This window comes from Sphingomonas aurea (assembly GCF_030678875.1).
GTDB lineage: Bacteria > Pseudomonadota > Alphaproteobacteria > Sphingomonadales > Sphingomonadaceae > Sphingomonas > Sphingomonas aurea.
Window position 1 is genome coordinate 1 of sequence record NZ_JAUUDS010000003.1, and the last position, 111,598, is coordinate 111,598.

The following is a 111,598-nucleotide window of genomic DNA, read 5'->3' on the forward strand; positions in this document are numbered from 1 at the left end:
CAAATTCGCAAACAACGGCTCGCCTGAGTAATACGCAGGGCCAGATACATTCACTCCCAACGAAAACGATGGCGTGGTCCGCCTGGATGCCGCCATCTTATCGTTCGGCGACGACGGTCTACACCCAATCAGGATCAGCGCGCCGTAGATCGGCAGCATCGCCCAGTAACGGATACGCCGGTCGATCCGGCTAACCATCTTTGGTCCTCTCGCCAGCCTCGCCAGTTCGTCAAGCGACAGGAAAAGCCAGATGCGCCAACATTGTAATGAGACAGCCTGTGCCTACTCCCGCAACGGCAAGGATCAGGATCAATCCTTCCCAACGCAGATCTAGCAATGCGTGCCGACGCAGAGTGAACCAACCAAACAATTGCGCAACCAACTCAACCGTTCCGACAGCCCAGACGATTCCGATGGGACCCAATGCAAACCAGCCAACAGCGCCCCCGACGAGCAGATAGGTCAGCCGCACGACATTAGTGAAGAAAGTGAAACGGGCGTGACCCAATGCTATCATCACTTCATTTGCCATGCAGGTGCCCATGGTGAAGAAGGAAGAGATCGCCAGTATCTGCAAAAATGCACCTGCGCCAAGGTAGCGAGGATCATAGAGCACAGCAATCAAGGTCGGACCGAAGCCGATTAAACCCCCTGCCGCGAAGGCGTAGCACAAAGCCGGAGCAAGGCGATGATGGTAGAATTGATATGCCATTGTCTCAGGCGCCTCGCGGCGCACCTCCGCCAGCAACGGATAGGTCACTTTAGAGGCGTAAGCGCCGATGAGCGAGGCTGGCACGGCCGCCAAACCTGCCGCGATGACATACAGGCCTAGCGTATGGAGCGGGAGTGCCCGGGTCAGAATGAGCTTGTCGCCTTGCGTGATGATGAGCGTCAAGATCGTTGATCCGGTAATAAAGCGTGAGAAGCGCCACAATTCCGCAGCCCGCTCCCTGGAAAATCGCCACCGCTGATAAGAATCTTCATAAAATATATAGCTGAAGACTACACCTAAGGCTTGTCCAACCAAATTGGCTAGGATCATGGCCCAGTAGGATCGCAGCCAGACCGCTAATGTGATCGACATAACGAGGCCGATAATCTGGCTGCCCACATCGATCGCAGTCAATCTACGCAACCGACGACTGCGCAGCGCAACAAAAGGTGCCAGCGAGCCAAGCCCGTCAAGTACTGACGTAAGACCGGCCACTGCAATGACTAGATACAGCTCGGGGCGCCCCATGAGATTGGAGAACGGGATCGACAAGGCTGCGGTTGCAACCGACAGCATGACGCCGCGAATCAAGCGCAAGGTCCACACCTCGTCACGAAACTCGCGTTCGGCCGACTGTTCGTGACGAACGATAAAGGCGCTTATTCCGATATCCGACACGAGTCCGATTGTTACTAGAACCGAAGTTATGACTGCCATCACGGCGAATGCCTCGGCGGTCAGCAACCGGGTTAGTGTCATCGAACTCACGATCCGCAGCAGGTTCTGCACGATCATCGCCCAGATGACGAGGCTGGTGTCAGCAAAAAGGCCGCGTTTGACCTTCTGCCATGACGGGCCGGTCAAGGAGAGTAGCATGACGACTTGCGAAATTCAGGATGCCGAACGAGCAGCAGCGCTATGATAAGCGTGCTGCCAGCGGTTCAGTAGGTCTCGCCAGCGGAAGCCCATCGCGATGGCACGTGCGTGAGCGCTCGCCGCCATAGCGTCCGCGGCCTCACCATCACAGGCCAGTCGGTTCATCGCGGTCGCAAGATCGTCTATCACCGCATCTACCCCCGCTGGCGCGATCATGATGGCTTCGTTAGAACTCAGAAGCATCTGCGGCCCCGCCCAGTTGACGCACACTACCGGCAGCCCCAATGCCATCGCTTCCTGAAACGCGATTCCGTTCGCCTCTGCAAGTGCTGGCAGCACCAACCCCCGGTAATTCGCCAGCCGATCGTAAAGTGCAGACCCCGCCGGCAACCATCCGACGAACCGCACACGATGGCCCAACCCGAGTTGCGCAACCAAGGCTTCCAGCCCTGCCCGCTCCTCGCCATCTCCGATGACGTCGAGCGTCGTTTCCGGATCGGCCGCTGCGACAGCGCGGATTGCGAGGTCGCAAGCCTTGTAACCGACGAGCCGTCCAAGATGGACGAAGCGGTGGTTGATGCCGGTATGCATGATACGTGGACGATCGATCAGCGCATCGGGAATACCGCAGTCCAGCGTTGGGACCATCTGCTCGCGCGTGCAGCCACCCAGTTCGAGCGCTCTCACAGTACGATCGCCACCAGCAACCAGCAAGACGGCGTCGCGCTTGCCGCGGAACAGCCGGCCGAGAACTGCCTGAAGCGGCGCCAGGATGCGCTGTCCGATTATCTTTCCGCGCGGCTCGCGATCGCGAAAAGCGGGCGGATGAGCTACGTTGCCGTTCAACGGTCCGATCACGACAGCGCTTCCCCGCATCCGGAAATACGGCAGTACCGGAGAGATCGGCGAGGTGAAATGCACCACCCAGGGATCGAATTCCGCTGCGACCTTCGTTGCCAGGCGATGCAGCTGCCAGGCATTCAGGACTGCCAGCAACGGAGATAGCCGCAGTCGGTTCAACGCCACTTGAACCGGACCATCCGCCAAATAGTCGATTGCGAGTTCGGGATGATCGCGCCGCATCTCGTCGTATACCCGGGCGTGCGTCACCTGCCGCACATCATGCCCCATGGCCCGCAGTTCGAGATGGATCTGCATGGCCTTAAGCCCCTCCCCACCCATGCGGCGCGAGATGTTGGGCGCGACCAGCAGGATCCGACGCGGCTGGCCGGCGCTTCCGCCGAGCTCATCCGCGCTCATCGACTACCCGACACCGCATGGAGGATCGGCTTTCCGCACCTGATACGGCGGCACAGATCAATTGTAGTAGTCCGCGTAACCGCTGCTCTTGCCATAGCCATAGCCGTAATCGCCGCCGGCAAAGCCCCTCACATAATTGTTCAGCACGGTGCCGAAGCAGGTCACCGACTTCATCAGGCGCATCGAGTCGCGGACCTGCTTGGCCGTGGTCACGCCGTCTTCCACGACGAGGATATAGCCGTCGATCAGCTCGCCGACGATCATCGCGTCGTCGTTGGCGAACACCGGCGGCAGGTCGAGCAGCACCACCGCCTGGCCGGGGAGCGCGCGCGCGGCCACGATCAGCTCTTGGAAGCGGGCGCTCGCGAGCAGTTCGGAGGACATCACCCGGCGCACGGCGCACGGATAGATGGTCAACTGCTGTCCCTCGACACCCCAGGCCAGATCGGCCAGATCGTCGGTCCTGCCGGCAAGATATTCGGTCAGGCCGGTCTGGACCGGGATGTTGTAGCGTTCGGCCACCGATCCGCGACGCAGGTCGAGGTCCATCAGCACCGTCTGCATCTCGGGCAGCCGGGCGAGCGACGCCGCAAGATTGCACGCCACGAAAGTCTTGCCGACCTTCGGCGTCGCGGACGTGATGCCGATCACCCGCACGCCGTTACCCATCAGGCGCACGATTTGGGTGCGCAGCAGGTTGAAAGAGCGCGACCGCTCATCGCGGCTGCGAAAGCCCACGATCGCTTCGCCGAGCGCGTCGGTCGCGATGAAGTGGCGTGGGGTCGTGCTGATCGTCATCTCACTGTTCCGGTCAACCGTCTGATAGCTCATCGACGTTCAGCTTCCTGTCTTAACCCGTGGTCGCCGCCACGTCCGCAGTCTTGCGACGGAACGGCCATTTGAACCACTTGCGCTCCTTTACCTGCGTCTTCGTTGACGACAGCTTAGGAACGATCACCAGCGGCGGCTCCCCGGTCAGTGCCTGAAGCGGCCCCACCCCGCGGATCGGCCGGGCGATCAGTTCAAGGAGCAGCACGATCGCCAGGCCAAGGCCGCCGCCCGCCACCAGGCCGCCAGCGATCAGCAGCGGCCGATTGGGGGAGTTCGGCTTATCCGGCGCAACCGGCGGATCGATCACGGTCAGGCGCTCGCCGCGCTGCTGTTCGCTGATCCGCGCCGAACCCTTTGCGCCGATCAGGTTGGTCTGGATCGTCTGGTAATTGATCCGCAGACCATCCGCCTTCGCCTGAAGCTGGGCGATCTGCTCCTGCACCGCCGGCCCCTTGGCTTGCGCGGCGACGACGGCACTGGCGCGCGCCTGCTCGTTATTCTGTGCCGCTTCCAGGTTGGCGATCGCCGAAGCGTTGGACGCCATCTGGCTGCGGATCGTCGAGCCCGCGTTGAACCGGGTCTGGTTCTGCTGCGCGAACTTGCGCGCCTCGACCAGCCGTTGCTGCGCAGCCTGAACGTCGGGATGGCTGTCCGAATAGACCGCGCGCATGGCGGCCAGCGCGCCCTCGGCATTGACAACGGCGGGATCGCGATCGGTTGCGGTCGACTGCTGGTTCAGCGCCTGCTGCAACTGTGCGTTCTCACGCTTCAGCGCTGCGATCTGCGCCTGATAATTGCCGCCGCCGCCGCTGCCCAGCATCATCATGCTGCTGCTCGACAGCGTCATGCCGTTCGCCAGCTTGATGGACTCTATCTGCCGCTCGATCGCGTTGATCTGCCCGGTCAGGTTGTTCGCCTGCTCCTGCAGGAACTCGACGGTGCCAGTGGCCTGTTCGGCCGTCTGCGTCGCGTCCAGCTTCACCAGTCGCTCGACGAAGTCCTGCGCGACAACCTGCGCCTTCTGTGCCTCGGGGTAATCAAACGTCAGCGAGAAGGCGATCGTGTTCGATCCATTCCCGCCGCCGATGTCCGCCGATACGGGCGAAATGCTCGTCGCGCCGCGCATCTTGTCCAGCACCTCGGACAGCGGCTTTTTCTGCCGCTCCTCGGCGTAGAGGTTGTTGCTCTCGATCAGCTCGATCAGGTCGGGGCGGCTCAGGATCTGCTGACGGATCTTGGCGATGCGCCGGTCAATCATGCTGTTCTGCGGCTGGCCCGCGACCAGCTCGGTCGGCAGCTGCGGCGATTCGACCAGCAGCGTCGCGCTCGACCGATAGCTGGGCGGCATCAGGAGCGCCGCGGCGCCGCCCAGTGCCGTTCCCACCACCAGTGGGGTCACGATCCACCATTTCCGCGCCCACAGGATCGAGGGCAGATAGGCGATCAGGCCACCGCCCTCGCCCTCATTCTCCATGTCCTGCGCGTAACCGTCACTCATCGGGACTGCCCCAGAAAGACCGAGATACCAAGGCGACCGGTGATATCGCCGGGAATGTCGGCGCCAATACCACTGGCGGTCCGATAACTGACCGACGCCACCGCCGAAAACATCCGCCCCAGGCGCCGCTGCAGCGACACGTCACCCGTGAAGTAGTCCTGGGCGCCCAGACCAAGGACCGGCACCTGCGCCTGATCGCTCTGGATGGCGCCAACGCGAACGTAGTTGCCCGATGCCGACGCACTCGTATTGGGACTGATCGTATAGGTCGCGTTCGCTCCCAGGGTGGTCTGAACCCGCACGCCCCCGAGACCGGTGGCACTCGGCACGCGGGACACGATCGCGCACCCCCGCAGCCGCTCGCCGTTTCGGCAGAGCGTACCGTCGAAGGCCACGGACACGAAAGTGCCGCCCTCATCATGGGTGATGCCCGCACCGACGGCGACGTTCAGCGTCGTCAATTCCGACAGCGTACGGCTGTAGGTTACGCGCGGCGTATAGATCTGCGTTTGGGTGCCGCTGTCGTAATCGACATAGGTTCCGCTCAGCTGGAATCCGACTGACGACAGCTCGGTCAGCGAGCGGTTGTAGCCCAGATTGCCACCATAGCTGCGGAAGTTGGACGCGAAGAGGCTCAACCCCTCGCCATTGCCGTTGCGACCCGGATAGGTGGCGCGTTGGACGTTCACCCCGGCGTTCCACGTCGAGAGCGGCCCCGGCGCGTAGCTTCCGGTCAGCCCGGCGCTCAGCGTGTTGCGCCGCTGACGCAGACCGATCAGCCCGACGTCCCCGTTCACGATCGGCAGCCCAGGCGTCGTGAGCACCGGGTTCGTCACGATGGGGGTCGAAACCACGGGCGCCGTGCCCACGTCCACGCCCGTGCCGGTCGTGGATCCACCCGTCACTGGCGAGGTCAGGATTGGGTTGAGCGGCGTGGCGAAGCCGTTCTGCGCGCCCAGTACCTGACTGTCATAGGACGCCGATATGCCAAGGGTCGTGCGCGCATTGGGGCGCGTCGTCCCCGACACGGAGCCACCATAACCACTGTTCGACCCGTAGCGGGTCAGATAGTCCGCACGATTGTAATTGGCGGTGATAAGCGCGGTGTCGGCACCGTCGATCAGCTGCAGGCTCGGCTGCACGTTCAGCTGGACCGAGGCGGAATCCTCGCCATCGACCGTCAGGAACGGGTTGGTCGAATAGGCTCCCCCGACCGACGCCGTCAGCGACGGAATGGTCGTGACCTGCCCAGACGCGCCGGCCAGCGGCACGATCGCAGCGGCACTGCCCAGCAGCGCGAGGAATGGACGACGGCCCCGCATCACGGCACCACCACGGTGTCGCCGCTCTGCAGCTCGGGGATGCCGGCCAGATCGCGCGCGCTGGGATCGCCCTTGATCGCGTCGGACAGGCGGACCCTGATCGGGGTGACGCCGCTGCCGGTCTTGCGGAGAATGACGATGTCGTTGGTCTTGGCGAAGTCGGTCGGGCCACCGGCGATGAAGACCGCCTCGAGCACGTTGATGTAGCGCCCCGGCGTCAGCGTGCCGGGCGAGCGCACCTTGCCGATCACCGACACCTGGAAGCCAGAGGGCGAGCGGATCGATACCGTCACCTGCGGCACCTGGTCGCGGAACTGGCTGGCGAGCCCGCGCGAGATCGCCGCCTCCAGCTCCGACGGCAGCTTGCCGGCGGCCTCGATGCGGCCGGCGAGCGGGAACGAGAAGCTGCCGTCCGGCAATACACGCAGCGTCCGCTGCAACCGCTCTTCGCCCCAGACATAGACTTCGATCTCGTCGCCGGGGTTGACGCGATAGGGTGGCAGCGGAGCGGAGCGCCCGACCGGCGCAGCCTGGGCCGCGCCCTGCGCGAGTACGGGGGTGCCGGAGAACACCGATGCCGTCACGCCGGCCAGCGCCAGCGCTCGCACCAAGACCATCTTCATCTTCACAAATCCCCCAGCAGCGCTGTGTACCGGGCTTGCCTTAATCGCAGAACCTTGAAAAAGCCATACTGACCGACCCGTCGGCGGCAGTGATCGCCTCGCCTTCACTCCCATCTGCAACGGGTCTTTTCGGGTCTTGTCGAGAAACGGATCGGTACGCTTGGGGATCACCTGCTTGACGAGGAATGCCAGACCCGCGCGCGACCGGCAGCGGCTGCGCGCGGGCACCGCCGCGGTGCTGTTGATGATCGCGCCGGTCCTTGCCGGATGCAAATCAGCGGCCGAACGCGCGGCAGAGGCGTCGGCGAAGGCGCAGCAGCTCGCCTCGGCCGGCCTGTACGGAGCGGCCCAGGCGGAGTTCGACATCGCCGTTCAGGCGCGCGACGATCTGCCCGACCTCTGGATCCTGCGCGCGCGCAACCAGATCGCCATGCAGGATTATGCCGGCGCCTTTGCTTCGTACCGCAACGCGCTGGATCAGGACCGCACCAACCGCGAGGCACTCGACGCGCTGTCGCAGCTGGCACTCGCATCGAATCGGATCGACGACGCGCGCGACTATGCCGAACAGATCCTGGCGCTGGCGCCGGAAGACCCAATGGCGCAGCTGGTCCTGGCCACCGTCGCGTTCCGCACCGGCCGCTACGACACCGCCGCACAGAGCGTCGCCAAGCTGCTGGCCCAGACACCGGACAACGAACGCGCGCTGGTCCTGTCCAGTCGGCTCGAGCAGCGCCGCGACCGTTTCGCCCAGGCGATCGCCCTGCTTGAGCCGATCTTCAAGGCCGGCGGCGGGAGTGACGAGCTGCGCCAGCAGCTGACCCAGCTCTATGCCCAGCAGGCCGACGGCCCCGGCCTGCTGAGCATCGCGCGCCGCGACGCGGCCGACCGGGCACAGGACGCGGTCGCGCAGCGCAGCTTCGGCAAGCAGCTGGCGCTGTCCGGTGACCTGAACGAGGCGGCCGTCGCGTTTGATGCCGCCCACAAGATCGCGCCGGGCGATGCCAGCCGTGCCAAGACCGTCCAGGCGCTCGCCGACGTCGACGTCGATCCTGCCGCGATCGCCGCAGCGGTCGACACGCTGTCGGCACCGCAGCCGGACTTCGTGGTCGCCTTGGCGGAATATGCGATCGCACGCGGCAGCTACCCCGTGGCGGCGTCGCTGCTGTCCGCACATCCGAGCGCGGATGGCGCGACGGCGATCGATCGCGACGGCGTCCTCGCCTTTCTGGCGGCAGTCGGCGGACAGGGGGATGACGCACGCCGACGCGCAGACGCCGTATTGGCGGAGGATAGCGGCGAACCTTACGCGCTGATGGCCCGCTCCCTGGCCGAGATGGCGGCCGGCAATGGCGACGCCGCCCTGCGCGACGCACGCGGCGTGGTCGGCGACAATCAGGGGTTCGCACCCGGCTATGCGGTGCTCGCCCGAATCCTGACCGCACGCGGCGACAAGCTGCTGGCGGAGAAGGCGTATTTCGACGCGGTCAACGCGGATGACGACGATCCGATCGCGCTGCGCCAGCTGGTCACGCTGCTGCTGGCGCGCGATCGGGGGATCGACGCGCAGAACTATCTCCGATCCTACACGATGCACCATCCCGATTCGCTGTTCGGATGGTCGCTCCGCCGCGCCGTGTGCCAGCGGATCGGCGATTCAGCCTGCGCCAAGCGCGCCACGACGCTGATCGCTCGCCTGCACGGCGCCAAGCTGGCCGTGCCCCCCGTTCCCGATGACGAGCGGAGCGGCGAGCGCGACTATCGCGACGATTACGCGAGTGACGGGTCGTGACGGCCGAGCGCATCCGCTACCTCGACGTCGATTTCGACCTGCTGGAGCAGGATGAGGTACTCGCGCTGCTGGGCGCGCGGGATCCGGCGGCCCCGTTCGGCTACTGGGTCACCCCCAATGTCGATCACGTCGTTCGCCTGCACCAGGACCGGTCCGACGATCGCGAGGCGGTGTGGGATTCCTATCGCCACGCGACGTTGAGCAGCTGCGACAGCCGTATCCTGGCGGTGATCGCCCGTCGCTATGGCAAGTACCTGCCAGTGGCGCCGGGCAGCGACATGACGCAGCTGGTGCTCGACCGGCTATGCCGGCCGGGCGACCGGATCGCGATCGTCGGCGGCACGGCGACGACTGCGGCAAGCCTTGCCGGCCGTTATCCGCAGCTCGACATCGTGCAGCACCAGCCGCCCATGGGAATGCGCCGCAATCCCGCCGCGATGGACGCCGCCGCCGCCTTCGTCGCGCAGGCGCGGGCGCGGTTCACCTTCCTTGCGGTCGGCTCGCCGCAGCAGGAGCTGCTGGCGCGGCATGTCCTGCGGCGCGGCGACGCAGTGGGCATGGGCCTGTGCATCGGCGCCGCGATCGAGTTCGTCGTGGGCGAGAGCCGGCGTGCGCCCCGAGTGGTGCAGCGCATGCACCTGGAATGGGCGTTTCGACTGATGGCGGATCCGGTCCGCCTGTGGAAACGCTATCTTGTCACCGGGCCGCGCATCTTCGCGCTGGCGCGGGCGGAAGGACGGCGCGACCCGCCCGGTACCTGATCGGCACCGGATGGGCGCACCCGGTCGATCAGCTCTTCGCCTTGCCTGCCGCTGCCGCATCGGCCTTGGGCGCGAAGCCCGGCTGGTAGTCGATCTTCGCCGCGTCGCGCGCCTGCTTGATCTGCTTCTGCGCGATATCGGTGACCGCATTCTTGCGGATCAGCTCGGACGCGATCTGGCGGGCCTGGTCGCCCGCGATCGGTGCATCCTGCTTGCCGCCGACGACGCTGACGACGACGTTACCGCCGGTGGCGATCACGAACGGCTCGCCGGCCGGCAGCGAGGTGACCTGCTTCAGCAGTTCGGGCGGGGTTGCGACGGAGTCGAGCTTGCCCTGCTGGCGCTGGAACTGGATGTTCATGGTCTGCAGCCGCTTGGCCACCGCATCCAGGCTGTGATCGGCCTCGAACGCCTTCAGACGGTTGCGGTCCTGCGGCATCGGGAAAATGATCTGGTCGAGCGCGTAGATCGCACGGCCACCGAACATCTGCGGGTTCTGCGCGATGAAGCGGTCGATCTCAGCCGCGCCGGGCGTCGACACGTTTTTGGTGACCTGTTGGCCCAGCATCTCGATCAGCACCTGATCGTCCATGCGGCGCTCGCGCTGCAGGAAGTCGGGATCCTTGTCGATCCCGCGCTCGCGCGCCTGCTGCACCAGCAGCTTGCGGTTGATGAGGTTCTGGAGCGCTTGGGCGCGGACAACGTCCTTGTCGGCGCCCTGCGGGGCGTTCTTCAGCTCGCCGTTCAGCTCGGACAGCGAGATCTCCTCACCATTGACCACCGCCACGACCTGGCCGGTGGCCGAGCGCTTGCAGCCGGCGACGGCGATTGCCGTTGCCATCAGCAGGATCGTTAATGATTTTGATCGCATAACTGTCTTTCACTCCTAACCAACGTCGATTACCGGGAGCAGGGCCGATGATATGCAGGGCCCTGCGACGAAACTTTGCGGCAGCTTTAAAGGAAACGCGTGATGGAGACTATCTACGATTGGATCACGGTGGCCTTCTTCGCGGGATTGGTCGTACTGCTGCTCCAGCGGTCGGTCGGGCCGGAGGAGAAGCAGGATTCGATGCTTCACTATATCGTTCCGGCCGGTGGCTGCGCCGTGACCAACTATCTGGGCAACAATGGTTACGATATCTTCGCTGTGCTCGTATTTGTCGGGATCATCGCCTACACCGTCTATTTTCTGAAGCCGTTCGCGCGCGCCTGACCGTCGACGGGCGGCGCAGCGCCGCCCGATCGCTTCAGTGCGGACCGATCAACATGGTCCGCCCGGCGCGCCCCGCCGTCGCGACCATGTCGCGCACGAAGTCGGACAATATGTTCAATCCCTGCTCGCGGTCGTTGCCGATCACCGACACGCGTGCCAGCAGCCCGTCGGGGATGAAGCCCTGCAGATTGGCCTTCGCCATCTCCAGCCGCTGGTCGAACCAGCGGATCGGCATCGAGCCGCCGACGCGCGTCCAGTAGAGAATATACTCGCGCCGCGCACCGCGATCGGCGGTCAGGAAACGGCAGGGAATGACAAAATCGTCGTTGATCCGAACCTCGGCAGCGACGTTTTCCAGGATGGAGAAGCCGGCCGCCGGATAGCAGACCTCGGGCCGATGGACCTGCAACCGCCCCTCCTGCACGCTGCTATAGGCCAGCACCATCATGACCGGCCCTACCTCGCCACCGCTCACCGCCTTGCTGTAGTTGCGGGTGAGCAGCTGCTCGTAGAGCGTGCGCGACAGCTGGTCCTCGGGCGGCAGGACCAGCCCGGATTCGGACAGGTAGCGCCACGGCCCCAGCTTGTGCGGGAACAGCCGGTCGAAGCTGGCGTCGGTCAGCCGCGGCACGCTGCGCCGCGGAACGTACAGTTCGGACAGCGCAACCGTGCCGGCCACGGTCAGCCCGATCAGCAGCTTGCGCCGCGACAGCGGATCAGAGCCGCGCTCCGTGCCGGTCGGCACGCCGGTGCCGAGATCCGCACCCGGGGTGATGCCCGTCGCGCTCATGCCGTCATCCATCCCATGCGTTGGCCGATCACCGTGAAGATCTTGTCGATCAGGAAGATCGTCAGCACCGCGGCGACGAACATGAACAGGCCCGCCGCCTCGTGCAGGAAGCCCTGCGCCACCGCTTCACCGGCATAATAGGTAAGCAGCACCAGGATCAGCACCCGCAGGAAGTTGGCGAAGACCGCGATCGGAAAGATCAGCGCGACCAGCAGCAGCGTGTACCGCCAGCTCGCATTGTGACGCAGATAGACATAGAAACTGCCGATCGCCGTCAGGCTGATGAGCGAGTTGAGCCCCGCACAGGCCGCCGCGATCAGCAGCTCGAACTGGCCGATATAGATGCTGACGCCCGATGTCGCGACCGGGTAGCCGAGCGCGCCGAGCAGCCCTACCACCGTCTTGGAGATGTACAGCTTCACCGGCTGCGTCGCGATGTCGACCAGGGTGTCGGGGATCGGGATCAGGAACAGCGAGTAGAGGATCGGGAACCACAGCACCGCCAGCACCCGCTTGCCGCCGACCGCATAGAGCACCGCGACCAGCGACAGATAGGCGGCAAGCCCACGCACCTCGAGCAGGCCGGTGATCCGCGCCGCAGCGTAGAGGATCAATCCGGGCGCCAGCGCAACGACGGCGCGCCAGGCCGGCGGCGCCTGCATCGCGGCGGCGGCCTGCTTGGCGCTCAGCGCGAATAGCCAGATGGCGGTGGCGAACACGATCGGCGCATGCGCGGCCTGATCCGTGCCCCAGCCGCGCGCCGCCAGATCGATCAGGGTCGGCGCCGCCAATGCGGCGATGCCCAGCCAGAAGATCGGCGCCCTGCGGAACGCCGCCCAGGCGCTCTCGGCGGTGACCAGCCAAGGGTTGCGCGGGGACGTCCCCTCTGCCGCGGCGGTGCCATTCGGGGCCGGACCGTTCGCCGGTGACGCCGGCCAGTCTGGTTCAGGCGTCGAGTTGGAAGATGACACGCTTAGATCCATGATGGCGGCACGCCTAGCTTCCAAAGGTTAAGGGGCCACAAAGGTCGTCGTCGACCACCAGCACCTTGCGGACCGCGACGGTCCTGCCGGGTCGGCCATCCTCTCGACGCTGTCGTCCTACCGGTCATCCCCAGTTTTGGCAATGTCGCCACTCGGCAGCGATGCAACTTCCGTGGCCATTACGCGTTGCGGGCGCCCGCCGACAATGTCACAGGCGAACGCAGGGAGGCATTCACCATGCGACAGGAGATGCGGTTCACCCGCGACCGCCGGGCCAGGGTCGCGATCGCGTGAGCGAGCGGACACCGGCTGCACGCGCCCGGCGTCGGCGGCGCATCGGCGGGGCGCTGGCTGCCTGGGGCATCCTGGCCAGCCTGTTCCTCCTCTGGCAGACCCTCACCTATCGCGGGCTGATGGCGCTGGCCGCGGAGTGGCAGTTCAACACCTTCGGCCGCTACTATCCGTCGCTGACCTATGTGCTGCTCGCTGTCGTGATCGCGTCGCCGGTGCTGTGGCTGTTGCGGCGCGATCCGCGCGAGGACGAGGATCTCCCCGATCTTCCGGGCCTGTTCTTCATCCGCAGCATCCTGGGCGTCGGGGTCGGTTGCCTGCTGGTGTGCCTGGTCGTGCTGATCGCGATGACCAGTCTGCCCGGCGACACTGGCCCGGTCGAGCGGATCGTGCTGGGCTCGCCGACCGCCGCCCGCGTGCCGCGAACCGGCCCGACCATCCTTGTCGGCAGCGTGGTGCGCGACCGCACCGCCGGGCTGAACCAGGAGCTGCTGGTCGCGCGCCGGACGATGCGGTTCGCGCCGATGCTGACGCCGGGCGCCGCGCCGCAATCGGTCCGCTTCTTCGTCGAGATCGGCCCCAACGAGGAGGCCGCGACGCTGCGGCCCGATGGCCTGCGCGAGGGTATCCTGCGCCAGGGCGGCCTGCCGGGGGAGCTGGAGAAGCTGTTCGGTTACGCAGGCTATGACCTGACCACGCCCTATTACACGCTGTTCGCCACGCGAGCCGGACTGCAATGGCCGTACCGCGTCGCCGCGATCCAGCTGGCGATCGTCGGGCTGGTCTGCCTTATCGCGGCCGGTCTGCTTCACCTGCGCCGCGAACGGCTGCGGCGGCGCCTGCGCGAAGCACGGTAAACGCTCTCTAAACCGTCTGAGACCGGGTGTTTATTTACTTTCGACCGGCATTTTCCCGGTCATGCTCTCGTCCATGTCCTACAAGTCGCTGTCGATCGCGGTCGCTGCACTGGGCTTCACCAACATCGCGCCGCCCGATGGCGGCGCGCGTGGACCCGCGAGCCAGCTGGCGGTGGTGCGCCCGGTCGCCGCGCCGGTCGACCTCGCCGCATCGGGCCGCTCGCTGACGCTGACCAAGGCGTCGGACGGGCTGTTCTACGTAACCGCGGCGGTCAACGACGTGCCGGTGCGTTTCGTCGTCGACACCGGCGCGAACGTGGTCGTCCTCACCCGCCGCGACGCGCAGGCGGTCGGCGTCACCACGACGCGCGGCACCGGGCAGACGCTGCGCACCGCTGGCGGGCGACAGGCGATGCGCTGGACCAGCATCGAGCGGCTGAAGATCGCCGGCCACACCGTCGACAATACCGACGCAGTGGTGGTCGCCGACAACGGCCCGCCCCACTCGCTGCTGGGCCAGTCAGCGCTGGCCCGCTTCCGCTCGGTCACGCTGCGCGGCGACCGGCTGGACCTGCAGCTCTAGGCGGCGGGCAGCTCTAGGCGGCGAGCGGAAACCGGAGCAGCCGGTCCTCGACCGGAACCCAGGCCTGCCCCGTCCCACCCATCGCCCGCACGATCGCCGGGTGATGCGCGTCGAGCCCGCCGGTCAGTGCCCCGAACGCCGGCAGGATGATCTTCGTCGCACCGCCGACGAAGCAGCGCCGCGCGACCTGCCGCCCACGCACCCGGACGCGCAGCTTGGGATGGAAATGGCCCGACAATTCGGGGCGCGGCTCGGCCGGATCGGCTTCGTGGCGGAACACGATGCCCTCCACCTCCGCCTCGTCGGCGACCTCGCCGCCGCAGCGGTCGAGGATCGCGCGATCATGGTTGCCGGTGATCCAGGTCCAGCGCAGCCGCCCGGTCAGCGCCGTCAGCATCGCCTGCGCCTCGACCGGCAGGCGGTCGCACCCTTCGATGTCGTGGAACGAGTCGCCCAGGCACCAGATCTCGCGCGCCGCCGTTTGTTCCGTCACCGCGGTCAGCGCGGCGAGCGTCGCCAGCGAATCATAGGGCGGCAGCAGCTGCCCTCGCGCGGCGAACCAGCTGCCCTTTTCCAGATGCAGGTCCGCGACCAGCAACGCGGCGCGCGCGGGCCAGAACAGCGCGCCCTCCGACAGCGCCAGGAAATCATGTCCGCCGAACGAAAGGGGAACCATGGCGTCGCCATGACGCGAACCGGCTCCGGCCGCAAGCGTCGCTTTGCGATAGGCGGACGAGACGAATCCTGCCAACGGTGAACCGAACGCCATCGCAAGGACCGCCGACATGCCCCTGACCCTGTTGATCGCCGCCACGCTGGCCCAGGCCGCCGCCCCCGCTGCCCGCCTGACGCCGGAACAGGCCGACGCGCGCTGCGTCGTGATCCTGGGCTTCATCAACCAGCAGCCGAACCAGACCCCCCAGCGCATCGAGGCGGTGCGGACCGGTACCGCCTATTACATGGGCAAGCTGCGCGGCCGTAACCCGCGCATCGCGCTGGCGCCGACGCTCGATGCGGCGGCACAGCTGGCCCAGGCGCAGAAGGTGAATGTCGGGACCGAGAGCCAGCGCTGCGGCCAGGAACTGACCGACATCGCCGCGTCGCAGAAGCCCGCCGCCCCTACCCCGCGTAAGCCCTGACCAGATCGAACAGATAGTCGCGCGATTCGTAGAGCGACTTCACCCGCACCCGCTCGTTCAGGCCGTGCGCGCCGCTGCCGTCGCGGTCGACGAACAGCCCGGGCAAGCCATAGACCGGGATGCCGATCGCCTGAAGGAAGATGCCGTCGGTGGCGCCGGTCGACATGAACGGCGCCATCGGGATACCGGGGAAATGCTTCGCCGCGATCTTCCGCGCGGGCTCCATGATCTTCGGGTCCAGCTTGGGCGGAATCGCCGTCGGGCGCACGGGCTGGTTGGCGGTGACGACGACCTTGTCGCCGGCGAGCGTCTTCAGCTGGCCAAGTGTGCCCTCGACGGTCTCGCCGGGAAAGATGCGGCAATTGACGTTGGCGGTGGCGCGCTGGGGCAACGCGTTCTCGGCATGGCCTGCCTGCACCAGCGTCGCGACGCAGGTGGTACGCAGCGTCGAGTTGAACGCCTTGTCGCCGCTGACGATCGCGTCCGCCTCCGCATCGGTCGGGTTCGCCAGCAGGCGGGTGAGCGCGCCCTTCATCGGCTCGGGACTGAGCGACGCGGCAGAGGTGAAATAGGCGCGGGTCGTGTCGGTGAAACGGACCGGGAAGCGGTACGCCTGCACCGCCTTCAGCGCATCGGCCAGTTCGTAGATCGCGTTCGCCGGCGTCGGCTGCGAGCTGTGGCCGCCGGGATTGGTGACCTGGAAGGTATAGTTCTGCGCCGCCTTCTCGCCAACCTGCATCACCAGCAGCTGGCGGTTGCCGGCATCGTCCAGCCGCCCGCCGCCGCCCTCATTCAGTGCGAACTCCGCGGCGACCAGGTCGGGGCGGGTCTTCGCCAGCCACTGCGCGCCGTTCCAGGCGAAGGTCGTCTCCTCGCCACAGGTCAGCGCCAGCTTGATCGTGCGGCGGGGCCGCGCGTTCTGCTGGCGCAGGCGGATCATCGTGTCGGCCCAGACCGCTGCCTGCGCCTTGTCGTCGATCGCGCCGCGCGCATAGTAATAGCCGCCCTCCTCGACCAGCTTGAACGGGTCCCGCGCCCAGTCCTCGCGCTTGGCCTCGACCACGTCGAGATGGGCGAGGAGCAGCATCGGCTTTGCCGCCCTGTCGCGGCCGGGCAGGATGGCGACCAGCCCACCCTCTTTCGGATGCTCCGGCACCGAGAAGGAGATCAGGTCGCTGTCGGGATAGCCGGCGGCGCGCAGCCGCGCCTTGATCTGTTCGGCGGCCTGCGTGCAGCTGCCGACCGACAGCGTCGTGTTGGTCTCGACCAGTTCCCTGTACAGGTCGAAGAAGGATTTCTGGTCGGCACGGTCCTGCGCGACCGCGGGGGTGGCCGCCATCATCAGGCCACCCGCCACCATCCATCCGATCCGCGCCATATTCCGTCCCCCGTCAAATCGCAGCGAGTAGAGCCGCTCGACGGCGCTGGCGCAAGCCGTTCAGCCGAGCCGGATCCGCCGCTCGGGCACGGTGAAGCGGATGGCGCGATTGGGAAAGTCGATCTCCACCATCCGGAACGAGCGCAACGTCTGCATGCCGAGCAGCAGCGCCGGCTTGTTCGCCAGGCCGAACCGCTCGAACGGCGCCACGTCCGCCACCGCCAGTGGTACGTTCGACAGCGCGAGCCCGCCGATCTTCAGCTGATCGACGACATAGGCGTCGGACGCGACCCTCATCCCGTCGGCGGCGAGCAGGTCCCAGCGCCCGATCGAACTCTGCCGGCCGAGCAGCTTGAGGAAGGCGGTGTTGGCGATCGTCACCGACGATCCGGTGTCGATGACGACCGCGATCCGCTTGTTGCGCCAGTGCGCGTCGGTGACGATCAGCTGGCCGAACAGCGAGCGGGCGACGACGACGATCTCGTCCGGATCGCGCGACTGGACGCGCCGCTTGCCGGCGGAGGGGGTCAGCGTCATCCGGCTGCGGTCGAAATCGATTGCGACGCGGTGCCCCTGCAACGCATCGAGCCCCAGCATCCCCTGCGCGCCCAGATCGCTTCGGGCATAGACCGGCGCCTCGATCATCGCGGGCGCCAGCCGGCTGACCTTCAGGAGCGGCACCTGCGCGGTAGCGGTTGGCGCAGTGCCCGCCATCGTCGTCACCCGCACGTCGCGGCCGGGTGCCAGCGCCAGCTCGGTCGCCAGCTCGCGCGACACCACCGTCCGCTCGGCCCCGGTGTCGATCACGAACGGCCAGTCGCCCTTGCCGGCGATCGAGACCGGCACGGTCATGCGTATCTCGGTGTCGCGCAGCTGCCATTCGTCGGTCGGCGTTGCCGCGGGTTCGGGCTGCGCCGTCACGGGCGGGAACGCGGCCGGATCCGGCCCGGCGATTGACGCGGCGATCGCCGCGATCAGGGCGAACATCCTCTCCATAATCCGGCGATGCTGCGCCCGTTGCGGACCTTTTGCAATGGGCCGCTGCGATCAGTCGAGCGCCATTGCCTCCGCGGCCAGCGCCTCGGCTTCCAGCAGCAGCGCGTCGTCGCCGCTGTTGGTCGACACCCGCTCGCGGCCGATCAGCACCAGCACCGGCACAGCCAAGGGCGACACCCGTTCCAGATCGACATGGAGCATCGTGTCCGCCGCCCGCTCCAGCAGCCCGGCGAGGCGGCCGACATCGGTCATCCGCGCCCGCGCATCGTCCCACGCAGCCTGGAGCAGCAGGTGCGACGGCTCATACTTGCGCAGCACGTCATAGATCAGGTCGGTGGAAAAGGTGACCTGCCTGCCGGTCTTGCGCTTGCCGGGATGCTGGCGCTCGACCAGCCCGCCGATCACCGCCACCTCGCGGAACGCGCGCTTCAGCAGGTGCGACTGCTGCACCCACTCGACGAACTCATGCTCCAGTATGTCGGGCGAGAACAGGCTGGCGGGATCGGTGATCTTCTCCAGCCCGAAGCAGGCGATGGCATAGTCGTTGGCGACGAAGCCGAGCGGCTTCAGCCCCTGCGTCTCCATCCGCCGAGTCAGCAGCATCCCCAGCGACTGGTGCGCGTTCCACCCCTCGAACCCATAGGCGACCAGATAATGCCGCCCCTCGCGCGGGAAGGTCTCGACCAGCAGCTGGCCGGGCGCCGGCAGGGTCGATCGGCGCGCCTGGATCTCCAGCCAGTCGCGCACGTCGTCGGGAAAGCGGTGCCACTCGGCCGGCGTCGCGAGAAAGGCGCGCACCCGGTCCGCCAGGCTGGTCGACAGCGGCATCCGGCTGCCGCCATAGGTCGGAATGCGCGCCGGGCGGCTGGTCGCGCGGACGATCAGATCCTCGATATCGATCTTCTCGACCTCCAGGCTCAGCCCGGCGAAGAAGAAGGTATCGCCGTGGCTCAGCGTCGCGGCAAACCCCTCCTCGACCTTGCCGAGATGGCGGCCGTTCTTGAAGCGCACGTTGAGCATCGTCGCCTCGACGATGATGCCGGCATTCAGCCGATGCTGCGCGACGAACTTCGGATGCGCGACCCGCCAGCTGCCGTCCGCGTCCTGCACCAGCCGCTTGAACCGGTCATAGGCGCGCAAGGAATAGCCGCCGTCGCGGATGAAGCCGAGTACCCGCTCGAACAGATCGTCGGTCAGCGCGGAATAGGGCAGTGCCGAGCGGATCTCCGTCAGCAATTCCTCCTGCCGGAACGGCGCCGCGCAGGCACAGGCCATGACGTGCTGCGCCAGCACGTCGAGCGCGCCGGGCCGGAACAGGTCGGGGTCCAGCTCGCCTGCCTCGACCGCGTCGAGCGCCGCGCGCGCCTCCAGATATTCGAACCGGTTGCCGGGGACCAGGATCGCCTTCGACGCCTCGTCCAAACGGTGATTGGCACGCCCGATCCGCTGGAGCAGGCGCGACGATCCCTTGGGCGCGCCCATCTGGACGACGCAGTCGACATCGCCCCAGTCGACACCCAGGTCCAGGCTGGCGGTGGCGACCAGCGCCCGCAGGCGCCCGGCGGCCATCGCCCCTTCCACCTTGCGCCGCGCCTCCAGCGACAGGCTGCCGTGATGGACGCCGATCGGCAGCCCCGTGTCGTTCGCCTTCCACAGGTCCTGGAAGATCAGCTCGGCAAGGCTGCGGGTGTTGCAGAAGACGATGCTGGTCCGGTGCGCGGCGATCGTCGCCATCACCTGCTCGGCGGCGTAGCGACCCGAGTGGCCGGCCCAGGGCACCCGGTCCTGCGGCAGTAATATGTCGATGACCGGATCGGCGCCCGGCTCGCCCTGCACCAGGCTGACCGAATCGATGTCGCCATCGGGCGCCAGCCAGGCGCGGTATCCGTCCGGATCGGCCACTGTCGCCGACAGCGCGACCCGCCGCATCGCCGGAGCCAGCCGCTGGAGCCGCGCCATGCACAGCGCCAGCAGGTCGCCGCGCTTGCCGGTGGCGAAGGCATGCACCTCGTCGACGACGATCGTCTTCAGCCCGGCGAAGATCAGGTCGCTGTCCGGATAGCTGAGCAGTAGCGACAGCGATTCGGGCGTGGTCAGCAGGATGTGCGGCGGCCTGACCCGCTGGCGCGCCTTGCGGTCGGACGGCGTGTCGCCGGTGCGCGTCTCGACGCGGATGTCCAGGCCCATCTCATCCACCGGCGTCACCAGGTTGCGCTGGATATCCACCGCCAGCGCCTTCAGCGGCGAGACGTAGAGCGTGTGCAGCCCCTCGCTCGGGCGCTCGATCAGGTCGACCAGCGTCGGCAGGAACCCCGCAAGCGTCTTGCCCGCACCGGTGGTCGCCACCAGCAGCGCGTGCCGCCCCGCCCGGCCCTGCGCCAGCATATCCATCTGGTGTCGACGCGGCCGCCAGCCGCGCGCAGCGAACCAGCCGGCGAGTTGAGGGGGCAGGTCGGCAGGCTTCGTCATGCCGGGCTTGCCCCGGCATCCAGGGTCACGAGCGCGGTCGTCCGCGGCTCCGAACGCCGGGACCGACCCGGCATGGCGTCATTCAGCGCCCGGCCGCGTCGTCGTCCGACCCGTTGCGATACAGGTCGCGCGTCGCCTGTTCGGTCCGGCGATCCTGCTCGGGGCTGATCCGGCGGTTCTTCGCCTTGGCCCAGGCGATCGCGCCGACCAGCACGAACGCGCCGATGAACACCACGATCAGCCACAGGCTACCATTCGCCGTACTGCTCGCGGTCTGTTCCTGAATCTCGTTCATGATCGGGCATCCTTCGTGGAATGTCGTACCGGTCAACGTATCGGGCAAGCGGTTCGATCCGGCACCCTCCTGCCGGCTCGCGCGTAGTGCCCGCATGGCAAAGCTCGGCGACTGGATCGAACCGCATCCCCACGGCATCCATGTGCGCCCCGCCGACGCCTGGGTCGACCCGTCGGAGCCGGTCGAGCGCGCGCTGGTGACCCACGGCCACGCCGATCATGCCCGCGGCGGCCATGCCCGCGTCTGGGCGACGCCGGAAACGCTGGCGATCATGGACGCCCGCTACGGCCCGCAGACCGGTGAGCCGGTCGCCTACGGCGAGACGATCCGGCTGGGCGACGTGGAGGTCGGCTTCGTTCCCGCCGGGCACGTCCTCGGATCGGCGCAGATCGTCCTCGACTATCGCGGCGAGCGGGTGGTGGTGTCGGGTGACTACAAGCGCCGGCCCGACCCGACCTGCGCCGCATTCGAGCCGGTCAAATGCGACGTGTTCGTCACCGAGGCGACCTTCGCCCTCCCCGTCTTCCGCCATCCCGACACTGGCGACGAGATCGACAAGCTGATCGCGCGCCTCCACGCCAATCCCGACCGCTGCGTGCTGGTCGGCGCCTATGCGCTCGGCAAGGCGCAGCGGGTAATCGCAGAGCTGCGCGACCGCGGGCACGAGGCGCCGATCTACATCCACGGCGCGCTCGCCCGGTTGTGCGAGCTGTACGCCGATCACGGCGTCCGGCTGGGCGAGCTGATCCCGGTCGCGGGCGTGCCTAAGGCGGCGATGGCCGGGCATGTCGTGATGTGCCCGCCCTCCGCGCTCAACGACCGCTGGTCCAGGCGGCTGCCCGACCCGATCACCGCGATGGCATCGGGCTGGATGCGGGTACGCCAGCGCGCGCGGCAGAAGAATGTCGAGCTGCCGCTGATCCTGTCCGACCATGCCGACTGGGACGAGCTGACCGACACGCTGACCGAGATTGCCCCCCGCGAGGTCTGGGTCACCCACGGCCGCGAAGAGGCGCTGGTCCACTGGTGCGAGCAGCGCCAGATCAAGGCGCGCGCGCTGGCGCTGGTCGGCTTCGAGGACGAAGACGACTGAGAGTTCGCCTGGAAATACGCTGTGGGCGCCACTCTCGGAGCCGGCCCGCCCGGAACCTGTGACCGGGTCGCCGCGCTTGGTCCGCTCCACCATTCGGAGCATCCCCATGGCCGAAGACCGGCTGACCATCGATCCCGCCAGCATATTCGACAATGTCGACCAGCACCGCGTCGAGTTCGCCGCCACGATCGATGGCGCGCGCCACGCCTTCGCTGCCCAGTACGACCTCCTCCGCGCCCTGTCTGGCGAGGACCCGAACGACCGCGCGGTCGCCGCATTCCACGCGCAGGAGGACCGGATCGCGACGCTCGGAACCAGGGCGTTCGCGCGCGATCAGGATCAGGTGATGGTCGTCATCAGCGAGAACGACCTGGACTGACCGCCTGTTTCTTCGCCGCCGGCCAGGTTAGCTCCGCCACCACCGGAAAGTGATCGGACGGATACAGCGCGCCCTGATGGTCGGTCAGGGTACGGATCTTCATCGGGATCAGCCCACGGGTCCAGATCCAGTCCATGCGTCGGTCCGGTTTGCCGGTGAAGCCGTGGAAGGTGGCGGCCGGGCCCTTCTGCTTGAAGGCGACCTGCCACGCGTCGGACAGGCTCGCCGCCAGCGTCGCGTGGGTCGGGCTGTCGGGGGCGGCGTTGAAGTCGCCGGTGACGACGACCGGACCCGGCGTCGCGGCGACGCGGCCGGCGAGCAGCCGGGCGCCGCGGACGCGCGCGGCCTCGTCGTCGATGCGATAGGGCAGGTGCGTGTCGAACAGCGTGAATCCGTGCGTGCCGTCGAGGCTGGTGAACCGGCCCCAGCTGACCATCCGCGGATAGGGATGGCCCCAGCTGATGCTGCCCGGCACGCCGGGCGTGTCCGACAGCCAGAAGTCACCCTGCGCGTCCAGCCGCCAGCGGTCGGTGCGATAGAAGATGCCCATATGCTCGTCACCATGCCCGCCGCGGCGGTCGCGGCCGAACCAGGCATAGCCGGACAGCGCCGCGATTAGGTCCTGCGCCTGCGCGGCGACCAGTTCCTGCGTGCCGATCACGTCGGGCGCCGCGCGGGCGATGGTCTTCGCCATCAGCGCGCGGCGATGCGCCCAGTCATTGGCCCCGTCGGTGGCGACGGGCACCCGGACATTGACGGTCATTACAGTCAGGTCGGTGGGCTTGGCGGTGGCGGGACAAGCGAGGATCAGCGTCAAGAGCAGCGCCAACCCCTGTCTTGTACTCCCGCGAAGGCGGGAGCCCAGTCTGATGAGCCACACCAGCGAATGTTCTCTCCAACACCGTGTTCCCGCCTTCGCGGGAACACGGAAGGTGTGGGCCAACCCCATCATGCCCCCTCCAGCGCCCGGGCGCGGCGGCGCTGGACGGAACTGCCGATCCCCATCGCCTCGCGATATTTCGCGACCGTCCGCCGCGCGATGTCGAATCCCTTGGCCTGGAGCAGCTCGACCAGCGTGTCGTCGGACAGGATCTTGGCCCCCTCACCCGCGATCAGCGCGCGGATCGCGCTCCGGACCGCCTCGGCCGACACCGCATCGCCGCCGTCCGCCGCCTGGATCGCCGAGGTGAAGAAATATTTCAGCTCGAACGTGCCGCGCGCGGAGGACAGGTACTTGTTGCTCGTCACCCGGCTGACCGTCGATTCGTGCATCTCGATCGCGTCGGCGACGCGCGCCAGCGTCATCGGCTTAAGATGAGCGACACCGTGGAGGAAGAACGCCTCCTGCTGCTTCACGATCTCGGCGGCGACGCGGATGATCGTGCGCTGCCGCTGGTCGAGCGCCTTGGTCAGCCAGTTGGCGCTGGCCAGGCAGTCCGACAGCCATGCCTTCGACGCCTTGTCCTGCGGCCCGGTCGCCAGTTGCGCGTGATAGCGCCGGTTGACCAACACGCGCGGCAGCGTCGCGTTGTTCAGCTCGACCGTCCAGCTACCGTCCGCGGCGCGGGTGACGAACAGGTCGGGCACCACCGCGCTCGGCGGCTCGCCGCCATAACGACAGCCCGGCTTGGGATCGTAAGCGCGCAGCTCGCGGATCATGTCGGCCATGTCCTCGTCGTCGACATGGCAGAGCCGCTTCAGCCGGGCGAGGTCGCCGCGCGCCAGCAGGTCGAGATTGTCGAGCAGCCGCGCCATGCACGGGTCGTAGCGATCAGCCTCGCGCGCCTGGAGCGTCAGGCACTCGGCCAGGTCGCGCGCGCCGACGCCGGTTGGGTCGAAGGTCTGGACGATCGCCAGCACCGCCTCCACCCGCGCCAGCGGCACGCCGAGCCGCTGCGCGATGTCGAGCAGGTTGCCGCGCAGATAGCCGGCCTCGTCGATCTGGTCGATCAGGTGGTGGGCGATGAACAGGTCGGCCCCCGCCACCGCCGGCCCGGCCTGTGCGATCAGATGCTCCGACAGGCTCAGGTCGGGATTGGCGAAGGCGTCGAGGTCGGGGCCGTCCTCCGGCCCGGCGCCGCCGGACAGGCGCCCATCGCGACCGACCCCGCCGTCGGCGACCGAGTCCTGCTGGTGGCTCTCGGTCGCATAGTCGATGTCGAGCGGCTCGGCCGGTGCCGCGCCGGTGACGAGCGCGTCGGCGGTGGCGGGCTCGGGCGCCGGTGCCGGTTCGGGGCGAACGATCTCGGTCCCCGCCCCCGCTTCCAGCAGCGGGTTCTTCTCGATCTCCTCGGCGATGAACGTCTCGATCTCGAGATTGGACAGCGTCAGCAGCTTGATCGCCTGCTGAAGCTGGGGGGTCATCACCAGCGACTGCGACTGGCGCAGGTCGAGGCGCGGAGCGAGGGTCACGACCTAGATCCTCCCCTGCAAGGGGAGGTGGCAGCGCGCAGCGCTGACGGAGGGGTGTCGCCCTCTCGATAGCGGGTCACCCCTCCACCGGCTTCGCCGGTCCCCCTCCCCTTGCAGGAGAGAAATTGGCGTCCGGGCACATCCATCCCCCTACAGCGAGAACGTCTCGCCGAGGTACAGCCGGCGCACATTGGCATCGGCGACCAGTTCGGCGGGGCTGCCGGTGAACAGCACGCGCCCGTCATAAATGATGTAGGCGCGGTCGACGATGTCCAGCGTCTCGCGGACATTATGGTCGGTGATGAGTACACCGATGTCGCGGCGCTTCAGATCCTTCACCAGGTCGCGGATGTCGGCGATCGAGATCGGGTCGATGCCGGCGAACGGCTCGTCGAGCAGCATGATCGACGGGTCGGCGGCCAGCGCGCGGGCGATCTCGGCCCGCCGCCGCTCGCCGCCCGACAGCGCCATGGCCGGCGCCGCGCGCAACCGCGTCAGGCCGAACTCGTCGAGCAGTCGGTCGAGCTTGGCCTGCCGTGCCGCCTTGTCCGGCTCGGACAGTTCCAGCACGGTCAGGATGTTCTTCTCGATCGACAGGCCGCGGAAGATCGAGGTTTCCTGCGGCAGATAACCCAGACCCAGGATCGCGCGCCGATACATGGGCAGGCCGGTGATGTCGTCGCCATCGAGCATGATCCGCCCCGAATCGGGCTTCACCAGTCCCATCACCGAATAGAAACAGGTGGTCTTGCCCGCGCCGTTGGGGCCGAGCAGCCCGATCACCTCGCCCCGGCCCACCGTGACCGACACGTCGGTCAGCACGATCCGCTTGTCATAGGACTTGGCGATCGACACGACCTGCAGGCCGTCGGTCGCCGGCGGCTCGGCGATCGGCGACGTGTCGGTGGGGGCGGTGTCGGTCGGCAGGGCGGTAGTGGCCATCGAACGGCGCCTCGCAGCAGTTTGGTATCGCCGCATCGCAGCCGGCGATTGTGGCAGGGTTCATGCATGAGCGAATGGGGCGGGAAAAGCCCCTTTCGTCCGATCAGTTGCGGTTCGGAACCGAGAATGTACCGGTGACCCGCCCCGCGCGGCGTTGGACGTTGCCGTCCGTCGCGGGTGCGCCGGTGCTGCCGACCGACGATCCGTCGATCACCGCACGACCGGTGTCCAGGTTGATCGTCAGCCGCCCGCCATTGACCGTGTTGCCCCCGCCCTGCGTCAGCGACACCGCGCCCAGCATGGTGATGACGCGGCGGTTCAGGTCGTAGATGGCGTACTGGCTCTTTGCCGTCTGGTCCGGCCGGCGGACGGTGACGCCACCGCTAGCGTCGAGTCGCGACACCTGCGGATTGCCGCCGACGACCTCGCCCGTATAGGCGACCGTCATCCGCGCGGCGTTCAGCGTCATCTCCGCCTGCTTCACCGATACGCTGCCCGACAGGACGGCGCGGTTGGCCCGGTCCTGCAACTCGATATGGTCCGCGCCGAAATCGATCGGTGCGTTGGTGTTGTGGCGCTGCTGCGCCGTCGCGGACAGCGGCAGGATGGCGAGCAGCGAGGCAAGCAGCGGGGCGGCGATAGGCAGGCGCATGGCGGCTATTTCGGGCCGCGCGGCACGATCCGCAAGCGGGCATTGCCATCCAGGGTGACGGTGCGGCTTTCAAGGTCGGCGCGCATCGAGTCGCCGCGGAACGTGCCCTGCGGCACCGTGCCGCTCACCGCACCCGCGCTCTGCAACGTCCGCTCGCCAAGGTCGACGGTGGCGTCGCCCGTATCCAGCCGATAGCCGCCCGCCGCCTGGAACGCGATCGGCCCGTCGACCTTCATCTTCTGGGTATCCATGTCGTAGCGGCCGGACGGCGCCACCAGCCGTGCCGGCCCATCGCTCAGCCGGATGCCGGCACTCAGCTGCGACAGGCGCACGATCGGCTCGGCCGAGCTGCGCTGCACGGCCGAGCCCGCATCCAGCTCGAACGGCTGCCCCTTGTCGTCCTGCCCGCGATAGCGCGCCGACTGAAGGCGCATCCGCTCCTTGGCAACCTCGACCTTGTTCTTGTCGAGCACGAACGAGACGTCGCCGGCAGCGGTCAGCGGCGCCATCACCAGGAACGCTGCGAGCACCCCGACCGACATCGGCAGCACGACGCGGGCACCCGCGACGAGCCGGTCGTGGCGGCTGCCCGGCGCTGCCCAGATCTGGCGCGCGGTCCGCTCGCGGCGGGCGGCCTCAGACATGGGCGAACACGTCGATCTCCGGCCAGCCCGCCAGGTCGAGCGCGGCCCTCGCCGGCAGAAAGTCGAAGCATGCCTGCGCCAGTTCGGTCCGCCCCTCGCGCGCCAGCCGACGCTCCAGCTCGTCCTTCAGCCGGTGGAGATAGCGGACGTCGGACGCGGCATATTCCTTCTGCGCCTCGCTCAGCACCGGGCCGCCCCAGTCGGACGACTGCTGCGCCTTGGACAGCTCCTGCCCCAACAGCTCCCGCACCAGCTCCTTCAGCCCGTGGCGATCGGTATAGGTGCGCACCAGCCGCGACGCGATCTTGGTGTCCCAGGCCGGTCCGGCGACCACGCCCAGATAATGGTCCAGCGCGGCGATATCGAACCGGCCGAAATGATAGAGCTTCAGAACGTCCGGATCACCGAGCAGCGCACGCAGATTGGGCGCGCCATAGTCGCTGTCCGGCGCGAATCGGACCAGATGCTCGTCCTCGCCGCCATCGGACAGCTGCACCACGCACAGCCGGTCGCGCGGTGTCATCAGCCCCATCGTCTCGGTATCGACGGCGATCGACGTGGCTCCGGCGAACAGGCCGGCGGGAAGGTCTTCCTCGTGCAGATAAACGGTCATTGCGGTGCCGTAGCGGCGCGCGCGTGAACGCTCAACAACGCATCGTCCGATCGGGACCGCCAGCGACGCACCCGGACGCCGCAATCGTTTGACTGTGCCGTTACGGCAACGCATCGCGACATTTCGGTCGAACCGGAGGCATTAAGCAAAAACTGTTCGCAGAGGCTGCGGTGATCCGCTATACGAGAGGATAGGCGCGGAAGGTTTGGCGCCGAAAGGCCGTGAGCACGTCGTCCGGCGCTCGGGTTCTTTAGGAAGCACATGCGGGCGAACCGGGAAGACGAACAGGGCTTATGAGTTTCGATAAAGGCGGCCGCGGTCAGCGTGGCGGGCGTGGGCGCGACAAGCGCGACAGCTTCGGTGGCGACGATTTCGGCGGCGGTAGCAGCTTCGGCGGCGGCGGCGATCGCTTCGGTGGCGGCGGCTTCGGCGGCGGTGACCGATTTGGCGGCGGCTTCGGCGTCGGCGGCGGCGGTGGCTATCGCGGCGGCGGTGGCGGCTTCGGCGGCGGCGGCGGTGGGTTTGGCGGCGGTGGCGGCGGTGGCCGCGGCATGCCCCCCCAGGTCGTTGGCGAGGGCACGGGCGTCGTAAAGTTCTTCAATGGCCAGAAGGGTTTCGGCTTCGTCGTGCGCGATGATGGCGGTGAGGACGTGTTCGTCCACATCTCCGCAGTCGAGCAGGCCGGCCTGACCGGCCTGGCCGAGGGTCAGCCGCTCGGCTTCACCCTGGTCGATCGCGGCGGCCGCATCTCGGCTACCGAGCTGAAGATCGACGGGGAGCCCATGGCAGTGACCGAGCGCGCCCCGCGCGAGCCGCGTGAGGGTGGCTTCGGCGATCGTCCGGCTCGCGGCGCGGCAGGCGGCTTCGGCGGCGATCGCGGCGGTGCTCCGCAGCGGCAGCTGACCGGTGAGAAGGCGACCGGAACGGTCAAGTTCTTCAACGCCATGAAGGGTTTCGGCTTCATCCAGCGCGACGATGGTCAGCCCGACGCGTTCGTCCACATCTCGGCCGTCGAGCGCGCCGGCATGGCGAGCCTGAACGAGGGCGATCGCCTGCAGTTCGAACTCGAGGTCGATCGTCGCGGCAAGTATGCCGCGGTCAACCTGTCGCAGCATCAGGGTTGATCCGACCCAGATGATGATGGCTCGCCCGGCCTGACCGGGCGAGCCGCTTCCTGTTCGCGTTTCCGATAAGGCCTGGGGCGGATATTCCGCGCCGGGCCTTGTCTCGTTTCGGACCAGGGGTGCGCAGATCTCCGGCATCTGATCTTCAGCATTTTGCACCCATTGCCCGCGAACATGCTCATCCTTACGATCTCACCACCTCTAGCGTGGTCAGCCGCGATGCGATTTCAGTCCTCACTTCGCCTTATCGCCGTCGTCGCAACAACCATGGCGACCGCAGCAGTCGCTCAGCCGCACAAGATCGGTGCGATCTTTCAGCGCGGAGATGACGCCATTGTCATAACCCCCTGCCCTGCTGGTGGAGATCATGACGAGAATTGTCGCGCGGTCGAGGCGCGCTCCAGCCTCCAGGTCCGAAAGCTCGGCAGCGGTTATATAATCGTCCGTTCCCTCTGGCGCCGACCGCCACGTGGAGCAGGTCCCGACATCATCCTGTTCGGCGACGACGGCGGCTCGGGCGGCTACGGTGACCTCTTCGCGGTGACCTTCGGCCGGGACGTGCAGGTTCGGACGCTGAGCGGCGAGCGTATGGACTCGGCCACGGTGACCCCGGGCAAATCCGGGCCACGGATCACCCTGGCGTTCGACATCGAGTTCTTCAACGGCGCGCCACATGCCGGAGCGATCATCGTGCCGCTGCCGGTGCGCTGGGCGAATGGCGACTTCGCGCTCGACCTGCCCGCGCTGATCCGCCCTGCCCCCTCCCCCGCGCAGGCGAATGCGCGCGTGGCGGCGATGACGCACGAGCTTCGCGAGTGGCTCGCCGCCCGGCAGAACCCGGCCGTCCTCTACCCGCCGGAGGCGCCGTCAGGGACGCCGATTACGGCCAAGGCGCTGGTGGAAGCGATGCTCTCCGGTCATGCGGATCTGGCGCGGACGATGCTCGACCGCAGTTGGCCGCGTCGGAATGGCGGGTCGCCGGGCGGCAAGGAACGGTTCTGGGCAGACCTGTGTCATGCCGTCCGGGCGCAACCACTCTGGCAGCGGTTCGGCCTGGGCCGCCTGCCCCATGCCGATCTGATCGTGGCCGGCGCGGAGCATCGCGCGGGATAGCACTCCGCCATGGCGCCGCGCGGCGTTTGCGTTCAAGGAGCCGCGTCATGCGCCACCTGATCGCCATTGCCCTCGCCGCCGTTACGCTCGCCGCCCCCGCCCGGCCCCAGACGGTCGCCTCGCCCCCGATCGTCCCGGTCGAGGTAATCGCGCGCTACCCGCACGACCGGACGGCCTTTACCGAGGGGCTGATCTGGCGCGATGGCGCGCTGTACGAGAGCGTCGGGCGTGAGGGCGAGTCGGATGTGCGCCGCGTACGGCTGGCCGATGGCCGGGTCGAACGCAGCGCGAAGATCCCGCCCGCGCAGTTCGGCGAAGGACTGGCGGCGTGGGGCAGCGAGCTGGTCAGCCTGACCTGGCACGACGGCGTCGCCCATCGCTGGGATGCCAAGACGCTGAAGAAGAAGGGCCAGTCGCGCTTTACCGGCGAAGGCTGGGGCTTGACCGGCGACGGCCGCTCGCTGATCCAGTCGGATGGCACGGCGCAGCTGCGCTTCCTCGATCCCGGGACGCTGGCGGTGCAGCGGCAGCTGACGGTAACGCTGCGCGGCAGGCCGCTGACCCAGATCAACGAGCTGGAATGGGTGAACGGCGCGATCCTGGCCAATGTCTGGCACCAGCCCTTCGTCGTCAGCATCGACCCCGGCTCGGGCGCGGTGACCCGGATCATCGACCTGCGACCATTGGTGGCGGAGATCGCGGCGACCGATTCGGAGGCGGTGGCCAACGGCATCGCCTATGACGCGAAGGCGCGGCGCCTGTTTGTAACGGGCAAATTATGGCCGACCCTGTTCGAGGTCCGGCTGAAAGACTGAACGCCCCTCACGTCATCAGGCGCTGCAACGTCGCCAGTCGGTCGGCCTCTGCCGCCGGCTTGTCGAGGCGGATGCGGGCGATCCGCGGAAAGCGCATGGCGACGCCCGACTTGTGCCGGGTGGAGGCATGGATCGAGTCGAACGCGATCTCTAGCACCAGCGTCTTCTCGACCTCGCGGACCGGTCCGAAGCGATTGAGCGTATGCCCGCGGACGAACTTGTCGAGCTGGCGCAGCTCCTCGTCGGTGATGCCGGAGTAGGCCTTGCCGACCGGCAGCAGCTCGCCATCTTCGGTCCAGCAGCCGAAGGTATAGTCACTGTAATAGGATGATCGCCGGCCATTGCCGCGCTGCGCGTACATCATCACGCAGTCGGCGGTCAGCGGATCGCGCTTCCACTTGTACCACAGCCCGGCGCGGCGACCGCCGACATAGGGGCTGTCGCGGCGCTTCAGCATCACCCCCTCGATCGCCGCATCGCGCGCGCCGGCGCGGATCGCCTCCAGCGCCGTGAAGTCGGCCGCCTCGATGACCTGGCTCAGGTCGAAGCGATCGGGGTCGAGCCGCGGCACGAACGCCTCCAGCCGCGCCCGCCGCTCCGTCCAGGGCAGCGTCCGCAGATCCTCCGCCCCGTCGAACAGGATGTCGTAGAGCCGGACGAAGGCGGGATAATCGGCCAGCATCTTCGCCGATACCGTCTTGCGACCGAGCCGCTGCTGGAGCGCGTTGAAGCTCGCCGCCCCTCCACCCGCATCAAGGGCGCCGCCCTGGAACTCGCCCTTCACCATCAGCTCGCCGTCGACCGCGCCCGGAGTCGCGAAGGCGGCAGCGACGTCTGGAAAGCTGCCGGTCACGTCGTCGCCGGTGCGGCTGTAGAGCCGGGTCTGGCCGGCGACATGGACGATCTGGACGCGGATGCCGTCCCATTTCCACTCGGGAACGTAATCGGCCAGGTCGACGCGCGCATCCTCCAGCCCATGCGCGAGCATGAACGGGCGGAAGACCGGCGTGTCGGCGGCGGTCGGCTGTGCGCCCCTGCCCTCCAACCAGTCGAACAGCGTCGCATAGGGCGGCGACAGTGCGTGCCACAGCTCCTCCAGCAGCTCGACATCGACCCCGAACGCGTTGGCGAGCGCCGTCTTGGCAAGCCGCGCCGACACGCCGATCCGCAACGCGCCGGTCGCCATCTTCAGCAGCGCGAAACGCTCCTCGGCATCCAGCCGGTCGAGCATCCGTGCGAGTTCCGCCGGCGCGTCGGCGCGTGACAGGTGGCGCAGTCGCTCGACCGCGTCGTTGAGGGACATCGGCGCAGCGTCGACCGGCACCGTCGGTGCGGGCCAGAGCAGCGCGACCGTCTCCGCCGTGTCGCCGACATAGTCGCGGCTCATGCGGAACAGCACCGGGTCGACCCGCTCCTCGATCAACGCCCGGATCAGCGCGGGCTTGACCCCCGGCAGGTCCAGCTCCCCCGTCAGCGCCGCCATCGCCCAACCCCTGTCGGGATCGGGGGTGACGGCCAGATAGTCGGCGATCAGCTTCAGCTTGGCGTTGCGACCCCGCGTGTAGATCAGCGAGTCGAGAAGCGCGGCAAAGGCGTGCATGCGGGTGCAACGCTCGGCAGGGTCGTTGCGGTTCCGACCCCGGCTCCGTAAGCGCGCGGGCGATGACCCGCCGCCGCCTGCTCCCGCGCCTGTTCCTGCTCGTCGTGCCGCTGCTGATCGCAGGCGTGGCGCTTGTCGGTTTCCTCAACGCGCGTGCAGATCCGGTCGTGCGGCGCGCGACGGTGCTGCTGCCGGACTGGCCCGCAAATGCGAAGCCGGTGACGGTCGCGCTGCTCAGCGACGTGCATATCGGCAGCATGGCGATGGATACCGGCCGGCTGTCGCGCATCGTCGGTGAGGTGAACGCGCTCCACCCCGACCTGATCGTGTTGGCCGGCGACTTCATCAACGGTCACGACCCGGTCGAGGGCCGCGCCTATGCCGCGGCGCTGACCCGTCCGCTCGCGCGTCTGTCGGCGCCGCTGGGGGTGATCGCCGTGCTTGGCAACCACGACCACTCCGCCGCACCGGCCGCGGTCACCCGGGGGCTACAGGCGGCGGGCATCACCGTGCTGGCAAACCGATCGGTTCGGCGCGGGCCGCTGGTAGTGGCCGGCATCGACGACGGCTATACCGGTCACGCCGTAACCGGCCCGCCTCTTGCAGCCGCGCGGGCTATGGGTGGTCCGCTGCTTGTCGTCAGTCATGGACCCGACGTGCTGCCGCTGCTTCCAGCCGATAGTGCACCGCTGGTGCTGATGGGTCACACGCATTGCGGTCAGGTCGTGCTGCCCGGCGACCTGTTCGTCAGCAAGGCCATCGACACCGGCGAACGTCTGTTCGATCCGCGCTATCGCTGCGGCCTGGTCCGCGATCCCGGCCGACTGAGCATCGTCACCGCCGGGCTGGGCACCAGTCGCCTGCCGATCCGCTTCGGCGCACCGCCCGACCTGTGGCTGGTACGGCTGCGCGGATCGGCGGGCCGAGGCGATTAGTCCACCGCGTCCTTCACCGTCTTGCCGGCGATCAGGCCGAGCACCAGGAAGATCACGAACAACGCGATCGCGATGAAGAACAGGATCTTGGCGATGCCGACAAAGGCGCCGCCCACTCCGCCGAAGCCCAGACCCCCGAGGATCAGCCCGACGACCAGAAAGATGATTGCGAGTTTCAGCATGACCAATCCTTTCAGCTGTTGCGGCTAGCCTCGAACAGGAACCAGGCGCGCTCCTCGGCCTGATCGATCCAGTCGTCGGCCAGGCTGGACGTGGCGGTATCCTTCGCCTCTTCCGCCCGCTCGCGCGCGTCGCGCAGCGCCTCGACCAGCTTCAGATTGTCGTCGCGCAGCTCCGCCAGCATCTCGTGCGGGGGAACGAAGTCGCGATCATTGTCCGCGATCTGCTGGCGCCGGCCGATATCGCCGATCGAGCGCAGCGTGGTGTTGCCCGTCTTGCGCACCCGCTCGGCGATCGCGTCGGTCACGCCCAAGATCTGCGTCGCCTGATCGTCGAGCATCAGGTGGTAGTCGCGGAAATGCGGGCCGGAGACGTGCCAGTGGAAATTCTTGGTCTTGATGTACAGCGCATAACAGTCTGCCAGCGCGATGTTCAGCGCTTCGGCGACCGACTTCGTGTCATTGCGGTTCAGGTCGCTGGGGGTGGAAAGCGCGGGATCGACGGTGGCCATGCGGAGCTCCGATAAGGGTTCGCTGGCGAAACGACCGGCTCGGCGATTGGCTCCCGCGAAATCGATCAGGCCGCCAGCCGTTCCGAGCAGGCGGCGGCATAGGCGTCGCACGCGGCCAGGTCCTGCGCCTCGCTGCCCACCGCATCGGCGAGGAGCGCCAGCCAGCCATGCACCGCAACATCGCCCTGGCCGAGCGCCTTGCCCAAGAAATGCGCGACGGTGACCGCCGGGTCGAAACCACCGCGATGGGCGAGCAGGCGGATGGCGTCGAGCTGCGGGGCGATCTGCGCCGCGCTGAGATAGGGTGCCCGCACGTCGAGCGCGGCGATCCGCGCCATCAGGTCGGCGCGAAGCGTGCCATTGTCGACTACGCCGTTGTCGATCGCCTGGTCCATCACCATCCCCTCGCCCCCGATCGGGCGATGCCATGCTAGGCTCGCGATGGTCAATGCCAGGTGAACGCCGATTCGGACCGCTGTCGGCGGTTGACTTCGCGGCCGCCATCCGCCATGCGCGGCGACTGATCGAGCGGTGGTCCGTCGGGCCGGCCGCTCTCTTCTTATTTGCAGGAACAGGGCTCATGGCCAAGCCGACCACCGTCAAGATCAAGCTCGTCAGCTCCGCCGATACCGGCTTCTTCTACGTGACGAAGAAGAACCCGCGTACCAAGACCGAGAAGCTGAGCTTCAACAAGTACGATCCGGTCGTGCGCAAGCATGTCGAGTTCAAGGAAGCCAAGATCAAGTAATCCGTCCCGGGGCGGCCATGCCGCCCCCTGGATTGCCGGATCGAGCACAGACCGTGGGCGGCAACGCCCGCGGTTTTTTGTGCTCGAACGTCTTCGATGCTCCGGACACGATCGCTGCGATACGGCTCCGTCAGGCGGGGCTCATCCCGGCAAGAGGCCGATGTCGAGCGGATGCCGCCACCTCAGGCCAGTCGGTTCACCGCCTCCATGAACCGCGACAGGCTGATCGGCTTCGACACATAGGCGTCAGCCCCCGCGCCGCGGATCCGCTCCTCGTCCTCGCGCCCGGCATAGGCGGTGACCGCCATGATCGGGATGCGGCGCAGGCGCTCGTCGGCCTTGATCGCCAGGATCAGCTCATAGCCGGTGACGTGCGGCATCTGGATGTCCATCACGATCAGGTCGGGCATCACCGCCAGCGCGCGCGCCACCGCCTCGCGCCCGTCGCGGACCGGCTCGGCGATCCAGGCATGGGCGCGCAGCAGGTCGCAGAACAGCTTCAGGTTGAGTTCGTTGTCCTCGACAACGAGAACCTTTTTCGCCACGCGTTCGATCATCCTTTCACGACGATATGCAATGAACCCCGCCAACACAAACGACAACGCGGCCGACCTGGCCCTTAACGCGCTTGCGTGGACGCTGGCTGAACCGGCGCGGGCCGAGCGGCTGCTGTCGACCACCGGATTGACGCCCGCGGACCTGCGCGCACGGATCGGCGAGCCGGCGGTATTGGCGGCGATACTCGGCTTCCTTGAGGCGCACGAGCCCGACCTGATCGCCGCCGCCGAGGCGCTGGACTGCCGCCCCGCCGCATTGGTCGCGGCGCGTGCGACACTGGAGAGCCAATGAAGCCGCTGCTCATCACCGACTGTGACGAGGTGCTCGTCCACATGGTCCGGCATTTCCGCGACTGGCTGGGCGAGGCGCACGCGATCGACTTCGATCTGGGCGGCGGCGACTTCACCTCCAGCATGACCCGGCGCAACGGCGCGGCGGCGCCGACGCAGGACGAGATGTGGGGCCTGCTCGGCGGCTTCTTCCCGGCGGAAATGGCGCGGCAGACGCTGGTGCCCGGCGCCGCGGAGGCGCTGCGCGCGCTGGCGGCGCAGGCCGACATCGTCATCCTCACCAACCTGTCGGACGCCTGCCACGCTGCGCGCGTCCAGCAGCTCGCCGCCTTCGGCATTCCGCACCGCGTCGTCTGCAACCAGGGCGGCAAGGGTCAGCCGGTGGCGGCGCTGGTCGCCGAGCATGGCGATCCGGTGACGGTGTTCGTCGACGATCTGGCCGTCCACCACGACTCGGTCGCGCGCCACGCGCCGGGCGTCCACCGCCTGCACATGATCGCCGAACCGCTGCTCGCCGCCGCCATGCCCCCCGCCCCCGCGGCGCACGCGCGGATCGACGACTGGGTCGAGGCGCGGGACTGGATCGAGGCGCGCTTCGCGGCGCGGATGGCAGCGTAAATCTTGCCCCAATAGGGGAGCTGGCAGTCCGAACGGCTGACGGAGGGGTGTCACCCTCTCGATGGCGGTGCCCCCCCCCCCCACGCCTTCGGCAGCGGCTGCCCTCCCTTTACAGGGGAGGATCGACAGCCCCCCTTGACCCGTTCCGCGGCTCCGGGCACCCAGCCGGCATGACCGAACACATCGATCGCGCGCTCGAGCAGCTGGGCCTCTCGCTCCCGGAAGCGGCCGCCCCCGTCGCCGCCTATGTCCCCGTCGTCGAGGCTGGCGGGCTGCTCCACCTGTCGGGACAGCTGCCGTTCCGCGACGGGCAGCTCATCACCGGCCGACTGGGCGACTCGGTGTCGCTGGAGGACGGCCAGGCCGCGGCACAGGCGTGCGGGCTGATGATCGTCGCGCAGCTGAAGAAGCATCTCGGCGACCTGTCGCGGGTGCAGCGGATCGTGAAGCTGGGCGTGTTCGTCAACTCGACCGGCGACTTCACCGATCAGCCGAAGGTCGCCAATGGCGCGTCCGAGCTGATGGTCGCGCTGTTCGGCGACGCGGGCAAGCATGCCCGATCGGCGGTCGGCGTACCGGTGCTGCCACTCGGCGCGGCGGTGGAGATCGACGCGATCGTCGCGATCGGCGAACCGCTGGCAGGTTGACCCCGGCGCCCCTATCTGGGCGACGATGACCAGCGTAACCGCTCGCCTGCACGACGGCGTCCGCGCCATTTCCGCCGCCGAGTGGGACGCCTGCGCCGGCCCCGGCAACCCGTTCGTCGGCCATGCCTTTCTGGCGGCGCTGGAGGAGTCGGGCTCGGTCGGCGGCCGGTCCGGATGGCAGCCGCTGCCGATCGTGGTCGACGGCGTCGACGGCCGCCCCGCCGCCATCGCACCCGCCTATGCCAAGAGCCACAGCCAGGGCGAGTATGTCTTCGACCATGGCTGGGCGGATGCGTGGGAGCGGGCCGGTGGCAGCTACTATCCCAAGCTCCAGATCGCCGCGCCGTTCAGCCCGGTGCCCGGCCCGCGCCTGCTGCTGCGCGACCCTGCCGCTGCCCCGGCACTGATCGGGGCGATCGAGGCGGTGGTCGACCAGAACGGCCTGTCCTCCGCCCACGCCACCTTCATCGCCGAGGATCAGGTGCCGCTGTTCGAGGCGGCAGGCTGGCTGATCCGACTGGGCACGCAGTTCCATTGGGCGAACCGCGACTATGTGACTTTCGATGACTTTCTGGCCGATCTGGCCAGTCGCAAGCGCAAGGCGATCCGCAAGGAACGCGCCGCCGCGGTCGAGGGGCTGACGATCCGCCACCTGACCGGTGCCGCGATCGAGCCGCGCCACTGGGACGCGTTCTGGCGCTTCTACCAGGATACCGGCAGCCGCAAATGGGGCCGCCCGTACCTGACCCGCACCTTCTTCCCGCTGCTGGGGCAGGCGCTGGACGAGCGCGTGCTGCTGATCCTGGCGGAGCGGGACGGGGTGCCGATCGCGGGGGCGCTGAACCTGATCGGCGACGATGCCCTCTACGGCCGGTACTGGGGCGCGACAGAGGAGGTGCCGTTCCTCCATTTCGAACTATGCTATTATCAGGCGATCGACGCGGCGATCGCGCGCGGCCTGTCGCGGGTCGAGGCGGGGGCGCAGGGCGAACACAAGCTGGCGCGCGGCTATGTCCCCGTGCCGACCTGGTCGGCGCATTACATTCCGGACCCGAACTTCCACCGCGCCGTAGCCGATTTCCTGGAGCGCGAGCGCGAGGGCGTCGCCGCCGACGCGGACTATCTGACGACGCTGGCGCCGTTCCGCCGCGGGTGAGGCAACAGCACCGGCGGCGGCTGGGTCCGGTCGTCGATCCGGTAGAGCGTATCGCGACCGTTGCTCCAGATCGGCGTCATGCCCTTGACCAGCGCCGGGTCGAAGACCGGCGGATTGAGCAGCCAGACATAATCGAACGCGTTGCGCGGGAAGTTGTTGAGCGACATCGCGATCGGGCGCCACCACTCGCCGCGACAGCGCCGGTCGGTGACCACCTGCGACGGGTCATGGGCATAGCCGCCCGCCGCGAAGTAACGCGCGGTCAGCTGCTGCGCACCGGCCATCGACCATTGGTCGTTGGTATAGGCCAGCTTGCGCTCCAGCAGCAGTCCGGGGACATGCTCCAGCCGCGAATAGGCCCAGTCGTCCTGGCAGCGGCGACCGACGAAGCTGACGACGCGGGCACGATCCGGCAGCTTGTCGAGCGCGGTCAGCACGCTGTCGTAGCGCTGGTCGTAGAGCCAGTAGCTCCAGGTCGTCCCCGCCAGTCGCGCACCCCAGAAGGCGAGGCCCAGCATGGCGAGCGTCGCCATGCTGCGCATCGACACGCCGGGCCGCGGGCGCAGCGCGATCACCGCGATCGCCAGCACGAACGGCGCCAGCCGCATATCGGCATAGGCCGAGCCGAACACGATCCGCGGCAGCAGCAGGAACATCGCTGCCAGAAAGGCTGCCGACAGCGCCAGGTTGCGCGAATAGACGATCCGCTTGTCGCGCACCCCCTTCACCAGGATCGCGAACAGGACGCACGCGGACAGGATGTCCCACAGCATCCAGCGATCGCGCAGCACCATCAGCACCCAGCTGTACTTGGCGTTCCAGTTGAACCAGTCGGCGGTCTGGCCGGTGACATGGTCGCCCGACCGCCAGAAGATCATCAGCGCCATCGGCAGGGCGAGCGGAATGCAGCCGAGCCCGGCCCGGATCCATGATTCGAGCCAGTGGCCGCCCTGGCGATCCTTGCGCAGATCGTGCTGGCGGATCATCTCCGCCGAGAAGGCGAGCACGCCGAGCACGCCCCAGCCAAAGGTGTGGCAAACCCACAAGGCGCACGACACCGGCACGAACACCAGCGCCCGGAAGCGCAGCCGGCCAAGCCGCGCCAGCCGCAACCACCAGGCGAACAGGTTGAGCGCCAGCGCCATCGACAGCGCGAAGTTCACGAAGCCGAACTGGAAGGGATAGCTGTATGCCAGCGGCAGCGCGAACAGCGCGGTCGCGGGGATGCGGCCATGCACCTCGCGCGCGATCCACAGCAGCCCGGTGACGGTCAGCACCGGGATGGCGATGACGATCAGCTTCACCGCCGGCTCCAGCCCCATCAGATGGGCGAGCGGGATGACGAGCAGATCGATGCCGAGATTGCCGATCAGCGACCAGCGGAAATCATACCAGCGGTGCAGCCAGGGATTGTCGCCGATGACCAGCGACACGCGATAGCGCGCCATGTGTCCCGGCAGGTCGACCAGCGGCGGAATGTCGGGCCAGAGCAACGGGATGGTGGCGGCCAGCGCCATTGCGACGACGAACCAGCGCGTCTGCCACCAATGCAGCTTTTCCCCCATTCGCACAGCCTTAGGACGATGGACTCGGTGGCGCAACGTGGTTGCGGTGGATGGTCGAAGGGTGACGTCTCGCCACGCCTTCCTCTTCCGTCATTGCGAGCGCAGCGAAGCGATCCAGGGCATCACGCGCGGCGCTATGGATTGCTTCGCTGCGCTCGCAATGACGAGGATCAGCGGTCCCGCCGCCCCAGCAGGCGCAGGCGCAGCGCGTTCAGCTTGATGAAGCCCGCCGCGTCGCGCTGGTCGTACGCACCCTGGTCGTCCTCGAACGTCACCACCTTCTCGCTGTAGAGCGAGTGGGGTGACTTGCGGCCGGTGACGCTGCACGACCCCTTGTAGAGCTTCAGCCGGACGGTGCCCGACACCTTGGCCTGGCTGTAATCCACCGCCGCCTGCAGCATCTCGCGCTCTGGCGAGAACCAGAAGCCGTTATAGACCAGTTCGGCATAGCGCGGCGCCAGCTCGTCCTTCAGGTGCGCGGCGCCGCGATCGAGCGTGATCTGCTCGATCCCGCGATGCGCCATCGCATAGATGGTGCCGCCCGGCGTCTCGTACATGCCGCGGCTCTTCATGCCGACGAAGCGGTTCTCGACCAGGTCGAGCCGGCCGATGCCATGCTTGCGGCCGAGGTCGTTGAGCGCCGCCAGCAGCGTCGCCGGGCTCATCGCCTCCCCGTTCAGCGCGACGCCGTCACCACGTTCGAAATCGATCGTGATCGTCTCGGGTGCGTCGGGCGCATCCTCGGGGTTCACGGTGCGCGAGTAGACGTAATCCGGCACTTCGTCCCACGGATCCTCCAGCACCTTGCCCTCGGACGAGGTGTGGAGCAGGTTCGCGTCGGTCGAGAACGGCGCCTCTCCGCGCTTGTCCTTCGACACCGGGATCTGGTGCGATTCGGCGAACTCGATCAGGCGGGTGCGGCTGGTCAGGTCCCACTCGCGCCACGGCGCGATGACCTTGATGTCGGGGGCGAGCGCGTAATAGCCCAGCTCGAAACGGACCTGGTCGTTGCCCTTGCCGGTAGCGCCGTGGCTGACCGCGTCGGCGCCGACCTGGCGCGCGATCTCGATCTGGCGCTTGGCGATCAGCGGCCGCGCGATCGAGGTGCCGAGCAGGTATGTCCCCTCGTACAGCGCGTTCGACCGCATCATCGGGAAGACGTAATCCCGGACGAATTCCTCGCGCAGGTCGTCGATGAAGATGTGCTCGGGCTTCACGCCCATCAGCTCGGCCTTGGCGCGGGCCGGCTCCAGCTCCTCGCCCTGCCCCAGGTCGGCGGTGAAGGTGACCACCTCGCAGCCATATTCCTGCTGCAGCCACTTCAGGATGACGCTGGTGTCGAGACCGCCCGAATAGGCGAGGACGACCTTCTTGATGCCGCTATCGTTCATGGGTCGCGCCCCTATGCGCTCGCACGCGCGGGCGCAACCTCTCGCTGGCGTTCAGCCGCGATGCAGCCGGCAAGGCGCACGGACGCGCATCCTTCTCCGGAGAATTCGCCGATGCGCCTCGTCGTTGCCGCCCTGCCCCTGATTTCGCTGCTCGCCCTGCCTGCCGCCGCGCAGGAGACCCGCGCCTCGGCAGCGGCCAAGTTCAAGACCGAGTTCGCCCTGTCCGACACCAATAAGGACGGCGTCCTGACCCGCACCGAGGTGCAGGCCCGGATCGCGCGGATGGGCGCGGGTGCGAAGAAGATCGACCGGGTCCACGCCAAGCGCCTGAGCGACCTGTGGTTCGACAAGGCCGATGCGAACAAGGACGGCAAGGTCACCCAGGCCGAGGCACAGGCGCTACTCGCCGCCACCTTCGCGAAGTACGACGCCAACAAGGACGGCAGGATCGGCGGCGACGAGCGCGCTGCGGCGAAGAAGGACGCGGGGCGGTAGCTGCTCGGTCATGCCGGGCTGGCCCCGGCATGACCGAGCAACGCGCGGCTACCCCCGCAGCGCGTCCTCCGCCTCGCCGATATAGTCCCGCGTCAGCGGCACGGTCAGCCGCTGTTTCGACAGCTGGATCTGATAGTTGCACATGCCGCCCGTCCGGAACGCCGCCGCCGCGCCCGCCAGGTAGAAGGTCCAGAGTCGATAGAAGCGCTCGTCATAGAGCGCTACGATCTGGTCCTTCGCCGCGACCGTGCGGTCGTACCAGTGGTCGATAGTCAGCGCGTAATGGACGCGCAGCACCTCGACATCGGTCGGGAACAGGCGCGTCCCCTCATAGCCGCGGACGATCTCCGACAGGGCGGGGTTATAGCCGCCGGGGAAGATGTACTTGGTCGTGAAGCTGTCTGTGACGCCCGGTCCACCCATCCGGCCGATGGTGTGGAGCAGCATCACGCCGTCGTCCGCCAGCAGGTCGCGGCACTGGCGAAAGAACGCCTTGTAGTGCGCCGGCCCGACATGCTCGAACATGCCGACCGACACGATCCGGTCGAACTTGCCGGTGACGTGGCGATAGTCGATCAGCTCGAACCGCACCTTGTCGGCGACGCCGGCCGCCTCGGCCCGGGCGCGGGCGACCTTCAGCTGCTCTTCCGACAGGGTGACGCCCAGTACCTCGGCACCGGTCTTCTGGTGAAGGTACAGGGCCATCCCACCCCAGCCGCAGCCGATGTCGAGCACGGTCATGCCGGGCTTCAGCAGCAGCTTGGCGGCGATATGCGCCTTCTTGTCGGCCTGGGCCTGCTCCAGCGGGTTGGCCGGATCGGTGAAATAGGCGCAGCTATACTGCCGGTCGGCGTCGAGGAAGAGGTCGTAGAGCCGGCCCGAAAGGTCGTAATGATGGGCGACGTTCCGCTTCGACCGGCGCGCCATGTTGATCCGGTCGAGCCGGTGGATCAACGCCCCCGCCGCCCGGACCGGCAGCGACGGATGCAGCCCCCCGCCCCGCTCCCACGGGCTGTTGCCCTTCAGTAGAGAGACGAGGTCGCGTATATCGCCCTGCTCGATCACCAGCCGCCCGTCCATGAACGCCTCCGCGGCGCCCAGCGCCGGGTGGCGGACGATTCGGCCGGTGACCCCGGCATCGGCGAAGCGGATGGTCACGTCGGGCAACGCCGGATCGGGCTTGCCCATCGTCAGCCGCCGCCCGTCGGCGTGGATCACGGTGAGCTGCCCGCGCTTGACCTGCCGCGCCAGGAAACGATCGATCAGAGCCATGTTCGGCTGCTACCGCACCGGGCACCGCTGTCAAATGCCCGCGTACCAGTCGTAATCGACATTATCTTCCCAGTACCCGCCCTTGCCCTGTCCTATTCCGGCCAGACTGGCGATCGCGTCGATCCGCATCAGATATTTGGCATGCTTGTACCCCAGCTGCCGTTCGACCCTCAGGCGGCAGGGCGCACCGTTCATCACCGGCAGGAACCGGTCGTTGAGCGCCCAGGCGAGGATGGTCTGCGGGTGGAAGGCGTCGACCAGGTCGATCGTCTCGTAATAGGGCACGCCGCCATACAGGTCGGCGCAGGTGAACATGACGTAGCGCGCCGCGTCGCGCAGCCCGGCGGCGCGGAGCACGGTGGCGAGCTGCGGCCCCTGCCACTTGGCGATCGCGCTCCACCCCTCGACACAGTCGTGGCGGGTGATCTGCGCGCGCTGCGGCATCGCGCCGAGATCGGCGAGCGACAGCGACAGGGGCCGCGCGACCAGCCCGCCGACCGTCAGCCGCCAGTCGGCGAACTTGCCGGCGCGCAGCGCGGCATAGTTTGCCGTCCCCGGATCGCGGGTGCCGTTGGGGCGAAAGAAGGGCGAGCGCTGCGCGGCGTCGAACTCGGGGGCCAGCGCACTCCGGTCCATCAGCGCGCGTTGCAGTCCGCGCTGCATATCCTCGCCGGCGAACAGGATGCGGCGGGCGGCGGGCACCTGCACCACCCGGTCGCATCCGGCGAGCAGCAGCCCGGCGCCCCCGCCGATCAGCGTGCGACGCCCGATCATTCGGGCACCCGCCAGCGCCCGGTCAGCATCGAGCGTACCTCGTTCAGCGGTCCGGCGAGGATGACCAGGACGAGGTGGACGATCGTGAACAGCCCGATGCCCGTCGCCGTCAGGAAGTGGATCGACCGCGCCGACTGCCGCCCGCCGAACAGGTCGAGCACCCACGGCCATGCCGCGTTCATCCCCGGCGACAGCGCGATGCCGGTCAGGATCGCCAGCGGCAAGGCGACGAAGATGACGAGAATGTACGACAGCTTCTGGAAGATGTTGTAGTCGCGCGGCCGCTCCGGATCATGGAAGCGGAAATCCAGATGGGCGCGGAAATCGGCCCGCAGGTGCGCCGCCGAAAGCTCGCGCCGGTGCAGCCGCAGGTCGCGCGCGAAATGGCGATTGACGAGGCTCCAGACCATATAGGCGAGCAGCCCGAACCCCAGCACCAGTGCGAAGAACAGGTGCCAACGCCGCGAGATGGCCAGGTTGTAGCTCGCCGGGATGGTGATCCAGCCGGGAAAGCGCGGCAGCTCCAGCCAGGCCGGGTCGAAGTTCGCACCATACCGCCCCCAATAGAGCCGCGGATGCGCGTTGGAGATGCCGAGGCCGGAGCCGAGCAGGATGAAGATCGCGACCGCGTTCACCCAGTGCCAGATGCGGGTGCCGATCGCGTGGCGGCGAATGATCGTGCCGGGGGGTGCGTCCATTGCCGCGATGTAGCAGTTATCTGCGCATGACCGAATGGCATTTCTACGAGCCCGCCGCCGGGCACCGGCTGGCCCATGATCCCCTGAACGCGATCGTCGCACCGCGGCCGATCGGCTGGATCTCGACCGTGTCACCGGGGGGACAGCGCAACCTGGCGCCGTACAGCTTCTTCAACCTCATCAGCTACACACCGCCGCTGATCGCCTTCTCGTCCTCGGGGTGGAAGGACACCATCGCCAATATCGAGGCAACCGGCGAGTTCGTCTGGAACCTCGCCACCCGGCCGCTGGCCGAGGCGATGAACGCGACCTCGGCGACGACCGGAGAGGACGAGTTCGCGCTGGCCGGGCTGGAGCCCGCCCCTTCGCGGCTGGTCGTACCGCCGCGGGTGGCGGCAAGCCCGGTCGCGTTCGAGTGCCGGCTGACCCAGCTGATCCGCCTCCAGACCAAAGAGGGCGAGCCGATCGACCAGTGGCTGGCGATCGGCGAGGCGGTCGGCATCCATATCGACACCGCGCTGCTCGAAGACGGCGTCTACCAGACCGCCCGCGCCCGCCCCATCTCCCGCGGCGGCGGACCCGCCGATTATTTCGAGGCGACCGAAGACACACGCTTCCTGATGCGTCGGCCGAGATAAGATCGTCCTAGCCTCTCCCGTCATCCCCGCGGAGGCGGGGATCCAGACACGCTGGCCCCCCGGCAGGAAGAGCCACGTCAGCGGCTATGGATTCCCGCCTTCGCGGCAATGACGAGGTTCTGCGCCCTCAATACGCCCGCGCGAAGAACACCGCCGTCGTCGCCGCGGTCACCAGCAGCGTCCACCAGCGCACCGCCGCCGCCGGCAGCCGCTTGCCGATCACCGCGCCCAGCCAGCCGCCGAGCAGCCCGCCCGCGATCATCGGCACGCACGCGTCCCAGCGGATCATGCCCATCGCGACGAAAACGATCGCCGCGGCGAAATTGGCGGTTGCCAGCATCAGCGTGCGCGGCGCGAACATGCTGCGCGGCGTCTCGCCCGCCAGCAATCCATAGGTCGCCGTGGTCATGATCCCGACCCCGCCGCCGAAATAGCCGCCATAGGTGCCGAGCACGGCCTGAGCGACCAGCAACGTCGCCCGTCCGATCGTCACCCGGTGACTCAGCCACGCCGCGATCCGCGGCCCGAACGCGATCGCCAGGAACGCGATCAGCAACAGCCACGGCACGATCAGGTCGAACGCGTGGCTGGGTGTGACCACCAGCAGCGCGCTGCCCGCCAGCCCGCCCGCAAAGGTGATCGCCGCCAGCAGCCGCACCGGCACGCCGCCCACCGGCTTCAGCTCGTCGCGGAACGCCCAGGCGCTGGTCGCCGCGCCCGGCATCAGCGCCAGGTTCGACGTCGCATTGGCGATATTGGCCGGCGTGCCCAGCGCCAGCAGCGCCGGCATGGTGGCGAAGGTGCCGCCGCCCGCCAGCGCGTTCATCGCCCCGCCCAGCACGCCCGCCCCCGCTGCCAGCGCGAGCGTCGGCAGGTCAGGCAAGCGCGGCGGCCGCTTCGCGGTCCAGCTCGGCGCGGCTCTTTTTCTCGGCGGCGGTCTTCAGCTGGCCGCACGCCGCATCGATGTCGCGCCCGCGCGGCGTGCGGACGGGTGCGGAGATGCCGCCTTCGAACACGATATCGCTGAACCGGCGGACCCGCTCCGGCGTCGAGCACTCGTACGCCGCACCCGGCCAGGGATTGAACGGGATCAGATTGACCTTGGCCGGCAGCTTGTAGTGGCGCAGCAGCCGGACGAGTTCGTGCGCGTCCGCGTCCGAATCGTTCTTGTCCTTCAGCATCACATACTCGAACGTGATGCGCCGCGCGTTGTTGGCACCCGGGTAGTCCGCGCACGCCTGCAACAGCTGCTCGATCCCGTACTTGCGGTTCAGCGGCACGATCTCGTCGCGCACTTCCTTGGTCACCGCGTGGAGCGAGACGGCCAGGTTGACGCCGATCTCTTCGCCGGCGCGCGCCATCATCGGCACCACGCCGCTGGTCGACAGGGTGATGCGCCGCTTCGACAAGGCGAGTCCGTCGCCGTCCATTACCAGTTTCAGCGCGTCGCGAACATGCTCGAAATTATACAGCGGCTCGCCCATCCCCATCATGACGATGTTGGTCAGCAGCCGCCCCTCGGGCTGCGATGGCCACTCGCCCAGCGCGTCGCGCGCCAGCATCACCTGGCCGACGATCTCGCCCGCGGTCAGGTTGCGGACCAGCCGCATCGTGCCGGTGTGGCAGAAGGTGCAGTTCAGCGTACAGCCGACCTGGCTCGACACGCACAGGGTGCCGCGATCGGCGTCGGGGATGAACACCGCCTCGTAATCCTGCCCGTCGGGCGAGCGGAGCAGCCATTTGCGGGTGCCGTCGGTCGACACCTGCGCCTCGACCACTTCCGGCCGGCCGACGACGAAGCGCTCCGCCAGCCACGGATGCTGCGCCTTGGCGATGTCGGTCATCTGCGCGAACTCGGTCGCGCCGCGGTTGTAGAGCCAGTGCCAGATCTGCTTGGCGCGCAGCTTCGCCTGGCGCAGCTCCATGCCGGCATCGAGCAGCGTCTGGCGCAGCTGGTCCTTGGACAGGCCGATCAGGTCGATCCGCCCGTCGGGGCGTGCGGCCACCGTCGCGCGCGGCACCGGCACGGGATCGACGTGCCCGGGGATGGGCATCAGGTTCGCGGCTGTCTGCATCGCGGGCACATAGCGCGAAGCGGGCGCTTTTTCTACCCTTCCGAACCCGGCTTTACCTTAGCGCCGCACAGGCCAGCGTCGCGGCGTCGATCGCCGTCGCGGCACCGGCAAGGGCGTAGCTGTCGGCAAAGGGATGGCCGCCCTGCCCGACCGCCTCGACGCTCATGCTGCGGCCGTCGCGCAGCGCGGCGACGATGGCGCGGTCGCTGGCCGCGTCGGCGGCGAAGGCGTCGGCGCCGGTCGCGGTCAGGCGAAAGCGGCGCTCGCCGACGCTCAGCGTCACCGGCTGGTCGGGCTGGACCGGATGGCTGAGCCGGACGTGGAGCGAGGCGCGCAGGGACTTGGCCGGCCAGGTCGCGACGGCGGCAAACGGCTGGCCGGACCGGACCCGACCTTGCGGCTGGGCAATGGCATAGCAGCGCTCCGGATCGCGGAACGCCGCCCAGCCGCGATAGACGCCCAGCGTATCCCGCGCGGCGACCGGCGCCATCGCCAGCATCGCGGCGCATCCGCCGATCGCCCATCTCGCCCCGCCCGTCATCGCGGCGGATTGTCCCGACTGGCGACGGGATGCAATGCGAAACCCGTAAAGCCGGTGTTTACCACTGACAGGCGACGAGGCCGCCCTTGCCCGGCGTCCTGTTTCGGGTAGGACAGTACACCAACAGATTGGCCGGAATCGGGCCGGGGGATTCGCGAGAACATGAAGGCGACGATCGAACGCGCGACGCTGCTGAAGGGCCTGAGCCACGTCCAGTCGGTGGTTGAGCGGCGCAACACCATCCCCATCCTCTCCAACGTCCTGATCGAGGCGACGGCGGAGGGCGCGCTGAAGCTGATGGCGACCGATCTCGATCTCCAGATCAACGAATCGGTCGCCGCCGCGGTCGACCAGCCGGGCTCGACCACCGTGTCGGCGCATACGCTGTTCGACATCGCCCGGAAACTGCCGGAGGGCGCGCAGGTCCAGCTGACTGCGGCCGAGGGGCGGATGACGATCGTCGCCGGCCGCGCCCGCTTCTCGCTCGGCACGCTGCCGCGCGACGACTTCCCGGTGATCGCCGAGGGCGAGTTGCCGACCCAGTTCGAGCTGCCGGCCGAGACGCTGAAGCAGATCATCGACAAGACGCGCTTCGCCATCTCGACCGAGGAGACGCGCTATTATCTGAACGGCATCTTCCTGCACGTCGCCAATGCCGACGGCTCGGATCCGGTGCTCAAGGCCGCGGCGACCGATGGTCACCGGCTGGCCCGTGTCACCCTGCCCCGGCCTGAGGGCGCCGAGGGAATGCCCGACGTGATCGTGCCGCGCAAATGCGTGGCGGAACTGCGCAAGCTGCTCGACGAGGTCGACGGCTCGGTCGGGGTGTCGCTGTCGGGTACCAAGATCCGTTTCGACCTGGGCCGCGCGATCCTGACCTCGAAGCTGATCGACGGCACCTTCCCCGATTACTCGCGCGTCATCCCGACCGGCAACGACAAGATCCTCAAGCTCGATCCCAAGAGCTTCATGCAGGGCGTCGACCGCGTCTCGACCATCGCGACCGAGAAGACCCGCGCGGTGAAGATGGCGCTCGACCGGGATCGGATTACCCTGTCGGTAACCAGCCCCGAAAACGGCACCGCCGCCGAGGAAGTCCCAGGCGACTATGCCGCCGCGGCGTTCGAGATCGGCTTCAACAGTCGTTATCTGATGGATATTTTGGGCCAGATCGACGGTGACAGCGTCGAAGTCCACCTCGCTGACGCGGCCGCGCCGACGCTGATTCGCGAAAACGACAAGAGCCCGGCGCTGTATGTGCTGATGCCGATGCGGGTGTGATTGCGGCATTGCCTCCATGCGCCTAGCATTGCCGGCGAAGGACTTTGTCATGGATGCCTATTCACTGTCGGATGCGGATGCCCGCCTGAACGACCTTGTTGACCGCGCGGCAGCGGGCGAACGCGTAGAGATCGAGCGAGGGGGACGCATCGTCGCCCGAGTGATACCGGCTGGCATCGAGGCTGCCGCCGAAACGCGAGGCTTTGACTGGAGAGCGTATTTCGAGTCGATCAAGCATTTCCCCTTCGATCCGACGAACAGCGTCGTCGAAATGCGGAAGGAAGCTCGGTACTAGTGATCTATTGCGACACGTCGCTGCTGGTGTCGGTTCTCTTACCCGAAGCAACCAGCCCAGCCGCCCGTGCTTGGTATTTCACTTCGAGTCGCGCCCGATGCGGCGTCAGCCCGTGGACGATCACGGAGGTGGCGAGCGCGCTGGCCCGCAAGCATCGCAATGGTTTGCTGGACGACGCTCAGCGGCAGATCGTTGAGCATGGCTGGTCGGCGATGCAGGCCGAACTTGACCAACTGCCGATCGGGCAAAGGCATTTCCGCCAAGCTGCGGCGTTGGTCGACGTGGCTCCCCGCGGACTTCGATCAGGTGACGCCCTGCATCTGGCATCGCGATCGACCAAGGATGCCAGCTTGCCACCTTTGATCGCGATCTCGGCGATGCGGCGCGGGAGCGCGGCATCGTCGTGCATCCTGTCTAAGTCTTGATCGCCCGCCTCACCCTCACCAATTTCCGCAACCATCCCGCGCTGACGTTGCAGCCCGGCAGCGGCTTCGTCGTGCTCACCGGCGACAACGGGGCGGGCAAGACCAACATCTTGGAGGCCGTGTCGATGCTCGCGCCCGGGCGCGGGCTGCGACGGGCGGCTTTGTCGGCGATGGCACAACAGGCTGGGCCGGGTGGTTGGGGCGTTGCCGCCTCCCTGGCCGACGCGGTCGAACTGGCGACCGGCACCCTCGCTCCCGCACCGGAGCGGCGGGTGGTGCGGGTGCAGGGCGCGACCGCCAGCGCGACGACACTGCCCGAGTGGCTGACGGTGCTGTGGCTGACCCCTGCGATGGACCGGCTGTTCACCGCCGCGGCGAGCGAGCGGCGGCGCTTCCTCGACCGGCTGACGCTGGCGCTCGCCCCCACCCACGCGCTCCACGCCACCCGCTACGAGGCGGCGATGCGCGAGCGGAACCGGCTGCTGGCTGGGGAGCGCGCCGATCCCGAATGGCTGTCGGCGCTGGAGGGGCGGATGGTCGAGCATGGCGTGGCGCTCGACGCCGCGCGGGTCGCGACCGTCACGGCATTGGCCGCGCGGCTGGCCGATGTTCCAGCGGGACCGTTCGCGCGGGCGGGTCTGGCACTGACCGGCGAAGCGGTCGATCCGGAAGGATTCACCCGTGCGCTCGCGCTGGGGCGACGGCGGGACGCGATGGCGGGGCGCACGCTCGACGGGCCGCACCGCGCCGATCTGGCGGTGACCCATCTCGACAAGGGACAGGCCGCCGCCCTCGCCTCGACCGGCGAGCAGAAGGCGCTGCTGCTCGGCATCGTCCTCGCCCATGCCGAACTGGTCGCGGATCGTACCGGCCGCGCGCCGGTACTGCTGCTCGACGAGGTCGCTGCACACCTCGACCCCGTCCGTCGCGCCGCCCTGTTCGCGCGGCTCGCCGGACGAGGCCAGGTGTGGATGACCGGCACGGAACCCGATCTGTTCGCCGATGCGGGTCAGGCGACCCGCATCACGATCGGGTGACTCAGCGGCAGCTCTGGTTGCGATCGATCTCGCGACCGGCCAGCGCACCGACGCCGGCGCCGACGATCAGCCCGGTCGTGCTCGGCGCATTGTAGCGCCCGCCGCGTCCGATCTCGCGACCGAGCAGCCCGCCGACCACCGCGCCCAGCACGCCGCCGGTCGTGCCGGAGCTGCACCGCACACCGCGATAGTTGCGGCGATTGTCGTAATAGCGGCGCTGGTCGTAGCCGCCGCGATCGTTGTAATAGCCGCGACGATCATCATAGCGGCGATCATAGTCGCGCCGATCGTCGTAATGCCGGTCGTAGCGATCGCCGTACCCATAGCCGTAGCCATAGTCCTGCGCGACCGCCGGCACCGCGGCGACACTGGTGATCGCCACGCCGGCGACCGCGATCATTCTCGTGACAGTCTTCATCATCGATCGTCTCCTGTGGCGATACTGCGATAAAGACCTTCTGCCCGATTCGCTGTTGAACGATGCTGAACCGGTCTGGCAGCATACGTTCAGGTCGCCGGCGCACCGGGAACCGGGCATTTCGCTTTCGTTTCGGGGGCGCGGTCCTTATATGATCGGCATGGCATCCAACCCCAATTCCAACGAGTACGGCGCTTCTTCGATCAAGGTGCTGAAGGGTCTCGACGCGGTTCGCAAGCGGCCGGGTATGTATATCGGCGATACCGACGACGGATCGGGCCTGCACCACATGGTGTTCGAGGTCAGCGACAATGCCATCGACGAGGCGTTGGCGGGGCATTGTGACCGCATCGATATCCAGCTGAACCCCGATGGTTCGGTCAGCGTCACCGACAATGGCCGCGGCATCCCGACCGGCATCCACCCCGAAGAGGGCGTGTCGGCGGCCGAGGTCATCATGACCCAGCTGCACGCCGGCGGAAAGTTCGAGAACACGTCGGACGACAATGCCTACAAGGTGTCGGGCGGCCTCCACGGCGTCGGCGTGTCGGTGGTCAACGCGCTCTCCGAGCATCTCGACCTGACGATCTGGCGCGACGGGGAGGAGCATTACATGCGCTTCGCGCACGGCGATGCGGTCGCCCCGCTGAAGGTGGTCGGTGCCGCCGAGGGCAAGAAGGGTACGCGCGTCACCTTCCTGCCCTCCCCCGCCACGTTCAAGATCACCGAGTTCGATTTCGACAAGCTGGAGCATCGCTATCGCGAGCTGGCGTTCCTCAACTCCGGCGTCCGCCTGTTCCTGACCGACGCGCGCCATGACGAGCCGAAGACGGTCGAGCTGTATTACGAAGGCGGCATCGCCGCATTTGTGAAGTGGCTCGATCGCTCCAAGACGCCGCTGTTTCCCGAACCGATCGCCATCCACGGCCAGCGCGACATGATCGGCATGGACGTCGCGCTGGAATGGAACGACAGCTATTACGAGAACGTCCTCGCCTTCACCAACAACATACCGCAGCGCGACGGCGGCACCCACATCGCCGCATTCCGCGCCGCGCTGACCCGCACGCTGAACAATTATGCCGAGAAGTCGGGCCTTCTGAAGAAGGAGAAGGTGACGCTGACCGGCGACGACATGCGCGAAGGATTGACCGCGATCGTCTCGGTCAAGCTGCCCGACCCGAAGTTCAGCAGCCAGACCAAGGACAAGCTCGTCTCGTCCGAGGTCCGCCAGCCGCTCGAGTCGCTGATGGCGGACAAGCTGGCCGAGTGGCTGGAGGAGAACCCGGCGCATGGCCGCGCGATCGTCGGCAAGATCATCGACGCCGCCGCGGCACGCGAGGCGGCCAAGCGCGCGCGTGAGCTGACCCGGCGGAAAGGTGCGATGGACATCGCCTCGCTGCCTGGCAAGCTCGCCGACTGCCAGGAGAAGGACCCGGCCAAGTCCGAGCTGTTCCTGGTCGAGGGCGACTCGGCCGGCGGTTCCGCCAAGCAGGGCCGCGACCGCCATTTCCAGGCGATCCTCCCCCTGCGCGGCAAGATCCTGAACACCGAGCGCGCCCGGTTCGACCGGATGATCTCGTCCAAGGAGATCGGCACGCTGATCCAGGCGATGGGCACCGGCATCGGTCGCGACGAGTTCAACGCCGACAAGCTGCGTTACCACAAGATCGTCATCATGACCGACGCAGACGTCGACGGCGCGCATATCCGCACCCTGCTGCTGACCTTCTTCTACCGTCAGATGCCTGAGCTGATTACCCGCGGGCACCTCTTCATCGCCCAGCCGCCGCTCTACAAGGCGACGAAGGGACGCTCGGAAGTCTATCTGAAGGACGATGCGGCACTCGACGATTATCTGGTCGAGGCTGGGGTCGGCGCGATGGTCTTCGAGACGGTCGGCGGCCCGCGATCGGGTGCCGATCTGAAGGCACTTGCCGATCACGCCCGCCGGATGCGCACGCTGATGCGCTACGTTCCGCGGCGCTATGATGCGGGCATCATCGAGGTGCTGGCGCTGGCCGGTGCGCTCGATCCGGCGCTCGACCGCGACGGGCGGCAGGCGCGCGTCGCCGAGGTGACGCACCGGCTCGACGCGGGTGACGGCGAGGGTCGCTGGAGCGCGCGACTGACAGAGGATGGCGGCATTCATTTCGAGCGGCTGTGGCGCGGCGTGACCGACCACCACATCGTCGAGGCGAGCTTCATCTCCTCGGGCGAGGCGCGCAAGCTGCACAGCCTCGCCGCGCTGGAGGCGGACAGCTTCGCCCAGGCCGGCAAGCTGGTCCGCGCCGGCACCCAAGGCGCCGCCGAACCGGAGGAGGACGCCGCTACCGAGGGTAATGAGGAGGACGGCACCGCCCCCGCGCCGAACGCCCCAGCCGCCGGCAAGTCTCGCGGCGAGACGCTGGTCGCCCGCCCGTCGCAGTTGCTCGACGCAATCCTCGCGGCCGGGCGCAAGGGGCTGGCGATCCAGCGCTACAAGGGGCTGGGCGAGATGAACGCCGAACAGCTGTGGGAAACCACGCTCGATCCCGCCAATCGCTCGATGCTGCGCGTGACCAGCGAGGACGTGTCGGCCGCCGACATGATCTTCACCCAGCTGATGGGCGAGGTGGTCGAGCCGCGGCGCGAGTTCATTCAGGACAATGCGCTGAACGTCGCCAATCTCGACGTCTGACCCGGTGCTGACCTTCGGCCTCGACACGTTCGGCGACGTGACCGAGCGGGACGGCGTGCCAGTCCATCCGGCGCAGGCGATCCGCGACGTGGTCGAAGAGGGTGTGCTGGCCGATGCGGTCGGCGTCGATTTTTTCGGGATCGGCGAGCATCATCGCGACGACTTCGCCGTCTCTGCGCCGGAGCCGGTGCTGGCGGCGATCGCGGCGCGGACTGAGCGCATCCGGCTGGGATCGGCGGTGACGGTGCTGTCTTCGGACGATCCGGTTCGCGTCTACCAGCGCTTCGCCACGCTCGATGCGCTGTCGAACGGACGGGCCGAGGTGATCCTGGGGCGAGGCTCCTTCACGGAGAGCTTCCCGCTGTTCGGCTATCCGCTTGACCAGTATGAGCGGCTGTTCGACGAGAAGCTGAACCTGTTCTCCGCGCTGCGCACGCAAGAGCGGGTGACGTGGCGGGGCAGCGTGCGACCGGCGCTGGCGGAGCAGCCGGTCTACCCACCGCTGGAACACGGACCGCTCACCACCTGGGTCGGCGTCGGCGGCAGTCCGCAGTCGGTCGTGCGGGCGGCCCATTACGGGCTGCCGATGCTGCTCGCGATCATCGGCGGCGATCCGGCGCGCTTTCGCCCCTATGTCGATCTCTACGCCCGCGCGCTGACCGAACGCGGGCAGGCGCCGCAGCCGGTCGGCGTACACTCCCCGGGCTATGTCGGGGCCGACGATCCGTCGGCGCGGGAGGAGTTCTTTCCCGACTACAAGCGGATGCACGATCGGATCGGTGCAACCCGCGGCTGGCCGCCCTTCACCCGCGCGCAGTTCGATGCGGAGGTGGACAGCGGCTCGCTCTATGTCGGATCGCCGGACACGGTCGCGCGCAAGATCGCCGCGACGGTGAAGGTGCTAGGACTCGCGCGCTTCCAGCTGAAATACAGTGCTGGTCCGCTGTCGCACGACCGGCTGATGGGCTGCATCGAACGCTATGGCCGCGAAGTCATCCCGCGCGTGCGCGAGTTGGTGGGAGGCTGAGCGTCTCCCCTCCCCTTCAGGGGAGGGGTCTGGGGTGGGGGTCGCCGCGAACACATCGCTCCGGGGAAGGCCCCACCCCAACCCTTCCCTGAAGGAGCGGGCTATTACCGGCGGATTACAGCAGCAACTCCTGCGGCGTCATCCGCCCCACATGCCCGCCGCCGCGTCGCCGCGCCATCTCCGTCTCCGCCGTGAAGCGAATGTCGGGATCGCGGTCGGTCAGGAAGCCGATCAGGCTCTCCTCCTCGATCTCGCGCCATTCCTTGCCGCGATCGGGGCCATAGCGGACGCGGGGCAGCAGGCCGGGTTCGGAGGACCACTGGATCAGCTGCTCGACGCTCGCCTCGTTCAGCTGGTCGCGCAGATGGTGCGCCGTCACATAGGCGTCTGGGAAAGCCCGATGCGCCGGAAGCCCGCGCTCATGCTCCAGCCCCTCGGGATTGCGCCAGTAGCGCAGCACCTGGTTGGAGAAGCTGGGGCTGTCCGGCCACAGGCGGAGCGCGCACTTCCAGGTGCAGATCCACTTGGCGCCGTGGGTCAGCGAGGGTGTGCAGAACTGCTCCTCGAATGCCGCCCGGTGCGCCGCCAGCGCGACGCGGCGCGGCCAGGGATCGAGCACCGGCCGCGCCACATCGTGCCACCAGCGTGCCTCGGCCACGTCCTCGTCGCGGATATGGTGGATCGCCATGGTGATTGGCGGGATCGGGCGGCCGGGATTGACCATGATGTTGCCGCCCTCGCCGTACAGCTCCCAGCGGCCATCCTTGCCCAGCGCCACGTCCTGCCAGCCGACCTCCAGCACCGCGTGGGCGGGGGGCGCGTTGCCGGTGGTTTCCAGGTCGATGACGCGGACGATGGTGGGTTGGGGTGCAGGAGGCATCGGTTGCTATCTGGGGCCAAACGCGCCGGATTGCGAGGGTATCAGCGCACCACGCCGCTCGCTGCGAGCTGCGCGTCGACGATGGCGAGCAGCCGATCGAGCCCGGCCTGATCCTGCGCCTCGGCGCGAACCGTCACCGCGGCTTGCGTGTTCGACACGCGCAGCAGCCACCACCCGTCCGCCTCGCGCACCCGGACGCCGTCGGTGGCGTCGACCGTGGCACCCGCCTCGGCGAGCCGTGCGGCGATTTCGGCGACCACGGCGTGCTTGCGGTACTCGGGCACCGGAATGCGCAGGTCGGGGGTGGCGACGCGTGCGGCCATCGTGTCGCGCAACTCGGTCAGCGAGTGGCCTGACAGGTGGATCGCACGGATCAGCCGCACCGCCGCGTAGAGCGCGTCGTCGAACCCGTAATAATCCTGCCCGAAGAAGATATGCCCCGACATCTCACCCGCCAGCGGTGCGCCGGTTCGCAGCATGTCCGCCTTGATCGCGCTATGCCCCGTGCGCGCCATCAGCGGGTTGCCGCCAAGTTCGCGGATACGGTCGAACAGCGCCTGGCTGGCCTTCACATCGGCGATGATCGTCGCGCCGGGTAGTTCGCGCAGCAGCGGTTCGGCGAGCAGCTGGAGGATCTCGTCACCATGGATCACCCTGCCCCGGCCGTCGATCGCCCCGATCCGGTCGCCATCGCCGTCGAACGCCAGACCGAAATCCAGCCGCTTCTCCGCCACCAGCGCGCGCAGGTCGGCGAGATTCGCTTCCTCCGTCGGATCGGGATGGTGATGGGGAAAGCGGCCATCAGGCTCGGTGAAGAGCAGGTGATGCTCTCCGGGCAGCTGGCGCACCAGCCGCTCGACCGCCGGGCCGGCCGCACCGCTGCCGCAGTCCCAGCCGATCCTGTACGTACCGCCAGCATAGCCCGCCATCAGCCGCGCGACATAGTCGTCCACCACGTCCGCGTCGGCGACCGCGCCTGCCCCCTCGCTCCAGTCGCCCGCCGCCGCCAGCGTCGCGAGCGTGCCGATGTCCTCGCCCCAGAAGGATGTATGGCCCATCACCATCTTGAAGCCATTGTCGTCGGGCGGATTATGGCTGCCGGTCACCTGGATGCCGCCATCGACCTCCAGCACCGCCTCGGCGAAATAAAGCATCGGCGACGGTCCCAGCCCGATGCGGACCACGTCCACCCCGCCCATCGCCAGGCCGCGCACCAGTGCCTCGGCCAGCATCGGCGAGGACAGCCGACCGTCCTGCCCGACCGCGACGCGCCGTCCGCCGTTCCGCCGCAGCAGCGTCGCGAAGCTCCGCCCGAGCGCCCAGGCATCGTCGGCGGACAGGGTGCGGCCAACGGTGCCGCGAACGTCATATTCGCGCAGGATGTCGGGGTGGAAGCGGTGCGTCATGGGCAGACTGTCGAGGCAGACCAGGCTTTGCGCGAAACACGCTTCGTCATGCCGGGCTTGTCCCGGCATCCACCTCACCGCCAATGCCGAAGCCGAACCTCTTGCAGAGCCGTGGATGCCGGGACGAGCCCGGCATGACGGAGCAGGACGCATTCACCGGCGTGGCGATATGATCCCTCACCGGTCGAGAAGCAGGTCGCGTGCGGCGTTGATGCGCCGGGCGAGCGCCTCCGATCCACCGCGATCGGGATGGACCCCGGTCAACAGCCGACGGTGCGCCGCGCGGATCGCCTCGTCGTCGGACCCGGGTGCGATGCCCAGCGTCGCATAGGCGTCCGTGCGCTCGCGGGCGGCGCGATCCGCCGTTCGCTCCCGATCACCGGCGATCCGGCGCTTGCCGCTCGGCTTCAGATAGGTCCACGCCGCCCAGATCAGCAAGGCGGCGACAATCCACTTCACGCCGCGACTCCGGTTCGCTCGCGTGGCTGCTCGGTGCCCGGCTCGGGCAGTTGCAGACCGGCCATCATTTCGCGCAGCTCCTGCCGCGCCGCGACATGGGCGAGGCCCATCGACCCGAACTCGCGCGCGTCGATCATCGTCAGCCCCTGCGGGAACAGTTCGCGATAGATCACGCGCTCGCCGAGTCCCGGAATGATACGGAAACCGACCCGCTTGGCGAGCTGGCCCAGCGCGTCCGACACCCGGCGCATGTTGCGTGCCTCGACATGCTGCAGGCGGTTGCGCAGCACGACCCAGTCGATCGTCGTGCCATCCGCGCGCGCGCGCTGCTTGCGCGCATCCCAGATCAGCTCCGAATAAAAGGACGGGCGCGTCACCTGGAACGTCTCGGGATGGACATGCCCGATCAGGTCGAAATCGACGAAACTGTCGTTCATCGGCGTGACCAGCGTGTTCGACAGCGTCGCCGCGGTGCGGGCGAAATGGTCGTCGCGACCGGGCGTGTCGACGATCAGGAAGTCGGTATCGGTGGTCAGCGCGTGCCACACCTCCTCGAACCGGTCCTCGCTCTCCCCGTCATGCGTCGCGTGGCGCGGCATGGGCAAGCCCACGCCCTTGCGCCGGATCGTTTCGGCGCGATTGTCGAGATAGCGCCCGGTGGTGCGCTGGCGATGGTCGAGATCGAAGCACGCCACGCGCGCGCCCTTCGCCGCCAGCGCGATCGCGGTGTGGACCGCGGTCGTCGACTTGCCGGTGCCGCCCTTTTCGTTGGCGAAGACGATGATGTGTGGACCGCTCATCCGTTCGCCCGTGTTCCCTGTTGATCCGTTCGGTCACCCTCCATAGAAGCCTCGACCGCATGTTTCGAGGGGGTGTTTTCCCGTGTTGACCGTCCGTGATCTCGCCAGCTTGCGCGAACGACTGGCCGCGTGGCGCAGCGAGGGCGCGCGGATCGCCCTGGTGCCGACAATGGGTGCGCTGCACGCCGGGCACATAGCGCTGGTCGACGCGGCGCGGCGGCCGGGCACGCGGGTGGTCGCATCGATCTTCGTCAACCCGCGACAGTTCGCGCCAAACGAGGATCTGGCCCGCTATCCCCGGCGGGAGGCGGCGGACGCGCGCCTGCTGACCGAGGGGGGCTGCGACCTGCTGTGGATGCCCGACGTGGAGACGATGTACCCGGCCGGCTTCGCCACCACCATCGCGGTTGGCGGAGTTAGCGAGGGGCTGGACGGTGCCGCCCGTCCCGGCCATTTCGATGGGGTGGCGACGGTGGTCACCAAGCTGCTGAACCAGGTACGGCCCGACTGCGCCTATTTCGGCGAAAAGGATTTCCAGCAGCTGGCGGTGATCCGTCGACTGGTTACCGACCTGGACATGGAGGTCGAGATCGTCGGCGTCCCTACCCAGCGCGACGATGACGGGCTCGCCCTGTCATCGCGCAACATCTATCTCGACGAGGCCGAGCGCGCCGGTGCGGTCGCCCTGCCCCGCGCCCTCGGCATCGCCGCTCGCGCGATCGCGCGCGGCGAGGAACCGGCCGCCGTACTCGGCGACGCGCGGGCGGCGCTGGAAGGGGCGGGGTTCGAAGTGGACTATGTCGCGCTCGTCGATGCCGAGACGCTGATCCCCGGCCCCGCCGCCGACCGGCCGCGCCGGCTGCTCGCGGCGGCGAGATTGGGGGCGACTCGACTTATTGATAACGTCGCGGTTGGGTGAACCGCGAACAGGGTTAATCCGGTTAACCACTTGGTAGCGAGAATCGGTCCAGCATGGCCCCAACAGAATTGGGGAATTTGGATGACCGACCGACACACCATGCTGCACTTTCCGATGGAACACCGCATGGCCGATGCCGCGCGCGGCGACGGCGACGCCGCCTATGATCTCGGCATCTGCTACCAGACCGGCACCGCCGGCGTGGCGATCGACCTGATCGAGGCGCACAAATGGTTCAACCTCGCCGCCGTCAGCGGCATGGCCGCCGCGCAGGACGCGCGGGCCGAGGTGGCATCGGCGATGAGTGCGCGGCAGATCGCGACGGCGCAGGCTGCGGCACGGGCCTGGCTGGGATCGCTGCACCAGCGCGCGGCCTGAACCTCACCGGCCCCTCTCCCCCGCCGGCATTCCCGCGAGGACGGGAATGACGGAGAGAAGGCGCCGCGGCTCTACGCCTTCTTCGCGGCCGTTTTCTTCGCGGCCGGCTTCTTCGCCGCGGCCTTGGCCGGCGCCTTCTTGGCTGCGGCCTTCTTCGCCGGCTTCTTCGCCTTGGGTGCCGCCGCCGCGCGTGCGTCGATCAGGCTTGCCGCTTCCTCCAGCGTCAGCTGGTCCGGCGTGACCGACTTGGGCAGGGTCGCGTTGGTCTCGCCATCCGTGACGTAGGGGCCGTAGCGGCCCTCCATCAGCTTCAGCGGCGCCTCGGTCCGCGGGTGATTACCAAGCTCTTTCAGCGGCGCGCGCGCAGCACCCCGCGCCGGCCGCCCGCCGCCCGCCGCCGCATCCGCCAGCTTGGCGACCGCAGCGTTCATCCCCGTCTCGAAGACCTCGGCGGTCGATTGCAGCCGGGCGTATTTGCCCGAATGCGCCAGATAGGGGCCGTAGCGCCCGATCGAGGCGGTGATCGCCTCGCCCGTCTCGGGATGGTTGCCGATGGTGCGCGGCAGGCTGAGCAGCTTCAGCGCCCATTCCAGGTCGAGATCGACGTCCTTCGGGATCGAGGCGCGCTTCGCCTCCTTGCCCTCACCCAGCTGGATATAGGGGCCGAACCGCCCGGACTTGCGCTCGACCGGCAGGCCCGTCTCCGGATCCTTGCCCAGCGTTTCCGGCCCGCTGTCCTCACCGGCCTCGCCCCCTTGCGCGAAGCGACGGGTGTACTTGCACTCGGGATAGTTCGAGCAGGCGATGAACGCCCCGAACCGGCCGCCGCGGAGCGACAGCTGCCCCGCACCGCAATTGGGGCAGAGCCGCGGATCGCCGCCATCGGCGCGCTGCGGGAAGAGATAGGGGGCGAGAAACTGGTCCAGTTCGGCGGTGATCGCCGAGGGCTGCTGCTCCATCACCTCGGCAGTGCGTGGCTTGAAATCGCGCCAGAACGCCTCGAGCACCGCCTGCCACTCGGCGCGGCCGCCGGACACGTCGTCCAGCTCCTCTTCCAGTCCCGCGGTATAGTCGTAGCCGACATAGCGCTCAAAGAACCGCTCAAGGAACGCCGTCACCAGCCGCCCGCTCTCCTCGGCGAAGAAGCGGTTCTTCTCGACGCGGACATAGGCCCTGTCCTTCAGCGTCTTGATGATCGAGGCATAGGTCGAGGGGCGGCCGATGCCGAGTTCCTCCATCCGCTTGACCAGCGACGCTTCGGAGAAGCGCGGCGGCGGCTGGGTGAAATGCTGCTCGGCCTCGACACCCTTCTTCGCGGGCGCATCGCCCTCGCGCAGGCGGGGCAGGCGCTTGGCGTCCTCATCCTGGCTGTCGTCCTGCCCCTCCTCGTAGAGCGCGAGATAGCCGGGGAAGAGCACGACCTGCCCGGTTGCACGCAGCACGTGGCGGCCGGTCCCCTCGGCCAGTTCCACCGTTGTCCGCTCCATCCGCGCCGACGCCATCTGGCTGGCGAGCGCGCGCTTCCAGATCAGCTCGTACAGGCGCGCATGGTCACCACCGCCGTAGCGGTCATTGCCGAAATCGGTCGGGCGGATCGCCTCGTGCGCCTCCTGCGCGTTCTTCGCCTTGGTCTGGTACTGGCGCGGGCTGTCCGGCACATAGCCGCCGTCGTAGCGGTCGGCGATCGCCTTGCGCGCGGCACTGATGGCGCTGCCGTCCATCTGGACGCCGTCGGTCCGCATATAGGTGATCGCGCCGTCCTCGTAGAGGCCCTGCGCGATCCGCATCGTGTGGTCGGCCGAGAAGCCGAGCTTGCGCGCGGCCTCCTGCTGGAGGGTCGAGGTGGTGAAGGGCGGCGGTGGGTTGCGCGTCGCCGGCTTGGTCTCGACCGACTGAACTGCGAAGCGACCCGCCTCGACGTCCGCCTTGGCCGCCAGTGCGTCGCCCTCGCCGCCGATCGACAGGCGGTCGAGCTTCCTGCCCTGCCACGTCACCAACCGCGCGATGAACGGCGTCCCGTCATGCTCGAGCGTCGCGGTGACCGACCAATATTCCTGTGCCTTGAACGCCTCGATCTCGCGCTCGCGGCTGACGATCAGGCGCAGCGCGACCGACTGGACGCGCCCCGCCGACTTGGCGCCGGGCAGCTTGCGCCACAGCACCGGCGACAGGGTGAAGCCGACCAGATAGTCGAGCGCGCGCCGCGCCCGGTACGCGTCGATCAGGTCGGTATCCAGCTCGCGCGGCGCCTTCATCGCGGCCAGGATCGCCGGCTTGGTGATCGCGTTGAACGTCACCCGCTGCACGTCCTTGGGCAGCGCGCGGCGTCCGCGCAGCACCTCCTGCACATGCCAGCTGATCGCCTCCCCCTCGCGATCCGGGTCGGTCGCCAGGATCAGGCGGTCGGCGGTCTTCGACAGGTCGGCGATCGCCTTCAACTGCTTGGCCTTGTCGGCGTAGTTCTCCCACTCCATCGCGAACCCCTCGTCGGGGTTCACCGACCCGTCCTTGGGCGGCAGGTCGCGGACATGGCCATAGCTGGCGAGGACGCGGTAGTCCGAACCGAGATATTTTTCGATGGTCTTCGCCTTGGCGGGCGATTCGACGATGACGAGCTGCATGGGGGCCTGATACTGTCCTTACGTGTACGCGCGAGGGTGGAGCGGGGCGGCGAACCGCGTCAAGCGGGCAGGTGTCGTGCCATTTTCGCTTCGAGCAGGCGGATCAGCCCCGGCTCCATGAACTCATAGTCGTCGGGGATGTCGAGGCAGATGATCCGCTTGCCGTTCAGCGCATGGCGGAATTGGCGCTGGATGCGGTTGCGATGCGCCTTCTCCATCACGACGATCAGGTCGGCCCAGTCGATCTGCTCGGCCGACAGCGGGTTCTCGGCATCGTGATTGGTGCCCGCCGACGACACCTCGACCCCGGGATGGTTCGCGAAGACCTGCTCGGCGGTCGGGCTGCGCAGCCGGTTCTGGCTGCACACGAACAGGATACGCTTCACGCCAGGCTGACCCGTCCGCCCGCATGGCGCACCAGTCGCCCGGCGAGTTCCAGTTCCAGCAGGACCATCTGCACCGCCGCCGGCGCCGCGCCCGACTGGCGGATCAGTTCGTCGACCGGCACCGGCACGGGGCCGAGCAGCGCGCCGACCCGGTCGCGCGTGGCATCGTCGGCATCCTGCGGCGGTGGCGCGGCGTAGCCGCTGGCGGGCGCACGCACCGCACGCGGGTCGATCGGGCGGATCAGCTCCATCACGTCGGCGGCGTTCTGGACCAGGGTGGCGCCCTCGCGGATCAGCAGGTTGCAGCCTTGCGCGCGCGGATCGACCGGGCTGCCGGGCACCGCCATCACCTCGCGCCCCGCCTCCGCCGCCAGCCGCGCGGTGATGAGCGACCCGGATTTCGGCGCCGCCTCGACCACCACCGTGCCGCTCGCCAGCCCGGCGATGATGCGGTTGCGGAATGGGAAGTGGCGCGCACGCGGCTCGGTGCCGGGCGGTTGCTCGGCCAGCAGGAGACCGCGTATCGCGACCTCTTCCTGCAGGCCGGCATTCTCGGGCGGGAAGACCACGTCGATGCCGCTGGCGATCACGCCGATCGTGCCGCCACCCAGCGCGCCCTGATGGGAGGCGGTGTCGATGCCGCGCGCCAGTCCGGACACCACGGTCGTTCCCTCCGCCGCCAGCTCCGCCCCCAGTTGCCGTGCGAACCGGCATGCCGCCGCCGAAGCATTGCGCGCACCGACGATGGCGACGCACGGCCGCGCCGCCAGCGTCAGGTCGCCACGCCACACCAGCACCGGCGGCGCATTGTCGAGCTGTGCGAGGAGCGGCGGATAGTCGGGATCGCCCAGGAACAGATATTGCGCGCCGAGCCGCGCCACCCGTTCCCGCTCGCGATTCACTTCGGCGAGCGGCGGCGGCACCGGCGGCGCGCCACCGCCGCGGCGGGCGAGCCCCGGCAGCGCGTCGAGCGCGGCGGCGGCGCTGCCGAAGCGCGCGGTCAGCTGGCGATAGGCGACCGGACCGATCGTCGGCGTCCGGATCAGGCGCAGGCGCGCGCCGGTTTCGTCGTTCACGCGCGCGCGTCTACGCTTCGTCGGCCCGGGAGCGTCCGACCCGCGGCTCGGTGCCGGCGAGCAGCCGCTCGATATTGTCGCCATGTTTCCACACGACGATCAGCGCAAAGGCGAGCAGCACCAGCACCAGGTCGAAGCGGCCGAACAGCGCCGCCGATACCGGCGCGCTGACCGCCGCCGCCATCCCCGCGACCGCCGAGATGCGCAGCACCGCCAGCAGCCCCAGCCATACTGCCGCATAGACCAGCCCCGACGGCCAGTGCAGCGCCAGCACCACGCCCATCAGCGTCGCCACGCCCTTGCCACCGCGAAAGCGCAGCCAGACCGGATAGCAATGGCCGATAAACGCGCCGACCGCCGCCAGCACGCCCTCGCCTGGGAACAGCGCCTGGACCAGCAGCACCGCCGCCGATCCCTTCAGCAGGTCGAGCAGCAGCGTCGCCGCCGCCAGTCCCTTGCGCCCGGTGCGCAGCACGTTGGTGGCGCCGATATTGCCCGAGCCGATCTGGCGAAGGTCGCCGGCCCCGCCAAGTCGCGTCAGGATGATGCCAAACGGGATCGACCCCAGCACATAGCCGATCACGATCGCAAGCGTCGGGGCCACCCAGAGTATTTCGGTGTGCAACACGTCCCCCTTCCGTTCCATCATACCAAAGGCGAACGGTGTGTCCACCGACCAAGCCCAGCTGGCTCCAATGTCGAGCAGGCGCCGTCCTGGCATGATGGAGGGGCTTCGCAGCACGGCCGGCACCGCGCTATGGCCCTCCTCATGCCCGATCACCGCCCGATCCTCTTCTTCGACTCCGGCGTCGGCGGGCTATCCGTCGTCGCGCCCACACTGGCGCTGATCCCCGATGCGCCGGTCGTCTACGCCGCCGACTCCGCCGGCTTCCCCTATGGCACCCGGACCGAGGCGGAGATCGCCGCGCGGGTGCCGGCGCTGCTCGGCCGGCTGGTTGAGCGCTATCGCCCGCGGCTGGTGGTGATCGCCTGCAACACCGCTTCGACCATCGCATTGCCGGCGGTGCGTGCCGCGCTCGACCTGCCTGTCGTCGGCACGGTGCCCGCGATCAAGCCGGCCGCCGCGATGAGCGCGACCCGCGTCATCGGTGTGCTCGGCACCGAGGCGACGGTGCGCCAGCCCTATGTCGACGATCTCGCTACGCGGTTCGCGGGCGACTGCATCGTCCTGCGTCACGGATCGGCGGCGCTGGTCGAGATGGCGGAGGAGACGCTAGCCGGCGTTCCGCCATCGCTCGACCGGATCGGCACCGAGCTGGCCGGCCTGTTCAGCCAGCCGCAGGGCGAGCGGATCGACGTGATCGTGAACGCCTGCACCCACTTTCCGCTGCTGGAGGGCGACATGGCGGCGGTGGCGCCGACGGGCGTCCGCTTCGTCGATGGCGGCCCGGGCATCGCGCGCCGTATCGCGTCGCTGACACAGGGGCAGGACTGGCCCGCGACATCACCGCCGGGCCGCCTCGTCTTCACGCGCCTGGGCGAACGCGAGCGGCAGATCGCCGCCGGGCTGGCGAGGCGTGGCTTTCCGGTCGCAGAGGCACTGTAGTCGCGGCGATATAGGACAATATGTCCAAGCTGCCGATCACCGTTATCGGTGGATCGCGCTGGTAAACGAGGACCGGTGCCGCTAAGTGCCGGCTCATGACCGTTGACGGCACCGATCAGCCGCGCGTGGATTATTCGCGCGTCTTCACCCAGGCGATCGATCGCCTGCATGCCGAGGGCCGCTACCGGGTCTTCATCGATATCCTGCGCAACAAGGGTGCGTTCCCCAATGCGCGCTGCTTCGCCGGGCATAACGGGCCGAAGCCGATCACCGTCTGGTGCTCCAACGACTATCTCGCCATGGGCCAGCACCCCAAGGTGATCGCGGCGATGGAAGAGGCGCTGCACGACGTCGGCGCCGGATCGGGCGGAACCCGCAATATTGGTGGCAACACCCACTATCACGTCGACCTTGAGGGCGAGCTCGCCGACCTGCACGGCAAGGAGGCGGCGCTGCTGTTCACCAGCGGCTATGTCTCCAACGAGGCGACGCTGGCGACCATGGCGAAGATCCTGCCGGGCTGCGTGATCTTCTCCGACGAACTCAACCACGCCTCGATGATCGCGGGCATCCGCAACGCCGGGTGCGAGAAGCGCATCTTTCGCCACAACGACCTGGCCCATCTGGAAGAGCTGCTCGCCGCCGAGGATCCCGGCGTGCCCAAGCTGATCGCGTTCGAGAGCGTCTACTCGATGGAGGGCGATGTCGCGCCGATCGGGGCGATCTGCGACCTGGCCGACCGATACAACGCGCTGACCTATCTCGACGAGGTCCACGCGGTCGGCATGTACGGCGCCCGCGGTGGCGGCATTTCGGAGCGGGACGAGGTCGCGCATCGGCTGACGATCATCGAGGGGACGCTGGGCAAGGCGTTCGGAGTGATGGGTGGCTATATCGCCGCCGACCGGATGATCGTCGACGTGATCCGCAGCTACGCGCCGGGGTTCATCTTCACCACCAGCCTGTCGCCGGTACTGGTCGCCGGGGTGCTGGCGAGCGTGCGCCACCTGAAGGCGTCGTCGGTCGAGCGTGAGGGGCAGCAGGCCTCCGCCGCGCGTTTGAAGGCGATGCTGGCGGATGCCGGCCTGCCGGTGATGCTGGGCGAGACGCACATCGTGCCGGTGATGGTCGGCGACCCTGTAAAGGCCAAGAAGATCAGCGACATCCTGCTCGCCGAGTACGGGGTGTACGTCCAGCCGATCAACTATCCCACCGTCCCCCGCGGCACGGAGCGGCTGCGCTTCACTCCTGGCCCCGCGCACGACGAGGCGATGATGCGCGAGCTGACCGAGGCGCTCGTCGAGATCTGGGGCCGGCTGGAGCTGAAGAAGGCGGCCTAGAGCATTACCGTATCAGGTGGGATCATCGGCACGGAGGTGATTTCGACATCGTGCAAGGCGTGAGGAGGGAGCGATGCCGCAGCATCGTGACCGACGAACTACGCAGCACGACGTCGAAAGCGCCCCGCCGCGCAGCGGTCGCCCGCAGGGCGATGACGGTGGTTCAACCTGATGCGGTAATGCTCTAGCCGCTCACGTTCAGTCTTATCAGAATGCCGGCGACGATGGTCAGCCCGCCCAGCCCCGACGACAGTGGAACGCGCAGCGCCATCCATCCGGCCGGCACCTCGCTCGTCGAGACGAGGTGACGGTCGACCACCAGGGTCAGCAGGATCGCGCTGCCAAGGACCATCGCCGGCCACGCCTGAGGCAGGTGCGGCAGCGTCCATGAGGCGGCGATCAGCATCGCGAACGCGACCAGCGACGGCACGACGGCCACAGTGACCAGACGCCCCTGCCCTTCCGTGCGGCGCATCGCGAAACCCCACCAGATCCCGCCCAGAAAGCTGAGGATCAACGCGCCATAGATCATCGCCAGCCAGTAACCGGCAAGCGCGAGGATGCCCCCCATGTCCCCAGCGGACCGCGATCCCAGAACCATCAGCAGCACCGCCGCGATCTGCGGCAGCAGGCCCGCAAACCCCAGCGCCTTCGCGACTCCACCGACGCGTGCCATCAGTCGATCACGATCGTGGCGTCGGTGCCCGGAACGGGGATCGGCTCGCCGAAGCGCGCACTGGCATTGCCGGTATATTCGCCCGCTACGGGGTCGGAGAAGATGTGCACCGTGGCACGCTCCCCATCGATCACCCAGTAGTGCGAGATGCCTGCACGGGCGTAGGCGAGCCGCTTGATGCCCAGATCGCGCTGGCTGGTCGTCTCCGCCACTTCGATCGCCAGAGCCAATTCCACCGGTTCGAGCAAGCGCTGCTCGACGATCGGCGCACGCAACACGGCGACGTCGCAGCTCAATACGGTGTCGTCTCCCAGATCGAGCCCGACCTCACCCCGGATCAGGTCTTCTGGAACGATCCTCGCCAGGCGGATGACGATCTTGGCCTGCCGGGCCGCGTGCCGATTGTGCGGCGGATTCATCCGCTCCAGCTCTCCATGGACCAGTTCCACCTTCATATCGGCAAACGCACCCGCCTCCCCCATCCGGACGAACTCGGCGGTAGAGAAGCGGGCGCGGAACGACGAGTCCAGCGGAGTCGCCGAGATCGCAGCGGGACGGTTCATGCCGTCGCACTAACAGCAAAACCCGCCACCGTCACACCGCCGCCAGCGCGCCGGTGGCGATAACGGGGCCGGTCGGCTTGCCGGTCGGGGAGCCGCCGGGCGGCTCGACCGAGATGGCGAGCGTCGCGCCCGCAGCGATCCTCACGCGGTCCGCCTGCGGCAGGGCGAGCAGCGTCGCGTCGCGTGCCAGCAGACCGAGCGCATGCGGCACGCCGTCGCCGCCGATCACCCAGAGCTGCGCGGCGCGACCGGCCGGCACCTTGGGTGCAGCGGTAACGCGCAGACTGCCGTCGCCGGGATCGAACGACGCCGCGACCGCCGCTCCCTCGCCACCGATCGCCGCGACCAGCGTCGGCTGCGCCGCCTCGGGCGCAGGTGCCTCGATCGGGGGCGATCCCGGGGGTGGCCCGCCGCCGGGGCGCAGCGCTACGATGACCAGCAGGCACGCCGCCAGCGCGCTGCTCGCGATCGCCAGTAGCGGCCAGGGGAAGCGGCGCACACGCGGCATCGCCACCCCGCCCAGGCTGGCGTCGATCCGGTCGATCAGCTCGGCCGGCGGCTCCACCTCGGGCCAAAGGTCGAACAGCTGTGCCAGCCACTGGCGCCAGCGCTCGACCTCGGCCGCGAAGCCGGGGTCGGCGAGTACGCGGCGCAGCGCAGCGGCACGCTCCTCACCCTCGATCAGGCCCAGCGCCAGCTCGGCGGCGGCCATGTCCGTGTCCTCGTCAATCGCCACGGTCGAGACACTCCTTCAATCGCGCCAGCCCGCGCCGGATCCAGCTCTTCGCCGTGCCCAGCGGCACATGTCGCCGCTCGGCGATCTCGGCATAGGTCACCCCGTCGAAGAAGGCGGTGCGGATCGCCTCGCGCTGGCGGTCCTCCAGCTCGCGCAGGCAGTCGTGCAGGCTGTGGCGCTCGCCCGCCTCGACCAGCAGCGCCTCGGCGTCGGGCTCGGGGTCGGGCAGGTCGGGTGCCTCTTCCAGCCGGGCGGTGCGGCGGACGCCGTGCGCGCGGCGCCAGTCGATCGCCTTGTTGCGCGCGATCGTCGCCAGCCAGCTGATCGGGCTCGCACGGCCGGGTTCCCAGCCCCCTGCCCGCTTCCAGATGACGAGATACACGTCGTGCAACACATCCTCCGCCGCCGATCGATCGCCGCAGATACGCAGCACGATCCCGAATAGCTTCGCTGAGGTCAGGCGATAGAGTTCGTGAAACGCGACGCGGTCCTCGCTGCCGGTCGCGACCAGCGTGGCGGCCAGATGCGCGCGGGCATCGTCGGTCGAGGTCCGGCGCATCATTCCTCCAGCCGTTTGGCGACGACGCCGTCGTGCATGACGAAGTCCACCCGCTCCAGCCGGCGGACATCGTCGAGCGGCGATCCGGTGACCGCGATCAGGTCCGCCGCCCGGCCGGGCGCCAGCGTGCCGATCCGGTCGGATTCACCCAGCAGATCGGCCGCGGCGACCGTTGCGGTGCGGATCGCCTGCATGGGGGTCATGCCGATCTTGTCGACCAGCAGCGCGAACTCCTGCGCGTTGATGCCGTGCCTGGACACGCCTGAATCGGTGCCGAAGGCGAACTTCACGCCCGCCTTCAGCGCCCGGCGATGGCTGTCGACCATCGCCGCCGCCGCGGCTTCCGCCTTGGGGATGGTCGCCGGCGGCAGAACGCCGGCGCGCGCCTGCGCAAGTGCCGCGACCGGTGCCAGCTCGGTCGGGACCAGATAGGCCCCGGTCTTCTTCAGCAGGGCGATCGCCTCGTCGTCGAGGAAGCTGCCATGCTCGATCGAATCGACGCCCGCCTGCAACGCCGCCTTGGTCCCGTCGGCGGCGTGGCTGTGCGCGGCGACCTTGCGGCCCAGGCCGTGCGCCGTCTCGACGATCGCGCGCATCTCCTCGGGCGTGAAGGCGCGGCCCAGGCCGCCGGCGACGTTCGACAGCACGCCGCCGGTCGCGGTGATCTTCACCACCTCCGCGCCCAACCCGATCTGACGCCGCGTCGCACGGCGGCAATCGTCGGCGCCGTCGCAGGTATTCTCGACCGTGCCCGCAACCGCATGGGCGAACGGCTCGGCCAGCCCGTTCAGCGGGTCGCCATGCCCGCCGGTAACCGAGATCGGCATGCCGGCATTGACGATCGTCGGCCCCTCGACATCGCCGCGCGCGATCGCGTCGCGCAGGGCGCGGATGCCGCGCGCGTCGCCGCCCAGATCGCGAACCGTGGTGAAGCCGGCCATCAGCGTGGCGCGCGCATTGCCGGCGCCGTAGAGCAGGTCGTCGGCGGCCTCGGTATTCAGCGCCGTCATCCGCGCCCGCGCCGGATCGCCACCGATGCCGAGCAGGTGGACATGCATGTCGACCAGCCCGGGCAGCACGAAGCGGTCGCGCAGGTCGATCAGCTTCGCGCCGGCGGGCGGCGGCACGAAGCCGTCGCGGATCTCGACGACCTTGCCGCCCTGCACCACCACCGTACTGTGGCCGCGCGGCCGCTCTCCGGGACGATCGAGCAATGTGCCGGCGTGGATGTAGGTGATCGAAGCGGGCGGCGCAGTGGGAGCCGGCTGGGCGATGGCGGTCCCCGCCATCATCATCGCAGCCAGCGTGCCCGACATCGTCTTCATCGCGGTTCCTCCCCTGTCCGGCAGAACCTTGCCCGCCCGCGCCGTCCGGTCAATGGCTCACGCGTTGCGCTTCACGCTCTCGGCCATTCGCGCCAGCTGTTCGGGGGTTGCCTCTGCCTGATGGAGCGCCTTCCACTCGGCATAAGGCATGCCGTAGATCGCGGTGCGCGCCGTCTCGCGGTCCAGACCGCCCGCCTCGCCGACCCAGTCGGACAGGCAGTTGCGACAGAAACCGGCCAGCCCCATCAGGTCGACATTCTGCGCGTCAGTCCGATGCCGCAAGTGGCGCACCAGCCGGCGAAAAGCGGCCGCTGCTGCGGCGTCGTCCAGGCGGTCCAGCTCATCCATTCGTATTCTCCGAGGTTGATCGACGGCAGATAGTGGGTAGGACGGCCGCTCGCACCCCAGGGAAGCACAATCGATGACCCAGGCTTTCGCCCCCCGATCGCGCAAGGTGCGCGTCCTCGCGACGCTCGGCCCCGCCAGCAACTCGCCCGAGATGATCGCGACCTTGTTCCAGGCCGGCGCCGACGCGTTCCGGATCAACATGAGCCATGGCGACCAGCAGTCTAAGGTCGCGGTGATCCAGGCGATCCGCGCGATGGAGACGCGGTTCCGCCGCCCGACGACGATCCTCGCGGATCTTCAGGGTCCCAAGCTGCGCGTCGGGAAATTCGCCGATGGCAAGGTCGAGCTGGTGACCGGTTCGACCTTCATCCTCGATCGCGACCCGACGCCGGGCGACGCGACCCGCGTCGAGCTGCCCCACCGCGAGATCTTCGCCGCGATCGAGCCGGGCGCCCGCCTGCTGCTGGACGACGGCAAGCTGGTGCTGCGCGTCACCGACCACGATCTCGACCGGATCGTCGCGACGGTCGAGGTCGGCGGCATGCTGTCGAACAACAAGGGGCTGAACGTCCCTGACGTGGTCGTGCCGATGGCGGCGCTGACCGAGAAGGATCGGTCCGACCTGGCCTTCGCGGTCGAGCAGGGGGTCGACTGGATCGCGCTGTCGTTCGTCCAGCGGCCCGAGGATCTGATGGAGGCACGCGGCCTCATCAAGGGGCAGGCCGCGCTCCTTGCCAAGATCGAGAAGCCGGCCGCGATCGAGCGGCTGGAGGAGATCGTCGAGCAGTGCGACGGCGTGATGGTCGCGCGCGGCGACCTGGGTGTCGAGATGCCGCCCGAGCAGGTGCCGCCGCTCCAGAAGCGGATCGTCGAGGTGTCGCGGCGGATGGGCCGCCCGGTGGTGGTCGCCACCCAGATGCTCGAATCGATGATAAAGTCGCCTTCGCCGACCCGCGCCGAGGTGTCGGACGTGGCGACCGCGATCTACGATGGCGCCGACGCGATCATGCTGTCGGCCGAGAGCGCGGCGGGCGACTGGCCGGTCGAATCGGTGGCGATGATGAACGCCATCGGCAAGTCGGTCGAGAGCGATCCGGCCCATGGCGACCGCGTCCATTTCACCGTGATGAAGCCCGATCCCACGACCGCCGACGCACTGGCAGAGGCGGCGAAGGGGATCGCCCGGACGGTGTCGGCGGCGGCGATCATCTGCTTCACCTCGTCCGGCTCGACCGCGCGGCGCATCGCGCGCGAGCGGCCGTCGGTGCCGATCCTGGTACTGACTCCCAAGGCGGAGACGGCACGGCGGCTCGGCCTGCTATGGGGCACCCATGCGGTCCATACCCGCGACGTCGAATCGTTCGAGGAGATGGTCGCCAAGTCGAAGCGGATGGCGTTGCGCCACGGCATCGCCAAGGCGGGCGAGCAGGTGATCGTGATGGCCGGCGTCCCCTTCCGCACGCCGGGATCGACCAACGTGCTGCATGTGACGCGGATCACCGGCGACGAGCTTAAGAACTATATCGGCGAGGGCTGAGGCATCCAGGGCGTGGTCCACCGACACTGAAGCACCTCCCCGGCCTCCGCCGAGGAGGCACAGTGTTTGGTTCAAATCCGGGCGGATCACACGCTGAACTCCTCCCCTGCAAGGGGAGGGGGACCGCCGCGTAGCGGTGGTGGAGGGGTGTCACCGCTACCGAACGGCACGCGACCTTATGTACCGGCGACACCCCTCCGTCAGCCCTGCGGGCTGGCACCTTCCCGGCCAGGGGAGGAGCCAGAGCCGATCGACATTCAGCGTGGCGGGCCATGTTCCGTCATCCCTGCGGAGGCGGGGATCCAGAAACTCTGACGTCGCGACTCTACAAGCAGCCTCCGCGCGTCTGGATTCCCGCCTTCGCGGGGAATGACTGCGGGGCGTTTCCAAAGCCTGCGATGCCCAATGTCGATCGGTCGCACGGAGGCGTCAGTCCCCGCCCCACTCGCCCAGCAGCGCGGCCACGCGGGTCAGTCGCTCGCCGGCGTCGTCGATCCGCTCGGCGAGCAGCCAGCGTCCCTTCTTCTCGACCAGTCCGTCTGGCACCGCCGTCCCGGCGTGGCGCGGCGTGAACGCGATCGCCGCCGGCCCGGCATCGATCCGCACGATCCCCGCCCCCCATGCCAGCCGCCGCACGCGGGCGAGATCGAGCAGCACCGCCGCCTCTGCCGGGATGGCGCCGAAGCGGTCCTCGAGTTCCTCCTCGAACGCGTCGATCGCGGACTCGCGCTGTAGCCGCGCCAGCCGGCCATAGAGCGCCAGCCGCACCTCCAGTTCGGGTATCCACGCCTCCGGCAGGCGACCGGTGACGCCCAGCGACAGTTCCGGGGTCCAGCTGTCGACCGTCTCGCCCCGCGCCTGGCGCAGCGCCTGGGTCAGCAGATACTGGTACAGGTCGATGCCGATCAGCTTCATGTGACCGGCCTGCTCCTCGCCGATCAGGTCGCCGGCGCCGCGCAGGTCCAGGTCGCGCGCGCTGATCGCGAAACCGGCGCCCAGCCGGTCGAATGCCTGCAGCGTGCGCAGCCGCTTCAGCGTCGCCGGCGCGATTTCCGCATCGGCGACGGTGGTGAGCATCACCTGCCCGCGCCGGCCGCTGCGTCCCACCCGCCCGCGCAGCTGATGGAGCTGGGCCAGACCGAACCGGTCGGCATGGTGGACGATCATCGTGTTGGCGCGCGGCACGTCCAGCCCCGCCTCGATGATGTTGGTCGCCAGCAGCACGTCGCCCTCGCCCCCGGCGAAGGCGACCATCGCCTCGTCGATCTCGGCGGCCGGCATCTTGCCGTGCGCCTGCACCAGCGTCAGCTCCGGCACCAGCCGGCCGAGCTTGTCGGCAAGGGGCGCCATGTCCTCGATCCGCGGCACGACGACGAAGCTCTGCCCGCCATTGCCCTGCTCGCGGACCAGCGCGGCGCGCACCGCGGCATCGTCCCAGGGCTGCACCGCGGTGCGGATCGGCTGGCGCCGCGCGGGCGGGGTGGCGATGATCGAGATGTCCTGCAGTCCGACCAGCGCCGATTGCAGCGTACGCGGGATCGGCGTGGCGCTCAGCGTCAGGACATGGCCGGCGCCCAGCCCGGCCAGCTTCGCCTTGTCGGCCGCGCCGAAGCGCTGTTCCTCGTCGATCACGACCAGCGCCAGGTCGCGATAGCCGACGCCCTTGCCCGCGACCGCGCCGGTACCGACGACCACGCCGACCGACCCGTCCTTCAGCCCGGCGATCACCCGCTTGCGCTCGGCCGCCGAGGACAGGCGCGACAGGCCGGCGACCTCGATCCCCGTCCCTTCGAAGCGGCGGCGAAACGTATCGAGGTGCTGGCGGACGAGCACCGTCGTCGGCGCAGCGATCACCACCTGCCGCCCCGCCAGCGCGACCAGCGCCGCGGCACGCAGCGCCACCTCGGTCTTGCCATAGCCGACATCGCCGACGACCAGCCGGTCCATCGGCCGACCCGACGCCAGGTCGCCGCGCACCGCGGCGATGGCGCGGGCCTGATCGGCGGTTTCGGTGAAGGCGAATCCGCCCGCGAACCGCTCGTAACCGGCGGCATCAGGCACGATCGGGTCGGCGGTCCGCGCCTCGCGCTCCGCAGCGAGTGTGGCGAGCGTCCGTGCGCTTTCCGCCACCGCCTGGTCGATCGCACCGCGCCGCTTCTGCCAGCTGGCGCCATCGAGCGAATCGAGCGCCACCCCGTCACCGTCGGCGCCGTAGCGCCAGACGCGGTCGGCCTCCGCCACCGGCACCAGCCGCCGCGCACCCTTTGCATAGCCGAGCACCAGCGCATCGCCGCCGTCCTCGACCGGCTCGACCCCCTCGACCATGCCGATGCCGAAGTCCTCGTGCACCACCACGTCGCCGAGCGCGAGGTCGCCGACGCCGCCGAACATTGCGCCCGCCGCGGTGGCGTTGCCAGCATCATGTCCGGCGCGACCGCCGAGCAGGTCCGCGGCGGCGATCACGATCACGTCGCCGCGCGCGAAACCGCGATCGATCGCGGCGGTCAGCAGCAGGGCCGATCCGGGCTCGGCGGCCCGCACCGCCGACCAGTCGGCGGCCGGGGTCAGGTCGATCTTGCCCGCCTTGCCGAGTCGCGGCGCAAGGAACCGCAGGTCACGCGCACTGCCGGCGATCACCAGCACCGCGTCCTGCCGCCCGGCGACGAACCGTGCGAAGGCGCGCAGCGGCGCCCGCCGCTCGACAAAGCGCGGCGGCGGATCGCCGACTTCGCCCGGATCGATCCGCTTGCGATCGGCCAGCGCCTTGTCCCAATCATCGGCAGTGACCAGTCCGGCCGGCTTGCGCCTACGTGCGCCACGCTCACCGGCGATGGCGAGGAACCGGTCGCGCCGCGCCGCAACCTCGGGATCGATCGCCACCGCGGCATCGGGCAGGTGCGCGAGGATCGGCACGCCCTTCTCGACCGCCGGTTCGACAGCGCGGCCGAGTTCGACGCGATCAAGCGTGTCGGTGGTGCGCTGCGTAACGGGATCGTAGCGGCGAATCGCGATCGCGCGGCCGTCCTCCACCTCGATCCGCACCGGCGTCTCGTGATCGACCGGGAAGATGTCGATCACCTGTCCGCGTATCGCGATCTCGCCCGGCTCGTCGACACGGTCGTCGACCTGATAGCCGAGTTCGGCGGCAATGGCCGCGAACGCCTCCGCGTCCAGCGCCGCGCCGACGTCGATCGCCGGTGGCGCGGCATCGAAGGCGTCGGGCACGGGATAGCGCACCGCCGATGCCTCGGCCGTCGTCACCAGCACGACCCGCGCCCGGTTCCGGGCGTTCAGCGCCGCCCGCACCCGCCGCAGCGCCGCCACCCGCTGCCCGACATTGGCGGGCGAGGCCGGCGCGGCATCGCCCGGCAGCGCGTCGCCGGAGGGGAGGTTCGCGACCACCGCATCGGGGATCAGACCGCAGACCGCCTCCGCCACCAGCGCCGCCCGCTGCGCGTCGGCGGCGACGAAAACGACGTCCCCATCCGCCTCCGCCAGGGCTGCTGCGACAATGGCGGTGGGGACGGAAATGGGGTGCGACACGGCGGCTCCTGAAAAGGCCGGGTCTCAACCCCCGTCGGGCGGCGCGCGTTCCTTCGCGATCCGGTTGAAAAGATGGCGATCGCACCCCTTTACGACCGTTGCCGATCTGATCGGCGCATGGCATGCCGTGATGCCATGATGTTCTCGTCCCCGGCCGGCACCCAGAGTGCGCTGTCGATGCGCCTGTCGCACTATCTGCCCCTGACCGCGGCGGAGGCCGACGCACTGGAGGAGATGCAGGGCGAGCGGCGGCGGCTGATCGCGGGCGAGGTGCTGGTCGAGGCGGGCGGGCCGATCGACGCCCTGTTCGTGGTACAGCAGGGCTGGTTCCACTCCTCGACCCGGCCGGTGATCGGCGGGCGTCAGATCCTGCGCTTCCATTATCCCGGCGACCTGATCGGCACCTCGTCGATCGCGTGGTCGCGCGCCTCGGCCTCGCTCACCGCGGTCAGCGACGGCATCGTGACCGAGGTACCCAAGGCGAAGCTGGGCCGGCTGCTTGCCGAACATGGCCGGCTGGCAGGGCTGCTCTACGCGGTCGCGGCGGCGGAGAATGTCGCGCTCAGCGACCGCCTGACCTCGATCGGGCGAATGAACGCGATCCAGCGGCTGGCGACGCTGCTGCTCGACATCCTCGCCCGCCTGCGGGTCACGGCGGGCGGCGTGGTCGACAGTTTCGACCTGCCGCTGACCCAGACCGATCTGGGCGACGCACTGGGCCTGACCAAGGTGCATGTGAACCGCACGATGCGCGAGATGGAGATGCGCGGCATGATAAGCCGCAGCGGTCGCCGCATCCGCGTGCTGGACGAGGCAGGTCTGGTCGCCTTCACCGGCTTCGTCGACCGCCACGCCGAGATCGCGACGGACTGGCTGCCGGCGTGTGCTTAGGTAACATTCCTCCCCTAGCAGGGGAGGTGGCAGGCCGCAGGCCTGACGGAGGGGTGTCACCCTATCGATGGCGGGGACACCCCCCCACCACCGCTTCGCGGCGGTCCCCCTCCCCTTAGAGGGGAGGATCTGAAGGACTTACACCAGCCCCTCGAAAAACGCCCGCCAGTCCGCCGGCAGTTCCACCGGCCGCCGGCTCCCGCGGTCGACATGGACGTGGACGAAATGCCCCTCCGCCGCCGCCAGCGGCTCGTCGCCGCGGAACAGGCCGATCTCGTAGCGGACGCTGCTGCGCCCCAGCTTTCCCACGCGCAGGCCCGCCTGGACGACATCGGGAAAGGCAAGCGATGCGTGGTACCGGCATCCCGATTCGACCACCAGCCCGATGATCGCTCCCCCATCGATGTCGAGCAGCCCCGCCTCGATCAGCGTCCGGTTCACCGCAGTATCGAATAGCGAATAATGCACGACGTTGTTGAGGTGGCCGTAGATATCATTGTCCATCCACCGGGTCGGGATGGCAACGAAGCGGCGATAGGCGTCTCGGGTCGCGCGGTCTGGCATGACCGCCTTATAGACCGGCGACGCCGCAGGAGGAGAGGGTAGATGAGGATCACCGCCGCGGTACTGCGCACCATGGGCGCGCCCACGCCCTATGCCGACAGCCGCCCGCTCGGCATCGAGACGCTGGAGCTGGCGCCACCCGGTCCGGGCGAGGTGCTGGTCCGCATCGCCGCGGCGGGGCTCTGCCATTCCGACCTGTCGGTCATCGACGGCAACCGCCCCCGGCCGCTGCCGATGGCGCTGGGCCACGAGGCCGCCGGGGTGGTCGAGGCGCTTGGTCCGGGTGTCGATGACCTGGCGGTCGGCGACCATGTCGTCACCGTCTTCATGCCCAGCTGCGGCCACTGCCTGCCCTGTGCCGAGGGGCGGCCGGCGCTGTGCGAGCCCGGTGCCGTTGCCAACGGGCGCGGCGAGCTGCTGACCGGCGGCAGCCGGCTGACCGACGCGGACGGGCAGGTCGTCCACCACCATCTCGGCTGCTCCGCCTTTGCCAGCCACGCGGTGCTGTCGCGCCGATCGCTGGTCCGCGTCGACCGCGAACTGCCACTGGCGGAGGCGGCGCTGTTCGGCTGCGCGGTGCTGACCGGGGTGGGCGCGGTGCTGAATACCGGGGCGGTGCGCGCCGGCCAGACGGTGGCGGTGATCGGGTTGGGCGGGGTCGGGCTGTCGTCGCTGCTCGGCGCGGTGGCGGCGGGCGCGTCGCGGGTGATCGCGATCGACCTGTCGGCGGACAAGCTGGCGCTCGCCGCGACGCTCGGCGCCACCGACACGATCGATGCGCGCGACGCTGACGCGGTCGCGCGGGTGCGTACGCTGACCGGTGGCGGGGTCGATGCGGCGTTCGAGATGGCGGGATCGGCGCGCGCGCTGGAATCGGCGGTGGCGATCACCCGGCGCGGCGGCACTACGGTCACCGCCGGCCTGCCCGCCCCCACCGCCACCCTGCCGATGAACATCGTCCAGCTGGTGGCGGAGGAACGCACGCTGAAGGGCAGCTATATCGGCGGCTGCGTGCCGGTGCGCGACGTCGCCCGCTATGTCGCGCTCTATCGTGCCGGGCGGCTGCCGGTCGACCGGCTGGTCACCGGCACCCTGCCCCTGGCCGAGATCAACACCGGGTTCGACCGGCTGGCGCGGGGCGATGCGGTGCGTCAGCTGGTCACTATATAGGCCGTCCTTGATCGGTCATGAGGGACGTGTAATGTTCGAGCAACACACACTGGGGGGAGTGGAACACCGATGCTGCGTCTGCCGATCGTCCTTGCCGCCGCGCTGCTGGCGCAACCGCTGATGGCCGCCGAAACCGTGCCGCTGATCGAGCGGGCCAAGCTGTTCGGCAACCCGACCCGCACCGGTGGCCAGCTGTCGCCCGACGGCCGCTGGATCAGCTTCATCGCGCCCCGCGACGGCGTGCTGAACGTCTGGGTCGCGCCCGCCGCGACGCCCGATCAGGCCAAGCCGCTGACCGCCGAGAAGACGCGGCCGATCCGCCAGGCGTTCTGGGCACCCGATTCCCGGTCGATCCTGTTCATCAACGACAAGGGCGGCGACGAGAATTTCCTGCTCTACGGCGTCGACATCGCCACCGCGACGCAGAAGGCGCTGACCCCGTTCGAGAAGACCCGGGTCGAGATCGTCGGCACCAGCGAGACGATGAAGGACCGGATCCTCGTCGGCGTCAACAACCGCGATCCGCGCTGGCACGACGTGTACGAGCTGAACCTCGGCACAGGCGCGCTGACCAAGGTGATGGAGAATGACGGCTATGCCGGGTTCGTCGCCGACGATCAGCTGAAGCTGCGCCTGGCAGCCAAGGCGCGGCCCGACGGCGGCACCGATTACTACCGGATGACGGGCACGACCGTGGAGGCGAAGCCGGTCGTCCAGTTCGGGCTGGACGATTCGCTCACCACCTCGCCGCTCGGCTTCACCGTCGACGGCAAGACGCTCTACTGGATGGACTCGCGCGGCCGCGACACCGCGGCGCTGATGGCGCAGGACGTCGGCACCGGGCAGATGCGCGTCATCGGCCAGAGCGACAAGGCCGATGTCGGCGGCGGCCTGTTCAACCCGCGAACGGGCCAGGTCGAGGCCTATGCGGTCAATTACCTGAAGAACGAATATGTACCTGTCGGCGACGCGGTGAAGGCCGACCTCGCCTTCCTGAAGAGCCAGAACAAGGGCCAGTTCGTCGTCGGATCGCGCACCGACGCCGACGACAAATGGATCGTGTCGTTCGATCCCGTCACCGCCCCCGCCTCGACCTGGGTCTATGACCGCAAAGCCAAATCGCTGAAGCAGCTCTATGTCAGCCGGCCCGAGCTGGCGGGCGCGCCGCTGGTGCCGATGCAGCCGGTCGAGATCAAGGCGCGCGACGGGCTGACCCTGGTCAGCTACCTGACCAAGCCGGCGGGCGCGACCGGGCCGGTGCCGATGGTACTGTTCGTCCATGGCGGCCCCTGGGCGCGCGACGGCTATGGCTATAACAGCTACCACCAGTGGCTGGCGAACCGCGGCTATGCGGTGCTGAGCGTCAATTATCGCGGCTCGACCGGGTTCGGGAAGGGCTTCACCTCGGCGGGCGACCTGCAATGGGGCCGCAAGATGCACGACGACCTGCTCGACGCGGTCGACTGGGCGGTGAAGCAGGGCGTGACGGCCAGGGACAAGGTCGCGATCATGGGTGGCTCCTATGGCGGCTACGCGACGCTGGCGGGCCTCGCCTTCACCCCGGACACCTTCGCCTGCGGGGTCGACATTGTCGGCCCGTCGAACCTGATGACGCTTCTGAAGACGATCCCGCCTTATTGGGAGGCGGGAAAGCAGCAATTCTACAAGCGGATGGGCGACCCCACCACGACCGAGGGTCAGGCGCTGCTGAAGGAGCGCAGCCCGCTGTCGTTCGCCGACCGGATCAAGCGCCCGCTGCTGATCGGTCAGGGTGCCAACGATCCGCGCGTCAACGTCGCCGAGAGCGACCAGATCGTCACCGCGATGAAGGCGAAGAATATCCCCGTCACCTACATCGTCTTCCCGGACGAGGGCCACGGTTTCGCCCGCCCGGTCAACAACATCGCGTTCAATGCGGTGGCCGAGAACTTCCTCGCGCCCTGCCTGGGTGGCCGCGCAGAGCCGATCGGCACCGCGCTGCAGGGCTCGACCGCGGAGGTGCGCGAGGGCGCGGCCAACGTGCCGGGACTGGCCGCGAAATAACGGGCGCCCGCCGCCTCGGCCACTGTGCCCAGGCGGCGGAACGTTCAGTTTGGCGCAAGCCGGGATTTGCTCTACAGCGCCGCGCATCCCCCCGAGAGTGGAACTCCATGCGCGTTACTGCCGCCCTGATTGCCCTGTCCGCCTGCCTCACCGCCGCCCCGCTCGCCGCGCAGAAGGCGACGCCGGCGCTCGCCGCCGATCCGACGCCGCCGGCGATGACGGACAAGGAAAATCTGCTGCTGCTCGACCTGTCGACCGGCGGCCGGGTGACGATCTGGCTGCGCCCTGACGTCGCGCCCAAGATGGTCGAGCGGGTGAAGACGCTGACCCGCGAGCATTTCTACGACGGGCTGAATTTCCACCGCGTGATCGACGGCTTCATGGCCCAGGGCGGCGACCCCAAGGGCGACGGCACCGGCGGTTCGCAGCTGCCCAACGTGCCTGCCGAGTTCAACTGGCTGCCCCATGTCCGCGGCGCCGTGTCGGCCGCGCGCGCCGATGACAAGAACAGCGCCAACAGCCAGTTCTTCATTGTCTTCCAGCCGCGCCTGGCGCTCGACAAGAAATATACCGTGTTCGGCCGGGTAATCGACGGCATGCAATATGTCGACGCGATCGAGCGCGGCGAGCCGCCGGTGAACCCGTCGAAGATCGTCCACGCCTATATCGCCGCCGACAATCCGCCCGCCTATACCCCCGCCCCGCCGCCACCGCCGGTCGATCTCGGCGCGCCGGTGACGCTGCCGGGAACAGGCAAGCCCGCCGGCACCGCGGCGCCCAAGCGGGCGGTACCGGCGCCGGCCAAGAAGGCTGCGCCGCGCCGTTGAGGGTCGACCTGTTCGACTTCGCGCTGCCGCCGGAGCGGATCGCCCTTCACCCTGCCGCGCCGCGTGACGCCGCGCGGATGCTGGTGCTGGATGGCGTCGGCATGCACGACCGCGCGGTGCGCGACCTGCCCGCCTGCCTGCGCGCCGGCGACTGCCTGGTCTTCAACGACACCCGCGTCATCCCCGCCCAGCTGGAGGGACGCCGTGGGGAGGCGCGGATCGGCGCCACCCTGCACAAGCGGGAAGGGCCGCGCCGCTGGCGCGCGTTCGTGCGCGGCGCCAAGCGGCTGCGCGACGGCGACACGATCGATTTCGGCGCAGGCGTGCTCGCCACCAGCACCGCGCGCGGCGAGGATGGCAGCTGGGCCCTCGACTTCGCCGGCGACGAGCCGGTCGAGCTGCTGCTGGAGCGTGCCGGCCGCATGCCCCTGCCCCCCTATATCGCCCAGAAGCGCGGTATCGAGGCGCGCGACGCCGACGATTACCAGACGATGTTCGCGAACGAGCCCGGCGCCGTCGCCGCGCCGACGGCGGCGCTGCACTTCACGCCTGCGCTGATGGCAGCGCTGGCGGCGGCGGGGATCGCGCACGAGACGCTGACGCTCCATGTCGGCGCGGGCACCTTCCTGCCGGTGAAGGCCGACGACACCGTCGATCACCGCATGCACGCCGAATGGGGCCGGATCGACGCCGCCACCGCCGATCGACTGAACGCCGTCCGCGCCCGCGGCGGTCGGGTGATCGCGGTCGGCACCACCTCGCTCCGCCTGCTCGAGAGTGCGACCGCCGAGGATCGCCGAATCGCCCCGTTCGAGGGCGACACCGCGATCTTCATTACCCCCGGCTACCGCTTCCGCGCGATCGACGGGCTCCTCACCAACTTCCACCTGCCGCGATCGACATTGTTCATGCTGGTATCGGCGCTGATGGGGGTGGAGCGGATGCAGGCAGCCTATGCCCATGCGATCGAGAGCGAGTACCGCTTCTACTCATACGGCGACGCCTCGCTCCTGCTTCCCTAGGTTCAGGACTCTGCGGCAGCGTCGGGGAACAATGGCGGCAGCGCGAGTGACCGTGGAAGAGATGGCGTCGTGAAGCGACGGCCCTTTTGGCACGTCGCCCGACTGGATGGAGCTTGCCGTGGCCACGGAAAAGAGCGGCTACAAGTGCTCCATCTGCTCGTCCGCTAACCAGTACGAGCCGCTCATAACCACTACATTGATGGCGCGTGCATCGGATATAGGTTCGACGGCGAGCAGGAAATCCTGCCGATGCCACCACCGACCCCGCTGGACCCCGTAGATTGTCTTGGTGAAATGGTCGGGGCGACAGGATTCGAACCTGCGACCCCCACACCCCCAGTGTGATGCGCTACCAGGCTGCGCTACGCCCCGACCGAGGGCAGCCGCGCTTGCGACCACCCGAGCGGGGGCCTCTACGCGCCGGGCCCGATCGATGCAAGGCGGTTGTTCCGGCCATTGCGGCGGTCCGGCACATTCCGTTGCCATGCCGCCTGTCCGGTGGTAGCGGGCGCGCTTCGTGCGCGGTGGCTGTCCCCGCGCCCCAGCCATAAACGGGACCGATGTTCATTTCACCAGCATACGCCCAGGCCGCGGGCGGCGCCGCCGAAGCAGGGGGCCTCGGCTCGTTCCTCGGCCTCGCGCCGCTCCTCCTCGTCTTCGTCGTTTTCTATTTCCTGATGATCCGTCCGCAGCAGCGCCGGATGAAGGCGCTGCAGGAATCGGTCGCCGCGGTGAAGAAGAACGACACCGTCGTCACCGCCGGCGGCCTCGTCGGCAAGGTGACCCGGGTCGAGGACGCCCATGTCGAGGTGGAGATCGCGCCGACCGTGCGCGTCCGCGTCGTCAAGGCGACCCTGGCCGAGGTGGTCAGCCCCAACACGAAGCCGGCGAACGACTGATGCTCGACTTTCCACGCTGGAAAGTGTGGTCGATCATCGCCGCGTTGACGGTGCTGGTCGCACTCGCGATCCCCAGTTTCCTGCCCGAGCGGGTGACCGCCGGCGCCGGGTTCCGCGTGCCGCGGATCAACCTGGGCCTCGACCTCGCCGGCGGCAGCTATCTGATGCTGGAGGCGGACACCGCCGATCTCGCCGCCACGCGGCTGGAGACGATGCGTGACCAGGTCGCGACCGAGATGCGTCGCGGCACGCCCAAGATCGCGATCGGCGATATCTCAACCCGTGACGGGCAGCTGTCGTTCATGCTGCGCGATCCGTCGCAGGTCGATGCCGCGCGCGAGCGGCTGCTGACCATCACCGGCGGCGGCGCCGGGATGAGTGGGCAGCGCGTCTGGGACATCAACGTCGTCGATTCCAGCCGCTTCGTGCTGAAGCCGACCCAGGCCGGCCTTGCCCAGGCGATCGACACCGCGATGGGCGACGCGACTGAGGTCGTGCGCCGCCGCATCGACGAGCTGGGCACGCGAGAGCCGACGATCATCCGCCAGGGCAGCGACCGCATCGTCGTGCAGGTCCCCGGCCTCCAGAACCCGCAGGCGCTGAAGGACCTGCTCGGCAAGACCGCGCGCCTGGAGTTCAAGCTGGTCGACGAGACCGCGACGCCGCAGCAGCTCGCGCAGCGCCAGGCGCCTCCGGGCAGCCAGGTCCTGCCCTATCCGGGCAATCCGCTGGGCCAGCCGGTGATCGCGGTGAAGCGCTCCGCGATCATCTCGGGCGACCAGCTGATCGACGCGCAGCAGACCTTCGATCCGCAGAACAACCAGCCGCAGGTGGCGATCACCTTCGACGGGGCGGGTGGCCGCCGCTTCGCGCGGGTGACGCAGGATAATACCGGCAAGCCCTTCGCGATCATCCTCGACAATCAGGTAATCTCGGCACCCAACATCAACGAGCCGATCCTGGGCGGCCGCGCGCAGATCTCGGGCAACTTCACCGTCGAATCGGCCAACCAGCTGGCGATCGCGCTCCGCTCGGGCAAGTTGCCCGTCGCGCTGAAGGTGGTAGAGGAATCGACCGTCGGCCCCGAACTCGGCGCCGATTCGATCCGTGCCGGCATCATGGCTTCCGCGATCGCGGTGGCGCTGGTGGTGGCGTTCATGCTGGTCACCTATGGCCGGTTCGGCGTCTATGCGAACCTCGCCGTCGTCATCAACGTGTTCGTCATCCTGGGCGTCCTCGCGCTTCTCAACGGCACGCTGACACTGCCCGGCATCGCCGGTTTCGTGCTGACGATCGGCACCGCGGTCGACGCCAACGTCCTCATCAACGAGCGTATCCGCGAGGAGCGGCGGCGCGGGCGCAGCGTCGTCCAGGCGGTCGAGCTGGGGTACAAGGAAGCCAGCCGGACGATTTTCGAGGCGAACGTGACCCACGCGATCTCGGGCCTCATCATGCTGGTGCTGGGCTCTGGCCCGGTGAAGGGCTTCGCGGTCGTGCTGCTGATCGGCATCGCCACCTCGGTGTTCACCGCCGTCACCTTCACCCGGATGCTGGTCGCGCTGTGGATCCGCCGCAACAAGCCCAAGACGATCAACATATGATCGGGGACCTGTCATGAAACTCCTGAAACTCGTCCCCGATAACACGAATATCGACTTCGTCCGCCTGCGCGGCTGGGCCTTCGGGCTGACCCTTGCGCTGTCGCTGATCGCAGTCGGACTGGTGTTCGCGCGCGGGCTGAACCTGGGCGTCGACTTCACCGGCGGCCTGTCGATCGAGGAAAAGTTCGACCGCCCGCCCTCGCTCGACCGCGTCCGCGAGGTCGTCGATACGCAGGGTGTCGGGCAGGCCGCACTCCAGCAGTCGAGCGACGGGCGCACCGTCACCATCCGCCTGCCGGTTCAGGAAAGCGCCGACGAGGGCGCGACCAACGCCGTCGTGCGCAAGGTGCAGACCGCGATCGCGGCGGAGTTCCCCGGCGCCACCTTCAGCCGCTACGCAACCGTCGGCAGCAAGGTGTCGGGCGAGCTGATCCAGAACGGCGTCCTCGCCGTCGTGCTCGCGGTGATCGGCATTGGGCTGTTCGCAATCTTCCGGTTCGAGTGGCAGTTCGGCATCTCGACCATCGTCGCCATCGTCCACGACCTGCTGATGACGATCGGCTTTTTCGCGTTGATGCGCGACACGTTCGAGTTCGATCTGAACACCGTCGCCGCGGTGCTGACCATCATCGGCTATTCGATCAACGACAAGATCGTCATCGACGACCGCATCCGCGAGAATATGCGCCGCTATCGCAAGATGGAGATGCGCGACATCATCAACCTGTCGGTCAATGAGACGCTGCCGCGCACGGTCATGACCTCGGTCACGATCCTGCTGGCGCTCGGCGCGCTGCTGCTGCTCGGCGGCCATGTGCTGCGCGGCTTCACCGCGGCGATGATCCTGGGCATCATCGTCGGCACCTACTCGTCGATCTACGTCTCCTCCTCGCTCCTCATCGCGCTCGGCCTGCGCGCCGAGCCGAACCGCGAGAAGCCGGGCACGACCGACAAGACCCGCCGCTCCGATGCCGAGCGCATCGCGCCGCGCGAGAGCTGAGGCCGGTCCATGCGGATGCAGCGTGGCCAGCCGGTCGACGGCCCGCTGATCCGCGGTTTCGCGGGCAACGCCTTTCGCCTGGACGACGTCACGGTTGCGCCCGCGTTGCTGCTGACGATCAGCCAGGCGCTCGACTGGACCCCGCCCCCGGTCACCGCCCTGACCGTCGAGGCGCTGGAGCCGGCGCTGACCCCCACACCGGAGTTCATCCTGATCGGCACCGGCGCCACCCTCGTCCGGCCTCCCCAATCGCTGGTTCGTGCCCTCGACGCGCGCGGCATCGGCCTGGAGGCGATGGACAGCCGCGCCGCCGCCCGCGCCTGGGGCGTACTGCGCGACGAGGGGCGGCAGGTGGCAGCGGCGCTCTACCCGCTCGACGCCTGACCGTCCCGACACGGGACACATGCCGGCGGATGGCGCCGCTCTTGTCCCGCATCACCCGTTTGCGTGAAGGCGACTTGTCTCCGACCCTTTAATCGTGCTCCGACAGGGAACGACAGGGGTCAACGATGAAACGCGCCGGCATTACGCTCGCCACCACCATGGCTCTCTTCGGCAGCATCGCCGGCGCACAGGCCCAGACCGGGCCGTCCGGCTCGGCGCAGCGATCGACCTATCGCAGTTGCGCCGGGATAGCCGCCACGGATAGCTGCGAAGGGTCCGACGTCGATCCTCGCCAGGCCATACTGCAGGACGTCTATGCCGGTGGCATCGGCAACTTCACCTCCGCCAATCTCGACATTGACCGTCCCGGCACCGACAATGATGCGTATGCACGCAGCAGCGTCAGCCTCGGCGCGCTGTCGCTCCCCCAGATCCGTGCGGAGACGAGGGCGGGTGCCGACGACCGAATGAATATCAACGCGTTCGGCTTCCAGACCTTCACCTGGACCGGAACGGAGGCGACGCAGTTCGCCCTGTCCGCCACCCTTCACATCGTCGACAGCAGCGTCAGCCAGCCCGACTATATCCGCACCCGCGCCGATGGCGACACCGAATATGCCCCGGGCTCGTGGCTGCCGGGCGGAGCTGCCTTCACCAGCTATGTCGGCATCTGGGATCCGTCGATCCTCAGCGGGCTGAACACGGCCGAGGAGCTGTTCGGCAAGCTGTTCCTGGCCCGCTGCCGCACGGCGGGCGTGCTGGCGATCGCATCGCTGGGGGGCAACACACCAGCGGGCAATCTGCGCGGCGGCGAGTCGTCCAGCACGATCACGACCAGCGGCTGCTCGAACGGTCTGCCCAATGCGGGAACCATCACGCTTCAGCCGGGCCAGCAGATCCTGACCGTCGCCGCGCTCCAGTTGCCGGTCAACCGCGGCGGGTTCGCGGACGCCACGCACACCTTCACCACCATGCTCGACCCCACTCTGCCGGAATCGGTCCGGGCGAACCTGATCGAGAAGCTGGTGCCCAGTATCGCCGCCGTGCCTGAGCCAAAGTCGTGGATGTTGATGATCGCCGGCTTCGGCCTGATCGGCGGAATGTTGCGCCGGCGTCGTGCGACGCTGCGGACGACGGTCGGACCAGCGGCCTGTCGCATCTGATAACGCGGTGCGTTTGACGGACCGCGCGATGTCCTACACGCGCGGCGGCCTGCTATATGTTCCGCCATGCAACCACCCGTCCGCGCCCTTCGTCCGCTGATCGGGACGACGGACGGCGGCGAAACCGGACACACAAGGGGGGACGTAGTGTCCGGTTCCGATGCGACGGGCCGATATTCAGATCCGCTTGGTGCCCGGATAGGCGAGCAGATAGTCCGCGTCGGCGCTCGTCGTGATCGTCTCGCTGCCGGTCACCGTCGCGCACTCGCCGGCCTTGAACGCCACGCCCGCGACCTCGCCCGTGCCGGCGATCGGCACGATCCACGCGGTCAGCCCGTCTGGGAGCGCAACCCGGTGCTCCGCGCCGCCCTTCCACCGTTCCAGCACGAACTTCGGCCCTTCGACCAGCACCGTGCGATGCTCGTCGACCGGCCCCGGCGACTGGATCGGCCGATACGGGTCGAGGTGCGCGACCGCGACTCCGTCGTCCAGGTGCAGCTCGCGCGGGCGGCCGTAATCGTACAGGCGATAGGTCGTCTCGCTGTTCTGCTGCACCTCGATCAGCGTCAGCCCCGCGCCGATCGCGTGGATCGTGCCCGACGGCGCATAATAAAAGTCGCCCGCCCTCACCGGCACCCAGTCCAGCTTGTCCTCGATCGATCCGTCGAGCGCCGCGGCGCGCAAAGCGTCAGCATTGATGTGCTGCTTCGGTCCCAGCGCGATCGTCGAGTCGGGGGCAGCGGCCAGGATCGTCCAGCATTCGTCCTTGCCGCGCGGCAGGCCGCGCTTGTGCGCTTGCTCGTCGTCGGGATGCACCTGCACCGACAGCTTCTCGCCGGTGAACAGATATTTGATGAGCAGGTCCGGCGTCGAATCACCCGGCTCCTGAAACCAGACCTCGCCGACCGGCTCGCCACCCTCCGCGACGTCGTCGAACCCGGGAAACAGATCGCGGCGCCCCCACGGCTTCTCGACGCGGTGGGTGTGAAGCAGGGTGGCGGGCATGGTCGGTCCTCAAGCGAAAGGGGATGGCCTGTAACGCGCGCCCTAGCCTATTGTTCGGGGGTTGTCCGCTGGGCTAAGGCGATCCTCGATGCGTACCCTTCCGTTCCGCCCGGCCGCCCCGCTGGCGCTCATCGCCCTGACCGCCATGTCGCTCGCCGGCTGCGCCCGCACCACCACGACCAAGGGCGACGTGCCCTATGTCGCGCGCGATGTCGGCACGCTCTACACCACCGCGAAGCGCCGGCTCGACCAGAACCGCTACAAGGAGGCGGCGATCCTGTTCGACGAGGTGGAGCGCCAGCATCCCTACTCGATCTGGGCCCGCCGGGCGCAGCTGATGAGCGCGTTCAGCTACTATCTGGCCAAGGATTATACCCAGTCGATCCAGTCGGCGCAGCGCTTCATCTCGGTCCATCCCGGCAACCGGGACGCGCCCTATGCCTATTACCTGATCGCGCTCGGCTATTACGAGCAGATCACCGACGTGACCCGCGACCAGAAGATCACGCTGCAGGCGCTGAACGCGCTCGGCGAGCTGACCCGGCGCTATCCCAACACCCGCTATGCGTCGGATGCGCGGCTGAAGATCGACCTGGTCAACGACCATCTCGCCGGCAAGGAGATGGAGATCGGCCGCTTCTACGAGGTGCGCGGCCAGTGGCTGGCGGCCAGCATGCGGTTCCGCACCGTCGTCGACAAGTATCAGACGACGACCCACGCGCCCGAGGCGCTGATGCGCCTGACCGAGACCTATCTGTCGCTGGGTGTGCCGGAAGAGGCGCAGAAGTCGGCGGCGGTGCTCGGCCGCAACTATCCCGGCAGCGACTGGTACGAGCATGCCTACAAGCTGATGCGCGAGCATCCGGTGCAGCTCGCGGCGCTGGTCCCGCCTGGCACCCCGGTCGTCACCCCTGCCGCCCATCCGAAGGCTCCGCCGGGTCCGCCGTCCGTCACCGTGCTCCCCAGCGAGCCCGATGGCACGTCCGACGCGACGGCGCCGGCACGGACGCCTGCCGCACCGCCGTCGACGGTCGGCACCGGTGCGGGTGCCGCGCCATTGCCCAGCGGCACGCCCCAATAACGCCAGCCGGAACATAACCGGTTCAAATCCGCGCGCATCCGGCCTACATCCGCCGCGATGCTGACCGCGCTATCCATTCGCGACGTGGTGCTGATCGAGGCGCTCGACCTCGATTTCGGCCAGGGTCTGGGCGTGCTGACCGGGGAGACGGGCGCGGGCAAGTCGATCCTGCTCGACGCGCTCGGGCTGGCGCTGGGCGGGCGCGGCGATAGCGGGCTGGTGCGCCACGGCGCCGCGCAAGCGGTCGTCACCGCCAGTTTCGACCCGCCGTCCGCCGATCTCGCCACGCTGCTCGACGACAACGGCGTCGAGGTCGAGCCGGGCGAGCCGCTGCTCGTCCGCCGCGTGGTAAAGGCCGATGGTGGCAGCCGCGCCTTCGTCAACAACCAGCCCGCCTCCGCCACGCTGCTGCGCGAGATCGCGCCGCGGCTGGTCGAGATTCACGGCCAGCACGACGATCGCGGCCTGCTCAACGCGCGGGGCCACCGGGCGCTGCTCGACAGTTTCGGTGGGCTCGACACCGGCGCCGTCGCCCGCGCGTGGAGCGCCCATCGCACTGCCGAGGCTGCCCTGGCCGCCGCGCGTGCCGAGATCGAGACGGCGGTACGCGACCGCGAGTGGCTGGAACACGCCGTCGCCGAACTCGATAAGCTCGCCGCCGAGCCGGGCGAGGAAGAGGCGCTCGCCGACAAGCGGCGGACCATGCAGCGCGCCGAGAAGATCGCCGACGACCTCGCCGCGATCGAGGAGCATCTGGAGGGGTCCGACGGCGGCCTCGCCCGCCTGCGCCAGGCGGCCCGCGTGCTGGAACGCGTGGCGGCGGACCACCCTGCCCTTGCCGAGGCTCTGGCGGCGATCGACCGCGCGGTGCTGGAGGGCACCGCCGCCGAGGACCGGCTGCGCGAGGCGCGCACCGAGCTGGCCTATGATCCCCGCGCGCTGGAGGATGACGAGGCGCGGCTGTTCGAGCTGCGCGCGATGGCGCGCAAGCACCGCGTCCAGCCCGACGACCTGCCTGCCCTCGCAGCGGATCTTGCCGGTCGGCTCCAGCGGCTGGAGGCCGGCGAAGGTGGCATCGCGGCATTGGAGGCGCAGCTGGCCACCGCCCGCCGCACCTATGACGACGCTGCCGCCGCACTGACCGCCGCGCGCACCGAGGCCGCCGCCCGGCTCGACGCCGCAGTCGCGGGCGAACTGGCGCCGCTGAAGCTCGACGCCGCCCGCTTCCGCACCGTCGTCGTGCCGGTCGGCGAAGAGGGCTGGTCGGGTGCGGGCAAGGACCGGGTGGAGTTCGAGATCTCGACCAACCCCGGCGCGCCGTTCGCGCCATTGACCAAGATCGCTTCGGGCGGCGAGCTGTCGCGCTTCATCCTCGCGCTGAAGGTCGCGTTGGCCGAACAGGGCGGCGCGGCGACGATGGTATTTGACGAGATCGACCGGGGCGTCGGTGGTGCCGTCGCCTCCGCGATCGGCGAGCGCCTCGCCCGCCTCGCCCGTGCGACCCAGCTGCTGGTCGTCACCCACAGCCCCCAGGTCGCCGCGCGCGGTGCCGCGCATCTGCTGATCGCCAAGGCCAGCGACGGCACCGTCACCCGCACCGGCGTGCGCCGGCTCGCCGAGGCCGAGCGACGCGAGGAGATTGCCCGCATGCTCTCCGGCGCGACCGTGACGGACGAGGCACGCGCCCAGGCCGACCGGCTGCTGGAGACGGCGTGACCATGGCCGCCGCCCTGCCCTTCCTCGCCATCCTGCTCGCCGGCATGGGCATCGCTGTCCAGGCACCGACCAATGCGGCGCTTGCCCGCACGTCCGGCTCGGTGCTGCTCGCGGCGCTGGTATCGTTCGTGATCGGCACGGTCGTGCTCGGTGTCGCGTGGCTGGCTTTGGATCGCACTTCGCCGGTCGTGCTCAGGGCGGCGCCGGGCTGGGCCTGGATCGGCGGCTTCTACGGCGCCGGGTTCGTCGCGGCGATGGCGTATGGCGCGCCGCGGCTCGGGCTGGCGACGGCGATCACCGTCGCGGTCGCCAGCCAGATCGCCACCGCGCTGGCGCTCGACCATGTCGGCGCCCTCGGCCTGCCGACCGCTCCCGTCACCCCGGTCAAGCTCGTCGGCGCGGCGCTGGTGCTGGCGGGCGTGTTCCTGGTGCGGCGCGGCTGATAGGGGAGCCCGTAATGACCGATCCGCTGCCCACTACCGAGACCGAAGCCGCCGCCGAGCTTGAGGCGCTCGCCGCCGAGATCGGCCGCCACAACCACCTCTACCACAATGACGATGCGCCCGAGATCAGCGACGCCGCCTATGACGCGCTGATGCGCCGCAACGCCGCGATCGAGGCGGCGTTTCCGCAGCTCGTCCGCGCCGACTCGCCCGGGCGTCAGGTCGGTGCCGCCCCGACCGGTCATCTTGCCAAGGTCGCCCATGCCCGGCCGATGACCAGCCTGGACAACGCCTTCGCCGATGAGGAGGTGGCGGAGTTCGTCGATCGCATCCGCCGCTTCCTGAAGCTCGCCCCGGACGAGCCCGTCGCGCTGACTGCCGAGCCCAAGATCGACGGCCTGTCCTGCTCGCTCCGCTACGAGGACGGCGTCCTGATACGGGCCCTGACCCGCGGCGACGGCCAGGTCGGCGAGGACGTGACCGCCAACGTGCTGACGATCGGCGATATTCCCCGCCGCTTGCCCGGCGATACGCCGGCCATCTTCGAGGTACGGGGCGAGGTCTATATGGCCAAGGCCGATTTCACCGCACTCAACGCCCGATTGGCGGCCGAAGCGGCAGAAACCGGCAAGGAGCCGCGCCAGTTCGCCAATCCGCGCAACGCCGCCGCCGGATCGCTCCGCCAGAAGGACGCCACCGTCACCGCCGGCCGCCCCTTGCGCTTCCTGGCGCATGGCTGGGGAGAGGCGAGCGCACTGCCCGGCGACACCCAGTCCTCCGTCGTCGCGGCGCTTCGCGCCTGGGGCTTTCCGGCCGCCGACCTGTTCGCCACTGCCGCAACGGTGGAGGATGCGCTCACCCTCTATCGCCGGATCGAGGCGGCGCGCGCCGACCTGCCGTTCGACATTGATGGCGTCGTCTACAAGGTCGACCGGCTCGACTGGCAGCAGCGGCTCGGCATCGTCGGCCGCGCGCCGCGCTGGGGCCTCGCGCACAAATTTCCGGCCGAGCGCGCGCAGACCAGCCTGCTCGCCATCGACATCCAGGTCGGCCGCACCGGCGCCCTGACCCCGGTCGCCCGGCTGGAGCCGGTGACGGTCGGCGGCGTCATCGTGACCAATGCGACGCTCCATAATTTCGACGAGATCGCGCGCCTGGGTGTTCGCCCCGGCGACCGGGTGCTGGTGCAGCGCGCCGGCGATGTCATCCCGCAGATCGTCGAGAACCTGACGCCAGAAGCTGCCCACCCGCCCTACGTCTTCGACTGCACCTGCCCCGCCTGCGGGTCCACCGCGGATCGTGAGGAGAGCGAGGTCGTCTATCGCTGCACCGGCGGGCTGATCTGCCCGGCGCAGCGGGTCGAGCGGCTGAGCCACTTCGTCTCCCGCCACGCCTTCGACATCGCCGGGCTGGGCCAGACCCTGATCGAGGCGTTCTTCCACGACGGCCTCGTCGCCGCCCCCGCCGACATCTTCCGCCTGACCGAGGAGCAACTCGCCGCACGCAAGAAGGACGGGCGGGTCTGGGCCGGCAATCTGATCGCTGCGATCGACGCCAAGCGCCGCGTACCGCTCGACCGCTTCCTCTTCGCGCTCGGCATCCGCCACATCGGCGAGGTGACCGCGCGCGACCTGGCGCGTCGCTATGTCTCGGCGCGCGCGCTCGGCGCGATGCTGCGCGGCGCGGTGCACCTGCACCATGCCACCCAGCCGCAGATCGGCGAGCCCGAGCGCAAGTTCGTCCTCCGCCGCGACCGGCTGCTCGTCGCGCGGATCGATACCGCCGGGATCGGGCCGGAGGTCGCCCATGCCCTGATCGGCTTCGCCGCCGAGCGCCACAACCGCGACGCCGTCTACGACCTGCTGCGTCAGGTGGAGCCGCTCGACGTCGTTCACGAGGTTCGCGAATCGGAAGTCTCGGGCAAGACCGTCGTCTTCACCGGCACGCTCGAGACGATGAGCCGCGACGAGGCTAAGGCGCAGGCGGAGGCGCTGGGCGCGCACGTGTCCGGCTCGGTGTCGAAGAAGACCGACCTTGTCATCTACGGCGCGGCAGCGGGATCGAAGCTGAAAAAGGCGACCGATCTGGGCGTCCGCGCGATCGACGAGGCGGCGTGGGGCGAGATCGTCCGGGCGGCGGAATAGGCCAGCATTCGTTGCTCTTTTGCAACGCACCAACACTGATTTTTCCGTGACATGGAACCATATCGCGGTTGTCACCGAAGCGACATAATTCGGGAGCAGGGGCGCTGACAGAGCGGTCGAGACCGCCGGACCAGAGCGCATGCTCAAGGGGAAATTGATAAATGCGTATGAAGCTTGCCTGCGGCGTGGCATTTGCCGCGCTCATGATCCCGGCCGCCGCCCTGGCGCAGTCGACCGGTTCGATCGAAGCCGAGGAAGGTGACGCCATCGTCGTGACCGGCAGTCGCGGTCCGGCATCGGTCGATGGCATCCAGGTTCCCGATACCCCTAAGGCGCGTGCCGTCCTGACGCAGGAACTGATCGAGCGCCGCGCGCCGGGTCAGACCATTCTGGACACGATCAACCTGATCCCGGGTGTTAGCTTCACCAACTCGGACGCCTATGGCGGCTCGGGCGGCCAGATCCGCATCCGCGGCTTCGACGGCAACCGTATCGCGCTGACGTTCGACGGCATTCCGCTGAACGACTCGGGCAACTACGCCATCTATTCGAACCAGCAGCTCGATCCGGAGCTGATCGAGCAGGTCAACGTGAACTTCGGCTCGGCCGATGTCGACTCGCCGACGGCGGCGGCCTCTGGCGGCACCGTCAACTATCGCTCGATCACGCCGACCGATACGATGAGCGCGATCGGCGTCTACTCGCACGGCACGAACAACATGAACCGGGCGTTCGGCCTGCTCAACCTGGGCACGCTGACCTCGTCGGGCACCAAGGCATGGGTTTCGGCTTCGACCCAGAAGTACAACCAGTTCCGCGGCCCCGGCACGATCTACAAGCAGCAGTATAACGGCAAGGTCTATCAGCCGATCGGCAGCAACGGTGACTTCGTCGCGGTCGCTGCACATTACAATCAGAACCGCAGCTACTTCTATTCGAACCCGACTTACGCGAACATTCGCGCGCGCCTGACCGGTGTGAACAGCACGCTGCCGACGAACGCCACTGGCACGACCGCTTCGGCTGCGAACCCTTACACACTGGATCTGAACAATAGCGACTTCGACTATGTGTTTGACGATACGTCGAGCACCTATCGCTACGACTATAATTGCGACCTCCAGTCCAACCCAGGTGGCGCAGGCTCGCAGACTGATCGCAACAGCTGCAACAACATCTACGCGACTGCGTTCAATCCGTCGAACACGGGTAACGTCCGCATCAATTCTCGCTTCGGGCTGACCGAGAAGCTGCTGTTCACCTTCGACGGGGCCTACTCGTTCACCCGCGCGAACGGCGGCGGCTCGACCCTGCTCGCGGAGACTGACGCGAACGCCTCGCCGATCACCGGCACCAACACCAATGGCACGTACACCCAGCAGTATCGTCCGATCACCGGCACCTTCGGGCGCCTGGGAGCGGGCACCGCGACCGGTGTCGACCTGAACGGCGACGGCGACCGCGCGGATTTCGTGCGCGTCTACTTCCCGTCCAACACCCGCACCCAGCGCTTCACCGCCATCGCGGGCCTTCGCTACCAGTTCAACGACGATAACCTGGTGCGCATCGCCTACACCTGGGATCGTGCGCGTCACCGGCAGACCGGCGAGGCGCAGCTGCTCGGCAACGACGGCCGTCCGCTCTCGCCGTTCAGCGCACTCGACGGAAAGGGGGCCTCGCCTGTCCTCGATGCCGCGGGCAATGTGTTCCAGAAGCGCAACCGCCTGTCCTACGCGATCCTGCACCAGGTATCGGCAGAGTATCGTGGCGGCTTCTTCGACAACACGTTCAAGGTCGCGCTGGGCATCCGTGCCCCGTTCTTCCGTCGCAACCTGAACAACTACTGCTACACGATTGCGGGTCAGTCGAGCGACGCCTATTGCACGTCGCAGACCCCGGCTCAGGTCGCCGCACTCGATGCGTCGAGCACAGCTATCACGCTGGGTGCGCCATACACCAACCGCATCAAGACCTATAACGAGGTGCTGCCGAACGTCGGCTTCACCTATAACTACACGCCGGCGATCAGCATGTTCGGCAGCTACTCGAAGGGCCTGTCGCTGCCGCGGACGGACAACCTCTACGGCTTCGATGACGTCAGCATCTCGCCCGTGTCCGCCACTCAGCCGGAAAAGACCGACTCGTTCGATCTGGGCCTGCGCTATACCGATCGCCTGATCCAGGCACAGGTTGCGGGCTGGTATGTCGGCTTCAAGAACCGCATCATCAGCTCGACCGTTCTGCTCGAGGGCGGTGGCACGCTCAGCGTCGATCGCAACGTCGGCAACGTGAAGAGCCACGGCGTTGATGCCAGCGTCGCGGTGAAGCCGCTTCGCTGGTTCTCCCTCTACGGCTTTGGGTCGTACACAATCGCTCGCCTCCAGCAGGATGCGACCGATCCGTTGAGCGGCCGCGTGCTGGTGCCGACCGCGGGCAAGTTCGTCGTCGAGACGCCGAAGTGGCAGTATGGCGGCCGTGCGCAGATCGACTTCGATCCGATCTCGGTCGGCATCCAGGCCAAGCATACCGGCGATCGCTGGATCAGCGACATCAATGACCTGAAGTCGGCAGGTTACACGCTGGTCGATCTCGACGCGCGGCTGGGGCTCGGATTTGCCGGCCTGAACCGGACCTTCCTCCAGCTGAACGTCAGCAACCTGCTGAAGGAGCGCTATTTTGGCAACCTGTCGACAGTGGCGAACGCTTTCCCGTACACCATTGGGGGCACCACCACGAACGCGGCTGGCCCGCGCGTGACCTTCGGCGCACCGCGGACCTTCATCGGCTCGATCCACTTCGAGTTCTGATCGCCCCGATACCCGGTCAGGAAAGGCCGTCGTTCCACCCGGAACGGCGGCCTTTTCCGTATCCACGCCCCACCCGCATTTTGCACCCGCGCCGTGCCGGTGTAAGACGCCGCGCGACGATGGCCACGCTTCCTGCCTCTGCCGCCGGCGCGCCTGCTGCTGCGCGCTCCACCGCCGTCACCGGCCGGTCGCGCCGGCCGACCTGGAACGTGCGGCCGTTTTTCGAGAACAAGCCACGCGCGTTCTGGACGTTGCAGGCGGTCGGCTGGGGTGGGTATTTGCTGCTGCGCGGGGTCACCGCGATCTCGAACGGCATCCGGCTCGACATCATCATCCCGATCATCGTCGAGGCGATCGTCGGCTATTGCATCACGCTGATCCTGTCGGCCTGCTACGGCTATTACCGCCGCCTGCCGCGCGTGGTAGAGGTGTTCCTGGCGATCGGCACCCTGGCGGCAGCCACCTTCTTCTACGCCTCGCTGATCGCCTTCGCCTACTCGTTCATGCGCAACGGCGTGCCGGGGATCACCGTGACCGGCATCGCCGGCGCGGTGTTCCTGACCTTCGTCATGCTCGCCAGCTGGTCGGCGCTCTATTACGCGATCAACTTCTACATCGTCGTCGAGGAACAGCTTCACGAGATGCGGGCACTGGAGCTGCAGGCGTCGTCGGCCCAGCTGGCGATGCTGCGCTATCAGCTGAACCCGCATTTCCTGTTCAACACACTCAATTCCATCTCGACGCTGGTGCTGCTGAAACAGACCGACCGGGCGAATGCGATGCTCAGCCGGCTGTCGTCCTTCCTGCGCTACACGCTCGCCAACGAGCCGACCGCACACGTCACCGTCGCCGCCGAGATCGAGACGCTGAAACTCTATCTCGAGATCGAGAAGATGCGCTTCGAGACACGGCTGCGCACCGAGTTCGACATCGATCCGCGCGCCGAACGCGCGCTGCTTCCTTCGCTCCTCCTCCAGCCGCTGGTCGAGAATGCGATCAAATATGCGGTCACCCCGCAGGAAGAGGGCGCCGATATCTGCGTTCGCGTGCGCTTCGCCGGGGAACGGGTGCAGATCGCCGTATCCGATACCGGCCCCGGCTTGAACGAAGCGCGGATCAGTCCAAGCCTTTCAACCGGCGTGGGGCTCGCCAATATCAGGGAGCGGCTGGTCCAGGCATACGGCCCGGACCAGCGGTTCGAAACGCGCTCCACGCCGGCTGGCGGCTTCTCGGTGGAAATCGAGATCCCGTTCCAGCTGAATGACTTGAACAAAGAGGTTGCATGACCATCCGCACCATCCTCGTCGACGACGAGCCGCTCGCCATCCAGGGCCTCGAACTGCGGCTCCAGGCGCATGACGACGTCGAGATCATCGAGAAATGCGTCAACGGCCGCGAGGCGATCCGCGCGATCAAGACGCACAAGCCCGACCTCGTCTTCCTCGACATCCAAATGCCGGGCTTTGACGGGTTCTCGGTCGTGCAGGGGCTGATGGAGGTCGAGCCGCCTCTGTTCGTCTTCGTCACCGCCTATTCCGACCATGCATTGCGGGCGTTCGAGGCGCAGGCGGTCGATTACCTGATGAAGCCGGTCGAGGAGAACCGCCTCGCCGACACGCTGGACCGCGTTCGCCAGAGGCTGGCTGAGAAGCGCGGCGTCGAGGAGGTCGACCGGCTGAAGGAAGTGCTGGCCGAGGTCGCGCCCGAGGCGGCGGCCGACATGGGCGAGGGCGGCAGTGGCGATATGGCCGCCAATCGCTACGAGAAGCTCATCAACATCAAGGATCGCGGCCAGATCTTCCGCGTCGATGTCGACACGATCGAGCGGATCGACGCGGCCGGCGATTACATGTGCATCTACACCGGCGACAACACGCTGATCCTGCGCGAGACGATGAAGGATCTGGAAAAGCGCCTCGACCCGCGCCGCTTCCAGCGCATCCACCGCTCGACGATCGTCAACCTCGATCTGGTCAAGCAGGTGAAGCCACACACCAATGGCGAATGCTTCCTGGTGCTGGGCTCCGGCGCGCAGGTAAAGGTCAGCCGCTCGTATCGAGACGTGGTGGCGCGGTTCGTTCACTGAGCGCGGGATAGCCGCATACTCTCGATTGTCGTCATGCCGGCAAATGCCCGGCATGATGGAGGTGGCCTACCCCCGCGCCAGCGCCGCCGCCCGGTCCGCCAGTCGCGCCACCGCCCCTGCGTGAATGGCCGGCGCCGACACCAGCACGCCCAGTGCCTGCGGATCGGGCTTGTTGAAGATCAGCGGCGCACCCAACGCATCGCTGACCGTCGCGCCCGCTTCCGCCGCGATCAGCACCGCGGCGGCGATGTCCCACTCATTGCCCCAGCGCAGCGTGGCGACCAGATCGGCCTCTCCGGCAGCGACCATGGCGATGCGCAATGCGATGGAGTTGGGCTTGGCGACCACCACGAAGTCGCGGTCCGCCCGTGGCAGCGCGTCGGCCGGCACGCGCGCGCCCGGAAGGGTGTCGCGCTGGCTCGCCGCCAGGGCCAGGTCGTTGCGCGTCGCCCCTTGCCCGTGCACTGCCGCCCAGCGCTCCCCCCGCGCCGGTGCGTCGAGCACCGCCAGCACCACTGCGCCATCCTCGACCAGCGCAACCGACACCGCCCAGCCCTCGCGCCCGCGGATATAGTCGCGGGTGCCGTCGATCGGGTCGACCACCCACACCCGTTGCCGCGCCAGCCGGTCGGGCGCATCGGCGGTCTCCTCCGACAGCCAGCCGGCATCGGGCAACAGCGAAGCGAGGCGCGATCGAAGCATCCGGTCGACGTCCAGGTCGACCTCGCACACCGGACTGCCCGGCTCCTTTTCCCAACGGCGGAAATCGGTGCGCCAGCGGGCCAGCGCCATCTGCGCCGCCTCGCCGGCGATCTGCGCCACCGCAGTCAGCAGTTCAGCCGCCGGCAACGGTCATCCCGTCGATGCGAAGAGTCGGCACGTTGACGCCGTATCGGAAGACGAGGTCGTTGGCCGCCGTCATGTTCAGGAACATGTCCTGCAGGTTACCGGCCACGGTGAATTCCGCGACCGGCCCGGCCAGCTCGCCCCCGACGATACGGAAGCCCGCGGCGCCGCGGCTGTAATCGCCGGTGACGCCGTTCACCCCCTGCCCGATCAGCTCGGTGACATAGACGCCATCACCGACCTCGGCGAGCAGCGTCTCCACCGGCACCCGGCCACCGTCCAGATAGAGATTGCCCGTCGTCACCCCCGGCGCGCCACCGATGCCGCGCGCGGCATGGCCGGTCGGCTCCAGCCCCAGCTGGCGGGCGGCAGCCGAGTCGAGCAGCCAAGTTTCCAACATCCCATCCTCGACGATCGCGGTCGGCGACACCGCCAGCCCCTCGCCGTCGAAGGGGCGCGAGCGCAGGCCGTGCGGACGATGCGGATCGTCGCGTACCGACAGCGTCGCGGGCAGGATGCGGGTACCGAGCGCCTCCAGCAGGAAGCTCGTCCGCCGCGCGATCGCCGCGCCGCCGATCGCGCCGGTCAAGTGACCGAGCAGCGAGGCGCCGACGCGCGGGTCGAACACCACCGGCATCGGCCCGCTCGCCAGCTTGCCCGGCCCGACCCGCGCCGTCGCACGCGCACCCGCCTCGCGCCCGATCGCGGCCGGGTCGGCCAAGTGCTCGCGACGCCGCGCGGCGTGATGGGCATAGTCGCGCTGCATCCCCCCGCCCTCGCCCGCCAGCACGCTGGCCGAGACGCCGTAGCTCGTCGTCGCATAGCTGCCGGCGAACCCGGTCGAGGTGGCGAGTGCCCAGACGCTGCGTCCCGCGCTTGCGCCGCCGCCCTCGCTGTTGGTGACGCCAGGCACCGCGCGGGCGGCATCCTCGGCTGCCAGCGCCAGGTCGCGCAGCTCTTGCGGCGTGGGCGGCGCAGCGCCGGTCATCTGGTCGTCCAGATCGAGCAGGGGCGGCGCGCCGTGCATCAGCCGGTCGGCCGGCGCCAGCCCCGCCCACTCGTCCTCCGGCGCCTCGCGCGCCATCGCCACCGCGCGGTCGACCAGCGTACGCAGCGCGTCGTCGGAAAGGTCGGATGTCGACACGCTGGCCGAGCGGCGGCCGACGAACACCCGCAGGCCCAGGTCGCTGCCTTCGGAACGGCCGACATCCTCCAGCTTGCCGAGCCGGACCGAGACGTCGAGCGAGGCGTCGGCCGCGAACACCGCGTCGGCGGCATCCGCACCTGCGGTTCGCGCGTGGGCGACAATGGTCTGGGCGCGATCGCACGCCTGGTCGATGGTCAGCATGGGTGCGGCTTAGAGGCTGTTGGCACACGCGCCAAGGCGCGTTCCACCCCGATCAGATAAAGGTGATGACATCGCGGACCACCACCCGGTGGACGACCCTGTGCGCCTCGTCCTCGATTTCGATCCGCTGGGCGAGCCGGATCTGCCCTTCCGTCGCCTCCTGGCCGATAAGACCCCGCATTTCCCCCGTCGCGGCCCTGACGGCTGCCGCCAGGTCGGGCAACTCGCGCCCGTCCTCGTCGTCGACACGTTCGGTGCCGCAGCGCCACTGGAAAAAATAGGTTGCCATCGGCCTCCTTGTCCGGACGAAGGCGCCTCGCCGTTACGGGGCCTAACTCCCGTAATGGCCGATCCGGCCCGCCAGTTCCCTTCGCCAGCGATCCCCAATCGATCCGTTAACGCATGTTTATTTCAAAAGCTTATTAGTGCTATAGCGTTCCTCGTACCGATATGCCGGAGCATCGGTACTCGCGCGCTTCTGCTCCCGTCCCCTGATGGGAGATTCCCATGGCATCGCATCCCTTGCATCTGCTGGTCCGCAAACTGGAAGGCGGGGTGCAGCTCGATGCAGAGCAGCGGCAGGCGATCTATGCCCTGCCCCATATGATCCGCGCCACGCCGGCCGGGACCTACCTGCTGCGCGAGGGTGATCCGCCGACCATATGCGCCGTGCTGGTGACGGGGTACGCGCTGCGCCACAAGATCACCCGCCACGGCGTGCGCCAGATCGTCTCCTTGCAGATCCCCGGCGAGGCGCTGGATTTTCAGCACCTCTCGCTGCACACCGCGGACCATAATATTCAGACGCTTACCCAGGCCGATCTCGCGCTGGTGCCGATGCAGGCGGTACACGATCTTGCCGCCCGTCACCCTGCGATCGCCGACGCCATCCTGCGGCATGTCCAGATCGAAGCGTCGATCGCGCGCGAGTGGATGGTCAATATCGGCCGGCGCACCGCACGCGAGCGGCTGGCCCACCTGCTGTGCGAGTTCGCCTGCCGGCTCGATGCGCAGGGGCTGGTGAACGGCGAGGGGTATGAGCTGCCGATGACCCAGGAGCAGATCGGCGACGCGCTCGGTCTTACCTCGGTCCATGTGAACCGCTCTATCCGGGCGCTGGAGGAAGAGGGGCTGATAACCCGTGCCCGGCGCGTCATCAGCTTTCCCGACATCCAGCGTCTGCGCTCGGTCGCCGACTTCAACGACCTGTACCTTCACCTGCGGCGGCAGGATTGAGGGATCTACGCGGTACCGACAACCAGAAACGCCAGGAACAGGAGCAGCCCGGTCAGGCGGTTCGAGCGGAACCGGTGCAGCGCGCCACCACCGTCGTCGGGGCGCAACGTCGCGACCTGCCAGGCCAGATGCGCCACTGCCGGCAGCAGCGCTGCCAGCGCCAGCGGATCCGGCCGCACGCTCCAGATCGCCGCCGCCCACAGCAGGATCGCCGCGGTGTAGAAGGCCGCCACGCCGCTCCGCACCCGCAAGCCCAGCGCCAATGCCGAGGAGCGAACGCCGATCAGCGCATCGTCTTCGCGGTCCTGCAGCGCGTAGATAGTGTCATATCCGACCACCCAGGCGATCGAGCCGGCATAGAGAAACCATATCGGCCATGACAGGTTCGCCGCGGCCTCCGCCCAGCCGACCAGAGCCGCCCACGAGAAGACCAGCCCCAGCCACGCCTGCGGCCACCAGGTGATCCGCTTCATGAACGGATAGGCGGCGACCGGCGCCAGGCTGGCCAGCGCGACGCCGGCCGCGAGGGGATGGAGCTGCACCAGCACGACCAGCCCGATCAGGCTCAGCATGACCAGCCACGCCCAGGCCGCCTTCACCGACACCAGCCCGCTCGGTATCGGCCGCGCCGCCGTCCGCGCCACCTGCGCGTCGAGGTCGCGGTCGACGATGTCGTTATAGACGCACCCGGCCCCGCGCATCGCGATGCTGCCGAGCAGCAGCCACAGGATCAGATCCCAGCGCGCCGCCGCCTGCCCGGCCAGCGCCACGCCCCACGCTCCCGGCCAGAACAGCAGCCACCAGCCGATCGGCCGGTCGAACCGCGCCAGCAGCGCCAGTCCGCGCAGCCGCGCCGGCAGGCGCGCGACCAGCCCGCGATGCTCGCTGTCGGGAACGATCACCGTCATGCGCGGCCCGGCCGGATCAGGCCATCGCCGCCAGCAGATCCCGAATCCCGACGAACGCGAACCCGATCGAACTGTCGGCAATGCCATAGGGCAGGAACAGCGTATCGCCGTGCCGGATCGCGCCGCACGAATAGACGACGTTGGGGACATAGCCCTCGCGGTCCTGATCCTTGGCGGCGAGCAGCGGCTCCTTCGTGCGGCCGATCACCTTGGCCGGATCACGCTTGTCGAGCAGCACCGCGCCGATCGAGTATTTGCGCATCGCACCGACGCCATGGGTCAGCAGCAGCCAGCCCTCGTCCAGTTCAATCGGCGGGCCGCAATTGCCGATCTGCACCAGCTCCCACGGATAGACCGGGGTTAGGATCTTCTCGCCATTGTCCCAATGGGTCAGGTCGTCCGACTTCAGCAGGAACAGGTTCTCGCCGTCCGAGCGGCCGATCATCATGTACCGTCCGTCGACCTTGCGCGGGAACAGCGCCATGCCCTTGTTATGGCTGGCCGTGCCGGTCATCGGCACCAGATCGAACGCGCGGAAGTCGCGGGTGCGCATCAGCTCCGACTGGATTTGCGAGCCGTTATAGGCGGTATAGGTGCCGATCCATTCCAGCGAGCCGTCCTCGTGCTGGAACTGGACGATCCGCATGTCCTCCAGCCCCTTGGACTGGGCGGCGGTCATCGGGAAGATCACCGTGCCCGACAGGGTGGAATCACGGTGTCGGTAGACGGTGATCGGCCCTTCCAGCGCCTCTTCCAGCTCGCGTCCGGTCGCGTCGGTGGCGGTGGCGAAGGGCGGCTCGGGCGCCAGCTTCATCTGGTTGCGGTCGGTGATGATGCCTTCGCGGAACGCGACCGACGAGATATGCCCCTCGCCCACCGCGCGCATCGACATCAGCACGCGCAACGACCCAGGCGGCATGCCCGACTGGTCGAAATGCGGCACCGCGCTGGGGTTCATCAGCGCCGCGGCGGCATAGCTGTATTCGTGGCAGAAATAGGCGCCGATCAGCTGCCGCTTCTCGTCGCCGATCTGCTCACTGTCGAGGCCCAGCAGTCCCTCGATCTCGTCGTACCGGGTCATGAAGACGCGGCGCGTCTGCCAGTGGCGCGCCTCGAAATCCTTCAGCACCTCTTCCAGCTGCTCGCGCGCCTGGCCGGGCGTCATCGCCAGCACCTCGGCCACCAGCCGCTCGGTCCGGTTGGGCGGGCCGCCGACCCCACCCCAGGCAATGTGGAACGGACGCACCACCACGCGCGACGGGTCGGCGTGCAGCCGCAATTCGTGAGTGAACAGGTTCATTGGCGACTAGGGCCCCGCTGGCTGGTCGAACGTCCTCACGCCATCGCGAGCGAGGCTACGCGACGGAGCGCGACGCTCCTGCCACGGGTAACGACTGTCGTGCCAGCCCAGAAATCGCGCAATTGGCCAGTTGCAACGCCAAAATCGACTCTGCGCCCTGGTTGCGGTTGAGCCCGGTCGGCATCAGCCCGTCGAAACAGCCGCCATCGGCCGGGCTGGCGAGCGGCAGGTCGAGGTCGTTGGCACCCAGGAACCAGCCATAGGCACGCTGCGCCTCCTCCAGCCAGCGGGCGTCGCCCGTGGCACGGTGCGCGGTCAGGCAGGCATCGACGGTCGCCTGCGCCTCCAGCGGCTGCTGATCGAACTGGAGCGGCGCGGCATAGGGGCGCCCGAAGCTCTCGGTGCCCACCGCGCGGAAACGCCCCTCGGGCGAGGTCTGCTGCGCGCAGATCCAGTCGAGCGTCTGCAACCCGCACTGGACCAGGTCGTCGCGGTCCAGAGCACGCCCGGCTCGGATCAGCGCCTCGGGCAGGCGAGCATTGTCATAAGCCAGCACGATCTCGAACCACTGCCATTCGGGCCGGCGCGCCTCGGCAAGCAGGTCGAGGTGCATGGCGGGGAAGCGCTGCAGGATCGTGCGTGACAGTTCGTGACCCGGCTTCGCCTCCAGCATCGCCGCCGCACCCAGCATCGCGAACGCCTGCGCGCGGATCGAGCCCAACTCCAGCGCGATGCTGGCGGTGGTGTCGAACATCGCCCCCGCCCAGTCGCGATGCTTTCCCGCCCGCGCGTCGCGCGCAGTGACGCCGAGCGCCCAGATGGTGCGGCCGTTGGAATCCTCCGACCCCTCGTCCTCGCACCAGGTCCGGTCGAAGTTCATGAAGTTGCGGAAGCGCCGCCGGTCCGGATTCCACGCATATTGGATGAACGACGCGTAGATCGTCATCCACTTGTCGCGACGCTCGTCGTCCAGGTCGGCCATCGCGCTGACCAGCATCAGGGCGCGGGCATTGTCGTCGATGCAATAGCCGTGGCGGCGATCGGGTACCGAGTAGATCGAGTGCTGCAACATGCCGGTCGCATCGCTCATCCGCTCGACCGCGGCGAAGTCGGGAACGAGCGGCTTCATCACCGCGACATGCGCCGCGATCCGTCGCGGGCGCGCGGCGATCGCCGCGCCGGTTTCCGCCATCGCCGCTTCCGCCAGCCGCGGCCAGATCATCGTACGGCCGCGCGCATAGGCACGCTCCGACAGCTTCGACCGGTCGCGATCGTTGGACAGCAGCCGGTCGATCTCGCGCGAGAAGGCGGCGACGTCGCCGAAATCGACCAGCACGCCGTGCCCGTCGGCCAGGATCTCGGTCGCATGGACGTATGGGGTCGACACCACCGGCTTGCCGACGCCGATCGCATAGGACAGCGTGCCCGAGGTGATCTGCGCCGGATTGTTGTAAGGCGTCGCGTAGATGTCGGCCGCCTGGAGATAGTCGAGCAGTTCCTCATGCTCGACGAAGCCGTCGACGAACAGGACGTTGCGCTCGACACCCTTCGCGGCGGCGAGCGCCTTCAGGCTGTCGCGGTACCGCTCGCCCTCGTGCGCCACCAGATTGGGGTGAGTGGCACCCAGCACGACATAGAGCAGGTCGGGATGACGCTCGACCGCCACGGGCAGCGCCGCGATCATCGTCTCGATGCCCTTGTTCGGGGCGAGCAGGCCGAAGGTGAGCACCACCTGCCGCCCGCTCCATCCGAAGCGGGCCTTGATCGTCTCGGGATCGACCAGCGGTCGGTCGGGCACGCCGTGCGGGATCATCGCGATCTGGCGCGGATTGGCGCCATAGACGCGCTGAAGGATGTCGCGTCCCCGCTCAGCCATCACCACGATCTTTGCCGCGCGCTGGAGCAGCCCCTCCAGCACGCGCCGCTCGTCCGCGCTCGGCTTCTCTAGCACGGTATGGAGCGTGACGATCAGCGGCAGCGTAGTGCGATCGAGCAGCGCCAGAATATGCTCGCCGGCGGGGCCGCCATAGATGCCATATTCGTGCTGGAGCCAGATCGCCTGAGCACCCGACGCCTCGATCGCCCGAGCGGCGGTGAAATAGGCGGACAGATCGTTCTGCGCGATCGATCCGGTGACCTCGGGTGGATAGGCGTACCGGCCGGGATGGTCGTCCATCGCCCACACATCGACCTGTACCTCCGGGAACCGGTCGCGCACGGCCTTGTAGACGTCGGTAGTGAAGGTCGCGAGCCCGCATTGGCGCGGCAGGAAATTGCCGATCAGCGCCAGATGCCTGATTGTATCGAGGCCCATCGTCTCCACCATCATCGTTCCTTGCAAGACATGCGGAACGCTTCGTTCCTTCCACGCCACCTGACCGAACCGTTCATCGGGGCGAAAGTTGCACCGTTTGACGCGACGCAACATGAATTCGGCGTCATTTGCCTCAGCCTAACTGATCGAGATCAACGGACATTCCGATCGGTCGATCGCGACTTCAGCCGCGCCCGCGATAGGATGCCACGCCCTGATCCGGCAGCCACAGCTCCGCCGGCGGCGTGCCCGACTGCCAGAAGACGTCGATCGGGATACCTCCGCGCGGATACCAATAGCCGCCGATGCGCAGCCACACCGGCTTCATCTCGTCGAACAGCCGCTCGCCGATCTCGACCGTGCAATCCTCGTGAAAGGCGGCGTGATTGCGGAAGGCGCCGAGAAACAGTTTCAGCGACTTGGACTCGACGATCGTCTCGCCCGGCGCATAGTCGATCACCAGATGCGCGAAGTCGGGCTGGCCGGTCACCGGGCAGAGCGAGGTGAACTCGGGCGCCGCGAAGCGCACCAGATAGAGGCGGCCGGGCCGCGGGTTGGGAACATAATCCAGCTCTGCCGCTTGCGGAGAGGTGGGCAGCGGCGTGGACTGGCCAAGATGCTTCGGGGTCATGGCCCCCATGTAGGGAAGGGGGCACGTGATGAAAACGCTGATCCCGATACTCGGCGACCAGCTGTCGCCCGCGCTGTCGTCCCTGCGCGGCCAGCGCCAGGCGAGTGCGGTCGTGCTGATGATGGAGGTGGCCGACGAGACACGCTACGTCCGCCATCACCAGCAGAAGATCGCCTATATCCTGTCGGCGATGCGGCACCACGCCGCCGCCCTGCGCGCGGCCGGCTGGACAGTCGATTACGTCACGCTCGACGACCCCGCCAACAGCGGCAGCTTTACCGGCGAGATCGCCCGCGCGGTCGAGCGCCACGCCCCCGACCGCATCGTCGTGACCGAAGCGGGCGAGTGGCGCGTCGCCGCGATGCTGGAAGCGTGGGAAACCCTGTTCGGCATTCCCGTCGAGGTCCGCCCCGACACCCGCTTCGTCGCCACCCATGCCGAGTTCGATGAGTGGGCCGAGGGCCAGTCAGACCTGACGATGGAGTGGTTCTACCGCGAAATGCGACGCAAGACCGGATTGCTGATGGACGGCAGTGAACCCGCCGGTGGCCGCTGGAACTTCGACAAGGACAACCGCAAGCCCGCCAAGGCCGACCTGCTGATGCCGCGCCCGCTGGCCTTCGGGCCGGACGCGATCACGCAGGAGGTGCTGGCGCTGGTCGCCGTGCGGTTCGGCGACCATCCCGGCAGCCTCGACGGCTTCGACCATGCGGTTACCGCCGCGGATGCCGAGCGGCAGGCGGCGGTCTTCTTCCGCGACGCGCTGCCGCAGTTCGGCGACTACGAGGATGCGATGCTGACCGGCGAGCGCCACCTGTGGCACTCGATCCTCAGCCCCTACATCAACTCCGGCCTGCTCGACCCGCTCGACCTGTGCCGCCGCGCAGAGGCCGAGTATCGCGCCGGGCGCGCGCCGCTCAACTCGGTCGAGGGCTATGTCCGCCAGATCATCGGCTGGCGCGAATATATGCGCGGCATCTACTGGCGCGAGGGGCCGGACTATGTCGAGCGCAACTTCCTCGACCATCATCGCCCGCTCCCCGGCTTCTACTGGACCGGCGAAACCGACATGCACTGCATGGCGCAGGCGCTGGGCCAGACGCTGGCGACCGCGCACGCGCACCATATCCAGCGGCTGATGGTGACCGGCAATTTTGCGCTGCTGATCGGCGCCGATCCGAAGCAGGTCCATCTCTGGTACCTGGAGGTCTATATCGACGCGTATGAATGGGTCGAGCTGCCCAACACATTGGGCATGAGCCAGTTCGGCGATGGCGGGCTGGTCGGGACCAAGCCCTATGTCTCCTCGGGCGCCTATATCGACCGCATGTCGGATTACTGCCGCCACTGCCGTTACGACGTGAAGCAGCGGGTGGGGCCGGACGCCTGCCCCTTCAACGCGCTGTACTGGGACTTCATCGCCCGCCACCAGGACAAGCTCGGCGACAATCGCCGCATGGCGATGCCCTATCGCAACTGGGCGAAGCAGACTCCGGAGACGCAGGCTGCGATCCGCGCACAGGCGGCCGCCTTCCTCGCCACCCTCGACGAAGCGGAGCCGGCCGACTACTGAAGCGCGCATGGATTCTCTGGTATCGACGGCGTGGCTGGCGGATGCGCTGGGCACGCCGGATCTCGTGATCGTCGATGCGACGATGCTCGCCGCCGATCTGGGCCGCGATGCGCGCGCCGAGTATCGCGCCGGCCACATTCCGGGCGCGGTGTTCCTGAACCTCGCCGAACTGCGCGACGCCGCCTCGCCGCTGCCGAACACCCTGCCCGATGCCGCGACGATGGCCGCGCATCTGGCGCCGCTGGGCATCGGCAATGGCGCGCGCATCGTCCTCTACGACGACGCACCGTGGCGTACCGCCGCGAGAGGCTGGTGGCTGCTCCGCAGCTATGGCATCGGCGATGTCGCGATCCTCGACGGCGGCCTGGCCAGGTGGCGCGCGGAGGGCCGCCCGCTCGCGACCGGCGACGAGACCTCCCCGTCGCGCCCGGTCACACCGACCTTCAACGAGGCGCGGCTGCGCACCATGGCACAGGTCCGCGCCAATCTGGCGAGCGGCGCGGAGCAGCTGCTCGATGCCCGCTCGGCGGCGCGCTTCACCGGCGAGGAGGCCGACCCGCACGGCGCCGCCCCCGGCCACATTCCCGGCGCTCGTTCCATCCCCTATCCGCGCTTCTTCGCAGCAGACGGGACATGGAAGCGCGGCGACGCCCTGCGTGCGGTGTTCGAGGATATCGACCTCGACGCGCCGCTGGTCGCGACATGCGGGTCGGGCGTCACCGCTGCGGTCATCGCGTTCGGCGCGCACCTTCTGGGGCGCGAGGCGGCGCTCTACGACGGCAGCTGGACCGAATGGGGCAGCGATCCCACCACGCAAAAGGTAACCGGTGCATGAGCGGCAGCGACAAGACAGTGAAGCCGGCGACCAGGGTGGTGCAGGCCGGCCGCCGTCCCGAGTGGACGGCCGGGATCGTCAACCCGCCGGTCTGGCGCGCCTCCACAATCCTTTACGACAGCGTCGCCGATCTGCGCGCGGCGGCGGGGCGCGACACCCATCACCGCCTGTTCTACGGCCGGCGCGGCACCCCCACCCAGTGGTCGCTGGCGGACGCGCTGACCGAGCTTGAGCCGGGGGCGGAGGGGACCTTCCTCTACCCGTCGGGCGTGGCGGCGATCGCGGCGGCGCTGATGTCGGTGCTGTCGCCGGGTGACGAACTGCTGCTGGTCGACAGCGCCTATGATCCCACGCGCGCGCTCGCGACCGGGCTGCTGGCGCGTTACGGCATCACCACCCGCTTCTATGATCCGGTGATCGGTGCCGGCATCGCCGACCTGATCGGGCCCGACACCCGCGCGATCTTCATGGAAAGTCCGGGTAGCCTGACCTTCGAGGTGCAGGATGTGCCCGCGATCGTCGCCGTCGCGCACGCGCGCGGCATCGTGACGCTGCTCGACAATACCTGGGCGACGCCGCTGCTGTTCCCGGCGATCGAGCGCGGTGTCGACCTGACGATCATGGCCTGCACCAAATATGTCGTCGGCCACTCGGACGTGATGATGGGATCGGTGACAGCCGGCCCCGGCCGATTCGCGGCGCTGCGTGATACCAGCTTCGCGCTCGGCCAGCATCTCAGCCCGGACGACGCATGGCTGGGCAGCCGCGGCCTGCGCACCATGGCGCTGCGCCTGCGCGAACAGGGCGAGAGCGCGCTCGCCATCGCCCGCTGGCTGGAGGGCCGGCCAGAGGTCGCGCAGGTGCTTCACCCCGCCCTTCCCTCCTGCCCCGGCCACGACCTGTTCGTTCGCGACTTCCGGGGTGCCACCGGTCTGTTCGCCTTCGCGCTCGACGGCGGCGACGAGGCGGCACGCGCCGCCCTGATCGACGGGCTGGCGCATTTCGGCATCGGCTACAGCTGGGGCGGATACGAGAGCCTCGCCATCCCGATCGATCCGCATCGTCACCGCAGCGTCACCCGCCGCGAGCCGGCGGGGCCGATGGTGCGGCTGCAGATCGGCCTGGAAGATGTCGGCGACCTGATCGCCGATCTGGACGCCGGGCTCGACCGCTTTCGCCACGCGCGCGACGGCTGATCGCCGCCCTTGTGTTCGCGCGCAGGCGGGAACATGGCCGGGGGTCGGGTGTCTGTGTCCACCGCGCAACGGCAGCCCGGCCAACGGCCACACGCTTATCAAATCTCTTGTGCAAGTGCGAAGGCGCTGGCATCCATGGCGTATCGCAAGACAGATCGCGCGCGGGCTTGTAGCCCTCAACAGACGCGGCATCTGCGACACATGCAGGCGGGGACATCGGATCCATCCCAACAAAGGGAAATACGATGCGCTTCTCGCACCTTCTGGTCGCCGGCCTCGGCCTGTCGGCCATCACCGCTCCCGCGTTCGCGCAGGAGGATACCGCCCCGCCACCGCCGTTCACGATCAGCGGCAGCGTGTCGGTCCTGACCGACTATCGATTGCGCGGCATCTCGCAAACCGACAAGAACGCCGCCATTCAGGGCGCGCTGACCATCGCGCACGAGAGCGGCTTCTATATCGGCACCTTCGGATCGAACCTGTCGGGCTGGGGCACGTTTGGCGGCGCCAATGTCGAGCTGGACGCGATCGGCGGCTTCAAGAAGACCATGGGCAGCGCCACGGTCGATGCCGGCGTTACCTGGTATACCTATCCGGGCGGGTTCAGCGAATCGGACGTGGTCGAGTTCTTCGGCCGCCTGTCTGGCACCGCCGGCCCGCTGGGGCTGACTGCCGGGGTTTATTACGCGCCCAAGCAGACCTCGCTCGGTAATTTCTCGGCGACCAGCTACAGCCGTGGCCAGCGCGAGGATAACCTGTACCTGACCGGGGACGGCACGCTCGGCATTCCCGGCACGCCGATCACCGCCAAGGCGCATATCGGCTACTCGAACGGCAATCCGGGCTTGGGCCCCAACGGCACCAGCCTGGCGCCGACCGGCGAATATTGGGACTGGGCGCTCGGCGCCGACGTGGCGTTCTACAAGAACCTGACGTTCAACGTGTCGTATATCGACACCGACATCAGCAAGAGCGAGTCGGCCTATCTCCAGCCGAACTTCAGCAAGGGGCAGGATGGCACCGGCCAGATTGCGGGTGCCACCGTGCTGTTCGGACTGACCGCGGCGTTCTGAGGACGGGCGGTTCCCTGGCAGGGGCCGCCCAATCCCTTAGTTATGCCGGGACAAGTCCG

At 68.3% G+C, this 111,598-nt stretch carries 111 protein-coding genes, 1 tRNA gene and 1 pseudogene; 52 read left to right on the top strand and 61 right to left on the bottom strand.

The genetic code is table 11. The features are described 5' to 3' along the window. From Q5H91_RS07940 to Q5H91_RS07970, 7 genes are all read right to left on the bottom strand, one after another. Positions 1-198: hypothetical protein (locus tag Q5H91_RS07940; RefSeq protein WP_305172854.1), on the bottom strand; the 198-nt coding region annotated here is incomplete at its 3' end. A gap of 31 nt (positions 199-229) precedes the next feature. Beyond that, positions 230-1,576 (bottom strand): oligosaccharide flippase family protein, encoded by a 1,347-nt coding sequence (locus Q5H91_RS07945; RefSeq protein ID WP_305172855.1) that lies wholly within the window; start codon positions 1,574-1,576, stop codon positions 230-232. A gap of 27 nt (positions 1,577-1,603) precedes the next feature. Next, positions 1,604-2,848, bottom strand: coding sequence for a glycosyltransferase family 4 protein (locus Q5H91_RS07950; RefSeq protein WP_305172856.1), 1,245 nt, complete (start codon positions 2,846-2,848; stop codon positions 1,604-1,606). A gap of 57 nt (positions 2,849-2,905) precedes the next feature. Beyond that, positions 2,906-3,646: a CpsD/CapB family tyrosine-protein kinase gene (locus Q5H91_RS07955; RefSeq protein ID WP_305172857.1), complete on the bottom strand. Its 741-nt coding sequence runs from the start codon at positions 3,644-3,646 to the stop codon at positions 2,906-2,908. Between the two features lie 52 nt (positions 3,647-3,698). Continuing rightward, the gene (locus tag Q5H91_RS07960; protein WP_305172858.1) at positions 3,699-5,177 is read right to left on the bottom strand and encodes a GumC family protein; all 1,479 of its coding nucleotides are present in this window, start codon (positions 5,175-5,177) and stop codon (positions 3,699-3,701) included. Beyond that, positions 5,174-6,499, bottom strand: a complete 1,326-nt coding sequence (locus tag Q5H91_RS07965) for a hypothetical protein (RefSeq protein WP_305172859.1) — start codon at positions 6,497-6,499, stop codon at positions 5,174-5,176. The genes Q5H91_RS07960 and Q5H91_RS07965 overlap by 4 nt, the downstream gene beginning before the upstream one ends. Then, positions 6,499-7,122 (bottom strand): polysaccharide biosynthesis/export family protein, encoded by a 624-nt coding sequence (locus Q5H91_RS07970; protein WP_305172860.1) that lies wholly within the window; start codon positions 7,120-7,122, stop codon positions 6,499-6,501. The genes Q5H91_RS07965 and Q5H91_RS07970 overlap by 1 nt, the downstream gene beginning before the upstream one ends. A gap of 175 nt (positions 7,123-7,297) precedes the next feature. Here Q5H91_RS07970 and Q5H91_RS07975 point away from each other — a divergent pair, with 175 nt between their 5' ends. Both Q5H91_RS07975 and Q5H91_RS07980 read left to right on the top strand, forming a co-directional pair. Further along, positions 7,298-8,914, top strand: coding sequence for a tetratricopeptide repeat protein (locus Q5H91_RS07975; RefSeq protein ID WP_305172861.1), 1,617 nt, complete (start codon positions 7,298-7,300; stop codon positions 8,912-8,914). Further along, a complete protein-coding gene (locus tag Q5H91_RS07980) occupies positions 8,911-9,675 on the top strand; it encodes a WecB/TagA/CpsF family glycosyltransferase (protein ID WP_305172862.1) in 765 nt (254 codons plus the stop codon). The genes Q5H91_RS07975 and Q5H91_RS07980 overlap by 4 nt, the downstream gene beginning before the upstream one ends. Before the next feature lie 28 nt (positions 9,676-9,703). On the opposite strand, the gene Q5H91_RS07985 is transcribed toward Q5H91_RS07980, so the two are convergent. Beyond that, positions 9,704-10,516, bottom strand: coding sequence for an EpsD family peptidyl-prolyl cis-trans isomerase (locus Q5H91_RS07985; RefSeq protein WP_370655245.1), 813 nt, complete (start codon positions 10,514-10,516; stop codon positions 9,704-9,706). A 132-nt stretch (positions 10,517-10,648) separates the two neighbouring features. Between Q5H91_RS07985 and Q5H91_RS07990 the strand changes: the two genes are divergently transcribed. After that, positions 10,649-10,891, top strand: coding sequence for an XrtV sorting system accessory protein (locus Q5H91_RS07990; protein WP_305172864.1), 243 nt, complete (start codon positions 10,649-10,651; stop codon positions 10,889-10,891). A 34-nt stretch (positions 10,892-10,925) separates the two neighbouring features. Here the strand turns inward: Q5H91_RS07990 and epsI are convergent, their stop codons facing one another. Continuing rightward, the gene (gene epsI, locus Q5H91_RS07995) at positions 10,926-11,681 is read right to left on the bottom strand and encodes an exosortase-associated protein EpsI, V-type (protein ID WP_305172865.1); all 756 of its coding nucleotides are present in this window, start codon (positions 11,679-11,681) and stop codon (positions 10,926-10,928) included. After that, positions 11,678-12,652, bottom strand: a complete 975-nt coding sequence (gene xrtV, locus Q5H91_RS08000; RefSeq protein WP_305172866.1) for an exosortase V — start codon at positions 12,650-12,652, stop codon at positions 11,678-11,680. The genes epsI and xrtV overlap by 4 nt, the downstream gene beginning before the upstream one ends. Positions 12,653-12,954: 302 nt before the next feature. Between xrtV and Q5H91_RS08005 the strand changes: the two genes are divergently transcribed. Then, the gene (locus Q5H91_RS08005) at positions 12,955-13,812 is read left to right on the top strand and encodes a hypothetical protein (protein WP_305172867.1); all 858 of its coding nucleotides are present in this window, start codon (positions 12,955-12,957) and stop codon (positions 13,810-13,812) included. Between the two features lie 61 nt (positions 13,813-13,873). Then, positions 13,874-14,395, top strand: a complete 522-nt coding sequence (locus Q5H91_RS08010; protein WP_305172868.1) for a retropepsin-like aspartic protease family protein — start codon at positions 13,874-13,876, stop codon at positions 14,393-14,395. A gap of 13 nt (positions 14,396-14,408) precedes the next feature. Here Q5H91_RS08010 and pdeM read toward each other — a convergent pair whose 3' ends face one another. Continuing rightward, positions 14,409-15,071 (bottom strand): ligase-associated DNA damage response endonuclease PdeM, encoded by a 663-nt coding sequence (gene pdeM / locus Q5H91_RS08015; protein WP_305172869.1) that lies wholly within the window; start codon positions 15,069-15,071, stop codon positions 14,409-14,411. A 109-nt stretch (positions 15,072-15,180) separates the two neighbouring features. Here pdeM and Q5H91_RS08020 point away from each other — a divergent pair, with 109 nt between their 5' ends. Further along, positions 15,181-15,534, top strand: coding sequence for a hypothetical protein (locus Q5H91_RS08020; RefSeq protein WP_305172870.1), 354 nt, complete (start codon positions 15,181-15,183; stop codon positions 15,532-15,534). On the opposite strand, the gene Q5H91_RS08025 is transcribed toward Q5H91_RS08020, so the two are convergent. From Q5H91_RS08025 to Q5H91_RS08040, 4 genes are all read right to left on the bottom strand, one after another. After that, positions 15,515-16,912 carry a M20/M25/M40 family metallo-hydrolase gene (locus Q5H91_RS08025; RefSeq protein ID WP_305172871.1) on the bottom strand — a complete coding sequence of 466 codons (1,398 nt, stop codon included), beginning with the start codon at positions 16,910-16,912 and terminating at the stop codon, positions 15,515-15,517. The genes Q5H91_RS08020 and Q5H91_RS08025 overlap by 20 nt on opposite strands. 60 nt (positions 16,913-16,972) lie before the next feature. After that, complete coding sequence (locus tag Q5H91_RS08030) at positions 16,973-17,899, bottom strand: retroviral-like aspartic protease family protein (protein WP_305172872.1); 927 nt, start codon at positions 17,897-17,899, stop codon at positions 16,973-16,975. A 60-nt stretch (positions 17,900-17,959) separates the two neighbouring features. After that, positions 17,960-20,377 carry a ligase-associated DNA damage response DEXH box helicase gene (locus tag Q5H91_RS08035; protein WP_305172873.1) on the bottom strand — a complete coding sequence of 806 codons (2,418 nt, stop codon included), beginning with the start codon at positions 20,375-20,377 and terminating at the stop codon, positions 17,960-17,962. 82 nt (positions 20,378-20,459) lie between these two features. After that, a complete protein-coding gene (locus Q5H91_RS08040) occupies positions 20,460-20,672 on the bottom strand; it encodes a hypothetical protein (RefSeq protein ID WP_305172874.1) in 213 nt (70 codons plus the stop codon). A 94-nt stretch (positions 20,673-20,766) separates the two neighbouring features. Between Q5H91_RS08040 and Q5H91_RS08045 the strand changes: the two genes are divergently transcribed. Both Q5H91_RS08045 and Q5H91_RS08050 read left to right on the top strand, forming a co-directional pair. Beyond that, positions 20,767-21,765 carry a ligase-associated DNA damage response exonuclease gene (locus Q5H91_RS08045; protein ID WP_305173133.1) on the top strand — a complete coding sequence of 333 codons (999 nt, stop codon included), beginning with the start codon at positions 20,767-20,769 and terminating at the stop codon, positions 21,763-21,765. A gap of 106 nt (positions 21,766-21,871) precedes the next feature. Continuing rightward, positions 21,872-22,144 (top strand): hypothetical protein, encoded by a 273-nt coding sequence (locus tag Q5H91_RS08050; protein WP_305172875.1) that lies wholly within the window; start codon positions 21,872-21,874, stop codon positions 22,142-22,144. Here Q5H91_RS08050 and Q5H91_RS08055 read toward each other — a convergent pair. The 6 genes from Q5H91_RS08055 to Q5H91_RS08080 form a co-directional block, all read right to left on the bottom strand. Further along, on the bottom strand, positions 22,122-22,973 hold the full coding sequence (locus Q5H91_RS08055) for an endonuclease/exonuclease/phosphatase family protein (RefSeq protein WP_305172876.1): 852 nt from the start codon (positions 22,971-22,973) through the stop codon (positions 22,122-22,124). The genes Q5H91_RS08050 and Q5H91_RS08055 overlap by 23 nt on opposite strands. A 119-nt stretch (positions 22,974-23,092) precedes the next feature. Beyond that, positions 23,093-24,556, bottom strand: a complete 1,464-nt coding sequence (rpoN, locus tag Q5H91_RS08060) for an RNA polymerase factor sigma-54 (protein WP_305172877.1) — start codon at positions 24,554-24,556, stop codon at positions 23,093-23,095. A gap of 150 nt (positions 24,557-24,706) precedes the next feature. Further along, the gene (gene lptB, locus Q5H91_RS08065) at positions 24,707-25,498 is read right to left on the bottom strand and encodes an LPS export ABC transporter ATP-binding protein (RefSeq protein WP_305172878.1); all 792 of its coding nucleotides are present in this window, start codon (positions 25,496-25,498) and stop codon (positions 24,707-24,709) included. Between the two features lie 103 nt (positions 25,499-25,601). Further along, positions 25,602-26,150, bottom strand: coding sequence for an LptA/OstA family protein (locus tag Q5H91_RS08070; RefSeq protein ID WP_305172879.1), 549 nt, complete (start codon positions 26,148-26,150; stop codon positions 25,602-25,604). Positions 26,151-26,155: 5 nt separating this feature from the next. Then, complete coding sequence (gene lptC, locus Q5H91_RS08075) at positions 26,156-26,794, bottom strand: LPS export ABC transporter periplasmic protein LptC (protein WP_305172880.1); 639 nt, start codon at positions 26,792-26,794, stop codon at positions 26,156-26,158. Then, positions 26,787-27,407, bottom strand: a complete 621-nt coding sequence (locus Q5H91_RS08080; protein WP_305172881.1) for a ribonuclease D — start codon at positions 27,405-27,407, stop codon at positions 26,787-26,789. Before Q5H91_RS08080 ends, lptC begins: the two co-directional genes overlap by 8 nt. A 293-nt stretch (positions 27,408-27,700) precedes the next feature. Here Q5H91_RS08080 and Q5H91_RS08085 point away from each other — a divergent pair, with 293 nt between their 5' ends. After that, complete coding sequence (locus Q5H91_RS08085; protein WP_305172882.1) at positions 27,701-28,531, top strand: cold-shock protein; 831 nt, start codon at positions 27,701-27,703, stop codon at positions 28,529-28,531. Positions 28,532-28,765: 234 nt separating this feature from the next. Here Q5H91_RS08085 and Q5H91_RS08090 read toward each other — a convergent pair whose 3' ends face one another. After that, positions 28,766-28,900 (bottom strand): hypothetical protein, encoded by a 135-nt coding sequence (locus tag Q5H91_RS08090; protein ID WP_305172883.1) that lies wholly within the window; start codon positions 28,898-28,900, stop codon positions 28,766-28,768. 171 nt (positions 28,901-29,071) lie between these two features. Between Q5H91_RS08090 and Q5H91_RS08095 the strand changes: the two genes are divergently transcribed. Together Q5H91_RS08095 and Q5H91_RS08100 are read left to right on the top strand one after the other, a co-directional pair. After that, on the top strand, positions 29,072-29,644 hold the full coding sequence (locus Q5H91_RS08095) for a hypothetical protein (RefSeq protein WP_305172884.1): 573 nt from the start codon (positions 29,072-29,074) through the stop codon (positions 29,642-29,644). Positions 29,645-29,691: 47 nt separating this feature from the next. Then, positions 29,692-30,459 carry a glutaminyl-peptide cyclotransferase gene (locus Q5H91_RS08100; RefSeq protein ID WP_305172885.1) on the top strand — a complete coding sequence of 256 codons (768 nt, stop codon included), beginning with the start codon at positions 29,692-29,694 and terminating at the stop codon, positions 30,457-30,459. Between the two features lie 7 nt (positions 30,460-30,466). Here the strand turns inward: Q5H91_RS08100 and Q5H91_RS08105 are convergent, their stop codons facing one another. Then, positions 30,467-32,059, bottom strand: coding sequence for a cisplatin damage response ATP-dependent DNA ligase (locus Q5H91_RS08105; RefSeq protein WP_305172886.1), 1,593 nt, complete (start codon positions 32,057-32,059; stop codon positions 30,467-30,469). A 62-nt stretch (positions 32,060-32,121) separates the two neighbouring features. Here Q5H91_RS08105 and Q5H91_RS08110 point away from each other — a divergent pair, with 62 nt between their 5' ends. Beyond that, positions 32,122-32,994 carry a metallophosphoesterase gene (locus Q5H91_RS08110; protein ID WP_305172887.1) on the top strand — a complete coding sequence of 291 codons (873 nt, stop codon included), beginning with the start codon at positions 32,122-32,124 and terminating at the stop codon, positions 32,992-32,994. On the opposite strand, the gene Q5H91_RS08115 is transcribed toward Q5H91_RS08110, so the two are convergent. The 3 genes from Q5H91_RS08115 to Q5H91_RS08125 all read right to left on the bottom strand — a co-directional run bounded on the left by Q5H91_RS08115 (position 32,991) and on the right by Q5H91_RS08125 (position 34,080). Then, positions 32,991-33,176 carry a DUF1328 family protein gene (locus tag Q5H91_RS08115; RefSeq protein ID WP_305172888.1) on the bottom strand — a complete coding sequence of 62 codons (186 nt, stop codon included), beginning with the start codon at positions 33,174-33,176 and terminating at the stop codon, positions 32,991-32,993. The two genes, Q5H91_RS08110 and Q5H91_RS08115, sit on opposite strands and share 4 nt — an antisense overlap. An 11-nt stretch (positions 33,177-33,187) precedes the next feature. Next, positions 33,188-33,685, bottom strand: a complete 498-nt coding sequence (locus Q5H91_RS08120) for a Dps family protein (protein WP_305172889.1) — start codon at positions 33,683-33,685, stop codon at positions 33,188-33,190. 65 nt (positions 33,686-33,750) lie between these two features. Beyond that, positions 33,751-34,080 carry a hypothetical protein gene (locus Q5H91_RS08125; RefSeq protein WP_305172890.1) on the bottom strand — a complete coding sequence of 110 codons (330 nt, stop codon included), beginning with the start codon at positions 34,078-34,080 and terminating at the stop codon, positions 33,751-33,753. Between the two features lie 185 nt (positions 34,081-34,265). On the opposite strand from Q5H91_RS08125, the gene rpmG reads away from it, so the two are divergent. Next, positions 34,266-34,433, top strand: coding sequence for a 50S ribosomal protein L33 (gene rpmG / locus Q5H91_RS08130; RefSeq protein ID WP_007407030.1), 168 nt, complete (start codon positions 34,266-34,268; stop codon positions 34,431-34,433). A 182-nt stretch (positions 34,434-34,615) separates the two neighbouring features. On the opposite strand, the gene Q5H91_RS08135 is transcribed toward rpmG, so the two are convergent. After that, positions 34,616-34,978, bottom strand: a complete 363-nt coding sequence (locus Q5H91_RS08135) for a response regulator (protein WP_305173134.1) — start codon at positions 34,976-34,978, stop codon at positions 34,616-34,618. Between the two features lie 31 nt (positions 34,979-35,009). Between Q5H91_RS08135 and Q5H91_RS08140 the strand changes: the two genes are divergently transcribed. From Q5H91_RS08140 to Q5H91_RS08155, 4 genes are all read left to right on the top strand, one after another. Further along, positions 35,010-35,282: a DUF3572 family protein gene (locus Q5H91_RS08140; protein ID WP_305172891.1), complete on the top strand. Its 273-nt coding sequence runs from the start codon at positions 35,010-35,012 to the stop codon at positions 35,280-35,282. Further along, entirely contained in the window at positions 35,279-35,899 is a 621-nt protein-coding gene (locus tag Q5H91_RS08145; RefSeq protein WP_305172892.1) for an HAD family hydrolase, read from the top strand. The genes Q5H91_RS08140 and Q5H91_RS08145 overlap by 4 nt, the downstream gene beginning before the upstream one ends. Positions 35,900-36,069: 170 nt before the next feature. After that, positions 36,070-36,546, top strand: coding sequence for a RidA family protein (locus Q5H91_RS08150; protein WP_305172893.1), 477 nt, complete (start codon positions 36,070-36,072; stop codon positions 36,544-36,546). 25 nt (positions 36,547-36,571) lie between these two features. Continuing rightward, the gene (locus tag Q5H91_RS08155; protein WP_305172894.1) at positions 36,572-37,702 is read left to right on the top strand and encodes a GNAT family N-acetyltransferase; all 1,131 of its coding nucleotides are present in this window, start codon (positions 36,572-36,574) and stop codon (positions 37,700-37,702) included. On the opposite strand, the gene Q5H91_RS08160 is transcribed toward Q5H91_RS08155, so the two are convergent. After that, entirely contained in the window at positions 37,666-39,267 is a 1,602-nt protein-coding gene (locus Q5H91_RS08160) for a hypothetical protein (protein ID WP_305172895.1), read from the bottom strand. The two genes, Q5H91_RS08155 and Q5H91_RS08160, sit on opposite strands and share 37 nt — an antisense overlap. Before the next feature lie 170 nt (positions 39,268-39,437). Then, positions 39,438-40,658, bottom strand: a complete 1,221-nt coding sequence (locus Q5H91_RS08165; protein ID WP_305172896.1) for an argininosuccinate synthase — start codon at positions 40,656-40,658, stop codon at positions 39,438-39,440. A gap of 111 nt (positions 40,659-40,769) precedes the next feature. Between Q5H91_RS08165 and Q5H91_RS08170 the strand changes: the two genes are divergently transcribed. Next, positions 40,770-41,153 (top strand): EF-hand domain-containing protein, encoded by a 384-nt coding sequence (locus Q5H91_RS08170; protein WP_305172897.1) that lies wholly within the window; start codon positions 40,770-40,772, stop codon positions 41,151-41,153. Positions 41,154-41,201: 48 nt separating this feature from the next. Here the strand turns inward: Q5H91_RS08170 and Q5H91_RS08175 are convergent, their stop codons facing one another. The 3 genes from Q5H91_RS08175 to Q5H91_RS08185 are packed head-to-tail and all read right to left on the bottom strand — an operon-like array spanning position 41,202 to position 43,897. After that, a complete protein-coding gene (locus Q5H91_RS08175) occupies positions 41,202-42,425 on the bottom strand; it encodes an SAM-dependent methyltransferase (protein ID WP_305172898.1) in 1,224 nt (407 codons plus the stop codon). A 30-nt stretch (positions 42,426-42,455) separates the two neighbouring features. Further along, positions 42,456-43,199, bottom strand: coding sequence for a molybdopterin-dependent oxidoreductase (locus tag Q5H91_RS08180; RefSeq protein WP_305172899.1), 744 nt, complete (start codon positions 43,197-43,199; stop codon positions 42,456-42,458). Then, entirely contained in the window at positions 43,196-43,897 is a 702-nt protein-coding gene (locus Q5H91_RS08185; RefSeq protein WP_305172900.1) for a cytochrome b/b6 domain-containing protein, read from the bottom strand. The genes Q5H91_RS08180 and Q5H91_RS08185 overlap by 4 nt, the downstream gene beginning before the upstream one ends. Positions 43,898-43,923: 26 nt before the next feature. Between Q5H91_RS08185 and Q5H91_RS08190 the strand changes: the two genes are divergently transcribed. Then, the gene (locus Q5H91_RS08190; protein ID WP_305172901.1) at positions 43,924-44,535 is read left to right on the top strand and encodes a flavin reductase family protein; all 612 of its coding nucleotides are present in this window, start codon (positions 43,924-43,926) and stop codon (positions 44,533-44,535) included. A gap of 127 nt (positions 44,536-44,662) precedes the next feature. Here Q5H91_RS08190 and Q5H91_RS08195 read toward each other — a convergent pair whose 3' ends face one another. The 3 genes from Q5H91_RS08195 to Q5H91_RS08205 are packed head-to-tail and all read right to left on the bottom strand — an operon-like array spanning position 44,663 to position 47,151. Next, positions 44,663-45,418 (bottom strand): sulfite exporter TauE/SafE family protein, encoded by a 756-nt coding sequence (locus Q5H91_RS08195; RefSeq protein WP_305172902.1) that lies wholly within the window; start codon positions 45,416-45,418, stop codon positions 44,663-44,665. Next, positions 45,411-46,610, bottom strand: a complete 1,200-nt coding sequence (gene rlmN, locus Q5H91_RS08200; protein WP_305172903.1) for a dual-specificity RNA methyltransferase RlmN — start codon at positions 46,608-46,610, stop codon at positions 45,411-45,413. Before rlmN ends, Q5H91_RS08195 begins: the two co-directional genes overlap by 8 nt. Positions 46,611-46,662: 52 nt before the next feature. Then, on the bottom strand, positions 46,663-47,151 hold the full coding sequence (locus Q5H91_RS08205; RefSeq protein WP_305172904.1) for an invasion associated locus B family protein: 489 nt from the start codon (positions 47,149-47,151) through the stop codon (positions 46,663-46,665). Positions 47,152-47,313: 162 nt separating this feature from the next. On the opposite strand from Q5H91_RS08205, the gene dnaN reads away from it, so the two are divergent. From dnaN to recF, 4 genes are read left to right on the top strand one after another with little or no spacing between them, the layout of a single operon-like run. Continuing rightward, positions 47,314-48,432 (top strand): DNA polymerase III subunit beta, encoded by a 1,119-nt coding sequence (dnaN, locus tag Q5H91_RS08210; RefSeq protein ID WP_305172905.1) that lies wholly within the window; start codon positions 47,314-47,316, stop codon positions 48,430-48,432. Positions 48,433-48,481: 49 nt separating this feature from the next. Next, positions 48,482-48,727 (top strand): type II toxin-antitoxin system Phd/YefM family antitoxin, encoded by a 246-nt coding sequence (locus Q5H91_RS08215; protein WP_305172906.1) that lies wholly within the window; start codon positions 48,482-48,484, stop codon positions 48,725-48,727. Next, complete coding sequence (locus Q5H91_RS08220; protein ID WP_305172907.1) at positions 48,727-49,152, top strand: type II toxin-antitoxin system VapC family toxin; 426 nt, start codon at positions 48,727-48,729, stop codon at positions 49,150-49,152. The genes Q5H91_RS08215 and Q5H91_RS08220 overlap by 1 nt, the downstream gene beginning before the upstream one ends. Continuing rightward, positions 49,149-50,189 (top strand): DNA replication/repair protein RecF, encoded by a 1,041-nt coding sequence (gene recF, locus Q5H91_RS08225; protein WP_305172908.1) that lies wholly within the window; start codon positions 49,149-49,151, stop codon positions 50,187-50,189. Before Q5H91_RS08220 ends, recF begins: the two co-directional genes overlap by 4 nt. Position 50,190: 1 nt before the next feature. Here recF and Q5H91_RS08230 read toward each other — a convergent pair whose 3' ends face one another. Continuing rightward, a complete protein-coding gene (locus tag Q5H91_RS08230; RefSeq protein ID WP_305172909.1) occupies positions 50,191-50,610 on the bottom strand; it encodes a glycine zipper 2TM domain-containing protein in 420 nt (139 codons plus the stop codon). 157 nt (positions 50,611-50,767) lie between these two features. On the opposite strand from Q5H91_RS08230, the gene gyrB reads away from it, so the two are divergent. Next, on the top strand, positions 50,768-53,287 hold the full coding sequence (gyrB, locus tag Q5H91_RS08235) for a DNA topoisomerase (ATP-hydrolyzing) subunit B (protein ID WP_305172910.1): 2,520 nt from the start codon (positions 50,768-50,770) through the stop codon (positions 53,285-53,287). A gap of 4 nt (positions 53,288-53,291) precedes the next feature. Continuing rightward, on the top strand, positions 53,292-54,314 hold the full coding sequence (locus Q5H91_RS08240; protein ID WP_305172911.1) for an LLM class flavin-dependent oxidoreductase: 1,023 nt from the start codon (positions 53,292-53,294) through the stop codon (positions 54,312-54,314). A gap of 115 nt (positions 54,315-54,429) precedes the next feature. On the opposite strand, the gene Q5H91_RS08245 is transcribed toward Q5H91_RS08240, so the two are convergent. The 4 genes from Q5H91_RS08245 to Q5H91_RS08260 form a co-directional block, all read right to left on the bottom strand. Further along, complete coding sequence (locus Q5H91_RS08245; protein WP_305172912.1) at positions 54,430-55,194, bottom strand: exonuclease domain-containing protein; 765 nt, start codon at positions 55,192-55,194, stop codon at positions 54,430-54,432. 41 nt (positions 55,195-55,235) lie between these two features. Then, complete coding sequence (gene pgmG, locus Q5H91_RS08250; protein WP_305172914.1) at positions 55,236-56,600, bottom strand: phosphoglucomutase/phosphomannomutase PgmG; 1,365 nt, start codon at positions 56,598-56,600, stop codon at positions 55,236-55,238. Between the two features lie 177 nt (positions 56,601-56,777). Continuing rightward, positions 56,778-57,059 carry a DnaJ domain-containing protein gene (locus Q5H91_RS08255; protein WP_305172915.1) on the bottom strand — a complete coding sequence of 94 codons (282 nt, stop codon included), beginning with the start codon at positions 57,057-57,059 and terminating at the stop codon, positions 56,778-56,780. Continuing rightward, a complete protein-coding gene (locus Q5H91_RS08260; RefSeq protein WP_305172916.1) occupies positions 57,056-57,859 on the bottom strand; it encodes a division plane positioning ATPase MipZ in 804 nt (267 codons plus the stop codon). Before Q5H91_RS08260 ends, Q5H91_RS08255 begins: the two co-directional genes overlap by 4 nt. 82 nt (positions 57,860-57,941) lie before the next feature. Between Q5H91_RS08260 and panC the strand changes: the two genes are divergently transcribed. Together panC and Q5H91_RS08270 are read left to right on the top strand one after the other, a co-directional pair. Further along, on the top strand, positions 57,942-58,778 hold the full coding sequence (panC, locus tag Q5H91_RS08265) for a pantoate--beta-alanine ligase (protein ID WP_305172917.1): 837 nt from the start codon (positions 57,942-57,944) through the stop codon (positions 58,776-58,778). 81 nt (positions 58,779-58,859) lie between these two features. Then, positions 58,860-59,156, top strand: a complete 297-nt coding sequence (locus Q5H91_RS08270) for an SEL1-like repeat protein (protein WP_305172918.1) — start codon at positions 58,860-58,862, stop codon at positions 59,154-59,156. Between the two features lie 71 nt (positions 59,157-59,227). On the opposite strand, the gene topA is transcribed toward Q5H91_RS08270, so the two are convergent. From topA to plsY, 4 genes are read right to left on the bottom strand one after another with little or no spacing between them, the layout of a single operon-like run. Beyond that, positions 59,228-61,777, bottom strand: coding sequence for a type I DNA topoisomerase (topA, locus tag Q5H91_RS08275; RefSeq protein WP_305172919.1), 2,550 nt, complete (start codon positions 61,775-61,777; stop codon positions 59,228-59,230). Positions 61,778-61,836: 59 nt separating this feature from the next. Then, a complete protein-coding gene (locus Q5H91_RS08280) occupies positions 61,837-62,163 on the bottom strand; it encodes a low molecular weight protein tyrosine phosphatase family protein (RefSeq protein WP_305172920.1) in 327 nt (108 codons plus the stop codon). Continuing rightward, a complete protein-coding gene (dprA, locus tag Q5H91_RS08285) occupies positions 62,160-63,239 on the bottom strand; it encodes a DNA-processing protein DprA (protein ID WP_305172921.1) in 1,080 nt (359 codons plus the stop codon). The genes Q5H91_RS08280 and dprA overlap by 4 nt, the downstream gene beginning before the upstream one ends. A gap of 10 nt (positions 63,240-63,249) precedes the next feature. Beyond that, the gene (plsY, locus tag Q5H91_RS08290; protein ID WP_305173135.1) at positions 63,250-63,885 is read right to left on the bottom strand and encodes a glycerol-3-phosphate 1-O-acyltransferase PlsY; all 636 of its coding nucleotides are present in this window, start codon (positions 63,883-63,885) and stop codon (positions 63,250-63,252) included. A 123-nt stretch (positions 63,886-64,008) separates the two neighbouring features. Between plsY and murI the strand changes: the two genes are divergently transcribed. Both murI and hemA read left to right on the top strand, forming a co-directional pair. Continuing rightward, entirely contained in the window at positions 64,009-64,806 is a 798-nt protein-coding gene (murI, locus tag Q5H91_RS08295; RefSeq protein WP_305172922.1) for a glutamate racemase, read from the top strand. A gap of 95 nt (positions 64,807-64,901) precedes the next feature. Beyond that, positions 64,902-66,146 (top strand): 5-aminolevulinate synthase, encoded by a 1,245-nt coding sequence (gene hemA, locus Q5H91_RS08300; protein ID WP_305172923.1) that lies wholly within the window; start codon positions 64,902-64,904, stop codon positions 66,144-66,146. 184 nt (positions 66,147-66,330) lie between these two features. On the opposite strand, the gene Q5H91_RS08305 is transcribed toward hemA, so the two are convergent. The 6 genes from Q5H91_RS08305 to Q5H91_RS08330 are packed head-to-tail and all read right to left on the bottom strand — an operon-like array spanning position 66,331 to position 70,353. After that, the gene (locus Q5H91_RS08305) at positions 66,331-66,822 is read right to left on the bottom strand and encodes a DUF3429 domain-containing protein (RefSeq protein ID WP_305172924.1); all 492 of its coding nucleotides are present in this window, start codon (positions 66,820-66,822) and stop codon (positions 66,331-66,333) included. Next, complete coding sequence (locus tag Q5H91_RS08310) at positions 66,822-67,385, bottom strand: Uma2 family endonuclease (protein WP_305172925.1); 564 nt, start codon at positions 67,383-67,385, stop codon at positions 66,822-66,824. Before Q5H91_RS08310 ends, Q5H91_RS08305 begins: the two co-directional genes overlap by 1 nt. 31 nt (positions 67,386-67,416) lie before the next feature. Continuing rightward, positions 67,417-68,121 (bottom strand): anti-sigma factor, encoded by a 705-nt coding sequence (locus tag Q5H91_RS08315; protein ID WP_305172926.1) that lies wholly within the window; start codon positions 68,119-68,121, stop codon positions 67,417-67,419. Then, complete coding sequence (locus tag Q5H91_RS08320) at positions 68,111-68,683, bottom strand: sigma-70 family RNA polymerase sigma factor (protein WP_370655246.1); 573 nt, start codon at positions 68,681-68,683, stop codon at positions 68,111-68,113. The genes Q5H91_RS08315 and Q5H91_RS08320 overlap by 11 nt, the downstream gene beginning before the upstream one ends. Continuing rightward, a complete protein-coding gene (locus Q5H91_RS08325; RefSeq protein ID WP_305172927.1) occupies positions 68,680-70,005 on the bottom strand; it encodes a metal-dependent hydrolase family protein in 1,326 nt (441 codons plus the stop codon). The genes Q5H91_RS08320 and Q5H91_RS08325 overlap by 4 nt, the downstream gene beginning before the upstream one ends. Before the next feature lie 57 nt (positions 70,006-70,062). Then, positions 70,063-70,353: a DUF1244 domain-containing protein gene (locus Q5H91_RS08330; protein ID WP_305172928.1), complete on the bottom strand. Its 291-nt coding sequence runs from the start codon at positions 70,351-70,353 to the stop codon at positions 70,063-70,065. A 73-nt stretch (positions 70,354-70,426) separates the two neighbouring features. Here Q5H91_RS08330 and pyk point away from each other — a divergent pair, with 73 nt between their 5' ends. After that, complete coding sequence (gene pyk / locus Q5H91_RS08335; protein WP_305172929.1) at positions 70,427-71,890, top strand: pyruvate kinase; 1,464 nt, start codon at positions 70,427-70,429, stop codon at positions 71,888-71,890. A 429-nt stretch (positions 71,891-72,319) separates the two neighbouring features. Here pyk and Q5H91_RS08340 read toward each other — a convergent pair whose 3' ends face one another. Further along, a complete protein-coding gene (locus Q5H91_RS08340; protein WP_305172930.1) occupies positions 72,320-75,433 on the bottom strand; it encodes a helicase-related protein in 3,114 nt (1,037 codons plus the stop codon). Between the two features lie 135 nt (positions 75,434-75,568). Between Q5H91_RS08340 and Q5H91_RS08345 the strand changes: the two genes are divergently transcribed. Continuing rightward, positions 75,569-76,324 carry a Crp/Fnr family transcriptional regulator gene (locus tag Q5H91_RS08345; RefSeq protein WP_305172931.1) on the top strand — a complete coding sequence of 252 codons (756 nt, stop codon included), beginning with the start codon at positions 75,569-75,571 and terminating at the stop codon, positions 76,322-76,324. 138 nt (positions 76,325-76,462) lie between these two features. On the opposite strand, the gene Q5H91_RS08350 is transcribed toward Q5H91_RS08345, so the two are convergent. Further along, positions 76,463-76,888: an acyl-CoA thioesterase gene (locus Q5H91_RS08350; protein ID WP_305172932.1), complete on the bottom strand. Its 426-nt coding sequence runs from the start codon at positions 76,886-76,888 to the stop codon at positions 76,463-76,465. Between the two features lie 42 nt (positions 76,889-76,930). On the opposite strand from Q5H91_RS08350, the gene Q5H91_RS08355 reads away from it, so the two are divergent. The 4 genes from Q5H91_RS08355 to queA all read left to right on the top strand — a co-directional run bounded on the left by Q5H91_RS08355 (position 76,931) and on the right by queA (position 81,950). After that, a complete protein-coding gene (locus Q5H91_RS08355; RefSeq protein ID WP_305172933.1) occupies positions 76,931-78,058 on the top strand; it encodes a zinc-dependent alcohol dehydrogenase family protein in 1,128 nt (375 codons plus the stop codon). A gap of 69 nt (positions 78,059-78,127) precedes the next feature. Continuing rightward, positions 78,128-80,101 (top strand): S9 family peptidase, encoded by a 1,974-nt coding sequence (locus Q5H91_RS08360; protein ID WP_305172934.1) that lies wholly within the window; start codon positions 78,128-78,130, stop codon positions 80,099-80,101. Positions 80,102-80,208: 107 nt separating this feature from the next. Then, positions 80,209-80,928 carry a peptidylprolyl isomerase gene (locus Q5H91_RS08365; RefSeq protein ID WP_305172935.1) on the top strand — a complete coding sequence of 240 codons (720 nt, stop codon included), beginning with the start codon at positions 80,209-80,211 and terminating at the stop codon, positions 80,926-80,928. After that, complete coding sequence (gene queA, locus Q5H91_RS08370) at positions 80,925-81,950, top strand: tRNA preQ1(34) S-adenosylmethionine ribosyltransferase-isomerase QueA (RefSeq protein WP_305172936.1); 1,026 nt, start codon at positions 80,925-80,927, stop codon at positions 81,948-81,950. Before Q5H91_RS08365 ends, queA begins: the two co-directional genes overlap by 4 nt. A 295-nt stretch (positions 81,951-82,245) precedes the next feature. Here the strand turns inward: queA and Q5H91_RS08375 are convergent. Further along, positions 82,246-82,322 (bottom strand) — tRNA-Pro (locus Q5H91_RS08375). A gap of 188 nt (positions 82,323-82,510) precedes the next feature. On the opposite strand from Q5H91_RS08375, the gene yajC reads away from it, so the two are divergent. The 5 genes and pseudogenes from yajC to Q5H91_RS16580 form a co-directional block, all read left to right on the top strand. Then, positions 82,511-82,849 (top strand): preprotein translocase subunit YajC, encoded by a 339-nt coding sequence (yajC, locus tag Q5H91_RS08380; protein WP_305172937.1) that lies wholly within the window; start codon positions 82,511-82,513, stop codon positions 82,847-82,849. Beyond that, the gene (gene secD / locus Q5H91_RS08385; RefSeq protein ID WP_305172938.1) at positions 82,849-84,450 is read left to right on the top strand and encodes a protein translocase subunit SecD; all 1,602 of its coding nucleotides are present in this window, start codon (positions 82,849-82,851) and stop codon (positions 84,448-84,450) included. Before yajC ends, secD begins: the two co-directional genes overlap by 1 nt. A 13-nt stretch (positions 84,451-84,463) precedes the next feature. Beyond that, positions 84,464-85,450, top strand: a complete 987-nt coding sequence (secF, locus tag Q5H91_RS08390) for a protein translocase subunit SecF (protein ID WP_305172939.1) — start codon at positions 84,464-84,466, stop codon at positions 85,448-85,450. A 9-nt stretch (positions 85,451-85,459) separates the two neighbouring features. Beyond that, positions 85,460-85,834, top strand: coding sequence for an Mth938-like domain-containing protein (locus Q5H91_RS08395; RefSeq protein ID WP_305172940.1), 375 nt, complete (start codon positions 85,460-85,462; stop codon positions 85,832-85,834). Between the two features lie 1,031 nt (positions 85,835-86,865). Continuing rightward, positions 86,866-86,997: pseudogene (locus Q5H91_RS16580) on the top strand (PEPxxWA-CTERM sorting domain-containing protein); the annotation flags it as partial. A 177-nt stretch (positions 86,998-87,174) separates the two neighbouring features. On the opposite strand, the gene Q5H91_RS08405 reads toward Q5H91_RS16580, so the two are convergent. Further along, positions 87,175-88,002: a class I mannose-6-phosphate isomerase gene (locus tag Q5H91_RS08405; RefSeq protein WP_305172942.1), complete on the bottom strand. Its 828-nt coding sequence runs from the start codon at positions 88,000-88,002 to the stop codon at positions 87,175-87,177. Between the two features lie 88 nt (positions 88,003-88,090). Between Q5H91_RS08405 and Q5H91_RS08410 the strand changes: the two genes are divergently transcribed. The 7 genes from Q5H91_RS08410 to Q5H91_RS08440 all read left to right on the top strand — a co-directional run bounded on the left by Q5H91_RS08410 (position 88,091) and on the right by Q5H91_RS08440 (position 98,279). Then, positions 88,091-89,083, top strand: coding sequence for an outer membrane protein assembly factor BamD (locus Q5H91_RS08410; RefSeq protein ID WP_305172943.1), 993 nt, complete (start codon positions 88,091-88,093; stop codon positions 89,081-89,083). 57 nt (positions 89,084-89,140) lie between these two features. Further along, a complete protein-coding gene (gene recN / locus Q5H91_RS08415; protein ID WP_305172944.1) occupies positions 89,141-90,799 on the top strand; it encodes a DNA repair protein RecN in 1,659 nt (552 codons plus the stop codon). Between the two features lie 2 nt (positions 90,800-90,801). Further along, positions 90,802-91,242 carry a DMT family transporter gene (locus Q5H91_RS08420; protein ID WP_305173137.1) on the top strand — a complete coding sequence of 147 codons (441 nt, stop codon included), beginning with the start codon at positions 90,802-90,804 and terminating at the stop codon, positions 91,240-91,242. A 14-nt stretch (positions 91,243-91,256) separates the two neighbouring features. After that, positions 91,257-93,386, top strand: coding sequence for an NAD-dependent DNA ligase LigA (gene ligA, locus Q5H91_RS08425; protein WP_305172945.1), 2,130 nt, complete (start codon positions 91,257-91,259; stop codon positions 93,384-93,386). A 161-nt stretch (positions 93,387-93,547) separates the two neighbouring features. Beyond that, positions 93,548-96,193 (top strand): TonB-dependent receptor, encoded by a 2,646-nt coding sequence (locus Q5H91_RS08430; RefSeq protein WP_305172946.1) that lies wholly within the window; start codon positions 93,548-93,550, stop codon positions 96,191-96,193. 119 nt (positions 96,194-96,312) lie between these two features. Beyond that, the gene (locus Q5H91_RS08435; RefSeq protein WP_305172947.1) at positions 96,313-97,479 is read left to right on the top strand and encodes a sensor histidine kinase; all 1,167 of its coding nucleotides are present in this window, start codon (positions 96,313-96,315) and stop codon (positions 97,477-97,479) included. Continuing rightward, entirely contained in the window at positions 97,476-98,279 is an 804-nt protein-coding gene (locus Q5H91_RS08440) for a LytR/AlgR family response regulator transcription factor (RefSeq protein WP_305172948.1), read from the top strand. Before Q5H91_RS08435 ends, Q5H91_RS08440 begins: the two co-directional genes overlap by 4 nt. Before the next feature lie 66 nt (positions 98,280-98,345). On the opposite strand, the gene Q5H91_RS08445 is transcribed toward Q5H91_RS08440, so the two are convergent. Genes Q5H91_RS08445 through Q5H91_RS08455 form a run of 3 tightly spaced genes read right to left on the bottom strand, consistent with a single transcriptional unit; the run spans position 98,346 to position 100,762 of the window. Beyond that, entirely contained in the window at positions 98,346-99,128 is a 783-nt protein-coding gene (locus Q5H91_RS08445; RefSeq protein ID WP_305172949.1) for a 3'(2'),5'-bisphosphate nucleotidase CysQ, read from the bottom strand. Further along, entirely contained in the window at positions 99,115-100,473 is a 1,359-nt protein-coding gene (locus tag Q5H91_RS08450) for a TldD/PmbA family protein (RefSeq protein WP_305172950.1), read from the bottom strand. The genes Q5H91_RS08445 and Q5H91_RS08450 overlap by 14 nt, the downstream gene beginning before the upstream one ends. A 52-nt stretch (positions 100,474-100,525) precedes the next feature. Continuing rightward, the gene (locus Q5H91_RS08455) at positions 100,526-100,762 is read right to left on the bottom strand and encodes a DUF6894 family protein (RefSeq protein WP_305172951.1); all 237 of its coding nucleotides are present in this window, start codon (positions 100,760-100,762) and stop codon (positions 100,526-100,528) included. A gap of 218 nt (positions 100,763-100,980) precedes the next feature. On the opposite strand from Q5H91_RS08455, the gene Q5H91_RS08460 reads away from it, so the two are divergent. After that, complete coding sequence (locus Q5H91_RS08460; RefSeq protein ID WP_305172952.1) at positions 100,981-101,709, top strand: Crp/Fnr family transcriptional regulator; 729 nt, start codon at positions 100,981-100,983, stop codon at positions 101,707-101,709. 5 nt (positions 101,710-101,714) lie between these two features. On the opposite strand, the gene ubiA is transcribed toward Q5H91_RS08460, so the two are convergent. The 4 genes from ubiA to queF all read right to left on the bottom strand — a co-directional run bounded on the left by ubiA (position 101,715) and on the right by queF (position 106,862). Next, positions 101,715-102,617 carry a 4-hydroxybenzoate octaprenyltransferase gene (ubiA, locus tag Q5H91_RS08465; protein ID WP_305172953.1) on the bottom strand — a complete coding sequence of 301 codons (903 nt, stop codon included), beginning with the start codon at positions 102,615-102,617 and terminating at the stop codon, positions 101,715-101,717. Between the two features lie 16 nt (positions 102,618-102,633). After that, on the bottom strand, positions 102,634-103,917 hold the full coding sequence (locus Q5H91_RS08470) for a glycoside hydrolase family 130 protein (RefSeq protein WP_305172954.1): 1,284 nt from the start codon (positions 103,915-103,917) through the stop codon (positions 102,634-102,636). Positions 103,918-103,972: 55 nt separating this feature from the next. Beyond that, the gene (locus Q5H91_RS08475) at positions 103,973-106,243 is read right to left on the bottom strand and encodes a glycosyltransferase family 4 protein (protein WP_305172955.1); all 2,271 of its coding nucleotides are present in this window, start codon (positions 106,241-106,243) and stop codon (positions 103,973-103,975) included. Between the two features lie 172 nt (positions 106,244-106,415). Beyond that, on the bottom strand, positions 106,416-106,862 hold the full coding sequence (queF, locus tag Q5H91_RS08480; protein ID WP_305172956.1) for a preQ(1) synthase: 447 nt from the start codon (positions 106,860-106,862) through the stop codon (positions 106,416-106,418). Between the two features lie 28 nt (positions 106,863-106,890). Here queF and Q5H91_RS08485 point away from each other — a divergent pair, with 28 nt between their 5' ends. The 4 genes from Q5H91_RS08485 to Q5H91_RS08500 all read left to right on the top strand — a co-directional run bounded on the left by Q5H91_RS08485 (position 106,891) and on the right by Q5H91_RS08500 (position 111,539). Next, on the top strand, positions 106,891-108,435 hold the full coding sequence (locus Q5H91_RS08485; protein WP_305172957.1) for a cryptochrome/photolyase family protein: 1,545 nt from the start codon (positions 106,891-106,893) through the stop codon (positions 108,433-108,435). Positions 108,436-108,442: 7 nt separating this feature from the next. Next, positions 108,443-109,270, top strand: coding sequence for a sulfurtransferase (locus Q5H91_RS08490; RefSeq protein WP_305172958.1), 828 nt, complete (start codon positions 108,443-108,445; stop codon positions 109,268-109,270). After that, a complete protein-coding gene (gene metC, locus Q5H91_RS08495; RefSeq protein ID WP_305172959.1) occupies positions 109,267-110,466 on the top strand; it encodes a cystathionine beta-lyase in 1,200 nt (399 codons plus the stop codon). The genes Q5H91_RS08490 and metC overlap by 4 nt, the downstream gene beginning before the upstream one ends. Before the next feature lie 245 nt (positions 110,467-110,711). Then, positions 110,712-111,539 (top strand): TorF family putative porin, encoded by an 828-nt coding sequence (locus Q5H91_RS08500; RefSeq protein ID WP_305172960.1) that lies wholly within the window; start codon positions 110,712-110,714, stop codon positions 111,537-111,539. Positions 111,540-111,598 lie beyond the last annotated feature (59 nt).

Bases quoted from the DNA above. Each gene is read 5' to 3' on its own strand.
- Q5H91_RS08450 (WP_305172950.1), bottom strand. From the start codon at position 100,473: ATGCTGACCATCGACCAGGCGTGCGATCGCGCCCAGACCATTGTCGCC.
- Q5H91_RS07955 (WP_305172857.1), bottom strand. From the start codon at position 3,646: ATGACGATCAGCACGACCCCACGCCACTTCATCGCGACCGACGCGCTC.
- Q5H91_RS08035 (WP_305172873.1), bottom strand. From the start codon at position 20,377: ATGACGAAGCCTGCCGACCTGCCCCCTCAACTCGCCGGCTGGTTCGCT.
- Q5H91_RS08045 (WP_305173133.1), top strand. From the start codon at position 20,767: ATGGCAAAGCTCGGCGACTGGATCGAACCGCATCCCCACGGCATCCAT.
- Q5H91_RS08155 (WP_305172894.1), top strand. From the start codon at position 36,572: ATGACCAGCGTAACCGCTCGCCTGCACGACGGCGTCCGCGCCATTTCC.
- gyrB (WP_305172910.1), top strand. From the start codon at position 50,768: ATGGCATCCAACCCCAATTCCAACGAGTACGGCGCTTCTTCGATCAAG.
- Q5H91_RS07960 (WP_305172858.1), bottom strand. From the start codon at position 5,177: ATGAGTGACGGTTACGCGCAGGACATGGAGAATGAGGGCGAGGGCGGT.
- Q5H91_RS08475 (WP_305172955.1), bottom strand. From the start codon at position 106,243: ATGGTGGAGACGATGGGCCTCGATACAATCAGGCATCTGGCGCTGATC.
- lptC (WP_305172880.1), bottom strand. From the start codon at position 26,794: ATGTCTGAGGCCGCCCGCCGCGAGCGGACCGCGCGCCAGATCTGGGCA.
- Q5H91_RS08320 (WP_370655246.1), bottom strand. From the start codon at position 68,683: ATGATGCGCCGGACCTCGACCGACGATGCCCGCGCGCATCTGGCCGCC.
- Q5H91_RS08205 (WP_305172904.1), bottom strand. From the start codon at position 47,151: ATGACGGGCGGGGCGAGATGGGCGATCGGCGGATGCGCCGCGATGCTG.
- pgmG (WP_305172914.1), bottom strand. From the start codon at position 56,600: ATGACGCACCGCTTCCACCCCGACATCCTGCGCGAATATGACGTTCGC.
- Q5H91_RS08050 (WP_305172875.1), top strand. From the start codon at position 21,872: ATGGCCGAAGACCGGCTGACCATCGATCCCGCCAGCATATTCGACAAT.
- Q5H91_RS08010 (WP_305172868.1), top strand. From the start codon at position 13,874: ATGCTCTCGTCCATGTCCTACAAGTCGCTGTCGATCGCGGTCGCTGCA.
- Q5H91_RS08430 (WP_305172946.1), top strand. From the start codon at position 93,548: ATGCGTATGAAGCTTGCCTGCGGCGTGGCATTTGCCGCGCTCATGATC.
- Q5H91_RS08460 (WP_305172952.1), top strand. From the start codon at position 100,981: ATGGCATCGCATCCCTTGCATCTGCTGGTCCGCAAACTGGAAGGCGGG.
- metC (WP_305172959.1), top strand. From the start codon at position 109,267: ATGAGCGGCAGCGACAAGACAGTGAAGCCGGCGACCAGGGTGGTGCAG.
- Q5H91_RS08150 (WP_305172893.1), top strand. From the start codon at position 36,070: ATGACCGAACACATCGATCGCGCGCTCGAGCAGCTGGGCCTCTCGCTC.
- Q5H91_RS08140 (WP_305172891.1), top strand. From the start codon at position 35,010: ATGAACCCCGCCAACACAAACGACAACGCGGCCGACCTGGCCCTTAAC.
- murI (WP_305172922.1), top strand. From the start codon at position 64,009: ATGCCCGATCACCGCCCGATCCTCTTCTTCGACTCCGGCGTCGGCGGG.
- Q5H91_RS08070 (WP_305172879.1), bottom strand. From the start codon at position 26,150: ATGCGCCTGCCTATCGCCGCCCCGCTGCTTGCCTCGCTGCTCGCCATC.
- Q5H91_RS07985 (WP_370655245.1), bottom strand. From the start codon at position 10,516: ATGGCAACGGCAATCGCCGTCGCCGGCTGCAAGCGCTCGGCCACCGGC.
- Q5H91_RS08115 (WP_305172888.1), bottom strand. From the start codon at position 33,176: ATGCTGAAACTCGCAATCATCTTTCTGGTCGTCGGGCTGATCCTCGGG.
- queF (WP_305172956.1), bottom strand. From the start codon at position 106,862: ATGACCCCGAAGCATCTTGGCCAGTCCACGCCGCTGCCCACCTCTCCG.
- Q5H91_RS08310 (WP_305172925.1), bottom strand. From the start codon at position 67,385: ATGAACCGTCCCGCTGCGATCTCGGCGACTCCGCTGGACTCGTCGTTC.
- Q5H91_RS08485 (WP_305172957.1), top strand. From the start codon at position 106,891: ATGAAAACGCTGATCCCGATACTCGGCGACCAGCTGTCGCCCGCGCTG.
- lptB (WP_305172878.1), bottom strand. From the start codon at position 25,498: ATGGCCACTACCGCCCTGCCGACCGACACCGCCCCCACCGACACGTCG.
- Q5H91_RS08145 (WP_305172892.1), top strand. From the start codon at position 35,279: ATGAAGCCGCTGCTCATCACCGACTGTGACGAGGTGCTCGTCCACATG.
- Q5H91_RS08325 (WP_305172927.1), bottom strand. From the start codon at position 70,005: ATGAAGACGATGTCGGGCACGCTGGCTGCGATGATGATGGCGGGGACC.
- Q5H91_RS08350 (WP_305172932.1), bottom strand. From the start codon at position 76,888: ATGCCAGACCGCGCGACCCGAGACGCCTATCGCCGCTTCGTTGCCATC.
- Q5H91_RS08085 (WP_305172882.1), top strand. From the start codon at position 27,701: ATGAGTTTCGATAAAGGCGGCCGCGGTCAGCGTGGCGGGCGTGGGCGC.
- Q5H91_RS08090 (WP_305172883.1), bottom strand. From the start codon at position 28,900: ATGATCTCCACCAGCAGGGCAGGGGGTTATGACAATGGCGTCATCTCC.
- Q5H91_RS08455 (WP_305172951.1), bottom strand. From the start codon at position 100,762: ATGGCAACCTATTTTTTCCAGTGGCGCTGCGGCACCGAACGTGTCGAC.
- Q5H91_RS08190 (WP_305172901.1), top strand. From the start codon at position 43,924: ATGACCGAATGGCATTTCTACGAGCCCGCCGCCGGGCACCGGCTGGCC.
- Q5H91_RS08305 (WP_305172924.1), bottom strand. From the start codon at position 66,822: ATGGCACGCGTCGGTGGAGTCGCGAAGGCGCTGGGGTTTGCGGGCCTG.
- Q5H91_RS08490 (WP_305172958.1), top strand. From the start codon at position 108,443: ATGGATTCTCTGGTATCGACGGCGTGGCTGGCGGATGCGCTGGGCACG.
- Q5H91_RS08260 (WP_305172916.1), bottom strand. From the start codon at position 57,859: ATGAGCGGTCCACACATCATCGTCTTCGCCAACGAAAAGGGCGGCACC.
- Q5H91_RS08110 (WP_305172887.1), top strand. From the start codon at position 32,122: ATGACCCGCCGCCGCCTGCTCCCGCGCCTGTTCCTGCTCGTCGTGCCG.
- topA (WP_305172919.1), bottom strand. From the start codon at position 61,777: ATGCAGCTCGTCATCGTCGAATCGCCCGCCAAGGCGAAGACCATCGAA.
- Q5H91_RS08355 (WP_305172933.1), top strand. From the start codon at position 76,931: ATGAGGATCACCGCCGCGGTACTGCGCACCATGGGCGCGCCCACGCCC.
- yajC (WP_305172937.1), top strand. From the start codon at position 82,511: ATGTTCATTTCACCAGCATACGCCCAGGCCGCGGGCGGCGCCGCCGAA.
- Q5H91_RS08025 (WP_305172871.1), bottom strand. From the start codon at position 16,912: ATGGCGCGGATCGGATGGATGGTGGCGGGTGGCCTGATGATGGCGGCC.
- Q5H91_RS08470 (WP_305172954.1), bottom strand. From the start codon at position 103,917: ATGAACCTGTTCACTCACGAATTGCGGCTGCACGCCGACCCGTCGCGC.
- epsI (WP_305172865.1), bottom strand. From the start codon at position 11,681: ATGAGCGCGACGGGCATCACCCCGGGTGCGGATCTCGGCACCGGCGTG.
- Q5H91_RS07970 (WP_305172860.1), bottom strand. From the start codon at position 7,122: ATGAAGATGGTCTTGGTGCGAGCGCTGGCGCTGGCCGGCGTGACGGCA.
- Q5H91_RS08405 (WP_305172942.1), bottom strand. From the start codon at position 88,002: ATGCCCGCCACCCTGCTTCACACCCACCGCGTCGAGAAGCCGTGGGGG.
- Q5H91_RS08100 (WP_305172885.1), top strand. From the start codon at position 29,692: ATGCGCCACCTGATCGCCATTGCCCTCGCCGCCGTTACGCTCGCCGCC.
- Q5H91_RS08365 (WP_305172935.1), top strand. From the start codon at position 80,209: ATGCGCGTTACTGCCGCCCTGATTGCCCTGTCCGCCTGCCTCACCGCC.
- Q5H91_RS08410 (WP_305172943.1), top strand. From the start codon at position 88,091: ATGCGTACCCTTCCGTTCCGCCCGGCCGCCCCGCTGGCGCTCATCGCC.
- Q5H91_RS08185 (WP_305172900.1), bottom strand. From the start codon at position 43,897: ATGGACGCACCCCCCGGCACGATCATTCGCCGCCACGCGATCGGCACC.
- Q5H91_RS08420 (WP_305173137.1), top strand. From the start codon at position 90,802: ATGGCCGCCGCCCTGCCCTTCCTCGCCATCCTGCTCGCCGGCATGGGC.
- Q5H91_RS08245 (WP_305172912.1), bottom strand. From the start codon at position 55,194: ATGCCTCCTGCACCCCAACCCACCATCGTCCGCGTCATCGACCTGGAA.
- Q5H91_RS08395 (WP_305172940.1), top strand. From the start codon at position 85,460: ATGCGGATGCAGCGTGGCCAGCCGGTCGACGGCCCGCTGATCCGCGGT.
- Q5H91_RS08180 (WP_305172899.1), bottom strand. From the start codon at position 43,199: ATGATCGGGCGTCGCACGCTGATCGGCGGGGGCGCCGGGCTGCTGCTC.
- hemA (WP_305172923.1), top strand. From the start codon at position 64,902: ATGACCGTTGACGGCACCGATCAGCCGCGCGTGGATTATTCGCGCGTC.
- Q5H91_RS08345 (WP_305172931.1), top strand. From the start codon at position 75,569: ATGATGTTCTCGTCCCCGGCCGGCACCCAGAGTGCGCTGTCGATGCGC.
- plsY (WP_305173135.1), bottom strand. From the start codon at position 63,885: ATGGAACGGAAGGGGGACGTGTTGCACACCGAAATACTCTGGGTGGCC.
- Q5H91_RS08330 (WP_305172928.1), bottom strand. From the start codon at position 70,353: ATGGATGAGCTGGACCGCCTGGACGACGCCGCAGCAGCGGCCGCTTTT.
- Q5H91_RS08270 (WP_305172918.1), top strand. From the start codon at position 58,860: ATGACCGACCGACACACCATGCTGCACTTTCCGATGGAACACCGCATG.
- pdeM (WP_305172869.1), bottom strand. From the start codon at position 15,071: ATGGTTCCCCTTTCGTTCGGCGGACATGATTTCCTGGCGCTGTCGGAG.
- Q5H91_RS08500 (WP_305172960.1), top strand. From the start codon at position 110,712: ATGCGCTTCTCGCACCTTCTGGTCGCCGGCCTCGGCCTGTCGGCCATC.
- rlmN (WP_305172903.1), bottom strand. From the start codon at position 46,610: ATGCAGACAGCCGCGAACCTGATGCCCATCCCCGGGCACGTCGATCCC.
- Q5H91_RS08360 (WP_305172934.1), top strand. From the start codon at position 78,128: ATGCTGCGTCTGCCGATCGTCCTTGCCGCCGCGCTGCTGGCGCAACCG.
- Q5H91_RS08030 (WP_305172872.1), bottom strand. From the start codon at position 17,899: ATGTTCGCCCTGATCGCGGCGATCGCCGCGTCAATCGCCGGGCCGGAT.
- Q5H91_RS08440 (WP_305172948.1), top strand. From the start codon at position 97,476: ATGACCATCCGCACCATCCTCGTCGACGACGAGCCGCTCGCCATCCAG.
- Q5H91_RS08105 (WP_305172886.1), bottom strand. From the start codon at position 32,059: ATGCACGCCTTTGCCGCGCTTCTCGACTCGCTGATCTACACGCGGGGT.
- dnaN (WP_305172905.1), top strand. From the start codon at position 47,314: ATGAAGGCGACGATCGAACGCGCGACGCTGCTGAAGGGCCTGAGCCAC.
- secD (WP_305172938.1), top strand. From the start codon at position 82,849: ATGCTCGACTTTCCACGCTGGAAAGTGTGGTCGATCATCGCCGCGTTG.
- Q5H91_RS08040 (WP_305172874.1), bottom strand. From the start codon at position 20,672: ATGAACGAGATTCAGGAACAGACCGCGAGCAGTACGGCGAATGGTAGC.
- Q5H91_RS08175 (WP_305172898.1), bottom strand. From the start codon at position 42,425: ATGGCTCTGATCGATCGTTTCCTGGCGCGGCAGGTCAAGCGCGGGCAG.
- recN (WP_305172944.1), top strand. From the start codon at position 89,141: ATGCTGACCGCGCTATCCATTCGCGACGTGGTGCTGATCGAGGCGCTC.
- Q5H91_RS08170 (WP_305172897.1), top strand. From the start codon at position 40,770: ATGCGCCTCGTCGTTGCCGCCCTGCCCCTGATTTCGCTGCTCGCCCTG.
- Q5H91_RS07990 (WP_305172864.1), top strand. From the start codon at position 10,649: ATGGAGACTATCTACGATTGGATCACGGTGGCCTTCTTCGCGGGATTG.
- Q5H91_RS07950 (WP_305172856.1), bottom strand. From the start codon at position 2,848: ATGAGCGCGGATGAGCTCGGCGGAAGCGCCGGCCAGCCGCGTCGGATC.
- ubiA (WP_305172953.1), bottom strand. From the start codon at position 102,617: ATGACGGTGATCGTTCCCGACAGCGAGCATCGCGGGCTGGTCGCGCGC.
- rpmG (WP_007407030.1), top strand. From the start codon at position 34,266: ATGGCCAAGCCGACCACCGTCAAGATCAAGCTCGTCAGCTCCGCCGAT.
- Q5H91_RS08230 (WP_305172909.1), bottom strand. From the start codon at position 50,610: ATGATGAAGACTGTCACGAGAATGATCGCGGTCGCCGGCGTGGCGATC.
- Q5H91_RS08160 (WP_305172895.1), bottom strand. From the start codon at position 39,267: ATGGGGGAAAAGCTGCATTGGTGGCAGACGCGCTGGTTCGTCGTCGCA.
- Q5H91_RS07965 (WP_305172859.1), bottom strand. From the start codon at position 6,499: ATGCGGGGCCGTCGTCCATTCCTCGCGCTGCTGGGCAGTGCCGCTGCG.
- Q5H91_RS08435 (WP_305172947.1), top strand. From the start codon at position 96,313: ATGGCCACGCTTCCTGCCTCTGCCGCCGGCGCGCCTGCTGCTGCGCGC.
- pyk (WP_305172929.1), top strand. From the start codon at position 70,427: ATGACCCAGGCTTTCGCCCCCCGATCGCGCAAGGTGCGCGTCCTCGCG.
- secF (WP_305172939.1), top strand. From the start codon at position 84,464: ATGAAACTCCTGAAACTCGTCCCCGATAACACGAATATCGACTTCGTC.
- Q5H91_RS08215 (WP_305172906.1), top strand. From the start codon at position 48,482: ATGGATGCCTATTCACTGTCGGATGCGGATGCCCGCCTGAACGACCTT.
- ligA (WP_305172945.1), top strand. From the start codon at position 91,257: ATGACCGATCCGCTGCCCACTACCGAGACCGAAGCCGCCGCCGAGCTT.
- Q5H91_RS08120 (WP_305172889.1), bottom strand. From the start codon at position 33,685: ATGGCCACCGTCGATCCCGCGCTTTCCACCCCCAGCGACCTGAACCGC.
- Q5H91_RS08080 (WP_305172881.1), bottom strand. From the start codon at position 27,407: ATGACCGTTTATCTGCACGAGGAAGACCTTCCCGCCGGCCTGTTCGCC.
- Q5H91_RS08020 (WP_305172870.1), top strand. From the start codon at position 15,181: ATGCCCCTGACCCTGTTGATCGCCGCCACGCTGGCCCAGGCCGCCGCC.
- Q5H91_RS08125 (WP_305172890.1), bottom strand. From the start codon at position 34,080: ATGGACCAGGCGATCGACAACGGCGTAGTCGACAATGGCACGCTTCGC.
- Q5H91_RS08165 (WP_305172896.1), bottom strand. From the start codon at position 40,658: ATGAACGATAGCGGCATCAAGAAGGTCGTCCTCGCCTATTCGGGCGGT.